The sequence below is a fragment of the Streptomyces sp. L500 genome (assembly GCF_054551825.1).
This window is the reverse complement of record NZ_JBTOLC010000003.1, coordinates 169,121-264,233: the sequence shown is the minus strand read 5'-3', so window position 1 is coordinate 264,233 and position 95,113 is coordinate 169,121. Positions and strand designations below refer to the sequence as shown.

Below are 95,113 nucleotides of genomic sequence, written 5' to 3'. Positions count from 1 at the left end.
TTGCCCTCGAGCGTCACGAGACTGACGTGGGTGCCGTCGTCCAGGGTTCGCGCGTTCTTGAAGTCGGCGGCGGGCCCGGTCGGCATGAGCACCTTGGAGTCCACCGGCGCCGCGGAGGCGCCGCCCCCGCCCTTCCCGTTCCCGCTCCCCTTCCCCTGCTCCGGCTGTTCGATCTTGCCGTAGCTGACGGGGTCGCCCTTGTCCGTGAAGGGGGGTATCTCGTAGTGGACCATCACGGGCCAGGCGATCAGCCCGAGCGCGACCACGCAGGCCACCACGACGGCCCACCGCTTGCCGCGCGAGGAACGGCGCCGCGGCGGTGGCGGTACGGCGCTCGGGGGCGCGTGGAGACCGGAAGGTGAATGCGTCATGGCGTCGCTCCGCTGGGGTCGGCTGCCCGACGAGCAGCACAGGGCACATGGCGAATGGATGTGCCCTGTGGGATGCGGGCGGGGACCCCGGCGTTCCAGGCGCGGGCCGTGAGTTTTTGCACAGCCATTACGCGGGCATTACCCGGCGATCACGCAAACGCTCGTTTCCGCGCGAACGTCAGCGCTGGGCGGCACCACGTCGCCGCGAGGCGACGACCAGCCCCGCACCCGCACCGAGGACGACGACGGTGCCGCCGACGATCCACGGGGTGGCGGAACCGGCGCCGGTGAAGGCGAGTTCGGAGCCGCCGCCGTTGGCGGAGGCCCCGGAGCCCTGGGCCGACGCGGAGGCGGAGGTGGAGGCGGACGGCTTCGCCGTGGCACCGGCAGCATCGCCCTGCTTGGGCTGCTCGGCCCCGCCGGCCGGCTTCGCCTGGCCGGCGGAGGCAGAGGCGGAGGCCGAGGCCGAGGGCTTGGCGCCCTTGTCGTCCTTGCCGCCGTCCTTGCCCTTGCCCGCTTCCCCGGCGGCCTTGTCCTTCTTGGCGGCCTCGTACTGGCCCACCTCGAGGAAGTGGTTGAGAGCCTCGTCCGTGTCGGCGCTCAACGCGTCGTAGGCAGCCTTGTGCACGGCAGGGCCACCGGCGCCACCGACCTGCGTGACCTTGATCCGGAGGTCCGTCTTACGGGCGAAGGGCAGCTCCTCCTCAAGGAAGCGCTTGATGGCCTCGGGGGTGCCCTTCTGCAGGGCGGCCTTGCCGTATTCCTTCACCGTGGGGCCACCGGAGTTGATGATCTGGGAGACCCGCACCTCGTCGTCGATCAGCCGCTGCTCGTGCTGACCGACCTCCAGGAACCGCGCGCGATCCTCGGGCGTACCGTCGAGCGCCTTCTGCGCGCCCTCGCGGACACCGACGCCGGAGCTCTTGTCGCCGAGGATCTTGAAGATGGCGATCCGGTTCTTCTCGTCCCGCTCGTCCGCCTCCCTCGAACCCCCGCCCGGCTTCGCGTCACCGGCCTTCTCCACCACCGGAACAGCGACGGGCTGCCCACCACCGGCGGCCACCGCCGGCGAGGAGAGCAGCACGGCCGGGGCGATCGCCACGGCCGCGACGAGGACCGACGCACGAGCCAACTTCATGTACGCACCTGCTTGTCATAAGAAACGGATAAATCTCCCGTCATGCTACGTCTGTTGATCAAGCCCAAACGAAACGGACCGGCACGGCGGCTCACCGCCCCCAAAACGCGGAAGGGGCGCCCGGATTCCTCCGGGCGCCCCTTCCGTGCTGCGTCAACGCAGCGCTGGCGGAGACTGTGGGATTTGAACCCACGGTGACATCGCTGCCACGACGGTTTTCAAGACCGTTCCCTTAGGCCGCTCGGGCAAGTCTCCACGCGTCGCCCACCGGGGGCGACGCGTGGACAGCCTACCGGGTACGCGGATTGGGAGTGGAGGCCCGGCCGCCACTGGATGGTCATGGGGCCGGCCGGTGGTCTAGGGGAAGAGCATGATCCCGAAGGCCAGCACCACGAGGACGGCGATGACGATGACGACGCCGATCCGCATGGGGTGGTGCGCCAGCGCGGCGCTTCCCGGTCTGCCTCCGCGCGGCCGGTCCTCCGGCAGTCGTGGGTTCTCCGGCCTGTCGTGTGTGTAGAAGTCGCCACCGGCCATGAGCGCACCTCCTGGTGGAGGTCGGCGAGCCCTCCCCGGGCAGGGGAGAGCTCCGGATGGGTGCTACACGGCCATTATGCGACTTTTGCCCGAAAAGCGAGAGGCTGGAGGCGGGCCAGGGGCCGGCGGGCGTCAGCCCACCTTGTCGCCGCGGCGCTCGCCCAGCGTGATCTCCGTCGTCGCCTGCTTGCCGTCGCGGACGTAGGTGACGGTGACCTTGTCACCCGGCTTGTGGGTCCAGATCTCGCTGATGAGAGTGGGGCCGCTGTCGATCGTGGTGTCGTCCAGTTTGGTGATGACGTCGCCCGGCTTGAGGCCGGCCTTGTCGGCCGGGCCGCCCGGGGTGACGGACTGGCTGCCGCCGTCGCCGCCGCCCGAGGCGATCCGGGCGCCGTTGACGTTGTCCTTCATGTTGACCGTCGCCGAGATGACCGGGTAGATCGGCGTGTGGTCCTTCATCAGCTGCTGGGCGACGTTCTTCGCCTGGTTGATCGGGATGGCGAAGCCCAGGCCGATGCTGCCGGACTGGCCCTGGCCGCCGCCGAATCCGCCGCCGCCGTTGCCCGCCGACTGGATGGCGGAGTTGATGCCGATGACCGCGCCCTGGGCGTTGAGCAGCGGGCCGCCGGAGTTGCCCGGGTTGATCGACGCGTCCGTCTGCAGGGCGCTCATGTACGAGGCCTGCCCGCCGCTGCCCCCGTCGCTGGAGGCGACCGGGCGCTTCTTGGCGCTGACGATGCCGGTCGTGACCGTGCCGGACAGCCCGAAGGGCGCGCCGATGGCGACCGTCGCGTCGCCCACCGCCGCCTTGTCGGAGTCGCCGAGCGGAAGCGGGGTGAGCTTGGCGCCGGAAGGGTTCTTCAGCTTGATGACCGCGACGTCGTAGCCCTGCGCGCGCCCCAGCACCTCCGCGTCGTAGTTCTTGCCGTCGGAGAACGTCACCGAGAGCTTGCCGCTGTCGGCGGCCGAGGCGACCACGTGGTTGTTGGTGAGGATGTGGCCCTGGGTGTCGTAGACGAAGCCCGTGCCCGTACCGCCCTCACCGTTGCTGCTCTGCGCCTCGATGGTCACGACGCTGGGCAGCGCCTTGCTCGCGATGTCCGCGACCGAACCCGGCGTACGGCTCTCGATCTTCGGGTCGCCGGAGGAGGAGACCGTCGTGGAGCTGTCGTCGCCCCCCTTGGCCGCCCAGTAGCCGACGCCGCCGCCGACACCGCCCGCGACCAAGGCCGCGGCGAGCACGGCCGCCACCAGGCCGCCCGACCGGCCGCGCCGCGGCGGCGGGGTCGGGGCGCCCCAGGGCGCGGCCGCCCCGCCGTACGGCGGGGGCGCCGCCGCGCCGCCGTACCACTGGCCGGCGTCCGGAGTGCCGGGCATGGGGACGCCGGTGGCGTTCGTGGCGTTGTACGCGGGCTGCGGCGGGCCGGCCGGGAACTGCGCGGTCGCGGCCTCGACCGGAGGTGTGATCGGGGGCGTGATCGGGGGCGTCTGCTGTCCGTACTCGGGCCCGGCGGCGGGATCCACGGCGGACGCGGCGGGCTCGGCGGGAGTAGAGGACGCGGCGGGCGCCGGTGCCTCCTTCTCCAGCGCTACAGGAGGCAGCTGCGTCGTCCGCTCCCCCGCCGGCGCCGGAGCGTCGGCTGGCGGTGATGTCGGAGACTCCGGCCGCGGCTCAGCCGCGGACGGAACGGAGGCGCCCTCGTTCTCGGTGCTCACTGTTGTCTCCTCTGTCCAATCCTCATGCCCGGCCACGATCACCAGGGTCCGCGTCCAGCCTTTCCCATGGCGCGTCAGGCCACCGTAAGCGGAGCCTGTGACCTCGGCCGCCGGTGCTTACTACCGACAAATCGTCCCCCATGCGCGATTGTGCCAGCCGGTGGCACCATAACGCGGTGACCCAAGAGCGCCACCTCCTCGACGTCGTCGCCCACCGCGGAGCCTCCGAGGACGCTCCGGAACACACCCTGGCCGCCTATCGCAAGGCGATCGAGGACGGCGCGGACGCCCTGGAGTGCGATGTGCGGCTGACCGCCGACGGGCATCTCGTCTGCGTCCACGACCGCCGGGTCAACCGCACGTCCAACGGGCGGGGCGCCGTGTCCACCCTGGAGCTGGCCGACCTCGCGGCCCTGGACTTCGGCTCGTGGAAGGCCGCGGCGGGCGAGCCCGAGGCGCCGGACCGCGACACCGACCCCGACCCGGCGCGGGTGAGCGGCCTCGCCGCCGACCGCGAGAGCACCTCCGTGCTCACCCTGGAGCGGCTGCTGGAGCTGGTCGCCGACTCCGGGCGCAGGGTCGAGCTGGCCATCGAGACCAAGCACCCCACCCGCTGGGCCGGCCAGGTCGAGGAGCGGCTGCTGGCCCTGCTGGACCGCTTCGGCCTGGCCCATCCGTCGCCGGACGAGCCCTCGCCCGTACGGGTGATGAGCTTCTCGGCCCGGTCCCTGCACCGGGTGCGGGCCGCGGCGCCCGCGCTGCCCACCGTCTATCTGATGCAGTTCGTCAACCCCCGCTACCGCGACGGCCGGCTGCCCCGGGGCGTGGGGATCGCCGGGCCCAGCATCCGCATCGTCCGCAACAACCCCGACTACGTGACACGGCTGCGCCGCGCGGGCAACGCCGTGCACGTCTGGACGGTGAACGAGCCGGAGGACGTCGAGCTGTGCGTCCGCCTCGGTGTGGACGCCATCATCACCAACCGGCCCAAGGCCGTCCTGACCCAGCTCGGCCGGAAGTAGCCGTCGTCGAACGTCGGCCTTGATCGGCCGTTCGGCTGATCCGGAGGCTCCGGCGCCATTACAAGGAGTGCACCGGCGCGTTCGGTGCGTATGCGGCCGTCGTGAGTGCCCCACCGGCCGGAGGTTGGCCGGTTTCCGGTCCAGTCCATTGGGGCATCCATCCCCTGACGTGGGGCAAAGGAGGTCTCGGGGGTGGCGTTGGTGGTGGCACAGGAGGTGCCCACGTCGTCGATCATGGCCGTACCCCATGGTCCTGCCGGTGTGGGCGAGGCGAGACACCGGATGCGCAAGGAATTGCGCGCCGGCGGGGTACCGGATTCGGTCATCGACGACGCGGTACTGATCCTTTCCGAGCTGCTCAGCAACGCGTACCGCCACGGGCGCCCGCTGAGCCGCGACGGCCGCGACAAGGGCGAGCGGGGCGCGGACGACCCCGGTCTCGTCAGGGCCGCCTGGCGGATGGACGGGCGCGGCAGGCTCACGGTCGAGGTGACCGACGGCGGCGGGCCCACCCGCCCCTTTCCGGCCACTCCCTCGGTCACCGCGCGCGGCGGCCGCGGACTGAACATCATCAACGCGCTCTCCCAGGACTGGGGCGTCCGCGACGCCACGGGCGAGGTGACGGTCTGGGCGGCGCTCTCCGCACGCGCCGGTTTCGCTACGCGCGTCGATCCCGGCCCGGCCGCCACCCTGGGTTTCCCCGGCCTCACCGAGTTCGGCGATCTGACCGGCCTGTCCGATCTATCCGATCTGACGTAGCCGCCCGGCCCGCTCGCTCGCCGCGTTGACGCGCGTAGCGAAACCGGCGCGTACGTACCGTCGTCGGCGCCGGCCCACCCCCATCGCCCCATCGCCCATCCCCCCGTCGGCCCGCGCGGCGCGCCCCCGTACGCGCCCGCCCGCGCGACCTCTCCCGCGTGCCCGGCCGTGCCGTCACAGCCGGGCGCTAGGCTCGCGCCCGCAGGCAATCGGCCTGCCTCGGAAATCGAGAAATCGACCAGCACCGGGCCCGCGCCACGCACCACCGCCGGACGGACAGACGGACGGACAGACGGGCACGGGCGGGCACGGACGCATTCGATCGGGAGACACGCACACCATGGCCAAGAAGCGCCGCCCCCAGACCAAGGCCGCCCAGCCGCACGCCGGTGACGTGGTGGTCCCCGTCGTCGGCGCCCGTGAGCCCTGCCCCTGCGGCTCGGGCCGCCGCTACAAGGCCTGCCACGGCCGTGCCGCCACCCAGGCCGCCGTCGAGCTGGTGCGGCGCCCCTTCGAGGGACTGCCCGGCGAGGCCGACTGGGTCGCCCTGCGCGAGCTGGTGCCCGCCGCGACGGTGGAGCTGAAGCTGAAGGACGGGCTGCCGGAGGGCGTGCCGTCGGTGACCCTGGCGACGGTGCTGCCGATGGCCTGGCCCGCCCTGCGCCGCGACAACGGCGCCGTGCTGCTGGGGCTGCAGAACGACACCGCGACCGGTGACCTCAGCCGCGACCTGGCCGACACCCTGCTGCGCGCCCTGAAGGCCGAGCCCGGCACCCCGGTCGCCGCCGAGCGGGGCGGCGCCGAGGGGCCGCGTCTCCAGGACCTGCTGGACCCGGCCGCCCCCTTCGAGCCCGTCGTCCACACGGGCTTCGAGTTCTGGGTGGAGAACGCGGAGGGCGCCACCGGTGAGGTCGCCGCTTCGCTGGAGCGGGCCAACGCCGCCGCGATCCCGACCGTCCGGCTCTCCGGCGTCGGCTCCGCCTACTGGTGCGAGACGCCGGAGAAGAACCACCTGCGCTGGGTGATGACCGAGCCGGAGGAGCGGCTGCTGGACGCCCTCGCGCGGCTGCACGCGGCCGGCACGAGCTCGCTCGGCGAGGGCACCCGCCTCGTCGGCTCGTTCCGCGCGCACGGGCTGACCGTGCCGGTGTGGGACCTGCCGTCCGCGATGCGCGCGGAGGACGTGCAGAAGCCGGCGGAGGCCCTCGCGGAGCGGCTGGCGACGGCGCTGGCGGACGAGACGCCGCTGACCCCCGAGGAGCGCCGCGCCCGCAGTGGCCTCACGAGCCGTCAGGTCACCCTGAACTGACGCCGCCTGGGACGGTCGGCGGGGCGGCCCGCCGATGACGATCACGCGAACTCCCGTGATCGTCATTCGGTCACGCCCCGCCGTCCGCCCCGCCACCCACCCGGAATCGGCCGCGCCGTCGAACAGGGCCGGATGGGGCACTTCCGGCGCCCCGGAACGGTAAACGACCGGTCAAGCCGCGTGACTCCTGTCACAACTCCCGCTGTCAGACCGGAAATCGGCGTCCGGAAATCCACGATCGAATTTGCGAACCGCAGATCTCTTGTTACCGTTCTAGGAGCCCGGTCGCTGGTGCATCCCCCGTCGCCAGCGACCGGGCGTTTCCATGCCCGGACGCCGAACGGGCGCCGAATGAGCGCCGAACGACCGTCGGCCGGACACCCGCCAGGCTCCCTCGATGCCGACCGGACGCCCATCAGGCTCCGTCCGCCGCCTCCCGGTAACTCTCCGGCGCCCGCCATCTCGGCCCGCGCCCGCTCCCGGCCCCTGAACAGCGGCCCGCCCCGCCTCGGACGCCACCGCGTACGCCCTGGGCGCGGCGATGCGCGTACGGGCTCACAGCCGGCCCAGGGGGCGCCCGCAGCGGACTCCCGCCACCCCGCGGGGTGAACGCCCCGTAGGCCCCCGGCGCGAGCCCGGACTAACCGTCCTCGGGCGCCGCCGAGTTGCTCCCGGAGCGGAGGAGGAGCTTCCCATCCGGTGAAGCGATCTCCGAGACCGCCGCATACGAGCCATGTCCGCGCACGGTCCGCTCGTGGGGGGTCTCGCACATGTCCGGATCATCGGTTGCGGCGAGCTCGCAGTTCACCTGCACCGTCCGGCCGTCGGGGGCCATCAGGGTCAGCACGCCGACCAGGGGCGCGCCCGTCGCGTTGCGGTAGTACGTGCGGGCCCAGGTGTCCCGGTCCCGTTCGAGGACGCAGGTCTGAGCCTCCACGCCCTCCGGCGAACCGAGTTCGGGACCGCACCGGGTGGCGCCCGCGAGGCCCGTGCCCAGGGCCGGAGCGAACGGGTCCGCCGGGTCGCGGCCGTCGGCGGCGCCCTGCCCGAGGGAGCCGCGCGCGGATCCCGGCGTGCCGAATCCGGCCGGGCGCGGGCCGCCCGCCGCACCCCGGGCACCGGCCCGCGCGGCATCCCCGCCGGCACGTTCCCGGCCGGCGCCCCTTCCGGATTCCGCCCCGGCGGCCCCCAAAGCCCCGGACGCTCCCGAAGCGCCGGAATCCGGCTTGGTCCGGGCCTTCTCCCGGCCCGCCACCCCCGCCGGGCCCGCCGCGGCGACGGCCAGCGGCAGCACCACCGCCAGCACCACCGCGCTCGCGAGCGCGATCATCCGGAGATTCGCCGCGCGCTGCCCGGTCGCGCCGGGAACACTGCCGGGAACACTGGACGCACGCACCATGGGACCACCTGCGACTCGCCACGGGCGCTCGAGCGCGCGACCGCGGGACACGGAACGGATTTCGCGGCGCGGTACGCCTCAAGGGCCCCGCACCGATGACCCCGGTACGGACCCGCGCGAACCCTCGCCCCGCCGGGCCGACGGCGCCTTGTCAGGCGCCCGGCACTGCCCGGATCCCGAACATACGGGCACGACGCGGCCCTTCGGGGCCTCGCGCGGCCGTTTCCTGCGCTTCTCTCCCCGGCTTACACCCGGAAGAGTGAGTCCCGGACGAGTGAGTCCGAGGAGAGAGCGAGTCCGAGGAAAGAGCGAGGAGTGCGAGCGCGTGCGTCTCCCGTCCGTACGCGCTCCTGAAGCCGGCCAGGCCCCCGCCGAGCCCCCGGGTACGCCCGGGGACGGGCTCAGCGCCCCGGCCCCAGTACCCCGGTGCCTCAGCGGCCCCAGTGCCTCAGCACCCCGGTGCCTCAATGCCCCAGTGCCTCAGTGGACCAGCGCCTCAGTGGGCGAGCCTGGTGCCGCCGCCCTGGCTGCCCGTGGCGCCGACGGTCTGCTCGACCAGGACGTCGATGACCGTGGCCACATCGGGCAGCCAGGGCCGGGCCAGACCGTCGAGCCGCCGCTTGGAAGCGGAGCGTCCGCCTCGCCCGGCGGTGGCGCCCGCCGGCCTCGGGGCCCGCTCCCAGCGCACCCGGCCCGCGCCCGTGGGCGAGGGCGGCAGCACGGCGTACCCGCCCTCACCATGGAAGCGCAGCGCCCCGGGCACCCAGTCCTGGCTGTGCAGGAGTTCGCCGAGGACTTCGAGCGAGTAGGGCGCCACCAGCAGGGACCAGCGGGTGGGGGTGGCCACCACCGGGCCGAGCCGGACGCCCGCCCTGTCGAACGCGGCCAGCGCGCGGGCACCGGCCACCGCCGGCAGGCTCACCGCGCACGGCGCCCGGCCGCCGGTGGCGAGGACCACGGGCGCCTCCGGGCGATTGGTCCACCACCAGCGGACCATCCTGGCGTCGGTGGTGGCCGCCAGCAGCCCCGGGTCGAAGGGGTGGGCGCCGGGGACCGCGCAGTCCGGGTCGGGGCAGCCGCACTCGCGTACGCGGCCGATGCCGGGCCGCAGGCCGACACCGGGGAGCACGGGCCACTGCCACTCCGTCGCGTAGGTCAGGGCCGCGGTGAGTACGGCCGAGCGGCCGGCCCGCCGGAGGGAGAGCTTGCGTCGCCTTCCGAGGATCTCGCGCATGAGCGCTCGTTCCTTTCCGTGAACGCCGAAGGTGGGCCCTTGCCCGTCGGCAGGGGCCGTATTGCACGTACATGACGCTGAGCGGTGCAGGGGTGCTGCTGGAACTGCGGAACTGCGGGAACTGCAAGAACTGCGGAAGCATTGCGGGAATTGCGTGTAGTCCCCGCGAAACGAGGGGACTACATGGCACTACGGGCACTGCTCGGCGCGGACCGCGCCGCGCCGTGGCTCCCGGACCGGCACACCACGTGGATCAAAGTCACTGCGCGTACGACGCAGCGCATCACGCCACGGGCCGAGCGTGAAACCTGGCGGGGGGTGGCGCGCGCATGGCGCTTCGTGCTGAGCCGGTGCGCCCCTCGCCTGCGGCATGGGTTGCCCCACGCCGCTCGGGGATGGGCGTGGCCGTTGACCGATAAGACGCTCGGGCCCGCCGCCGGGTTGCGGGGCGGCCCCAACTGCCGCTGCCCTTCTCCGAGTACGTACCCACCACGGTGGATGTGACGCGCTGCTGGAGCGAGGCCAGTCGATCGCAATTCCAGGGCCACGGCACTATTTTCCGGCCAAACTTCGGGGAACTTCGACGAGGGCGGAAGCCTCACCAGACACCATGAATCCCACTGGTCCAATGCTGGACATCCCCTTGCCCGGGCGTGTACATGTGGAGCACTGATAGCGCGCAACACGACAGGGGGTTTGCGGTGCTATTGAGCGGAACACCCAGGCCAACCCACTGGTCGTGCGGGCCCGGCGGGCCACCCCGGGCCTGCTCCCGGACGGGTCCCGGGAGCGGCCGCGCACGCCCCCGCCCGGGCGGCTCGCCATGACCAGCCCCCACCCGCCGAAAGTGGCCGGAATCAATCCACCGGTCCCGGCTCCCGCGCACACTTCCGCCCCCGCGGTCCCCACTCCCCCCACCGCTCCCGAGGCGTCCTCCCCCGCCTCGGGCACCCTCTTCCAGGACCGCCTCGCCGGCTGGGTCTCCGACCTGACGACGCTCCACGAGCTGACCGAGCGGCTCAGCCGCACCGCCGACCTCGACGCCGCCCTGCGCGAGCTGCTCCGCGCCGGGGCCTCCCTGGTGGGAGCCGGACGCGGCCTCGTCACCCTCCACCCGGACTCCGGCACCGGGCACCCGGTCACCGTCGGCCTGGGCCTCGGCCACGCCGACATCGGCCACATCGAGACCATCCCCCCGGCCCCCGCCCCCCGGACCCACGGCCCGTACCGCGTCCCGGACGACGCCGGCCCCCACAGCAGCCCGTACGTACGCCTCCTCGACGACCTCCCGCCCGAGGGCGACCGCAGCGGCAGGATCCACCCCGACATCCCGGGCGAGGACGACCTCGACCCCCGGTACCGCGAGGTCGCCGCCCGGCTCGGCTACGCCGCCAGCTACGCCCTCCCCCTGGAGTCGGCGGCGGGGCCGCCGTCCGGCCCGGAAGCGGACGCGCCGCCCGGCGCGGGGCGCGTCGGCGCGGCCGTATGGCTCTACGACGAGCCCGCCGAGCCCAGCGAGCGCCAGCGCCACCTGGCCGGCCTCTACTGCGGCTACGCCGCCGAGCACCTCGCCCGGCTCATCGAGCTGACCGGCGCCCGCGACGCCGTGGCCGTCCTCCGCGAGGAGCTGCTGCCCAGCAGGCTCCCCCGCATCCCCGGCATCCGCCTCGCCGTCCGCCACCGCACCGGGCCCCGCGGCGGCGGGAACTGGTTCGACGCGCTGCCGCTGCCCGAGGGCGCGCTGGGGCTCGCCATCGGCGGCATCACCGATTCCGGCCCCGGAGCGGTCGCCGCGACGGGCCGGCTGCGGGCCTCCCTGCGCGCGTACGCCGTGATGGAGGGCGAGGATCCGGTGGCCGTCCTCTCCGACCTGGAGCTGCTGCTCAGACTGACCGAGCCCGCCCGCACGGCGACGGCCCTCTTCGCCTACTGCGAGCCCCCCGGGACCCTCCCGGGCGAGGGCCGGGGCAGAAAGGTCGTCGTCGCCGGGGCGGGCCACTGCTCACCGCTGATCGTCGGCCCCGGCCGGGTCGAGTACGTGGAGACCTCCCTCTCGGCCCCGCTCGGCATGCTGGCCTGCTGGGAGGCGCCCAGCGTGGAGATCGAACCGGAACCCGGAGAAACGCTCCTCTTCTACAGCGACAGCCTGCTCCACCGCACCGGGGACAGCATGGACCGGGCCTTCGCCCGGCTGCGCTCGGCGGCGGCGACCGTCCCCCGGTCCGCCCGGCGCGACCCGGAGGCCATCGCGGACCACGTGCTGCGCACGGTCCTGCCCGAGCCGGAGGGCGGCGACCCGGCGGACCCGGCGGAGGACGTCGTGCTCCTGGTGGCCCACTTCGAATGACGGTCCGCTCGAATGGCGGTCGGCCGAATGACGGTCCGCTCGAATGACGGTCCGCTCGAGTGACAGTCCGCTCGAGTGACGGTCCGCACAACCTTCTCGAGGGCATTCCACCGCACATACGATGGAAAGCGGCCCCGTTCGAGGAGGAAAGCCAGTGACCGAGCAGCCCGCACCCGAAAACCCTGAAGGTGACGAGCCGATCAAGCAGCGGAAGAACGGCCTCTACCCGGCCGTCTCCGCCGAGCTCGCAGACAACATGAAGTCCGGCTGGGCCGACACCGAGCTCCACGATCTGCGGCCGATACCCCAGGCCGCCGAGACCGCGCGGCGCCGCGCCGAGCTCTCCGCCCGCTTCCCGGGCGAGCGCCTGGTGATCCCGGCGGGCAACCTGAAGACCCGCTCGAACGACACCGAGTACGCCTTCCGCGCCTCGACCGAGTACGTCTACCTCACCGGCGACCAGACGCAGGACGGCGTCCTCGTCCTGGAGCCCACCGGAGAGCAGGGCCACGAGGCCACGATCCACCTCCTGCCCCGCTCGAACCGCGAGAACGGCGAGTTCTGGCTGGACGGCCAGGGCGAGCTCTGGGTCGGCCGCCGCCACAGCCTCACGGAGGCCGAGCGGCTGCTGGGCGTGCCCGCCCACGACGTCCGCGAGCTGGCCGGCACCCTCGCCGGGGCCACCGGCCCGGTCCGCGTCGTCCGCGGCCACGACGCCGGCGTCGAGACGGCCCTGACCGACAAGGTCACCGCCGAGCGCGACGAGGAGCTGCGCGTCTTCATCAGCGAGCAGCGCCTGGTCAAGGACGGCTTCGAGATAGCCGAGCTCCAGAAGGCCGTCGACTCCACCGTCCGCGGTTTCGAGGACGTCGTGAAGGTTCTCGACAAGGCCGAGGCCACGAGCGAGCGGTACATCGAAGGAACGTTCTTCCTGCGCGCCCGCGTCGAGGGCAACGACATCGGCTACGGCTCCATCTGCGCCGCCGGCCCGCACGCCACCACCCTCCACTGGGTGCGCAACGACGGCCCGGTCCGCTCCGGCGACCTGCTGCTGCTCGACGCCGGCGTGGAGACGAACAGCCTCTACACCGCCGACGTCACCCGCACGCTGCCGGTCAACGGCACGTACACCGAGCTCCAGCGCAAGATCTACGACGCGGTGTACGAGGCCCAGGAGGCCGGCATCGCGGCGGTGAAGCCGGGCGCCAAGTACCGCGACTTCCACGACGCCGCCCAGCGCGTCCTCGCCGAGAAGCTCGTCGAGTGGGGCCTCGTCGAGGGCCCGGTCGAGCGCGTCCTGGAGCTCGGCCTCCAGCGCCGCTGGACCCTCCACGGCACCGGCCACATGCTCGGCCTGGACGTCCACGACTGCGCGGTCGCCCGCACGGAGACCTACGTCGACGGCGTCCTGGAGCCCGGCATGGTGCTGACCGTGGAGCCCGGCCTGTACTTCCAGGCCGACGACCTGACCGTGCCCGAGGAGTACCGGGGCATCGGCGTCCGCATCGAGGACGACATCCTCGTCACCGAGGACGGCAACCGGAACCTCTCCGCCGCCCTGCCGCGCACGTCCGCCGACGTCGAGGCGTGGATGGCCGGCCTGAAGGGCTGAGCCGGACGCCGGACGCCGGACCACCGGCACCCGGACGACCGAAGAGCCGCGGCCTCCCCCGAGGGGCCGCGGCTCTTTCGTGTGTATGGCCGTTCAAGCACTACTTGTCGGCGGTCAGCACGCCGGCCTGGCCCCAGCTCTCCGCCGGGGTCTCCTGGATCCACACCTGCACGGCCTCGGCGGGGATCCGGTAGGCGTCGACGAACGCGTCGGTGATGCGCTGGACGAGGTCGCGCTTGAGCTCGATGGAGCGGGGGCCCTGCTGGACGGTCACGATGGGCACGGGACGCCTCCTGAAAATCGCGGTGTCTCCCGGCGGTTCCGGGTCGTTCACCGGTGTGGCCCCAGTCCATCGCGCGGCGGTCCGCCGAACCAGAAGCACTCGGAGCCCGCAGCGATCACGAATCGTGATCGTCGGCGCGGGCCTCCGGGCCGGCGCACGCCTCCAGCAGGGCGTCGAGACAGGCGGCCGCGGACGCATGATGGTCTCAGGGGCTTTCCCACGACGAGGGAGGTGCCGGGCCATGACGAAGTTCATGGACGTCCATCACGGCATGCAGGGCATCACCGAGGATCAGCTCGCCGCCGCGCACCGCGCCGACCAGGCGATCGAGCGCGCGGAGGGCGTGCGCTTCGAGCGCGCGTGGGCGGACCCGAAGTCGGGGACCGTCTACTGCCTCTCCGAGGCGCCCTCGGCGGAGGCGGTCAAGCGCGTCCACGAGCGAGCGGGCCACCCGGCCGACGAGATCCATCAGGTGCCGCTGGAGGTCTCCTGAGCGGAGAGAAGCCTCGCCGGGACTTACGACGCCCGCAGCAGCGCCGCGGCCGCCGGGCCGCCCTCCCGCCACTTGAGGATCTTGTCAAAGCTGACGACCGCCCCCGCCCGGCCCGGGCGGTTGCGGACCCGGACGTGGTCGGTGAGGGACGCGATAAGGAAAAGACCCCGGCCGTGCTCGTCATGGACGGCGGCCGGGGTCCTGGTGTGCGCGCGGGCCGGGTGGCGGCGCGGGGACCGGGGGCGTTCGGCGAATCCGGGGCCGGAATCGGTCACCTCGATGCGACAGGTGTCGCCGTCGATCAGGGCCGTCACGCGATAGCCGGTGGAGGCGTCACCGCCGTGCTCGACGGCGTTCGCACACGCCTCGCTGAGCGCCACGGCCAGGTCGTACGAGGTATCGGGGTCGACGCCGGCCGTCTCCATGGCACCGATCAGCAGCCGTCGGGCGAGCGGAACGCTCGCGGCCTCGCGCCGCAAGTGGAGTGACCACCAAATGCTCATGCTCAGCCTCCTGGCTGCGGCTCGACATACCGATACCTATAGCCACGGGGCGCGCCGCATAAGCCTGTCGGCTGTGTGAGACCGCTCATTCGGCCGACGCGCCACGCGGGTGGGGGCGTGTATGGACGGGGCGGTGGTGACCGGGCGCGTCAGGGGGACGAGCCGGACACCCTGCCGTAGGGACCGCGTACGGGCGGTGGGATGATGGCGCGGTCATGCCTCTCCCCGTCGCGCGCGCCGGCGCCGATCTGCGACTGATCCGGGCCGCGGTGTTCACCGCGGTCTGTGTCGTGCTGTCCGCGGGCGGGCACGTGCTGGCGTCCTGCGCGAAGGTGCCGCTGTGGACCCTGGTCGCGGCGGGCGCGGCGGTCTTCGCCGTGGCCGCGCCGCTGGCCGGACGGGAGCGCTCGCTGCCGGGCATCGCGGCCGCGCTGGCCGTGGGCCAGCTCGCGCTGCACACGCTCTTCGCGCTCGGGCAGCACGGGGCGCGGGGCGCGGACGCCGCGGCCGCCCATCGGGCGGGCGCCGACGGCCACTTGATCGACTTCGCCGGGCAGTTGCTCTGCGACCAGCGGCCGATGTCCGCCGACCGGGCCCGTCAGGTGATCACCGACGCCGGCCTCGACCCGGCCGTCCACGCCCCGGCCGCCGCGTCCACTCCGGGTGGCGGCGCGGGTTCCGGCGCCGGTTCGTTCGTCCACGCGCTCCTGCCCTCCCCCGCCATGGCGTTGGGTCACGTCCTCGCGGCCCTGGCCCTGGGGTGGTTGCTGCGGCGCGGTGAGGCCGCGCTGTGGCGTCTGGTGCGGCTGTCGGCCGAGTCGGCGCGCGGTGTCGCGGAGTCCGCGCTCGTCCGGGCGCTGGCGCTCGCGCTGCTGCCGTTCGTCCGGGCGCTGGGCGCGGAGCCGCTCGCGGTGCCCCGGTCGTGGACGGCCGCGCGGGAGACGCGTCCGGCGCGGGAGGCCGAGTGGCGGCACGTCGTGATCCGGCGGGGGCCGCCGCGCCTCGCCCTCGCGGCCTGACGGCACGACGCATCGCTTTCCACCACCCGGCAGGGCGGGGGAGGGTGTTTCGCGCTGTCCCCGCATGCGCGCCATCCCCTTCCGTTCCCTCCTGCCAGTGGAGAGTTTTCCCATGACCTCGATCCGTCGTATCCGCGCCGCCCGTGCCTCCCTCGTCGCCGGTGCGACCGCCGGTGGCCTGCTGCTGTTCGCCGGTCCCGCCTTCGCGCACGTGAGCGTGCAGCCCGGCACCGCCGAGAAGGGCGGCTACAGCACCATCGCCCTCAAGGTGCCCAACGAGAAGGACAACGCCTCGACGGTGAAGCTGGAGCTCACCCTCGACCCCAAGCACCCGCTGGTCTCCGTGATGCCGCAGGCCGTTCCGGGGTGGGACGTGAAGGTCGAGAAGACCAAGCTCGACAAGCCCGTGCAGATGCACGGCAAGTCGATCGACGAGGCCGTCAGCAAGGTCACCTGGACCGGCGGCAAGATCGAGCCCGGTCAGTTCCAGCAGTTCCCGCTGTCCGTCGGCCAGCTGCCGACGGACGCCGACGAGCTGGTCTTCAAAGCGCTCCAGACGTACTCCGACGACGACGTCGTCCGCTGGATCGACCCGTCCAAGCCGGGCGGCGAGGAGCCCGAGCACCCGGCTCCCGTCCTCAAGCTCGTCGCGAAGGGCACCGCCGCGGGCGGCGGCGACCACCACGACGACGCCGCGAAGGACGACAAGAAGGACGACAAGAAGGTGACCGCCACCGCCGAGGAGAAGAAGAGCGACGGCGGCAGCGACACCACCGCCCGCGTCCTCGGTGTCGTCGGCATCGTCGTCGGCGCCGCCGGCGCCGCCTTCGGCGTGCTCGCCGGGCGCCGCCGCCGCGACTCCGCCGCCTGACACCCGTACCGCGGCCGACAGGGCACGCACGCCCTGCCGGTCGGCGACACCGACCACCTCTGGAGAAGCACTCCATGCGCACCAAGATCCTCGGCGCGGTCCTCGCCGCGACGGCCGCGCTCACGCTGACGGCCTGCGGCGGCTCGGGCGACGGCGGCGGCGACAAGCCCGCCGCCGATGTCTCCGCCGAGCCGAAGAAGGCCGGGGCGATCACCCTGGACAACGCCAAGGCCAAGCCGGACCTGGTCCTGACGGACACGTCCGAGAAGAAGTACGAGCTGGTCAAGGAGACCAAGGGCCGTCCCGTCCTGCTCTACTTCGGCTACACCTACTGCCCCGACGTCTGCTCGACGGTCGTCTCCGACATCGCCGCCGCCGAGAAGAAGCTGCCCAAGGCCGACCAGGAGAAGCTCCAGGTCGTCTTCGTCACCACCGACCCCGAGCGGGACACCCCCAAGCGGATCCGCGAGTGGCTCGACGCCCAGGGCGGTCAGGACATAGTCGGCCTGACCGGCGACTTCGCGACGATCCAGGCGGCCGCCAAGCCGCTGGGCATCCTCGTCGAGCCCGCCAAGAAGGAGAAGGACGGTTCCGTGACCGTCAGCCACGGCGCCGAGGTCGTCGGCTTCTCGCCGAAGGACGACGCCGGCCACTGGATCTACACCGCTTCCACCACGTCCGACCAGTACGCCCAGGATCTCCCGAAGATCGTCAAGGGGGAGAACCCGTGATGCGCCCGAAGAAGATGAACAAGGCCACCGTCGCCACCGCCACCGCCCTGCCGCTCGTCCTCGCGGGCGGGCTGCTGCTGATCACCGGCTGCCAGTCGGAGAAGGACCGCCTGTCCGTCTCCTCCGGCAAGCCCGAACTGGCCGTCAGCGGCGCCTATCTGCCGGAGCCCGCGATGGCCGACATGGCCGCCGCGTACTTCACCGTCGAGAACGACGGCGGCGAGGCCGACCAGCTGGTCGGGGTCACCAGCCCGCTCTCGTCCGACATCACGATGCACACCACCGAAGGCTCGCAGATGAAGCACGCGGCGAAGCTGGAGGTGCCCGCCAAGGGCAAGCTGTCGCTGTCGCGCGGCGGCACCCACCTGATGCTGGGCAAGCTCGACCACAAGCCGCGGGTGGGGGAGAAGATCGAGTTCACCCTGCGCTTCGCCACCTCGGCGCCGATCAAGGTCAAGGTGCCGGTCGAGAGCGCGACGTTCCGCCCCAAGGGCTGACGCGGCGATGAGGACCCGGACCGCCGTACGACGCGCCGTACGACGTGGAGTGCCGCTTCCCGGCGCGCTCCTCGTCGCCTTCCTCGCCGCGCTGTTGGGCACGCTGACGCTCGGCGCGGGCACCGCGTCCGCGCACGCGGCGCTCACCGCCACCGACCCGGCCGACGGGTCGGTGGTGCCCTCGGCGCCCGCGCGGGTCACGCTCACCTTCTCCGAAGGGGTGCTGCTCAGCCCCGACTCGGTGCGGGTCCTCGACCCGCGCGGCGAACGCGTCGACGCGGGCAGGCCGCAGCACGACGGCGGACGGTCCGGGACCGCGACCGTCGCGCTGCGCGCCGGGATCGCCGACGGCACGTACACGGTGGCGTGGCAGGCGGTCTCGGCGGACAGCCATCCGGTGGCCGGGGCCTTCACGTTCTCGGTCGGCGCGCCGTCGAAGACGACCGTGACCGTCGACTCGGCGGCCACGCGCACCGATCCGGCCGTCGCCGCCTTCTACGCGATCGGCCGGTACGCGGCGTACGCGGGCTTCGTCCTGCTCGTCGGCGGCTGCGTCTTCGCCGGGGTGTGCCGCTCGTCGCGGGCGGTGCAGCGCGTGGCGGTGGGCGGCTGGATCGCGCTGTTCGTCTCGACGGTGGCGCTGTTGCTGCTGCGGGGCGCCTTCACGAGCGGCAAGGGGATGGGATCCGTCCTCGATCTGTCGCTGCTGGGCGGCGTGTTGTCCACCAAACCGGGGGCGGCGCTGCTGTCGCGTCTGCTGCTGCTGAGCGCGGCGGCGGTGTTCCTGGCGGTGCTGTTCGGCACGTACGCGCAGGAGGACGACGGACGGGGCCGGTCCGGTGACGGTGGCGGTGGCGGTGCCACTGCCGGTGGTCCTACGCTCGGCCGCCGCAGGGACATCGCCTGGGGGCTCGGCGTCGGGGGCACGCTCGTCGCGGGCGGCCTGGCGGCGACCTGGGCACTGGCCGAGCACGCGTCGGCGGGCCTCCAGCCGTGGCTGGCGATGCCGGTGGACGTGGCGCACCTGCTGGGCGTCGCGGTGTGGCTGGGCGGGCTGGCGGCGCTGCTGGCCACGCTGTGGTCGGGCGAACGGATCCGGCGGACGGCGGTCGAGCGCTTCTCGCGGATGGCGTTCGTCGCGGTCTGCGTGCTGGTGGCGACCGGGCTCTACCAGTCGTGGCGGCAGGTCGGTTCGTGGGACGCGCTGACGGGCACGGAGTACGGGCGCTGGCTGCTGGTGAAGGCCGGGCTGGTGGTCGCCATGGTGGGCGTCGCGTTCCTCTCCCGGCGCTGGACGGGCCGCCTCGTGGACGCGCCCGAGTCCAGGCGGCCGACGGTCCGGAAGAAGCCGGGGGCCGGCGCGAAGCCGGCGCGGGGAGCGGCGAAGCCGCCGTCGGGCGCGGGTGCCGCACCGGCGTCGGGCGCCGACGACGCCGAAACCGTGTCCGGCGCGAAGGGCACGAAGGGCGCGCAGGGCTCCACTGCCGGCTCCGCCGACGCCGCTCACACCGCTGACGCCGTCGACTCCGTCCGCGCCGCGCAGCTCGCGCGGCAGCGGGCGGCGCGGGAGAAGGCCGCCGGGCGGCGCGTGCGGGACGCGGACACCGGCCGCACCGGGCTGCGCCGGTCCGTCCTCGCCGAGGCGGGCGTCGCCGTCGTCGTGCTGGCCGTCACCACCGCGCTCACCGGCACCCAGCCCGGCCGGGCCGAGACGGAGCAGCGCCGGGCGACGGCGGGCCGGACGGCCGCGCCGTCGGCGGCCCGGCCCGCCGACGTGCGGATCGCCTACGACACGGGCGGCACGGGCGGCCGGGGCACGGCGCGCGTCACCGTCGACCCCGCCCGCACGGGGGCCAACACCCTCACCGTCACTCTGACGGACCCGTCCGGGCGCCCCGTGGACGTACCGGAGCTGACACTGTCCATGACCGAGAAGGAAAAACAGATCGGTCCCCTGCGGGCCGCGCTGGAGCGTCAGTCCGCCGGACTGTGGAAAGCCAAGGATTTCCGGCTGCCCATGGCCGGCGACTGGCAGCTGTCCCTGACCGTACGGACCTCGGACATCGACCAGGTCACCGAGATCGAGAACGTGAAGATCATCTGATGGCTGACACGACTGACACCACGGCCGGCGGAGTCGCCGGGGACGACACACGCCCGATCAGCGGCAGGACGGGCGCCAAGGCGAGCGGCGGCAAGCCGGGCGGCGGCAAGCGCGCCGGGAAGCGCGCCGCCGCGACCGCCGCACGCTCCGGCAGCACCGGACCGGGCGGCCCGGCCAAGGGCCGCACCCGGCCCGACAAGAGCACCGGCGGCCCCGCCAAGGACGCCCCCGCCGAGACCGGCGGCGGCGCCGGGAGCTCCCGTACCGCCGGCGAGCCGGAAGCGGCCACCGCCACCCCCGGCGCACCGGTCGACGGCGTCTCCCGCCGGCGACTGCTGGGCACGGCGGGCGCCGCCGGCGCGGCCGCGCTCGTCGTGGGCGGGGTCGCGGGGGCCACCGGGTCCGAGGCGGTGCGCGGCAAGCCCACACCGCTGACCGACGTCGGCTCGGGCGTCGTGCCCTTCCACGGCACGAACCAGTCGGGCATCGTCCAGCCCGCGCAGGCGCACGGCCATCTGATCGCCTTCGACCTCACCGGCGGAACCGACCGCAGGGGCGCCGTCGCGCTGATGCGCCGCTGGTCCGCGGCGGCGGCGGAGCTGATGGCCGGCCGGCCGCCCCAGGGTGACGACTCCGGTGTCGCCCTCGACGCCGGCCCGTCGTCCCTGACGGTCACCTTCGGCTTCGGCCGCACGTTCTTCGACCGCGTCGGGCTGACGGACCGGCGGCCCGACGCGCTGGAGCCGCTGCCCGCCTTCACCGCCGACGCCCTCGACGGCAAGCGGAGCAACGGCGACCTGTGGGTGCAGATCGGCGCCGACGACGCGCTGGTCGCCTTCCACGCCCTGCGGCTGCTCCAGAAGGAGGCGGCGGGCTCGGCACGGGTGCGCTGGCAGATGACCGGCTTCAACCGCACGCCGGGCGCGACCGCGCAGCCGATGACCGGCCGCAATCTGATGGGCCAGATCGACGGGACGAACAACCCGAAGCCATCGAGCGCCGACTTCGCCCGGAAGGTCTTCGTGCCGGACGGCCAGCAGGGCGCCGACTCCTGGATGGCGGGTGGCTCGTACGCGGTCGTCCGGCGCATCCGGATGCTGCTGGACAGCTGGGACAACCTGTCGCTGGAGCGGCAGGAGCGGGTGATCGGCCGCCGCAAGTCCGACGGCGCGCCGCTGTCCGGCGGTACGGAGACCACGCGCGTGGACCTCGACAAGATGGGCGCGGACGGCGCGCTGGCCATCCCGGGCGACGCCCACATCCGGGTGGCGGCCCCGGCCAACAACCGCGGCGCGGCGATGCTGCGGCGCGCGTTCTCCTACCACGACGGTTTCCTCGACGACGGTGCGCCGGACGCCGGCCTGCTGTTCATCGCCTGGCAGGCGGATCCGCTCAAGGGCTTCGTCCCGGTGCAGCGGAAGCTGGACCGCGGCGACGGCCTCTCCCGATTCCTCCGCCACGAGGCCAGCGCCCTCTTCGCCGTCCCGGGCGGCTGCGAGGAGGGCGGCTACGTGGGCCAGCGCCTGCTGGAGGGGTGACGGGCGGGGGTCCCAGGGGCCGCACGGCCTCCGGGACCCCCGATCCGCCGGATCGGTAGGGTGGGCGACCGAGCCATCCGTGCCCCTTCCGGAGGAAACCATGAGGTCGGCAACCCGCTACACCTACCTCGGCCCCGAGGGCACGTTCACCGAGGCCGCCCTGCGCACCCTTCCCGAGGCGGCCACCCGCGAGCTGGTCCCCATGGTCTCCGTGCCCGCCGCGCTCGACGCCGTGCGCTCGGGCGAGGCCGCGGCCGCGCTCGTGCCGATCGAGAACTCGGTCGAGGGCGGCGTCACCGCGACCCTCGACGAACTCGCCACCGGCGAACCGCTGATGATCTACCGCGAGGTGCTGCTGGAGATCGCCTTCGCGCTCCTGGTCCGTCCGGGCACCCGGCTGACGGACGTCAAGACGGTGACCGGCCACCCGGTGGCGCAGCCGCAGGTGCGCAAGTGGCTGGCGGCCAACCTGCCGGACGCGGTGTGGGAGTCGTCCGCGTCCAACGCGGACGGCGCGCGGCTGGTCCGCGAGGGCCGCTACGACGCGGCGTTCGCCGGGGAGTTCGCGGCGGCGACGTACGGGCTGGAGCCGCTCGTCACCGGCATCCACGACGCGGAGAACGCCGAGACCCGCTTCGTCCTGGTCGGCCGCCCGGCGCGGCCGGCGGCGCGGACGGGGGCGGACCGGACGTCGCTGGTGATGTGGCAGCGGGACGACCACCCGGGCGCGCTGCTGGAGTACCTCCAGGAGTTCGCGGTGCGGGGCGTGAACCTCATGCGGATCGAGTCGCGGCCGACCGGCGAGGGCATGGGGCGCTACTGCTTCTCCGTCGACTGCGAGGGGCACATCACGGACCGCCGGGTGGCCGAGGCGCTGATGGGGCTGAAGCGGACGTGCGCCGAGGTACGGTTCCTGGGTTCGTACCCGCGTGCGGGTGCCTCGGGCGCGGGTGCCGGGGGTGCCGCCCGGGGTGAACAGCCGGACGAACGTCCGGGGACGACGGACGGCGACTTCGTGGCGGCGGCGGACTGGCTGGCGCGCTGCCAGGACGGCCGGGCCTGAGCGGCCGCCTTCCCAGGCCGTCCCCAGGTTCCCCGTCCCCAGGCCGTCCCGGGTTTCCCACAGGGTTACCCACAGAGTTATCCACAGGCAGTTCTCGACCTGGGGATAAGTCGATAGAGCGAGAGTCCTGGGAAGCCGTATAAAACGGGCAATGGTCGACAAAGCCCTCTGGCGCCCTGGCGCGGCCGTCCACAGCCACCGATTCCCGCGACTGCTACCCATCCGTCAGTCGAAATGCCTCGAACAACCCTTTAGGGGGAGTGAACGCCACCCCAAAGAGTGGCCGTAAGAGGTTTGCCTCATGAAACTCTGACGAATGACAGACCAAACGGAATCCCCGCTTCCGACATCCACAGATTTCCCGCACACCCTGTGGACAAAGAAACGGAACCACTCACTCCTGTGGACAACAGCAGCCCTCAACTGCCGCCTTCCACAAGGCGTCACGGCCCGGCGATGAGCCCGCCCACCGTTTTCCGGAATTCCCAGAGTTGGACAAATCACAACCAAAGGGAATATCGCGTCGAGCAACCGCAGCGCACAACGGTAGCCTGGAGGGGTGATTGACCTTCGCCTGCTCCGTGAGGACCCCGACCGTGTGCGCGCGTCCCAGCGCGCCCGTGGAGAGGACGTCGACATCGTCGACGCGCTGCTCTCCGCCGACGAGCGGCGCAGGTCGTCCAGCGTCCGCTTCGACGAGCTCCGCTCCGAGCAGAAGGCGCTCGGCAAGCTCATCCCCAAGGCCACCGGCGACGAGAAGGCCGAGCTGCTGAAGAAGGCCGGCGAGCTCTCCGCCGCCGTCAAGGCCGCCGACGCCGAGCAGGACGAGGCCGCCGCCGAGGCACAGCGCCTGCTGCTCCGCATCGGCAACATCGTCCACCCCGACATCCCGCGCGGCGGCGAGGACGACTTCGTCGTCCTGGAGACCGTCGGCACCCCCCGCGACTTCGCCGCCGAGGGCTTCGAGCCCAAGGACCACCTGGAGCTCGGCCAGACGCTGGGCGCCATCGACGTCGAGCGCGGCGCCAAGGTGTCCGGCTCCCGCTTCTACTACCTGACGGGTGTCGGCGCGCTGCTGGAGCTCGCCCTCGTCAACGCCGCCATCGCCCAGGCCACCGCCGCCGGCTTCACGCCGATGCTCACGCCCGCGCTGGTCAAGCCGCGCGCCATGGAGGGCACCGGCTTCCTCGGCCAGGCCGCGCAGGACGTCTACCACCTGGAGAAGGACGACTTCTACCTGGTGGGCACCTCCGAGGTCCCCCTCGCCGCGTACCACATGGACGAGATCCTCGACGGCGACCAGCTGCCGCTGCGCTACGCGGGCTTCTCCCCGTGCTTCCGCCGCGAGGCCGGTACGTACGGCAAGGACACCCGGGGCATCTTCCGCGTCCACCAGTTCGACAAGGTCGAGATGTTCTCGTACGTCCTGCCGGAGGAGGCGGAGGCCGAGCACGCCCGCCTGCTGGAGTGGGAGAAGCAGTGGCTGACCAGCCTGGAGCTGCCCTTCCAGGTGATCGACACGGCCACCGGTGACCTCGGCTCCTCGGCCTCCCGCAAGTTCGACTGCGAGGCCTGGATCCCGACGCAGGGCAAGTACCGCGAGCTGACGTCCACGTCCAACTGCGACGAGTTCCAGGCGCGCCGGCTGTCCGTCCGGGTGCGCGAGGGCAAGAACGTCCGTCCGCTGGCGACGCTCAACGGCACCCTGTGCGCCGTCCCGCGCACGATCGTGGCGCTGCTGGAGAACCACCAGCAGGCCGACGGCTCGGTGCGCGTGCCCGAGGTCCTCCGCCCCTACCTGGGCGGCCGTGAGGTCCTGGAGCCCACCGCCAAGTGACGCCCCCGGTCCCGCCGCCGTTCCGTCTGATCGCGACCGACCTCGACGGCACGCTGCTGCGCTCCGACGACACCGTCTCGGAGCGCACCCGCGCCGCCCTCGCGTCGGCCACGGCGGCGGGCGCCGCGCACATCGTCGTCACCGGGCGCACCGTCGCCTGGACCAGGCACATCCTCGACGCGCTGGACTACCGGGGCCTCGCGGTCTGCGGTCAGGGCGCGCAGGTTTACCACGCGGGCGAGCACAGACTGCTGACGTCCGTGACGCTCGACAGGCGGCTCGCCGCGCTGGCGCTCGCCAAGATCGAGGCGGAGGTCGGTCCGCTGCGGCTGGCCGCCAGCCGTGACGGCATGGACGGCGACGTCCTGGTCGGCCCCGGCTACCGCCTCCAGGAAGGGCCGCTCCCGGTCGTTCCGATCAACGAGGCGAGCGAGCTGTGGGCGGCTCCGCTCAACAAGGTCTACCTCCAGCACCCCACGCTCGACGACGACGCCCTGGCGGAGGTCGCGCGGGCGGTCGCGGGCGGTTTCGTCGGCGTGACGATGGCCGGCTCGGGCATAGTCGAGCTGCTGCCGCTGGGCCTGAGCAAGGCCACGGGCCTGTCGCTCGCCGCGCGCCGGCTGGGCGTCAAGGCCGCCGACACGATCGCGTTCGGCGACATGCCCAACGACGTCCCGATGTTCGGCTGGGCCGCCCACGGCGTCGCCATGGCCAACGCCCACCCGGAGCTCAAGGCCGTGGCGGACGAGGTCACCGCCTCGAACGAGGAGGACGGGATCGCGGTCGTCCTGGAGCGTCTCTTCGGCCCGGAGGATCCGGAGCACCGGGAGCGTCCGGAGCCTTCGGAGTCTCCGGAGTCTCCGGAGTCTCCGGAGTCTCCGGAGCGTCCCCTCTCCGGCTGAGCGCCACCCCCCTGGCGGCCCCGGCCGCCTGCCGGGCCGCATCGGCCGCCTGCTTGGCCGCACCGGCCGCTTGTCGGGCCGCCCCCGCCGCTTCCAGCGCGGCCTGGCGGGCGCCTCCGGCGTCCCACCGCCAGGGCGGCCGGTCCCGGGTCAGCGACCAGCAGGCCAGGCCCAGCCCCAGCGCGATCGCGTGGCCGACGTCGGTGAACGTACCGCCGGTCAGCAGCGGCAGGGCGAAGAAGGCCACCGCCCCCACCAGATAGGGCCAGCGCCACGGCCGCGGTATGCGATAGGTGAGGACGCCTACGGCCCCGGCGAGCCCGTAGGAGACGCCGATGTCGACGACGTGCTTCATCGAGCGCGGCGCCGAGTGGCTCTCGATCGCCCTCAGCAGGACCTCCTGGCTGATCAGCGTCGCCGCGACATGGGCGACCGCCACCACGCACAGCCAGCGCAGCGTGCCGAGCCAGCGTTCGACGTTGGCGTGGACGACCTCGAAGAGCACGGCGTAGAGGACGAACGACGACGGGGTCTCGATCCAGAAGCCGCTGATCAGCAGGGACTCGAACGGATGCTTGTTGAGCTCGTGGATGTTGCTGCTGTTGCGGTGGAGGAGGAAGGCCTCCAGGCCCTCGCTCGCCGACGCGACGACGAGGCTGGTGATGCCGATGATCAGCAGCCAGATGTGCGTACCGGGCGAGGAGCGGACCCAGCGGCGAATCCCGTCGACTACCACCCCTCGAAGGTAGCCCGGGAGCCGTCGGCGCGCAGTTGTAGGATGACTGGGCAACCGGTTGAATCGGCGGTTGGATCAAGCGTCTGCCCGGAGGACGACACACATGGCACTGCGAGCGGCGGGACGCCAGTCCCTCGTGGACACCGTCGTGGAACAACTGCGCGCCCAGGTGGCCGCCGGCGAGTGGCGGGTCGGGGAGCGCATCCCGACCGAGCACGCCCTCGCCGAGCAGCTGAAGGTCGGCCGCAACACGGTCCGCGAGGCCGTCCGCGTCCTCGTGCACGCCGGGATGCTGCGCTCCCGGCAGGGCGAGGGCACCTTCGTGCTGTCCACGGCCGACCCCGCCGAGGTCATGCGCGGGCTGCGGCGCGCCGGAGTGCGCGACGTCCTGGAGCTGCGCATCGCGCTGGAGGCCGAGGCCGCCCGGCTCGCGGCGCTCCGCCATGAGCCCGCCGACCTGGAGCGGATGCGGGCCGCGCTCGACGCCCAGACGGCCTTCGAGGACCCCGACGGCCAGCCCGACTCCGGCAGCCTGGAGCTCTACGCGGACCACGACGTGGAGTTCCACCGGGCCGTCGTGGAGGCCGCCCACAACAGCGCGCTGACGGCGACGTACGCCTGGTTCAGCAGCTCGGTGCGCGAGGCGCTGGTCACCGCGCTCGGCGACCGCGACATGCCGCGCATCGTCCACGGCGACCACCACGCCCTCATGGAGGCCATCGCCTCCGGCGACCCGGAGGCCGCCTACCGCGCCGCCCGGACCCTGCTCGAGCGCCCCAAGCAGGCCGTCGACTCCCTGCTCGCCGAGAGCTGACCGCGCGCCACCGGCCCGTTCCCCCTTCCCCCTTCCTTCGCACCGCCCCTGGAGGCACCCCCTTGTCCGAAACGAGGTCCGAAACGAGGTCCGGCACGACGTCCGAAACGAGGTCCGACACGGCCGACATACCGCCGGTCGGCACCGCGCCGGCCCGTCCCGAGCCGGTCGCCGCGCCCGCCCGGCGGGGCGTCCTCGCCCACCCCGCGTTCGCGATGCTCGGCATCGTGCTCGCGTCGCTGAACATGCGGGCGGCGCTCGCCGGGGTCTCGCCGCTCATGAGCGAGATAAGCGGCCACTTCCACCTCTCGGCGGCCACGAGCAGCCTCGTGACCACGATCCCGCTGGTCTTCATGGGCCTCGGCTCGATCGTCGCGCCCCGGCTCGCCCGGCGCTTCGGCACGGAGGCCGTGCTGTGCGGGGCGCTTCTGCTGCTGTGCGGGGGCATCCTGCTGCGCGTCGCGCCGCCCGTGGTGGCGCTGTTCGCGGGCTGCGCGCTCGTCGGCACCGCGATCGCCCTGCTGAACGTGCTGATGCCGGGCCTGGTCAAGCGGGACTTCCCGGACCGCGCCGCGAGCATGACCGCGCTCTACTCCACCACGCTGATCCTCGGCGCCACGGGCTCGGCCGCGCTGTCCGTGCCGCTGGAGAACGCCCTGGGCGGCTGGCGCGGCTCGCTCGCCTCCTGGGCGCTGCTCGCCGCCGTGGCGGCCCTCGTCTGGCTGCCGCAGGCGGTCCTCACCCGGCGCGGCGCCGCCCGGCCGGACGCGCCCGCCGGATCCTCGGCCGGATCCTCGGCCGGATCCTCGGCCGCCTCCGCCGCCGCGACGGCCGCCGGGTCCGCGAGCGCGGTGAACGCGGTGAACGCGGTGAACGCGGGCGAGGGTCCCCGGCTCACCCGCTCGCCGCTGGCCTGGCAGGTCACGCTGATGATGGGCACCCAGTCGCTGATCGCCTACGTGTGCATCGCCTGGATGCCGACGATCTTCACCGACCATGGGATGAGCAAGGGCGGGGCCGGTCTGGTCTACGCGTTCTACACGCTGGTCCAGATGGCCGGTTCCTTCTTCGTGCCGCTGCTCGCGGGCCGGATGCGCGACCAGCGCGTACCGGTGGTCGCCGTGGTGGCCCTGATGGCGGCGGGCGTCACCGGCCTGCTGATCGCCCCCGTGGCGGGCGCGTGGGTGTGGGCGACGCTCATGGGCGTGGCCCAGGGCGGTCTGCTGGGCCTGGCCCTGACGTTCATGGTGCTGCGCACCCGCGACGCGCACACGGCCTCCCGGCTGTCGGGCATGGCCCAGACGTGGGGCTATCTGCTCGCCTCCGTCGGCCCGTTCGCGATCGGCTGGGTGTACGGGGCGACGGACAGCTGGACGCTGCCGGTCTCGCTGCTGCTCGTCGCCTGCGCGGCGCTGCTCTTCCTGGGGCTGGGCGCCGGGCGCGATCGGAAGATCTGAGGCGTTGGGGGAGTGAGGAGCTCACCGTTCGCTCGGTTCGCCTAGTCCGCAGTCCGCAGTCCGCAGTCCGCAGGAGGAATCCGCCGTCATGCGCGCAGCATCCCGGATCACCGTCCCGGCCCGCCTCGTCGAGTACCACGAGGACGCGTCCGAGGGCGAGGGCGGCCCCGAGTGGATCGCCGCGCTGCCGGACCTGGCGGCGGACTTCCTCGACCGCTGGGGGCTGCGTATCGACGGCCCCGCGGCGCACGGCGTGGTGGCGCTCGTCCTGCCCGTACGGCGCGCGGACGACTCCCCCGCCGCGCTGAAGCTCCAGCCGGTCACCGAGGAGAGCGTCGGTGAGGCGCCCGCGCTGCGGGCCTGGGCGGGCGCGGGCGCGGTCGAACTCCTCGACCACGACCCGGAGTCCGGCACGCTGCTGCTGGAGCGGCTGGACGCGGGCCGCTCGCTCCGGGACGTCCCCGACGCGGAGGCGGCCCTGCTGTCGCTGACGGCGCTGCTGGGACGGCTGCTGGAGGCGCCCGCACCGGCCGGACTGCGGACGCTGGGCGCGGTGGCGGAGGCCATGCTGGAGGACGTGCCGCGGGCGCTGCCCGCCCTGTCCGACGCGGCCGAGCGCGCCCTGCTGCTGGACTGCGCGGCCGCCGTCCGGGAGGTCGTCGTCGAGCCGGGCGACCGGCTGCTGCACTGGGACCTCCACTACGAGAACGTCCTCGCGCCCCTGCCCGGCGCGGACACCGGTGCGGACAGGGGCGCGTGGCTGGCGATCGATCCCAAGCCGCTGGTGGGCGACCCGGGGTTCGACCTGATGCCGGCCCTGGACAACCGCTGGGAGGACATCGTCGCCACCGGCGACGTGACCCGGGCGGTGCGCCGGCGCTTCGACCTCATGACGGACCTGCTGGGCCTGGACCGCGAACGGGCGGCGCGCTGGACGCTCGCCCGGGCCCTCCAGAATTCCCTGTGGGACGTCGAGGACGGCGAGCCCCGCCTTCAGCCGGAGCAGATCGCCATCGCGAGGGCGCTGCGGGTGTGAATCCCGCTGCCGGAGGGGCCCTTCCACGGCTGGAGGGCTCCCTCCGTGTCCACTCCTCCCCGTCTGCTCCTCCGCGTCTACTCCTCCCCGGCCAGCGTCAGCGCCCGCAGCTTGCGCGCCGCGAAGTACGTGCCGGCGACGGTCGCGACGGCCAGCAGCGTCAGCCCCAGGGTCAGCGACACCTGGGCGTTGATCGCCCCCTCCCCGGCGATCCGCTGGGCCAGGGCCAGCGCCCACTGCTGGACGCTGAGCGTCCGCGCCCCCGGGATGAGGCTGCCGAACAGCGACTCCCAGACGAGGGCGTAGACGAGACCGGCGATGACCGCGTGCCGGGTGACCGTCCCCAGGAAGAGGAATATCGCGCTGTAGGCCACGGAGGCGACCGCCGCGGCCACCGCGTAGGCCACGGCGATCTGCTGGCTGTTGCCGTTGAGCACGAACCCGGCGATGAGCGTGGGGACCGCCGAGAAGGCCACGGCGACGCCGATCGCGACGATCAGCTTGGTGACGATGATGACGTGCCGCTTGACGGGCTTGGACAGCAGGTAGACGACGGAGCCGTCGTCGATCTCCGGGCCGATCGCGCCCGTGCCGGCGATCACGCCGATCAGCGGCACCATCGTGGCCAGCGCGAAGCCGCCCAGGACATTGGCGGCGGTCTCGTCGTCCGCGCCGCTGAGCGCCCGGACGGCGATCGAGATGGCCAGCAGCAGGGCGGGCAGGGCGAAGAGGACGGCGGCGCGGCGGCGGCCGAGGAGGCCCCGGTAGGTCAGCCGGGCGACGGTCGGGTGGTAGAGCTGGTGGAGCGCCATCGTGAGCCTCCTTTCAGGCCGTGACGAGGTAGGAGAAGACCGATTCCAGGGACTCGTCGGAGGGCGAGACCGTCAGGAGCCGGATGCCGTGCGCGTGGGCCACGCGCGGCAGGAGTTCGGTGAAGCGGGTGAAGTCGACGGCCTGGACGCGCAGGGCGCCCTCCTGGACGTCCACCTCGATGCCCGCTGTCGACGGGTCGGCGATGAGCGCGGCGGCCAGGGCGCGGTCGTCGCTCGACCGTACGAGGTAGCGGTGGGGGCGGTCGGTCATCAGGCGGCGGATCTTGCGGAAGTCGCCCGACGCGGCGTGCCGGCCGGCGACCACGACCTCGATGTGGGCGGCGAGCTGCTCGACCTCCTCCAGGATGTGGGAGGAGAACAGGACGGTCCGGCCCTCGTCGCCCATGGCCCGCAGCAGGTCCATCAGCTGCATCCGCTGGCGCGGGTCCATGCCGTTGAAGGGCTCGTCGAGGAGGAGCACGGACGGCTCGTGGACGAGCGCGGAGGCCATCTTCACGCGCTGCCGCATGCCCTTGCTGTAGGTGGCGATCTTGCGGTCCTGCGCGTACTCCATCTCGACCGTGGCGAGGGCGCGCCGGGCCTCCTTCCCGCCCAGGCCGTGGAGCTCGGCGTTGGCGAGGACGAACTCCTTGCCGGTCAGGAAGTCGTACATCGCCTCGCGCTCGGGGACGACGCCGATGTGCCGGTAGATCCGCTCGTTGCGCCAGATCGGCTCGCCGTCGAGCGTGACCGTTCCGGTCGAGGGGGCGAGGAAACCACCCATCATGTTGATGAGCGTGGACTTGCCCGCTCCGTTGGGGCCGAGGAGCCCGGTGACACCGGGGGCGACGGACATGGACACGTCGTTGACGGCGACGACGTTCCCGAACCAGCGGGAGACGTTGTCGATGTGGATGGTCGTCACAGCCCGGCCTTTCGGTAGCGGCTCATGAGGAGGCCGTAGGAGCCGGCGATCACACCGAGGAGGACGGCGAGGTAGACGACGCCCGCGCCCGTGCCGGGGCCGTGGGTTTCGGGGAAGGCGCTGGTGGCGCCGAGGAACGCCGTCTGGACACCGTCGACGAGGGTGATCGGGGAGAAGAGGCCGAGCCAGCTGACGAGCGAGGGGTTGTCGCTGGCCAGGGCGATGCCCTGGATGGTGGTGACCGCGCCGTAGGGGATCGTCAGGGCGGCGATGACGCCCGCGACGCCGAAGCCCCGGCGCGGGGTGAGCGCCGCGACGACCAGGCCGATGCCTGCGAAGAGCAGGGAGAGCAGGGTCACGGAGACCAGCCCCTGGCCGAAGCCCTTCGTCTGTTCGGCGAAGTCCAGCTTGGCGAGCAGGGCGCCCACGTAGAGGATCAGCAGCGGCGTGGCCGTCAGCACGAACAGGGCCGAGGCCATCGCCGCGAACTTGGCGACGACGTAGTCGACGCGCTCGATCGGGCGGGAGAAGTACAGCGGCACGGTCTTGAACCGCAGGTCCCGCGAGACCGACTGGGGGGCCTGGGCTGCCAGGTAGAGGCCGATGACCGCCTGGAGGTAGATCGCGTAGCGGGTGTACTCCATGGGCAGCCGGTTCATCTTCGTGGTGACGGCGACGGCGACCACGATCGCGGCCGGGAGGCACATCACGCCGAAGAGCGTCATCGGCAGCACCTTGGACTTCGCCGACCGGCCGAGGCCGTAGGCGCCGCGCAGGCTCTGGGAGAACAGCGAGCGGCGGGCGTAGGCGCGGCCGAGGCGGGGGCCGCCGTAGTCGCGGTAGCCGATGTTGTGGATGACGTCCTGGGAGCGGTGGCCGCGCCCCGGTGCCGTCGTGGTCTCAGGCGGCATCGACGCTTCCTCCGTTCTGCTGCGCGCGCTTGTCGCTCTTCTTCTGCTTCTGCTGCCAGCCGGCGCCCCACGCGGGCGCCTGGGCCGGCGTGCCGGGGGTGCCCGGGGTTCCGGGCGCGGCGGGGTGGGGTGCGGGGGCGTCGTCGTCCCGGAAGAGCTCCGCGATGCGGTGGCGGCGCTGCTCCATGCGGACCAGGCCGATCCCGAGACCGGCGACGGCGTCCCGGACGATGTCGTACGTCCCCTCGTCGAGGACGTCGACGAGCAGCACCCGGCCGGACATGGCCGAACCGTCGGCCGTCCGGCCCGCGGGCCTGGTCGTCAGCCCCGCACCGTCGAGGGCCGCCAGCAGCGCGCCGGTGCCGTCGGGGCAGGCGTCGGTGTCGGTGACCTCCACCGCGAGGGAGCCCGTGGCCTGGGTGAACTCGTCCGTGGACGAGGAGCGCAGCAGCGTGCCGCCGTCGATGACGACGACGTGGTCGCAGGTGCGCTCCAGTTCGCCGAGGAGGTGGGAGGTGACCAGGACCGAGATGCCGAAGTCGGTGTGGACGCGGCGGATCAGGCCCAGCATCTCGTCCCGGCCGACCGGGTCGAGACCGTTGGTCGGCTCGTCCAGCAGCACCAGCTTGGGGTCGTGGACCAGCGCCTGGGCGAGCTTGACCCGCTGCTTCATGCCGGTGGAGTAGCCGCCCATGGGGCGGTACCGCTCCTCGTAGAGCCCGACGTGGCGCAGGGTGTCCGCGGTCCGCTCACGGGCGGCGGTGGGCGGCAGGCCCGACATCCGCGCCATGTGGACGACGAACTCGGTGGCCGACACGTCGGGCGGCAGGCAGTCGTGCTCGGGCATGTAGCCGACCCGCTCGCGGATCTCGGCGCCCCGGGTGGCCACGTCCAGGCCGAGCACGCGGGCGCTCCCCTCGGTGGCGGGCGAGAGACCCAGCAAGATCTTGATCAGCGTGGACTTGCCGGCCCCGTTGGCACCCACCAGACCGGTGACTCCCGGATTGATGTCGACGGAGAGCCGGTCCAGAGCGGTCACCCGGGGGTACCGCTTGCTGAGGCTTTCGGTAGCGATCACAGTCACGCCTTCGACCGTAGTGGCGGAATTCGCGGCAGTCGTCAGACCAGACGGCTGGTTGTCCGTACTCCTCGGGTCTGACGTGACCGTACGGGTGGAGGGGCCACCGGGACCTTCGGGACCGACCGGGATCAGCCGGGTCCCTTGACGCAGCCGCCGGTCATTGTCACATTCAGCACTGGCAACTTTCTTGTGGGGCTTCGCACTTCGGATACCGGAAGCGGAACCGGTCACGGAACCGGTCGGAGGGTGGCGGTCGGCATGACGAGCTCGATGAGCACCGCGGAGCTGCGCGGATTCCGGGAGGCGCAGCGACTCGCGTACGACTGCGCGGAGGCGGTCGCCGCGCGGCTCGTCCCCGGGGTGACCGAGCGCGAGGCGGCCCGGGCTCAGCGGGAATGGCTGCGCGAACGCGGCGTCCGCGACTGGTTCCACCTGCCCTTCGCCTGGTTCGGCGACCGCACGGCCTTCACGGGCTTCCGGGTGCCGCTGGACTTCTTTCCCACCGCGCGGCGGCTGGAGCCGGGGATGCCGTTCATCCTCGACCTGGCGCCGGTCCACGGCGGTTTCACGGCGGACGTCGGCTACGCCGGGTGTCTGGGCGCGAACCCCCTCCACGACCGGATGCTCTCCGATCTCGCCGCCCACCGCGAGCTGATCCTCCGCGAGGTGCGCGAGCGCCGCCCGCTCCGGGAGATCTACGAGGACGTCGAGCGCCTCATGGTGCGCCAGGGCTACGTCAACCGGCATCGTGCCTATCCCTTCGGTGTGATCGCGCACAAGGTGGACCGGCTGCGGGAGCGCCGCTGGTCCCCACGGCTGTTCGGCTTCGGCACCCAGGCCCTCAAGGGCCTCGCCTCCGACGCCCTGCGCGGCCACCGGGAGGGCTGGTCACCGCTGTGGAGCCCCCACCGTCGCTCCGACCACCCGCCGCACCCCGGCCTGTGGGCGGTCGAACCCCACCTGGGCTTCCGGGGCACGGGGGTGAAGTTCGAGGAACTCCTGGTGGTCACCGACTCGCGGGACCCCGAGGAGAGCGCGTTCTGGCTGGACGACGATCTGCCGCACGTGCGGCGCCGGCAGGAGGAGAGGACGGCCGTATGAGCCTGGAGAGCGAGGGCGCGCGCGAGCGCCGGATCACCACGGGCGGGATCGAACTGTGCGTCCTGGAACTGGGCGAACCCACCGACCCCACGGTCGTGCTGCTGCACGGCTATCCCGACAGCAAGGAGGTCTGGTCCGAGGTCGCCCGGCGGCTGCGCGACCGCTTCCACGTGGTGCTCTACGACGTGCGGGGCCACGGCCGCTCCACCGCGCCACAACCGCTGCGCGGCGGCTTCACCCTGGAGAAGCTCACCGACGACTTCCTGGCCGTCGTGGACACCGTGAGCCCCGACGCCCCCGTGCATCTGGTCGGGCACGACTGGGGATCGGTGCAGGGTTGGGAATTCGTCACCGTCGAGCGCACCGAGGGCCGCGTCGCCTCCTTCACCTCCATCTCGGGACCGTCCCTGGACCACTTCGGGCACTGGCTCAAGGAACGGGCCGCGCGACCCACCCCGCGCCGTACGCTCCAGCTCCTCGGCCAGGGGGCCCGCTCCTGGTACGTCTACGCCCTCCACACCCCCGCCCTCCCGGAGGCCGCCTGGCGCGGCCCCCTCGGCAAGCGCTGGCCCAAGATGCTGGAGCGGCTGGAGACCCTGCCGCCGCAGGCCCCGGCCGGCTACCCGACGGCCTCCCTCCCGGACGACGCCGCCCACGGCGCCTGGCTCTACCGCGACAACGTACGGGCCAGGCTGCGCCGCCCCCGCACGGACGCCCACGCGCATGTGCCCGTGCAGCTGATCACCCCGACCGGCGACCCCTACCTCTCCGAGCGCCTCTATGACGACCTGGAGCGCTGGGCCCCCCGGCTGGTGCGGCGCACCCTCACCGCCGGGCACTGGGTGCCCCGCACCCGCCCCGACCAACTCGCCGCCTGGGTAAGCGAATTCGTCACCGCTCAGGAGACCGCCCGCCACGATGGCCTGCCCGCCCGGGTGCCCACGGGCAAGGGACCGTACGCCCACCGGTTCGGCGGACGGCTGGTGTTGATCACGGGGGCGGCGAGCGGCATCGGGCGGGCCACCGCGTTCGCCTTCGCGGAAGCCGGAGCGCGCGTCGTCGCGGTCGACCGGGACGCGGAGGGCGCGGTCCGCACCGCCGAACTGGCCCGGCTGACCGGGGCCCGGGACGCGTGGGCCGAGTGCTGCGACGTCTCGGACGAGCAGGCCATGGAGAAACTGGCCGCCAAGGTCGCCGCCGAGTACGGCGTGGTGGACGTGCTGGTCAACAATGCCGGCATCGGCTTCTCCGGCTCCTTCATGGCCACCTCCACCGAGGACTGGCGCAAGGTCCTCGACGTCAATCTGTGGGGCGTCATCCACGGCTGCCGGACCTTCGGCAGGCAGATGGCCGAGCGCGGCCAGGGCGGCCACATCGTCAACACCGCCTCCGCGGCCGCCTTCCAGCCGACCAAGGCCCTCGCCGCCTACGCCACGTCCAAGGCCGGCGTGCTGATGCTCAGCGAATGCCTGCGGGCCGAGCTCGCCGGGCAGGGCATCGGGGTCAGCGCGATCTGCCCCGGCATCGTCAACACCGCCATCACGACGAGCGCGGGCTTCGCGGGCGTCCCGGAAGAGGAACAGCGACGCCTCCAGGAGAAGACCGCCCGCCTCTACGGCAAGCGCGACTACCCGCCGGAGAAGGTCGCCGAGGCGATCCTCCGGGCCGTGGCCGAGGACCGGCCCGTCGTGCCCGTGGCCCCCGAGGCACACGGCCTGCGCCTCATCTCCCGCTTCGCACCGGCGCTGGGCCGCCGCATCGCCCGTATCGACCCGCGCCTGTGAACGGTCCCCCGCTCCGGGCGGATCCCCGCGGCGTGGGATCCCCGCCCCCACCGAGAGTGATCTCCCGTTCCGGAGGAGCGCCTTCATGAGAGACAGATACCGAATAGCCCCGCGGCGCGTGTCGTTCGACTGGCAGCACACGCCCCTGCACTGGATCCCGGACGAGCCCACGGCCACCCATGTCATCAACGTCCTCCACCTCCTGCTGCCCGCCGGTGAGCGGTGGTTCGTCAAGGTCTTCAAGGAAGCCCTCCCCCTGGTGCGCGACGAGGCGCTGCTCAAGGACGTGAAGGGCTTCATGGGACAGGAGTCCACCCACAGCGTCCAGCACTCCTATGTGCTCCAGCACCTCGCCGAACAGGGCCTGGACACCGGCCCGTACACCCGGCGCGTCGACTTCCTGTTCGACGTCCTGCTCGGCGACCGCCCCCCGTTCGGCCTGCGGCTCTCCGAACGGGAGTGGCTGCGCTTCCGGCTCTCCGTGATCGCCGCCGTCGAGCAGTTCACCGCGGTCCTCGGCGACTGGGTGCTCCGGGCCGACTCCCTCGACGAGGCCGAACCGGACCCCGTGATGCTGGACCTGCTGCGCTGGCACGGCGCCGAAGAGGTCGAACACCGGTCGGTGGCCTTCGACATGTACCAGCACTGCGGCGGCCCGGACCCCGCCCGCTACGCCCGCCGGCTGCTCGGCATGGCGATCACGGCGCCGATGCTCTTCTACCTCTGGGGCTGGGGCGCGGGCTATCTGATCCGCCACGACCCCTGGCTGGCGGGCCGGCTGCGCTACTCCCTCCGTGAGCACAACAGGGCCGTCACCAAGGGCCTGCTGCCCACCTGGCGGGAGCTGGGCTCGGCCGTCCCCCGCTACGCGCGGCGCTCGTACCATCCCTCCCAGGAGGGGTCGCTGCGCAAGGCCCTCGACTACCTGGCGACCTCGCCCGCGGCCCGTGCCGCGGCGGGCGCGGTGGGCCGGGCGGCCCTGTCCTGAGCCGTCCCCCGACGGCGGCCTTCCGTAAGGAGCACCCCTGTGCCGGAACCGGAATACCGGATCGAGGACCTGGCCCACCACAGCGGAACGACCGTCCGCACCATCCGCGCCTACCAGGACCGCGGACTGCTGCCCAAACCGGAGCGGCGCGGCCGGGCCAACGTCTACCGGGACACCCATCTGGCCCGGCTCCGCCAGATCAGCGGACTCCTCGACCGCGGCTACACCCTCGCCAGCATCAAGGAACTGCTGGACGCCTGGGACACCGGCCGCGGCCTGGGCGGGGTGCTCGGGCTGGTCGCCGAGATCGACGGACCGTGGTCGGACGAGGAACCCGTCCGGATCACCCGCGCCGAGCTGGACGGGCGATTCGGTGGGCACCAGGACGACGAGGCCGTCGCGGACGCCGTCGACCTCGGCATCCTGCTCCCGCTGCCCTCCTCGCCCGGCGAGTTCCTGGTGCCCAGCCCCCGGGAACTCGCCGTCGCCGTCGAGCTCCACGCGGCCGGCGTTCCCCTGCCCGCCATCTCGGGACATCTGCGCGAACTGCGTACTCACGTCGAACACATCGCCTCCCGTTTCCTCGACTTCACCACCGAACACGTCTTCCAGCAGTTCCTCGACCATCCCCCCACCGACGAGGAGGCCACCGAGGCCGCCTCCCTCGTCCGCCGGCTGCGCCCCCTCGCCCAGCAGACCGTCGACGCCGAACTCGCCCGCGCCATGCGGACCTTGGCCACCCGACACCTCCAGCAGCACCTGGACGCATGGGCCCCGGACACCGGCCACGAGCCCGCCACACGGCGAACGGCACCGCCCGCCGTGAAGCGACAGCCCACCGGGGAGCAGCCGCCCGCCCTGGAGCAGGTGCCGCTGCCCGCCGCGACCGTGCGGGCCGTCCAGGCGCTCGTCGGGGCCGAGAACGTCGCGGCCTTCATCGCCGCTGCCGCCGAGCGGGAGGTACAGGCCCGCGTGATGGACGGGCTCCTCCCCCGCCCCTGAGCCCCGAGGAAGCCCGCCCGCCGGGGCCCGTGGACGGTCGCGGCGGTCAGCGATCGGCGGTCAGCGGTCAGCGGTCAGCGGTCAGCGGTCAGCGAGCCAGTTGCCGTGGAAGCCATAGGGCACCCGCTGGGGCAGATGTATCGCGGCGACGGGTGGCGCGGCGAGATCGTCGGGCCCGGCCGGCCGGTCGTCGATCCTGGGGAATTCGCAGGGTTGATCGTCGAGTTGCTCCTCGCGCACCGTGCCGCAGGTCAGGTCGACGGTCCAGCGCCACAGCGCGGGCCGAGCCGACTCGCCGCGCTCGTCGGTGAAGAGACGCGGGTACCGGATGACATGGAGCACGATCCACTCGCCGTCGGCGGTCTCCTCGGGTTCGCGGGGTTCTCGTCAGGCGGCGCCGCGCGGGGTTATCCGGGCGCGGGCCCGCTCGGGGTAGCGGGCGGTGAATATCGCGGGCAGCACGAACCCGGCGATCTGGAGCGGGATGGACACCCCGGAGCCGAGGCCCTCGGCGTACACGGCGGTCAGCGCGGCGGCGGTCAGCGTGAACGCCACCGCCCAGACGGCCGTGATCACCACGTTGATCCGGCGGAAGACCGTGGTGTGCCACACCTCCGGCGGGGCCTGGCGCCTGGCGATGCCCGTGGTGAAGGGGCGCCCGACGGCCAAGGTCGCCCACGCGGTCACGGCGAGCCAGCCCAGCGCGAGGGCGCCGCCGTAGTGCCGCAGGCCGCTGTGAGGAAGGGAGAAGGCCACGGCGGCGAGGGCGACGAAGAAAACGGCCGTACTGCTTTCGAGGATCAGCGAGTCGGCCGCGGCGCCCGACCGGCGCTCCACCAGCAGCAGCGCCACCGCCACCACCAGAGCGGTGACCGCCGCCCACTGCCAGCCGAAGGGGGAGACGGCCGCGAAGGCGATCCAGGGGGTGAAGCCGCGCAGATAGTTCATGGAGATCTCCCTCAGATGATCCGGCCAGGCCCTCGGCCGGCCCACCCGTGCGTCGGCCCCGTCGACCGACATTCCAACTTCGACATGTCAAAGCTAGAAGGTCCTCCCTTGACGTGTCAAGAGTGGAATGTAGGGTGGGGTCATGAGCCTGAGACACGCGCTGCTGGGACTGCTCTCCGACCACCCCGCCAGTGGGTACGACCTGATGAGGCGCTTCGAGACCTCGCTCTCCAACGTGTGGCCGGCCACCCAGAGCCAGGTCTACGGCGAGTTGGGCAAGCTCGCGAAGGGCGGGCTGCTCGAGGTGGCGGCGGAGGGCCCGCGCGGCCGCAAGGAGTACGCCATCACCGACGACGGTCTCGCCGAGCTGCACCGCTGGCTCACCGAGACCCAGCCGGAGCGGATGCGCCGCAGCGAGGCGATGCTGCGGGTCTTCTTCCTCGACCAGCTCACCCCGGTGGAAGCCTTCACCTACCTCTCCACCGAGGCCGAGCGGGCCGCCGGCCGGCACGAGGCCCTGGAGCGGCTGGAGAAGTCCGTCGAGTGGGACGAGGGCCCGCTGTCGGTCAACGGCCGCCTCGCCCTGGAGTACGGCCTGCGCTTCACCGCCATGTACGAGGAGTGGGCACGCTGGGCCGCGGCGCAGGTCGAGGCCCGCTCCGGGCAGGATCTGACGCGCTCAGAGCCCGGGGGCGCCCCACACCGGGAACCAGCGGCCCAGGTCCTCCTCGATCCGGAGATCGTCGGCGAGCAGAGCCCTGACCTGTAGTTCCAGCTCGTTGTCCCGCTTGTCCGCCACGTCGGCCCCGCCCCCGCCGGCCACCGGCGCGAAGGGGTAGAAGGTGCCCCGCTTGTAGAGGTAGACCAGGGCGAGCGGGCGACGCTCCTCGTCGCGGAAGCCCATCAGCGAGCAGAGCAGCTGGGGGCCGAACCCGCCTTCCTGGAGCAGGGTGTTCACCGCGTGCAAGTCGTTGACCAGGGCGGCCGTGTCGTCCGCGGGCCGTCGGGCCAGCAGCCAGGTGTACCCGTAGGAGTCCCGGCTGAACTCCACGGGTACGCCGCCCCGTTCGGTGTCGGCGTCCAGGAGTTCCCCGACGTCCCGCCGGATCCGGTCGAACGCTCCTCCTTCGACGCTGGCGAAGCACACCGAGCCCAGCCCGGTCGGGGTGAACCCGGCTCCGGCCCGCAGTGTCACGGCGGCGGAAGGCAGGGCGAACAGCTGGTCGAGGTCGGGGCGGACCGGTTTGCTGCGGCCGAGAATCACATCCAGGAAGCCCACGGGCGGCGTCTCCCTCCGCGTCGTCGGTCACGGGTCACGGGCGGCTACAAGTCGGGAGGCAGGTCACGGACGGCCGAGCTGGGCCGAGATCCGCCCCAGTTGATCGAGCCGCTGTTCCAGCGTCGGGTGCGAGGACAGCAGCAGGCTCAGGCTGTCCCTGCTGAGAGCGGGCGCGAAGTAGAAGGCGTTGAACGGCTCGGCCTGCCGCAGATCGCGCGTCGGAATGCGGGCGATCTGACCGGTGACCTTGGTCAGCGCGGACGCCAGCGCCGAGGGCCGGCCCGTGAGCAGGGCACCCGCCCGGTCGGCGGAGAGCTCGCGGTAGCGCGACAGCATCCTGGTCAGGAGGAAGCTGATCGCGTAGACGACGGCGCTGACCAGCGGTACCAGCACCATGATCAGAGCGGTGTTGGCATCCCGGCCGCCCACCCGGCGCAGGCCGCCCCACAGCCCGATCCGCGTGATGATCCCGGCGAGGACGCCCAGGAAGGACGCGATGGTCATCACGGCGACATCGCGGTGCGCGACATGGGAGAGCTCATGCGCCAGGACACCCTCCAGCTCCTCCGGCTCCAGCCGCCGCAGCAGCCCCGTCGTCGCACAGACCACGGCGTTGCGCTGATCGCGCCCGGTGGCGAAGGCGTTCGGCACGTCGCTGTCCGCTATCGCCACGCGCGGCTTGGGCATGTCGGCGAGCGCGCAGAGCCGGTCGACGGCGCCGTGGAGCTCGGGCGCCTCCTGTGGGGAGACCTCCCGGGCGCCCATGCCGAAGGCGGCGATCCGGTCGCTGAACCAGAACTGGGCGACGAACAGGCCGCCCGCGACGACCAGGACGAACGGCCAGGCCCCGCGCAGCAGCGCCACCAGCACACCCACGAAGACCACGTAGAGCAGCCCGATGAGGAACATCGTGCCGACCATGCGGGTGGTCAGCCCCCGGTCGGGGGCGAATCGGGTCCCTTGCACGGCAGACCTCCAAGGCTCCGCGAGCACGCCCCCGTAGTGGAGCATGCCCCCCAGTAGGTGCCTCTGACCCGATTCTCCCTCTCTACCGCGTCAATGGAGGGGCTCCCCGGCCAGGAGATCAGGAGAGCTGCGCGAGCCCCTCCGCCGCGATCTTCTCGAAGACGGCGACGTCCGCCGCAAAGATCGAATCGGCGATGGGCCAGTGCACCACGATCTCGTCGATGCCCAGCTCCGCGTGCGAGCCCGCGAAGTCGACGAAGGCGTCGAAGGAGTCCAGCGGCCGGTCGGGGGTGAAGCCGGTGAGCATCACCTTGGGCAGCTCGGCGACGTCCCGCCCGGCTTCGGCGCAGATCATGCCGAGCCGCTCGATCTGCCCGGCGATGGCCGCCCGGGACTGCTCCGGAGTGCCCGTCTCGTAGATCTTCGGGTCGCCCGTGGTCACCCAGGCCTGGCCGTGGCGCGCGGCGAGCCGCATCCCGCGCGGGCCGGTCGCGGCGACCGCGAAGGGCAGCCGGGGGCGCTGCACACAGCCCGGGATGTTGCGGACCTCGTGCGCCGCGTAGTGCTCGCCCTCGGCGGTGACCACGTCCTCGGTGAGCAGCCGGTCCAGCAGCGGTACGAATTCGGCGAAGCGGTCGGCGCGCTCGCGCGGCGTCCACGGCGCCTGCCCCTCCCGCAGCAGCGCCGTGGCGTCGAAGCCGGAGCCGCCCGCGCCGACGCCGAGGGTGATCCGCCCGCCCGAGATGTCGTCCAGGGAGATGAGCTCCTTGGCGAGCGTGACCGGGTGCCGGAAGTTCGGGGAGGTGACGAGGGTGCCCAGGCGCATCCTGGACGTGACGCCCGCCGCCGCCGTCAGCGTCGGTATCGCGCCGAACCACGGTCCGTCGCGGAAGGTCCGCCACGACAGGTGGTCATAGGTGTACGCCGTGTGGAAGCCCAGTTCCTCGGCTCGCTGCCAGGACTCACGGCCGCCCTCGGACCAGCGGCGGTCGGGAAGGATCACGGTGCTCAGTCGCATGGCACCGAGCGTAGGCGCTGGGTACGACAACCGGGCCACGGGGGAGACCGGCCGGCGGCGCCCGGCTCAAGAGGGCACCTCGCGCGCATGCTTGTACGCATGTCGGCGGCACGTGCCCGAGAATGAGAATGTGACTTCCGCTACCGAGCAGCCCGAGACCCCGGCCACGCGCCGGACCACCGCCACGCCCCGGCTGATCGCCACCGATCTGGACGGCACCCTGCTGCGGGACGACAAGACGGTCTCCGACCGCACGGTGGCGGCCCTGGCGGCCGCCGAGGAGGCGGGCGTCGAGGTCTTCTTCGTCACGGGGCGCCCGGTGCGCTGGATGGACGTCGTCCGGGACCACGTGCACGGTCACGGGCTGGCGATCTGCGCCAACGGCGCGGTGGTCGTCGATCTCCACGACGGCGGCCGGCTCGTCAAGATCCGTCCGCTGGAGCCCGCCGCCGCCCTCGCGGTCGTCCACGCGGTGCGCGCCGCCGCCCCCGGTGCCTCGTTCGCGGTCGAGCGCGCCTCGGGCATCCACTACGAGCCGCACTACCCGCCCTTCCAGACCGACCCGTACGCGTCGATCGCCCCGGCGGAAGAGCTGCTGAACAGCGACGACGACCACGGCCCCGTCGTCAAGCTGCTCGCCTTCCACCCCGAGCTGGCCCCGGACGAGTTCCTGGAGCTGGCCCGGGCCGTGGCCGGCGAGCACGGGGTGTTCACCCGCTCCAGCCCGACGGCGCTGCTGGAGATCAGCGGCCCCGGCGTGAGCAAGGCCAGCACGCTGGCCCAGTGCTGCGCGGAACGCGGCATATCCCCCGACGAGGTCGTGGCGTTCGGTGACATGCCGAACGACCTGGAGATGCTCGGCTGGGCGGGCACCGCCTACGCCATGGCCAACGCCCACCCCGAGGTGCTGGCCACCACCACGCTCCGCACGGCCGCCAACACCGAGGACGGCGTGGCGGCGGTCATCGAGCAGATCCTGCACGGTCTGCCGTAACCCCCGTCGGCACCCGGTTCCGGCCCCGGGCGGCGGATCACCCGGACGGCGGGTTTGAACCCCGGGCCGCGGCCTACGGACCACGGTCACAGTTCGACGCCGCGCGCCCGCAGCCACCGCACCGGGTCGACGGCCGAACCGAAGTTCGCCGTCGTACGGACCTCGAAGTGCAGATGCGGCCCGGTGGAGTTCCCGGTGGTCCCGGTCAGCCCGATCCACTCGCCCGCGCGGACCTGCCGTCCCGGGGTCATGAGCGGCGCCGACAGATGCGCGTACTGCGAGTACCAGCCGCCGTCGTGCCGGATGACCACGCTAATCCCGAACGACCCCCCGCACCCCGTGGCGACCACCGTCCCGCCGCCCACCGCCCGGACGGGGGTGCCGGTGGGGACGGCGAAGTCCTGCCCGGTGTGCCCGTTGGCCCAGTGGGCGCCGGTGCCGCCGAAACCCGCCGTGAGCTCGTAGGAGACCAGGGGACGCGTCCAGCCGCTCCGTGAGACCTCCGGAGGGCGGTTGGCGGCGTCCTGGGCGTCCTCCTGCTCGCTCTGCAGCCCGTCGAGGTCGACGGGCGTGCAGCGGCCGCTGCGGATGGCCATGTCCGCCATGGTGTTCAGCTCGGTCCGGGCCTTCGCCAGCCGCTCCTCCATGGCGGCCTTCTCCACCCGCAGCCGGGCGGCCTCCTCGTTGAGGGCCTGCAGGGAGGCCGTCGTCGACAGCCGGTCCGCCGTCAGCGCGCGGCTCCTGCCGTCGGCCTCGATGAGCATCCGCGCGAGCCTCTCGCGCCGGTCGGTCTCCTGGTACTGGAGCTCCAGCAGCTCCAGGGGCTCCTCGGCGAGCGCGGCGCTGCCCGGGGCGGTGAAGCCCCCGGTCCGGTACTGCGCCCGGGCCACGGCCCCCGCGTCCCGGCGCAGGGCGACGGTGAAGAACCGCTGGCCCGCCCATTGCCGGGTGAGCCACTCGTCCCGGGCCCGCTGGTCCTGCGCGGCGCGCACCCGGAGCTCGTAGCGCTGCCGGAGCCGCCCGGCCTCCCGTGCCAGCCGGACGACCTCCGTGCCGACGCGCATCAGCCGCTCGGGGGCGTGGACGGCGGAGGACGGCTCGGCGGCGACAAGCGGGAGGGTCAGCACGCAGAGCGCGCACAGCGCCGCACCCTTGTGCGCCCACCCGTACGAACCGCTCGAACGTCTCGAACGGCGAGTGCGACATGTGCGATATGAACGCAGCAGCATGCTCGCGATCTTCACTGGCGTACCGCCCGGGCGCGCCCGCGGAAGACCGTTCGGAGGAACTCAGCCACCCACAGGGCCGCAGGCGGCGTCCTATAGGGGCGCTTCCCACACCACCCGCGTACCGCCCCCGTCCTCGCCCAGACCGGGCCCGTACGAGCTGGAGCCGCCCAGCGACTCGGCGCGCTTGGCGAGGTTGCGCAGCCCGCTGCGGCGGCCGCCCTCCGGGATGCCCACCCCGTCGTCGGAGACGGTCAGCCGGACTCCTTCCCGGCCGTCCGGCAAGGTGATCGTGGCGTCGACCAGCACCTCGATGCGGGACGCCCGGGCGTGCCGGAAGGCGTTGGAGAGCGCCTCCCGCAGCGCGGCGATGAGGTTCTTGCCGGTGAGCTCGCCGACCTTCGCGTCGACCGGGCCGACGAAGTTCGCGGAGGGCTGGAAGCCGAGCGGCACGGCCGCCGTGCCCAGCTCGCGCAGTACGCGCGTCCGCAGCCCGGCGGGCGCCTCCGTGGGCTCCTGCTGCAACGCGAAGATGGCCGTGCGGATCTCCTGGATGGTCACGTCCAGCTCGTCGACGGCCTGTCCGACCTTCTTGCGCACCTCGGTCTCGGCGGCGAGCCGCTGGGCGCCCTCCAGCAGCAGCCCGGTGGCGAACAGCCGCTGGATGACCAGGTCGTGCAGATCGCGGGCGATCCGGTCGCGGTCCTCGTAGACGGCCAGCCGCTCCCGGTCGCGCTGGGCCTCGGCCAGGACGAGCGCGAGGGCGGCCTGCGCGGCGAACTGGGTGGCCAGGACGCGCTCGGTGGCCGTGTACTTGCGGGCACCGCGCCGCCGGGGGATGGCGAGCGTGCCGAGCACCCGGTCGCCGCTCTTGAGCGGCAGCAGCATGCTCGGGCCGAACCGCGGGGCGACCTCCGTGATCATGCGCGGGTCGGTGGCCGAGTCGTCGACGAACACCGGCTCCCCGGCGAGGAGCTGGGAGACGACCGGGCTGTGCGGCGGTATCACCGTCCCCAGGAGGCCGGCGGGGTCCTCGGCGGAGACGGCGACCATCTCCAGCCCGCCCTCGCCGTCCGGCAGCAGCACGATGCCGGCGGACGAGTCCGCGAGTCTGCGCGCCTGTTCGGCGACGACCGCGAGCGCGTCCTCGGCGTCACTGCCCGACAGCAGGGCCGTCGTCACCGCGACCGAACCGTCGATCCAGCGCATGCGCTGGCCGCGCTCCTCGTGCACGCGCGCGTTGCCGATCGCGATGCCCGCCTCGGTCGCCAGGATCTTCACCATGTGCAGGTCCGCGACGCCGAACTCACCGCCGTCGCGCTTCTCGGTGAGGTAGAGGTTGCCGAAGATCTCGCCCCCGACCCGGATCGGCACCCCCAGGGCGTGCCGGCCGTCGGGAAAGGCCGCGACGCGCTCGTACTCGTCCTCGGCGACCCCGTAGGTGACGAAGTCCGACATCCCCTCGCCGCCGGCGTCGAGCACGCCGATGGCGGCGCACCGGGCGTCGGCGAGTTCGGCGGCGGTCCGGCAGATGCGGTCGAGCGTGGTGTGGAGCTCCATGCCGGTGCCGACCGAGCGCATGGCCTCCAGCAGTTGCGGGACGCGCCCGGTGAGCGCCGTGGACAGGCCCTGGAGGCTGCGGGTGGCCTCCGTGGCGACGTCCAGCGAGTCCATCGGCCCCCGGTCGGGCACACCGTCCCGCCGGTCCCGGTCCTGCGGGTCGGAGGGGTGCGCCGTCGCTGCCATGGGGCCGAGCCTAATAAGCACCAATTGCCGGGGAAAGCGCCGTGAGGCTGGTGTCCGCCGCCGCTTCCCGTGCCAGCGCCCGGCGGAACGGCCCGGGCGCCGCCGCGAGCTCTTCGTACGCCCCCCGCTGCACCACGCGCCCCCGCTCCAGCACGACTATCTCGTCGACGGCAGCCAACCCCGCGAGCCTGTGCGTGATCAGCACCGTCGTCCGGCCTTCCGTGGCCGTCAGCAGGTCGGCCGTCAGGGCGTCGGCGGTCGCCAGGTCGAGGTGCTCGGCGGGCTCGTCCAGCACCAGGACCGGGAAGTCCGCCAGCAGGGCCCGGGCCAGGGCCAGCCGCTGTCGCTGGCCTCCGGACATCCGCGCGCCGTGCTCGCCCACCGGTGTGTCCAGCCCCTGGGGAAGACCGTCCACCCACTCCAGGAGCCGCGCCGCCCGCAGCGCCTCGCGGAGCTCCCCGTCGTCCGCGCCGGGCCGCGCGAGCCGCAGGTTCTCACGGACCGAGCTGTCGAAGATGTGGGCGTCCTGCTCGCACATGCCCACGAGCCGCCGCACCGCGTCCCCGTCCGTCCCCGCCGCCTCCCGGCCGCCGAGGGTGTACGAGCCGGTCTCAGCGTCCAGGAAGCGCAGCAGCACCCGCGCGAGCGTGGTCTTGCCCGAACCGGACTCCCCCACCACGGCGACCCGGCGGCCCGCCGTGAGCTCCAGCTCGAAGCCGTCCAGGGCCGGCACGGACTGCCCCGGATGGCGTGCCGTCAGCCCCGTCACGCGCAGCGGGAACGGCGACTCCGGCGCCGCCCCCGAACCGTCCCGTACGGGCGCGGGCGCGTCCAGCACCTCGTACACCCGCTCCGCCGAGCGCCGGACGCGCTGGCGGTACTGCACCGCGAGCGGCAGCCCCGCGACCGCCTCGAACGCGGCCAGCGGCGTGAGCACCACCACGGCCAGCCACACCCCGCCGAGCCGGCCCTCGTGCACGGCGTTCACTCCCGCCCACGCCGAGGCGGCCACGGTCAGCCCACAGGCCAGGGCCGACAGGCCGGAGCCGAGGGCCGTCGCGGCGGAGGCCCGGCGGGCGATCCGGGTGAGCGCGGCGTCGGCGCCCCGCAGCCGCTCCAGCCGGCCGGGCAGGGCACCGGCGACCGTCAGCTCGGCGGTGCCGTTCAGCACCTCGACCACATGGGTGGACAACTCCCCGCGCACGGGCGCCAATCGGCGCTCCGCGTGCCGGGCGACCGCCCCGGACAGCGCGGCCGCGACCGGCCCGGCCACCAGCAGCCCCACCGCCAGCGCCACCCCGGCCTCCGGCAGCAGCCACGCGGTGAACCCGACCGACACGGCACTGACGAGCACGGCCGCGCCGAGCGGCAGCAGCCAGCGCAGGAAGTAGTCCTGCAACGCGTCCACGTCGGCGACCAGCCGCGAGAGCAGGTCACCGCGCCGGGTGTCCCGCAGCCCCGCCGGAGCCAGCCGCTCCAGCCGCCGGTAGACCGACACGCGCAGCTCCGCGAGGACGCGCAGGGCGGCGTCGTGGGAGACCAGCCGCTCGGCATAGCGGAAGACGGAACGGCCGATGCCGAAGGCGCGTGTGGCCGTGACGGCCACCATCAGGTACAGGACGGGGGGTTGCTCCGAGGCGCGGGAGATCAGCCATCCGGAGACGGCCAACAGGCCGACGGCACTGCCCAGGGCCAGGGCGCCCAGCAGCAGGGCGAGGGCGAACCGGCCCCGGTACGGGGTGCTTGCGGCCCGGACTCGGGCCAGAACCCCCGCGCTGCGCGCGGGGTCGTGCCCACCCGCCCGCCCGGCGACCGGAACCGCGTCGACGTCTGCGGGGGCCACCGGCTCGTAGTCCCGTTCCCCCTGAACGGTCGATCGGGCCGCCACGGACCGCGGCGCCTCCAACCGCACCACCCGGTCCGCCACCGACAGCAGGGCCGGGCGGTGGACGACCAGGACGACCGTGCGTCCGGCGGACAGCCGTCGTACCGCCTCGACCACCGCCGCCTCGGTCCCGCCGTCCAGCGCGGCCGTGGGCTCGTCGAGCAGCAGTACCGGCCGGTCGGCCAGGAACGCCCGGGCGAGCGCGAGGCGTTGCCGCTGTCCGGCGGACAGCCCGCTCCCGTCCTCGCCGAGGCGAGTGTCAGTGCCCTGCGGCAACATGGAGACGAACTCGAGCGCCCCGGCCGCGCGCAGTGCCTCCCGCACCTGCGCGTCCGTGGCGCCGGGCCGGGCCAGCCGGACGTTCTCGGCGATCGTCCCGGCGAAGAGATGGGGTCGTTGCGGGACCCAGGCCACCTGGTCCCGCCAGCTTTCGGGGGAGAGCGATGCCAGATCGGCACCACCGACGAACACCCGCCCACTCGTGGGGCGTTCGAGGCCGAGCAGCACGTTCAGCAGGGTCGTCTTGCCGACTCCGCTGGGCCCGGTCACCGCGACCGTCTCCCCGGGCCGCACCTCGAACGAGGTCTCGGCCAGCGAGGGCGTGTCGCGCCCCGCGTGCCGCACCACGAGCCGGTCCACGGTGAGCGCCGCGCCACGGGCGTCGGGGGCCGGAAAGGTGCCGGCGGGTGCCGGTTCGGTCTCCAGCACGGCGAAGACCTCGTCCGCGGCCGCCAGGCCCTCCGCCGCCGCGTGGTACTGCGCGCCCACCTGCCGCAGCGGCAGGTAGGCCTCCGGGGCCAGGACGAGCACCATCAGCCCGGTGTAGAGGTCGAGTTCGCCGTGGACGAGCCGCATGCCGATGCCGACCGCGACGAGCGCGACGGACAGGGTGGACAGCAGTTCCAGCGCGAAGGAGGAGAGGAAGGCGAGCCGCAGGGTGCGCAGGGTGGCCCGCCGGTAGTCGGCGGTGATCGCGCGGATGGATTCGGCCTGCGCCTTGGCCCGGCCGAACACCTTGAGCGTGGGCAGCCCCGCGACGACGTCCAGGAAATGGCCGGACAGCCGGGACAGCAGCCGCCACTGCTTGTCCATCCGGCCCTGGGTGGCCCAGCCGATCAGGGCCATGAAGAGGGGGATGAGAGGAAGCGTGAGGACGATGACGAGCGCCGACACCCAGTCGGCGGAGACGATCCGGGCGAGGACGGCCACGGGCACGACGGCCGCGAGACCCAACTGGGGGAGGTAGCGGGCGAAGTAGCCGTCCAGCGCGTCGATACCGCGCGTGGCGAGGGTGGTCAGCTCGCCGGTGTTCCGGGTGCCGGGGCCGAGCCTGGTCGCGTGTTCGAGCAGCCGGGTCCGCAGGGCGGACTTGACCGCCGCGCTCGCGCGGTGCGCGGCCAGTTCGGTGAGCCAGGCCACCGCAGCCCGTCCGAGGGCGACGGCGGCCAGCAGCGCCAGCGGCAGCCCCAGGTCACGGGCCGTGAGCCCGCGCTGGAAGGCCCCGGTCACCACCTCGGCGACGAGCATCGCCTGGGCGATGACCAGGCCCGCCCCGGCCAGCCCGAGCACGACGGACGCGGCCAGGAACAAACGGGTCGCGGCGGCGTACCGCAGCAGCCGGGGGTCGACGGGCTTCATGGCGCGCCCGCCTCAGTGCGCGGCCGGGATGTGCTGGGTGCCGATCCGCTTGCGGAACACCCAGTACGTCCACGCCTGGTAGCCCACGATCACGGGGGTCATGAAGCCCGCGACCCACGTCATGATCCGCAGCGTGTACGGGCTGGAGGAGGCGTCGCTCACGGTCAGGCTCCACGCCGGGTCGGACGAGGAGGGCATGACGTCCGGGAAGAGCGCGAGGAAGACCATCGCGAAGACGGCCACGACCGTCACCCCGGACAGGGCGAACGCCCAGCCCTCCCGGCCCGCCCGGTTGAGGGCCAGGGCCGCGATCAGCGCCACCACCGCGACGACCGCCGCGGGCAGGCTGCGCCCGTTGCCGGACTCGGCCTGCGTCCAGGCCAGGAAGGCCACGGCGAGCGCCGCGGCGCCCAGGCCGTAGCGGGCCGCGTGGGCCCGGGCGCGGTCGCGGATGTCACCGACGGTCTTGAGCGCGGCGAAGACCGCACCGTGGAAGGTGAACAGCACCAGCGTGAACAGGCCGCCGAGCAGGGCGTACGGGCTCAGCAGGTCGAGCACGCCGCCGGTGAAGTTCTTGTCCGGGCCGATCGGCACCCCGCGCACCATGTTGGCGAAGGCGACGCCCCAGAGGAAGGCGGGCAGCAGCGAGCACCAGAAGATCGCGTTCTCCCAGTTGCGCTGCCAGCGCTCCTCGTTGCGCTTGTGGCGGTACTCGAAGGCGACGCCGCGCACGATCAGGCAGAGAAGCACGGCCAGCAGGGGCAGGTAGAAGCCGCTGAAGAGGGTGGCGTACCAGTCGGGGAAGGCGGCGAAGGTCGCGCCGGCCGCGGTGATCAGCCAGACCTCGTTGCCGTCCCAGACGGGGCCGATCGTGTTGATCAGCACCCGTCGTTCGGTGCGGTCCTTGGCCAGCGTCTTGGTGAGGACGCCGATGCCGAAGTCGAAGCCTTCGAGGAAGAAGTAGCCGATCCACAGGACGGCGATCAGCAGGAACCAGAAGTCGTGGAGGTGCATGGTCGGGTTCTCCGTTCCACCGCGCGCGTCGGTACGCGAAGGTCACGCGTCAGTAGGCGAAAGGCACGCGTCAGTACGCGAAGGTCATCGGCTTGTCGGCGTCCTCGGGCAGCTCCGCGCCCCGGTCACCGCCCGGCATCCGCAGCCGGGGGTCCTTCGTCGGCGGCTTCTCGTCCGTGTCGGGCCCGGCCGAGCCGTACTTGACCAGCAGCTTCACCTCGACCACCGCGAGGATCGCGTAGAGCGCGGTGAAGACGGTCATCGAGGTGATCACCTCGCCCTGGCTCACCCCCGGCGAGACGGCGTCGCCGGTCTTCATCAGCCCGTAGACGCCCCAGGGCTGGCGGCCCATCTCGGTGAAGATCCAGCCGAAGGAGTTGGCGATCAGCGGGAAGCCCATGGTGAGAATGCCGATGCGCCAGGACCACTTGGTGAAGAAGGGGCTCATCTCGCGCGTCCGCGTGAGCATCAGGCGCGGGATCTCGTCCTCCCCGACCCGGTACTCGGGCGCGAGCCAGAGCTTTCTGCGGGTCGTCCACAGCCCGATGAGCGCGGCCACGAAGGAGGTCATCCCGAAGCCGATCATGAGGCGGAAGCCCCAGAAGGTCATGAAGATGCTGGGGATGTAGTCCTTCGGCTGCCCGCCGTAGCGCGCGGCCTCCTGCGCGGCGATGTCGTTGATGCCGGGGACGGGGTCGGAGAAGTTGCTGTGGGAGAGGAAGGACAGCAGGCCGGGGATCTCTATCTCGACGCTGTTGTGCCCCTTGCTGACGTCGCCGACCGCGAAGACCGAGAAGGGCGCCGGCGACCGGGTGTCCCACAGGGCCTCGGCGGCGGCCATCTTCATCGGCTGCTGCTCGAACATCACCTTGCCCAGCGAGTCACCGCTGAGCGCCGTGCCCAGCCCCGCGATCACCGCGATCACCAGACCGACGCGCAGCGAGGTGAGCATCGCCGGCAGCTGCTTGCGCTGCTTCTCGCCGAGCTCCTCGCCCTTGAGCTGCTTGCGCTTGGCGCGCCACAGGTGGAAGGAGGCCACACCGACGACGAACGCGGCGCCGGTGAGGAAGGCGGCGGTGAGGGTATGGAAGACGACGACCAGCGTGGTGTTCTGCGTGAGCACGGCCCAGATGTCCGTGAGCTGCGCCTTGCCGCTCGCCTTGTCGACGCGGTAGCCGACCGGGTGCTGCATCCAGGAGTTGGCGGCCAGGATGAAGTAGGAGGAGAGGATCGTACCGACGGCGACGATCCAGATGCACGCGCAGTGGATCTTCTTGGGCAGCTTGTCCCAGCCGAAGATCCACAGGCCGATGAAGGTCGACTCGAAGAAGAAGGCCAGCAGCGCCTCCATCGCGAGCGGCGCCCCGAAGACGTCCCCGACGAAGCGCGAGTAGTCGGACCAGTTCATCCCGAACTGGAACTCCTGGACGAGGCCGGTGACCACGCCCATCGCGATGTTGATCAGGAAGAGCTTTCCCCAGAACTTCGTGGCGTGGAAGTACTTCTCCTTGTCCGTACGGACCCAGGCCGTCTGGAGGCCGGCCGTGATCGCGGCAAGGCTGATCGTGAGCGGTACGAAGAGGAAGTGGTAGACGGTCGTGATGCCGAATTGCCACCGCGCGAGCGTCTCCGGAGCCAGAGCCAGATTCACCGGGGTCTCTCCTTGCCTCTTGCGTCGTCGGCAACGCGTGCCGCCGACGTTATGCCCGTGTATGCCCTAGTTAAAGCAGGACATAAAGACAGAGCTTGTGAACGCGTTCACATTCACAAGCATTATGGCGCACCCGCTTTTCGGACAAACAAGGGGGGTACCCCCTTCGGCCCTAGCGCCGAACGGAGTACCCCGGTTCCGGGTGGCGGGCGTGCGCCCGCCACCGGCTACAGCTCCTTGCGGAACTCCTCGGCCACCCGCAGGAAGATGTCGTTCGCCTCGGTCTCGCCGATCGTCACCCGCACCCCGTCCCCCTGGAACGGCCGGACGACCACACCCGCCCGGTCGCACGCGGCGGCGAAGTCCAGGGCCCGGTCCCCCAGCGGCAGCCAGACGAAGTTGGCCTGCGAGACCGGCAGCGTCCAGCCCTGCCCGGCCAGCGCCTCGACCACCCGCGCCCGTTCGGCCACCAGCGCGTCCACGCGCTCGCGCAGCGCCTCCTCGCTCCGCAGCGAGGCGACGGCCGCGTCCTGGGCCACCTGGCTCACGCCGAACGGCACCGCCGTCTTGCGGAGCGCCGCCGCCACCGGCTCGTGCGCGATCGCGAAGCCGATGCGGAGCCCGGCGAGCCCGTACGCCTTGGAGAAGGTCCGCAGCACACATACGTTCGGCCGGCCGCGGTAGAGGTCGATGCCGTTGGGGACGTTCTCGTCCCGGATGAACTCGATGTACGCCTCGTCCAGGACGATCAGCACATCACCGGGGACCCGGTCCAGGAAGGACTCCAGCTCGGCGCGGCCCACGACCGTGCCGGTGGGGTTGTTGGGGTTGCAGACGAAGATCAGCCGGGTGCGCTCGGTGATCGCGGCGAGCATCGCCTCCAGGTCGTGCGCCGCGTCCTCGGTCAGCGGCACCTCGACCGGGGTGGCCCCGGCGATCCGGGTGATGATCGGGTACGCCTCGAAGGAGCGCCAGGCGTAGATCACCTCATCACCGGGGCCCGCCGTCGACTGGACCAATTGCTGAGCAACCCCGACCGAGCCGGTGCCGGTCGCCAGGTGGGAGAGCGGCACGCCGAAGCGCTCGGCGAGCTCGGCCATCAGCCCGGCACAGGCCATGTCCGGGTAGCGGTTGAGGGTGGAGGCGGCCGCGACAGCGCTTTCCAGCACCCCCGGAAGCGGCGGATAGGGGTTCTCGTTGGAGGAGAGCTTGTAGGCGACGGGGCCGCCGGGGGCCGCCGGCTTGCCCGGCTTGTAGGTCGGCACGGCCTCGAGCGCGGCGCGCAGCTTCGGGGTCTTCTCGGTCACCGCGGGTCCTCCTCCACCTCGGACGGGACACCCCGCCGGGACACCCCCGCGGGGCACCCCTGACGGGAGTCCTGTGGGAATCCTGATCGGAATACTGCACACCTTATGAGGATTGCCCCGGGCGGCGTCCATAGTTGTCGGAGCGCTCCTCTACCTGTCACGCGCCGTGGCGGGCGCCCTGGCGCGCATCCCTCGTGAAGGTGAGTTGAGACCTCACCGAGACCTGGACCATTCATGAGGCGTGGATATGCCACAGCCCGATGGCCCACCACAAAAGCGCTCAACGGCCTCTGTTTCCATGATCATTGGAGGAAATCGCCAGAGCAGAAACGTGCCTGTCAACAGTCAAATGCGGTGCCCTGCCAAAGGACCAACCGAGCCCTACTATCGGCCTGCCATGACAGCAGCAGGGAAGCATCAGGTGAGCCGGGCCGAGACATCCCGCCGGGCCAGCCGGCAAGGACGGGCGGGCATCCGGGACGTGGCCGCCGCCGCCGGCGTCTCGATCACGACCGTCTCCGACGCGCTCAACGGCAAGGGCCGGCTCCCGGACGCGACCCGCCGCCATGTCCGCGAAGTCGCCGACCGGCTGGGCTACCGCCCGTCGGCGGCGGCCCGCACCCTCCGTACCGGCAAGTCGGGGCTGATCGGCCTGACCGTGACCACCTACGGGGATGAACCTTTCACCTTCACCGAGTTCGCCTACTTCGCCGAGATGGCCAGGGCCGCCACCTCCGCCGCCCTCGCCCGCGGCTACGCCCTGGTCATCCTCCCCGCCACCTCCCGGCACGACGTGTGGTCCAACGTCGCCCTGGACGGCACGGTCGTGGTGGACCCCTCCGACCACGACCCCGTCGTCTCCGACCTGGTCCGCCAGGGCATCCCTGTCGTCTCCGACGGCCGCCCCGCGGGCTCCCTGCCGGTGACCGCCTGGGTCGACAACGACCACGAGGCGGCCGTGCTCGGCATCCTCGACCACCTGGCCGACGCCGGGGCCCGCCGGATCGGCCTGCTCACCGGCACCACCACGGACACCTACACCCGGCTCTCCACCACCGCCTACCTGCGCTGGTGCGAGCGGGTCGGCCAGGACCCGGTCTACGAGGAGTACCCCGCCCACGACCCGTGCGCGGGCGCCGTGGCCGCCGACCGGCTGCTGGCCCGGCCCGACCGGCCGGACGCCGTCTACGGGCTGTTCGACCCCAACGGCACCGACCTCCTCGCCGCCGCCCGCCGCTACGGCCTGCGCGTCCCGGACGACCTGCTGATCGTCTGCTGCAGCGAGTCCACCGTCTACGCGACCACCGAACCGCCGATCACCACGCTCTCGCTCAAGCCCCGGCGCATCGGCACCGCCGTCGTCCAACTGCTCATCGACGCGATCGAGGGGCTCGACACGGGCCGGCCGGTGGAACAGGTGATACCCACCGAACTGATCGTCCGGACCTCCTCCGAACGGCGCCCGCCGCGCACCACCGTCAGCGCGCCCCGCGGCCCCGCCACCCCCTGACCCTCCGCACCCCGCCCGACGCGCGTCAACCGGAAGTGGACCCCGTGTCCGGCGCACGGGCAGCGGGTCATCCGCCCCGGGGAGCCGTCCGGGGGCCGCCTGACCGGCGCTTACGGCACATTTAACGGCTCATTTGGGGAGAAATGACCGGCGATCCCGGCCTCCCGCCCCGATTCACGGCCCCTGGTGCGTCACAAGGCGCGACGGTCATTCCTATGATGGGCGCACGACACCACGGACCGCCGTCGACCAGGCAAGGTCCACAAGGTGCACGGCGGCGCGATGGTGGAGGGGTCGATGACTCAGGGGGCCGGTCAGGGAGCGGCACGGACCACGGCGGCTATGCCGCCCTTCTCCGGGTACGCCACACCCGCGCCCGGCTACACCCATGCCGCGCCCCCGCCCGTACAGCCCGCCCACGAGTACCCGGAGTACCCCGAGGGCTACACCCCGACCGCCCGTGACCTACCGGTCATCGGCGGGCCCGCCGCGCCCCAGGACGTGCCCACCGTGGAGCTGACCCCGCTCTCCGCCCCGCAGCCGCAGCAGCAGCCCCTGCCCTCGGGGCCCGGCCCGCTGTACGTCGTCGGCGACGTGCACGGCTATCTCGACGAGCTCCACCACGCGCTCTTCGAGCAGGGCCTCATCGACGAGCACGGCCACTGGGCCGCGGGCAACGCCCGGCTGTGGTTCCTCGGCGACTTCACCGACCGGGGCCCGGACGGCGTCGGCGTGATCGACCTGGTCATGCGGCTGTCCGCCGAGGCGGCCGCCGCCGGCGGCTACTGCAAGGCCCTCATGGGCAACCACGAGCTGCTGCTGATCGGCGCCAAGCGGTTCGCCGACACCCCGGTGAACTCGGGCGCCGGCACCGCCTCCTTCCAGGCCGCCTGGCTGCTCAACGGCGGCCAGCGCTCCGACATGGAGCGCCTGGAGGACCACCACCTGCAGTGGATGTCGCGCCTGGACGCGATCGCCGAGGAGGACGGGCACCTGCTCGTCCACTCCGACACGACCGCCTATCTGGAGTACGGCGACTCCATCGAGGCCGTCAACGACGCGATCACCGAAGCCCTCCAGCGGAACGACCCCGACGAATGCTGGGATCTCTTCCGCAAATTCACCAAGCGCTTCGCCTTCCGCGACGAGGAAGCGGGCCCCCTGGCCGTACGCGAGCTGCTCCACACCTACGGCGGCAGCCGTATCGTGCACGGCCACAGCCCCATCCCCTACCTCCTCGGCGAAGTCGGCACCGAGGACGCGGACGGTGACGAGGGCGCGCCCCGCGTGGACGGCCCGCACCTCTACGCCGACGGGCTCGCGCTCGCCATGGACGGCGGCGTCACCATGGCCGGAAAGCTGCTGGTCGTACAACTTCCCCTGGCGGGCTGAGGGTTCAGCGGGGCGGCGCACGGGCAGGTGAGGAGTTCCACCGACGCGGGGTAATTCGGGAAACCGACTGTCACCACGCGCCGGTGCGGCTCTACCATCGGCTTATCCGTAGCAGGCTCTCCTCCGTTTCCGCCCACCGTCGGCACCGGCCGGCAAGAGGGCCCTACGGAGCATCGGGGGATGCACATGAACAGCGCTCCGCACCTGCTGACCGAGGACCGCCCGGAATTCGAGCGAGTTCTCGACCAGGCGTTGCGTACCGCGAACCATGACCCACAGATCAGCGCCCTGGCCGCCGCGATAGGACAGCGCCTCAATACCGAACAGTTGCGCAGTATGGCCCTCAGCGCCATGACGGCCATCTCCGCCTGCGCCATGACGGAATATCAGGACTTCGTCAGGGCCCGGGAGGAGCAGCGCGCCTGGTCGGCCACCGCCAGGCCACCGGCGGACGAGGACGACGACCCCACGGGCGCGCCGTCCCCCTCCCCCGCGGACGTCCCCGAGGACCCGGGAGCGGGCGCCGGCGCGGTCGTCGTCGTGCTCGCCCCCGTCCTGGCGGGGATCGCCGCCTTCCTCTTCCTGCTCATCGGCTACGTCCTGCGGACGGTCGGGTCGAACGGCGCCGTCGCCGACCCGATCATCAAGATCGGCTGGTGGTTCGGCGGTTTCACCGTCGCCGCGGTGCTCATCGCCAGCTCCGGCATGCTGGTCACGGCCGTGCGCAACGGCAGGCAGACGGAGGAGACGCCGCGGCACGACGGCCTCCCCGACGGCTATGACCAGCTCTCGCAGGAGACCGAGCGGGCCCGTGAGGCCTGGCGGCAGGCGCTGCTGGACCGGGGCATCCTGCCGTTCCTCCGGGAGTCGCTGGCCAACACCCCGGCGGCCCAACGCCGCCCGCCCTCCCCCAGAAACCGCCCCGGCCCCGGCCGAACCCCCCAGCTCGGCTACTCCCGGCCCGGCTTCTCGAGCCCCGACGACGGCCGGTCCTCCCCCACCCGGACGGGCTTCACCAGCCCGGACTACACGGGCCCCGAGTTCGGCGGCCCGGCCCCCCGCCAGGCCCCCCGGAAGGACTGACGACGGTGGTGCGCGACAGGCGTCGCGCACCACCGTGAAAGCGGCCCGGAGGGCCCTGTGCGGGCGGCTCCGCCGGCTACTCGGCGATCGGGAGATACACCCGGTTGCCGGCGGCGGCGAATTCGCGGGACTTCTGTGCCATTCCGGCCTCGGGGTCCGTGGCGGCATCCCCGCCGAGATCCCCGCCGTGCTCACGACGAATGTCTTGAGAGATCTTCATCGAACAGAACTTCGGACCGCACATCGAGCAGAAGTGCGCGGTCTTCGCCGGCTCCGCCGGAAGCGTCTCGTCGTGGAAGGCGCGGGCGGTGTCCGGGTCGAGGGCCAGATTGAACTGGTCCTCCCAGCGGAATTCGAAACGCGCGTCGGAGAGCGCGTCGTCCCACTCCTGGGCGCCCGGGTGGCCCTTGGCCAGATCCGCCGCATGCGCCGCGATCTTGTAGGTGATCACACCGGTCTTGACGTCGTCGCGGTCCGGCAGGCCCAGGTGCTCCTTGGGCGTGACGTAGCAGAGCATCGCCGTGCCCCACCAGGCGATCATCGCCGCGCCGATGCCCGAGGTGATGTGGTCGTACGCGGGCGCGACGTCCGTGGTCAGGGGGCCGAGCGTGTAGAACGGGGCCTCCTCGCAGATGTCCTGCTGGAGGTCGATGTTCTCCTTGATCTTGTGCATCGGGACATGTCCCGGGCCCTCGATCATGGTCTGGACGTTGTGCCGCTTGGCGATCCGGTTGAGCTCGCCGAGGGTCTTGAGCTCGGCGAACTGGGCCTCGTCGTTCGCGTCCGCGATCGAACCGGGGCGCAGGCCGTCACCGAGGGAATAGGTGACGTCGTACGCGGCGAGGATCTCGCAGAGCTCCTCGAAGTTCTCGTAGAGGAACGACTCCTTGTGGTGCGCCAGGCACCACGCGGCCATGATCGAGCCGCCGCGCGAGACGATGCCGGTCTTGCGGCGGGCGGTCAGCGGGACGTAGCGGAGCAGGACGCCGGCGTGGACGGTCATGTAGTCGACGCCCTGTTCGGCCTGTTCGATGACCGTGTCCTTGTAGATCTCCCAGGTCAGCTCCTCGGCCTTGCCGTCGACCTTCTCCAGGGCCTGGTAGAGCGGCACGGTGCCGATGGGCACGGGGGAGTTGCGCAGCACCCACTCACGGGTGGTGTGGATGTTGCGGCCGGTGGAGAGGTCCATGACCGTGTCGGCACCCCAGCGGGTCGCCCAGGTCATCTTCTCCACCTCCTCCTCGATGGAGGAGGTGACGGCGGAGTTGCCGATGTTGGCGTTCACCTTGACCAGGAACTTCTTGCCGATGATCATCGGCTCGATCTCCGGGTGGTTCACGTTCGCCGGGAGGACGGCCCGGCCGGCCGCGATCTCCTCGCGGACCGTCTCGGGGGAGACGTTCTCGCGGAGGGCGACGTACTCCATCTCGGAGGTGATCTCGCCCCGGCGCGCGTACGCCAGCTGGGTCACCGCCGCGCCGTCGCGGCCCCGGCGGGGCTGGCGGGGGCGGCCCGGGAAGACCGCGTCGAGGTTCTTCAGGCCCCCTCGGGGGGACGTGTGCTTGATGCCGTCGTCCTCCGGGCGCATGGGGCGCCCCGCGTACTCCTCGGTGTCGCCGCGGGCGATGATCCAGTTCTCCCGCAGCGGGAGGAGACCGCGCCGGACGTCCGTCTCGACGGCCGGGTCGGTGTACGGGCCGGAGGTGTCGTACAGCCGCACGTCCTGCCCGTTGGTGAGGTGAACCCGCCGCACCGGAACCCTGAGGTCCGGCCGCGAGCCGGTCACGTAGTCCTTGTGCCAGCCGATCTCCCGGCCGGTCGCGGACGTGCGTGCATCCTGCGTGGTCATATGACCGTAACTCCCTACGCCGGCATTACCCGGTAACAGGTTCGGCGGTCGACGCAGCGGCTTCCGTACGTGCTCCCGTACGAAGGTCAGCGCCCTCTCAGCCCGGTGCTCCGAGCTCCCGCGATTGCAAAGGTGGCACCACGCTAGCGCCTCCGTCGACCGGAGGGCCAGTGGGGCTTGCGATGATGCGACGGTGACCCCCACCGAGCCCACACCCCACGCCCCCCACGCGCACGCGCATGCCCAACCGCACGGACATTCCCACGGGCACTCCCCTGGACATTCCCACGGGCACTCCCACAGCCACGGGCCCGCGACGCCCGTTTCGGCACACCTCCGCAAGGTGATCGCGGCGGTACTCGTCCCCTTCACGGTGGCGGTGCTGGCCGGGCTGATAGTCCTCTGGCCGGGCGGCGCGCCGCCGCATCAGCACACCGGTGTCGGCCTCGACCAGCAGTTGCGGTCGGGGCAGGTGACGAAGATCGAGAAATTCGACTGCCCCAAGTCCGGCGGGCTGCCGGGCGGGCCCCAGCCGGGACCGTCGCCCGCGCCGGCCGCCCCGGCACAGGGGACCTGCGAGAAGGCCACCATCGAGGTGACCGAGGGCCCGGACAAGGGCAGGACCTTCACCGAGATCGTCCAGCCGAGCGCGTCGCGACGCTACGACGTGAGCCAGAAGGTGGTTCTCGCCTACGCGCCGAAGGCCCCGGAGAATCTGCGCTATTCGGTCACGGACGTGGACCGCGACTTCCCGATGGCCCTGCTCGCGGGGGTGTTCGCGCTCGCGGTCGTGGTCGTCGGCCGGCTGCGCGGCGTCTTCGCGCTGGTGGCCCTGGTGATCAGCTTCGGGGTCCTGACGATGTTCATCCTCCCGGCGATCCTCCAGGGCTCGAATCCCCTGCTGGTCGCCGTGATCGGCGGCAGCGCGATCATGCTGATCGCGCTCTACATGTGCCACGGGCTCAACGCCCGCACCTCCGTGGCAGTGCTGGGCACGCTGACGTCCCTGCTGGTCATCGGGCTGCTCGGGTCGGTGTTCATCGACTGGGCCCATCTGACGGGCAACACCGACGACCAGACGGGACTGGTGCACGGCCTCTACCCGCAGATCGAGATCCGGGGCCTGCTGCTCGCCGGCATCATCATCGGCTCGCTGGGTGTGCTCGACGACGTCACCGTCACCCAGACCTCGGCGGTGTGGGAGCTGAAGGAAGCCAACCCGTCGGCCAATTGGCGGAAACTCTACGGTTCCGCGATGCGCATCGGGCGGGACCACATCGCCTCCGTCGTGAACACGCTGGTCATGGCGTACGCGGGCGCGTCCCTGCCGCTGCTGCTGCTGTTCTCGATCGCGGACAGCGGCGTGGGCACGGTGGCCACCAGCGAGATCGTCGCGGAGGAGATCGTCCGGACGCTGGTGGGCAGCATCGGCCTGGTGGCCTCGGTGCCGGTGACGACCCTCCTCGCCGCGCTCGTTGTCAGTGCCGACCGGCATGATGGAGGAGGCAAGGGGCGGGCCAGGGCCCGGGGCGGCAGGCGCCGCCGCGCGAAGTAACGGGAAGGCGGGGGGGCTTCCAGTGGTCGGTGAGCTGGGCAGAGTGACGGGGACGGTCGGCCCCGGGCTGGTCGGCGAGGTGATCGTGCGGGTCCGGGGCGGCGCCGAGGCCTTCCTGGCCTACGCCGCCGAGCCGGGCGAGCGCATCGAGCGGGGGACGGTCGTGATGGTCACGGAATATCAACCGCCGCGCACCGTCTATGTGACGTCCGTCTATACCTGATTTCGGAGTCGCGGGCGGGGTATCAGCGTCTTCACCCGGCTCTGCCGGGTCGCACACTTCGTGAACGTACGGCCCGCAGTGGGCCGTAAAGGGGGAGGGACGCATGGTCGTTGGCGTCGTGGCGGGGGCTGTCCTCGTCGCGGTCATCATCCTGGTCGGGCTGTTCAAGCTCATGTGGCGGGTCGCGGAGCCCAACGAGGCCCTGATCATCTCCGGCTCCAGGCACCGCACGGAGGGCCTGGGGGACGGGCTGGGATTCCGGATAGTCACGGGGCGGGGGACGTTCGTGCTGCCGGGGGTACAGGCGGTACGCAAGTTGTCCCTCGACCTCAACGAGGCGGATCTCAACGTGGATTGCGTCACCAAACAGGGCATTCCACTGAAGGTGCACGGCGTGGTGATCTTCAAGGTGGGCGATGACTTCGTCTCGATCGCCAACGCCGCCCGCCGCTTCCTCGACCAGCAGAAACATATGCCCGAGCGGGTGCACAACGTCTTCGCCGGTCATCTGCGCTCGATCGTCGGCGGGTTGACCGTGGAGGACATGATCCGCGACCGGGAACGGCTGACGGGTGAGACCCGGGCCGCCTCGGGCACGGAGATGGAGAAGCTGGGTCTGATCATCGACTCCCTCCAGATCCATGAGATCCAGGACCCCACGGGCTACATCCAGAACCTCTCGGCGCCGCACGCCGCCGCCGTACGCCGGGACGCCCGGATCGCCCAGGCGGAGGCGGACCGGCTGGCCACCGAGGCCGAGCAGCAGGCCGCCGCACGGATGTCGGAGGCCCAGCGCGACAGCGAGATCCTCCAGGCCGGCTATCAGGCCGAGCGGGACAGCGCTGCCGCGAAGGCGCGACAGGCGGGCCCGCTGGCGGAGGCCGCCGCGCGCCAGGAGGTCGTCGTCCAGGAGACGCGGGTCGCGGAGCTGGACGCCATGCGCCGGGAGCAGCAGCTCCAGGCCGATGTGCGCAAGCCCGCGGACGCGACGGCGTACGAGAAGCGGACGCTCGCGGAGGCCGAGCGCGACGCCCGGATCTCGGCGGCCGAGGCCCAGGCCAAGGAGACGGAGCTCGCCGCGGCGGCCGAGGCGACGCGCGTGAAGGCGGCGGCGGGGGCCGAGGCGGAGGCCACCAGGACGCGCGGTGACGCCGCCGCCGCGGCGACCCGTGCCACCGGTGAGGCCGAGGCCGCCGCCGCGCAGGCCAAGGGTCTGGCGGCGGCCGAGGCGGCCAGGGCCCAGGGGCTCGCCGACGCCGAGGCGCTCAAGGCCCGGGCGGCGGCCCTCGCGGAGAACCAGGACGCGGTGGTCGCGCAGCAACTCGCCGAGAAGTGGCCCGAGATCGTCCAGGCGGGCGCTCAGGCGTTCGGAAACGTGGATCACATGGTGCTGCTGAACGGGGCGGACGGCATGTCCGACCTGTTCGCGAAGGCGCTGACGATGGGAGGTACGGGTCTGGGGCTCGCCCGGCAGCTGCTCGCGGCCATGGGCACGACCGACGGAGCCGGCTCGGGCAGGAGCGCGGGCACCGGCACGGGCATGGGCACGGTGGGGAACGGTGGCCTGGTCGGCGGCGCCGGAACATCCGGTGGTGCGGGTGGCGCCGGTGGTGCTGTCGGTGGAGCTGTCGGGGTGACGGTCGCTGGTTCGGACGCGCACGGCGGTACGGCCGGCGTGACCGCGGACGCGGCGGCGGACGGTGGCACGGGGCCGCGGGCGCGGGTCCCGGCGTTCGCCCCGCAGGGTCGGGGGGCGGCACCGCGCGCCGAGCGGGTGCCGATCGAGGAGGACGGCGGTACGCCCGGGACGGGCGGCGGCGCACCGGCTCCCGAGGCCGGCTAACCCGCGTTCTGCCCCTCGGGGTTGCCGGCGAGGATGCTGTCGAGCGCCGCGGCGAGTTCGTAGTCGAAGTCGGCGACCGTGTGCTCCTCGCCGAGCGGGGCGACGCGGTCGGTGCGGTCGAGGAAGGCCACCAGCGGCGCCGCCCCGGCCCGGAACAGGGCGCCTTCGCCGCCCACTTGCAGCCGGATGAACACGTCCGACAGATGCTGGGAGGAGGCGGGGGCGATGTGCACATCGCCCTCGCCGGAGGGCTGGCTCAGCCCGTCGAGGAGCAGCTCCCTGGCGAAGGCCCATGTCACGGGCGCGTCGCCGGGGAGGTGGAAGGTGAACTTCACCGCGTACGGGTCACTGCTGTCGTAGCCCAGCTCCACCGGGATCCGGAAGGACAGCTCCTCGGAGACGAGGAAGGTCATGACCACTTCTGCCTGAACTGTGTCGCGCATCGCCCAATGCCCCGTCTTCGTCGGTTTGGCAGGGATTGAAGCCTGATGGCCCCAATGACGCCATAGTCTGACAAGAACGCCCGGTGGATCACAAGGAGTGATTTTCCAGTTACTCATGGAGACCGAGGGTGAGCATACGAGCTCTCCGACTCTGGAGCGTAGCGACTCGACTACGGGGCGGAGTCGTAACAGGGGATTTGCCACCACGGACCGGCCGAGAACTGGCCAAAGTGGCCCGAGGGCGCACGGATTACCGTAGGGGCGGTGCCCCCGGCGTTCACGTTGACGGAGGAATGTTGACGGGAGAGATAACTCCTCGCCTTCCGCTTCGTTGAGTTGACCAGCGGGCACCGGACGGTGGCGTGGGCGACGTCGCCTGCCCGGTGGGCGCTGCCCGGGCGTCCCCCTCGCCCGGGACGGCCGACTCCTACCAGTCGCCCTTCGACGAGGAGGACGACGTGAACTTCTTGACGACGAAGATCAGGCCGGCGACCAGCGCGACCAGCAGCAGCGCCTTGAAGAGCAGGCTGATGACAAAGCCGAGCAGGCTCATGATCAGGCTGCCGAACACCACCAGCACGAGAACCGGCACCGCGACCCAGGTCACCCACCAGGGCAGTCCCGCGAATATCCCCTTCTCAGCCATCTCGACTCCTGATCTCCGCATCACGCGTGGATTCACACGCTCTTGTCACGTCATGGCCGTCGCGCGGACGGGAATGAATGCCCCGCCGTGATTCACCGGCCGTCCGGAGCGGAATACCCCGGCCTGTTCTCGATGCTAGGCCCGGGGAGCGGCCCGACGGGGGCCCGACAGCCCCCGTAGACCCCTGAACGGCCCCCTACGGGATTCCGGGGCGGGGGTCAGCTCTCCGGTGGAGAGAAGACGACGAGGACCCGGAGATCCTCGCTGATGTGGTGGAACTTGTGGGGCGTCCCGGCCGGTACGTACACCACGCTGCCGCGCCCCACGGTGGTGGTCTCCGTGCCCACCGTGACCGCCGCCCGGCCGCTCACCACCACATAGACCTCGTCCTGGGCGTGCGGCCCCTGGGGGTCGGAGGCGCCGGCGTCCAGCCCGTACAGCCCCACGGACATGTTCCGCTCCCGCAGGAACTGCAAATACGCGCCGTCGTTCGCGACGCGCTCCTGCTCCAGCTCGTCCAGCCGGAACGCTTTCATTCGCCGTCCACTCCTCGCCGCTCGGCCCGGCCGGGCCGGTCGTGGTCCTCGCGCGCATCCCCGTCGGCCGCGCCCGTCTGCAACGATCTCACCATGAAGAATTTCGTAGTCAAGACGATCGCCAACGCGGCGGCCCTGGCGGTGGCCATCTGGCTGCTCAAGGGCATCACGCTGTCCGGCGAGAACACCGCTCGCAAGGTGCTCACGCTCTTCCTCGTCGCGCTCGTCTTCGGCGCGGTCAACTTCATCGTCAAGCCGGTCGTGAAGCTGCTGTCGTTCCCGCTCTTCATCCTGACCCTCGGCCTGATCACCCTGGTGATCAACGCCCTGATGCTGCTGCTGACCTCCTGGCTGGCGGACAGACTGGATCTGGCCTTCCATGTGGCCGACTTCTGGTCCGCGCTGGTCGGCGGCGTGATCATCTCGATCGTGGCCTGGGCGATGCACGTCATCCTGCCGGACGAGAACGACTGAACCGCGGGATCCGACGGCGCCGGGCCTCGCACCGGCGCCTCGGCCGACCCGCCGGGGCCACGAAAAGGAGGACGGCTCGAGCCTCCCCCCTCTTGGCTCGAGCCGCCACGGCTCCACGCGCGAAGAACCGCGCGACCCAGGCTAGTTGACTCTGCGTCAGTGTCCAATCACCCTAGCGGCACAGCCCTATCGACTTATTTATAGTTCCTTCACGATCGGTGGCGGCATCACAGGGAGACGACATGGATCTGGCCCTTTTGCGCACATTCGTCACGGTGCACAGGGCCGGCTCCTTCACCCGGGCGGCAGCGCTCCTCGGCCTCTCCCAGCCGGCCGTCACCAGCCAGATCCGGACGCTGGAACGCCAGCTGGGCCGGCCGCTCTTCCTCCGCCAGGCACGCGGGGTCCGCCCCACCACCATCGGCGACGAGCTCGCCCACAAGATCGCCCCGCATGTCGACGCGCTGCTGGAGATCGCCGAGGCCGACCTCGACGACCAGTGGGCCAGCCGCACCCTCCACCTGGCCGGCCCTCCCGAGTTCACCGCCCTGCGCGCCCTGCCCGCGCTCGTCCCCCTGATCGCCCGGGGCCTGGCCGTACGCGCCGCCCACGGCATGGCCGAGGAGCTCTTCGAGGGCCTGTCCGACGGCCGCCACGACCTCGCCATCGCCACCTCCCGGCCGCGCGGCCGGCTGCTGGCCGCCACACCGCTCTGCGACGAGGAGCACGTGCTCGTCGCCGCCCCGCGCTGGGCGGCCCGCCTCGGCGGCCCGGCCGTCGTCCGCGACAAGGGCCTCGCGGCCCTGGAACACCTGCCCGTGGTCGAGGTCCACGAGAGCCTGCCCTTCGTCTCCCGCTACTGGTCGGCCGTCTTCGACTCCAAGCCCCTGGCCGCCGGCACCGTCATCGTCCCCGACCTGCGCGCGGTGCTCTCCTGCGTCGCCGCCGGAGCGGGCATCGGCGTGCTGCCGCGCTATCTGTGCGGCGAGGCTCTGGACACCGGCGAGATCGTGGCGCTCCTGGATCCGCCGGTGCCACCGCTGCGCACCTATTTCCTGGTCGTCAGGGCCGGCACGCTGGCGCATCCCCACCTCGCGCGGGCGCACGAGTGGCTGCTGCGCGCTGCAGTTTCCTGGTGAGGAGGGGTTTCACCCCGGGGCGTGCGCGGCAGATGTCCCCTATGACCGAACGGCCCGTGGTCAAACGCACCGCCCGCGCCATCCTGCTCGACGGCGAACCCGGCTCCGAGACGCTCCGGCTCGTCCTGATCAAACGCACCAAGCCCGGCGAGGCACCGTACTGGATCACCCCGGGCGGCGGGGTCGAGCCCGAGGACAGCACCGTCGTCGCCGCCCTCCACCGCGAGGTGGACGAGGAGCTCGGCGCGAAGGTCGTCGATGTGGTCCCCGCCTTCGTCGACACCGTCTCCCACTCCCTCCACCACGCCGCCCACGGCGTGAAGGTGCAGCACTTCTTCGTCTGCCGACTGGCCTCGATGGACCTCTCGCGACGGCACGGCCCCGAGATCGACGAGCCGTGCGGGACGTACGAGGTGGTGCGCGTGCCCTTCACCCGGGCGGGCATCGACTCGGTGGAGGTCGTGCCGCCGTCCCTCCGGGTCTTCCTGCGCGCGAACATCGAGGGGGTACGGGCCCTCCTCGCGCCGGACCTGGCCTGACGCTCCTCAGCCCGCCGCCGAGGCCATCAGCTCGTCGATCGAGTCGTGGCGGATCCGGTGCGCCGGGATCCCTATGCCGACCAGCGTGTCCACCCCGCTGCGGACCATCCCGGGCGGCCCGGAGAGATAGGCGTCATAGGCGTTCCACGGGCCGTACTTGCGGACGACCTGCGGCAGTTGCCCGCTCAGGCCGAGCGTGGGTCCGTCGGAGATCACTGGACGCACGGAGAGCCAGCGGTGCGACTTCTGTAGTCGCAGCATGGTGTCTATGTCGTAGAGGTCGTCATCATGACGTGCGCCGTAGAAGACCTCGACGGGGCGACTGCGCCCATGCCGGACGACGTCCTCGACCAGTGCCTTGATCGGAGCGATGCCGGTGCCGCCGCCCAGGCACAGCAGTCCGCTGTCGCTGCCGTGGTCGACGGTCATCGAGCCGGCCGGCGGGCCGAGCCGGATGACGTCGCCCGGGCGGGCGCGGTGGACCAGGGCACCCGAGACCCAGCCGGCCGGCACGGCCTTGATGTGGAAGGAGAGCAGGCCGTCCTCGCGCGGGGCGCAGGAGAAGGAGTAGTGCCGCCACACGCGCGGCCACCAGGGCGTCTCCACGCTCGCGTACTGCCCGGCGAGAAAGGGATAGGGCTGGTCGGGCCGTACGGTCACGATGGCGACGTCCGGCGTGCGCGGCTCATGGCCGACGATCTCGGCCTGCCACCAGGGCGGCGAGCTCCGCTCGTCCTCGGCGGCCGCGTCGATCATGATCTGGGAGATGGCGGTGTAGACCCGCACCCACGCGGCCTGCGTGGCGTCGTTCCAGGTCCGGGAGGCGTGGCGGGCGAGCGCGTCGATCAGGCACTCCCCGACGGCGGGGTAGTGGGTGGGGGCGGTGCCGTACTTCCGGTGCCCCCGGCCGAGTTGGGAGAGATAGGTGGTGAGGATCGCGGTGTCGTCGGCGTGGCGGGCGGCGGTGAGCAGCGCCTTGAACAGCCGGTCGCGCTGGATGTCCATGGCGGCGGGGAAGAGGGCGCGCAGCTCCGGCCGGCGTACGAAGAGCAGGGCGTAGAAGTACGAGGTGGCCTTGTCGGCGATGGGCTCGATCTCGGCCAGTGTGCGGCGGATCAGCAGGGCGTCGGAGGACGGTGAGCCGCCGGGTGACGGGGCCTTCCCGCTACCGGGACACGTGGGGGGAGCGGCGGGCGCCGGGGGCGACGCGGGGGCTCGGGGCGGGGCCGGGGCGAGGGGTGGGACGAGGGGTGGGGCCGGGCGGCTCGCGGGAGGCTCTTCCGCGGGGCGTTCGTGTTCACGCGCGTGCGTGCGGTACGCCAGCGGCTGCCAGCGGTCGCCCATGGGTGAATGGCCGTCCTGGACCGGGGTCCGGGGGCGAACCGCGCCGGGTGCCCCCAGCCTCTCCCCCGCGGCCGGTAACCCACCCGGCCCGTCCGGCGGCGCCGGTAACTCCTCCGCCTCCGCCGTCCATGGCGCCCCGGCCGGGGTGAACCGGTTCCTCTCGCCTCCCGGTCCGGACGCGCCGCCATGGGTCGGCGGGGTGGTCGGAGCGTTCATGGTTGCCTCGCCTTGAGCGTTTCCCGGCCGGGCCGCGCGCTTCCGCCGAAGAGGGCGGGAAGGTTTCCGCGATTCCCCGCGCTGCTGATGAGTCGCTGTTCCCGTCCACGCAGCATGGCACCCCGGGTCCCCGATTCCGGGTGTCTTCCCGGAACTCCGGGTGATGGGGAGTCGGTTGAGGCTAGGCTGACCCGATCCGGTGCGGTGCGGGCCGACCACGCCCGCTCTTCCGGCTCACGGCCCGTGGCGGCTAGAGGCCGCCGCCGGCCAGCGCGTACGCCTCCCGGAGGTCGAGGCCGTCGTAGGCGTGCGAGGCGATGTCCCGCACGTGGTGATCGGCGTTGACCGCGACCGATACCGGCACCGCGGCGAAGAGCCGGGCGTCCGACATCGAGTCCCCGTAGGCCACGCAGTCGGCCCGGCCCAGCCCGTACCGCTCGCAGAGCTCGTCGGCGATCCGCACCTTCGCCGAGGCGTCGAGGATCCCCGCCGGGTCCAGCGGGTCGCGGAAGGGCACGGAGGGCCAGCGCGAGCCGTGGGCCGCGTCGGCGCCCCAGTCCAGCAGGCGTTCGACGAAGAAGCCCGGCGACAGGGAGATCACCGCGCAGCGCTCGCCGCCGGCCCGGATGGCGGCCCACACCTCCCGGATGCCGGCCAGCCAGGGCGCTCCCTCGAAGGCTGCCGTGACCTGCGCTTCCGTCAGCTCGGCCCAGAGCTCCACGGCCAGTTGGGCGAACCGGGACGGCAGCAGCTCCCCCATGGCGAAGGCCCTCTCCAGCTCGCCGATCTCCTTCTCCAGGCCCAGCTGCCGGGATATCTCCACAGCCGCGGCCGAGCCGTGGATGAGCGTTCCGTCCAGGTCGAACAGGTGCAGTCTGGTCATGGCCACCGAGCCTAGGCGTTCGAGATCGGGCCCGGGCGTCAGCGGCCGGCCGCCACGCGCCCCGCTCCCTCCGCGTCCACCGCGTCCACCGCGTTCGCCGTGTCCGCCACGTCCGCCGCGTCGGAGAGCACCGGCTTCGGCCCCGAGGCCACGATCCGCCCGCCCCGGCCCTCGCGCCGCTCCAACGACGCGGAGAGCAGGGCGAGGAGCAGCGCGGCGGCGGCCATCCCGGCGCCGACCCAGTTGGGCGCGGTGTAGCCGAATCCGGCGGATATCACGAGGCCACCGAGCCAGGCGGCCATGGCGTTGCCCAGGTTGAAGGCGCCGATGTTGACGGCGGAGGCGAGCGTGGGGGCGTCGGCGGTCTGGTCCAGGACCCGCTTCTGGAGGGGCGGCACGGTGGCGAAGCCGAAGGCGCCGATGAGCGGGATGACGACCGCGGTCGCGATCTTGTCGTGGGCGGCGAGGGGCAGCAGGGCGAGCAGGATCGCGAGCCCGCCGAGGGTGGTGAAGAGCATGGGCATCAGCGCGCGGTCGGCGTACTTGCCGCCGATCAGGTTGCCCACCAGCATGCCGAGGCCGAAGAGGACGAGCAGCCAGGTGACGGACGAGGGCGCGTAACCGGCGACGTCGGTGACCAGCGGGGCCAGGTAGGTACTCATGGTGAAGACGCCGCCGAAGCCGAGAACGGTCATCGCCATGGCGAGCAGCACCTGGGGGTTGCGGAAGGCGGCTGTCTCGCCGCTGAGCCGGGTCCGCTCGGGGCGCGGCTGGTGGGGCACGAGGGCGGCGATGCCCAGGACGGCGAGCACGCCCAGGCCGGCGATGATCAGGAAGGTGACCCGCCAGCCCGCGTTCTGGCCGACGAGGGTGCCCAGGGGCACGCCCACCACGGTCGAGGTGGTGAGCCCGGTGAACATCATCGCTATCGCGCCCGCCTTCTTCCGCGGCGCGACAAGCCCGGCGGCCACGATCGCACCGATGCCGAAGAACGCGCCGTGCGCGAGCGAGGCGACGATGCGCCCGGCGAGCATGACCCCGAAGACGGGCGCGGCGGCCGAGATCACGTTCCCCGCGACGAACAGGCCCATCAGGGCCATCAGCATCGTCTTGCGCGCGACGCGGCCGCCGACGACGGCGAGGACCGGGGCGCCGACGACGACACCGAGGGCGTAGCCGGTGGTCAGGAGGCCGGCGGTCGGGATCGAGACCCCGAAGTCCGCGGCGATGTCGGGGAGCAGTCCCGAGGTGACGAATTCGGTGGTGCCGATTCCGAAGGCGCCGATGGCGAGCGCCAGCAGGGCGAGGGGCATGGGGGGTCCTTCGTACGGGATCGAGGCAGGGGAGACCGAGACCTTCCGGCCAGGTGGTTGTGGCCGACTTCTACCGGCCTCCACAATAATTGCAGACGCATTTACTTGCAAGCGCGGGCTATTGCAGAGGGGAGATACGCTGGTAGGGACCGCACGGCCACGTGCGGACGGCGCGCTCGGACGGCACACCCGGACGTCCCCGAAGGAGGGCTCACCCATGTCCCGCACCCTGGATCCCGCCCTGGCCGGCCTGGCGCAGGGCTGGTGCGCGCTCTCGGCGCTGCACAGCCGGATCGAGGCGCACATAGAGCGCGCCCTCCAGAACCATCACGAGCTGAGCGTGCGCGAGTTCTCCGTGCTCGACGTCCTCAACCGCCAGCACGACGGCGAGGGCGGCCATCTGCGGATGAACGAGGTGGCGGACGCCGTCGTCCTCAGCCAGTCCGCGACGACGCGCCTGGTCACCCGCCTTGAGGACCGCGGCCTGCTGACGCGCTACCTCTGCCTCACCGACCGGCGCGGGATCTACACCGACGTCACGGACGCCGGTCGCGCCCTCCTCGAAGAGGCTCGCCCCACCAATGACGCGGCCCTGCGCGAGGCGCTGGACGAGGCCGCGAACCGGACCGAGCTCGCCCCGCTGGTCGCCGCGGTGGAGTCCCTCGCCCCCGCCGCCCCGTAACCACCGGCCCGAGGTAACCGCCGACCGGAGCCCACGCCGCCCCCTGTCAGCCGCCGGGCCGGTCGCACTCGGCGGCCAGGCGGGTCGCACTCGGCGGCCGGGGCGGTCACATCTCGCGTGCGCGGGCCCGTTCCCGGTGCGCCTTCTGGCGGCAGGCCGCGGCGCAGTACCGGGCGGGCCGGCCCGTACGAGCGGCGGCCACCGGCCCACCGCATACGGCACACCGGGTTTCGTAACGATCCGGGGCAGGATTCGCGGGGAGTTTCGTCACATGCCGCCCCGGCCGGAGGCTGTCGCACGCCAGCGCGGTCATCCTGCCCGGCGCCGTCCCCGGCCCCCGCCGCTGCTCCATCGACAGACACCCCATGAGCAGGGCCGTCACATCACCGACGGACGCGTCCTTCCGTACCGCGCCCGCCTGTTGGGCCCGCTCCAGCAGGACGGCGAGAGCGTCCCGGAAGTCCGCCTCGACCCCGGGGGAGGGCTCGAAACTGCCCTCCAGCGCGTCGCACAGGCCCTTGTTCCGCACGGAGAGCCGCACCACAGCCGCCAGATAGCGATAGAACACCCTCCCGGGGTCTTCCGCGTGCGCCAACTCCCGTGCCGTATCGGTGAAGAGCCGCACCCGGTCCACGACCGTGGCCCTGAACAGGGCTTCCTTGGACGGGAAATGACGGTAGACGGTCCCGGCCCCCACCCCGGCCCGGCGCGCGATCTCACCCAGCGGCACCGCCAACCCCTGCTCCTCGAAGGCCGATCGGGCGGCCTGGAGGACCAGCGCGCGGTTGCGGCGGGCGTCCGAGCGCAGCGGCTGGGAGACCGGTGAAGCGGTCGTCGAGGTCCTGCGCCGAGCCATGCGCCTGGGTCTCCGGAGGGCTGGAAGGGAAACGGGATCGAGATTCCGATTCTATCCGCGCGAATGAGCGAGGGCCCGCAGCGCCATACCGGGACAAAAGCCATACGAAGCAGAAGCCGGGAAAACAAAGAGCCGCCGCCGGCGCGTGAAGCGCCGACGGCGGCTCGATGCGGTGACGCGGCCCGACACGGCCGCGCCGCACGGTCAGCCGGGGATCACCGCGTCCCACGCCTTGCCCGCGGCCGCCAGGGCACCGTCCTCGTCCGCGACCGGGACGCCCAGGGCGCGCAGCCCCGCGGCGAGCGCCGTCAGCGAGTCGAGCACGACCTCACGGTCCGCGTCGAGGCCGTAGTGGTTGACCCGGATCATCTCCGTCGCCAGCGTGCCCCCGGCCGCCTGGACGGGCACGGACGCGTCGGCCGCCAGGGCGGCCGCCACGATGTCGCGGGCGTCGACGCCGTCAGGCGCGCGCAGCGTGGTGGCGGCGGGCGCGGCGTCCTCGTCGCGGACGACGTAGGGCGCGAGGGCGCCCAGCGCCCGTACGCCCGCGCGCGTGGCGGCGGAGGCGGCGCGGTGGCGGGCGATCACGCCGTCCAGGCCGTCCGTGGCGATACGGTCGGCGGCCTGCTCCAGCGCGAGCATCTCCAGCTGGGCCGGCGCGTGCGGGAGGGCGGCGCGGCCGCCGTCGATCCAGCGCTCCTTCCAGTCCAGCAGGGAGAGGTAGGAGCGGCGCGGCGCCTGCTCGTTGGCGGCGATGCGCTCCCAGGCGCGGGCGCTCACGGAGACGACGGAGACGCCCGCCGGACCCGCCATGGCCTTCTGGCCACCGATGACGCACAGGTCGACGCCCCACTCATCGGTGAGCAGCGGCTCGGCGGCGATGGAGGCGACGGCGTCCAGCATCAGCAGGGCGCCGTGCTCACGGACGACCGCGGCGATCTCGGCGACCGGGTTGGTGTTGCCGGTCGCCGCCTCCGCGTGCACCAGGCTGACGAAGTCGATCGTGGGGTTCGCGCGCAGCGCCTCGGCCACCTGCTCGGCGGTGACCGCCCCGCTGAACGGCGCGCTCACGGTCACCACTTCGGCGCCGCAGGAGCGCAGCCAGCCGCCGAAGGTCTCGCCGTACGGGCCGGTGATGATGTTCAGCGCGGTGCTGCCGGGCCGCACGGCCGAGCGGATGCACGCCTCCAGCGGGAGCAGTGCCTCGCCCTGCATGGCGACGACGGTCTCGCGCGTGCGCATCAGCGCCGCGACCTTGTCCTCGATCCGAGCGAAGTGGCCCGCGCCGAGGGGCGCGAAGTCGAGCAGGTCCGGTGCGGTGTTCGCGGTCACGGTGCCTTCCAGGGGATGTCGCGCCGCGTCGCGGCGCCCGCCAATCTCCCGCCGACTCTACGTCCGCACCCCCGGCCATGCCGACAATCCGACTATCGCCAGCCACCCGTGTCGACGCCGCCCGGCACCGCGCCCCCGGGCTCATAGGGCTCACGGGTGAAGACGAAGGTGCCGAGGTCGAGATGGCTCACCGTGCCGTCCTCGCGGCGCACGGCCCGCAGGGTCTCCCCCGCGTAGTAGCCGTCGAGCCCCGTCCAGGTGCCGTCCGCCTCGGCGCGGAAGCGCGCGGCGCGCCCGCCGTTGCCCACCGGGCCCAGGCGCAGCGCCCGGTCGGCTTCCAGGCGCAGGACGAACGGAGTGGCGCCCCAGTACCAGGGCCCGGTCAGCTCCAGCAGGGCCGGGTCGACGCCGTCGAGCGGACGCCAGGGCTCCGGGATCCGGGGTTCGTGCTCCACGACCGTGCGCACGAGGTCCGTCACGACGGGGACCAGGCCGAAGAACGAGGTGAGGTTGCTCAGCGCCACGGCCGCGACGCCCTCGGCGGGGTCGGCCCACAGCGACGCCACGAAGCCCGGCATGCTGCCCGTGTGCCCGCACAGGACCCGGCCGTCGTGGCGCGTCAGCTGGAGGCCCAGGCCGTAGGCGCCCGTCCAGTCCGGCCCCTGGGGCTCGGTCCGCGGCGTCCGCATCTCCGCCACCGTGCTCGCCCTGAGCACCCGGTCGTCGCCGTTCAGCAGGAACTCCGCGAAGCGGCACAGGTCGGCGGCCGTGGACCAGAGCTGACCGGCGGGCGCCATGCGCCCGGTGTCCACCGCGGGTTCCGGGAGCAGTACGTCCGCCCAGGGGTGGACGGCCCGGCCCTCGGCGTACGGGGCCTCGGGGCCGAGGGTCGTACGCGCCATGCCCAGCGGCAGCAGCACCTCCCGGCGCAGCACCTCGTACCAGTGCTCACCGCGCAGCCGCTCCACCAGCGCGCCGAGCAGCGCGTATCCGGGGTTGGAGTAGTGGTGGAGGCGCCCTGCGGGATGGCGCTGGGGGCGCTCGCCGAAGATGTCCTCGAGCTCGGGGCGCAGAGCGCCGTCCGTGCGCTCCCACCAGGGGCCGCGCGCCTCCGCCGCCAGTCCCGAGCTGTGCGACAGCAGTTGGGCGACGGTCGCCCGGCCGCCCTCGGGTGTGTCGAGGTACGTCCCGAGCGGCTCGTCGAGGTCGATCAGCCCCTCGTCGCGCAGCCGCATGACGAGGACGGCGACGAGGGACTTGGTGATCGAGCCGATCCGGTACTGCGTGTCGGCACCGGGGGTCTCCCCGGCCACGTCGCCCCGCCCGGCGGACCACACCATGCGCCCGTTCCGCGTCACCGCGCCCACCAGCGAGGGCGCGCGGCCCTCGGCCTGGCAGGTGGCGACCCGGTGCAGCAGCGCGCGCCGGGTGGCCGGGAGGAGCTCGTCGAGGGGAGCGGCGTCCGGGAGCTCTTGCTGGGGCACTTCGCACGAGACAGTCATGTCCCGCACCCTAGCCAGGCGTTCTCCCCGGACGCCGAAGGGCTTCCGCCTTGTAGGATCTCGCGGTCCGTGCCATAGCGTATGGCTCTGACCAGCGGGTTTCTGGGCTGCCTCAGCCCATGTCCGAGCGCCCGTGTCTCAGTTCCGTGGCACTTCCTCAGCAGGCGCCATCAGCAGCCGTGCGTTCTGCCCACTCGCGCTGGGTAACGGCTCGCTCCATGCGGCTGAGGTCTCCGGAAGCTTGTCGAAAGCGCCGGGAAGGACATCGAACACCCCAAGACTGTTCGCCAGTCCTTGCGGTCAGAAGCAGCTGGCACCCTCCACTTCACATCACCTTGCCCGCAGCACACTTCCTCACTCCTTCAAACTTCAGTCATTCTGAGGCCCCTGCGGCCACGCTTGTGAAGTTGACGGGGAAAGGCACACGTCACACGAGACGATCTACGAGCGAGTGGCCACAACAGGGCGATGGACACATAATAGGAACCGACAGGAAAAAATTTCTATTCGGCGGTGCGCTATGGCTAGCACCATTGAACGCACAGCCAGAACCGCCAAGGAAAGAGTCGACTGGGACCTGGTGCTGAATGCCTACCTTCAATGCACAGATTTCGTGCGTGACGAAGGAGCATATCTTCCAGACATAGCAGCTAGTTTCCTGGCCGAGGCGATGACCCGCCTGTCTTCAAACTATGACAGCCAAGAAGAGCAGCTCATTTCCGACACACTGGCGGTCTGGGGTTCAGCTGAGGGGCGGATGGGCCGCCCCACGGATGTGTTTTCGGAACTGTACTGGGATGACAGGTTTCAAGCGATCCCACCGTATGCGGCATCAAAACAAACCGGCTGGCGCCGGAGACCCACCCCATTTGAATCTGTCGTAGAGACAGCTCGACGACTCCGCGACCTGGAAGAGATTGGGAAATGCCTTAGCAGTCAACAGACCGCAGGCATCCTTGGAGGTTCAGTCAGCTATGGCGGCTTCTTCAATGTGACTGGCGCCGCTCACGGCAGCAGGCCATCAGATAGCGACGTTCTGATAGTGATTCCCGGATTCGACAAGCTACCACTACTATCGAGCGGGATTGGGCACCTCAAAGGGGCACAAGAAGCGTCAGTATCCCAGTTTTCCGACCGCACCAAATCGTTCCTGAGAGCAAGAAACTATCCTGACGAGCATGTAATATTTAGCGGAAAAATCGACATGTGGGAGGACATGGAAGATCCGGTCTTGGAAGGCACAGGAATTCCTGGAACCTACCAGTCAAGCTTGCACGTCATTACGCCTCCAGGACTTAGCTACCTACTCATTTCAGACGCACGCTCGCTCAGCTGGGAGTCGTCAGGCCCTAGCCGTCTGATTCGCGACTATCGCGAACAGCAGCCAACCCGCGAGGACCACCAGCGCAATTTCAGCGGCAAGAACATCAGGCTTCCGATTTCAGTCGAGAGCGCACCTGGTGGGTACATGCGGCAGAGTCATGCATACTTCATCGACAACCAAGACCGCTACTATCCGGGAATGTTCCAAAATTTGCTTCTCCCGCATTTTCATTTGCACTGGAACACTATCGGCGACCCTATACACCGGAAGCTGGAATCCTTCCACTGGAAGATCATTGAGCGCCTACGCTACGAACGCAGGGTACGCCCTTATGAACTACTACTCATAAGCCTGTCCCACACGCGGAGCCAAGTATTTGCACCGCATATCACATGGACAGCAGACAGCGAATCCGCATTCCCAATTTAAAATGCCAGATAGTTGATGCCAGCAGACCGCTCCCCAGCGAGGTAACGACCTCAAGGTCAATTCCCCATTGGGGAAACCGTCAGCTATTCTTCTCTGTCTGCTTGACGGGCAGGGCCCCTCGCCTCACCGCAGTGGTGTGTCCTCCGTGCAGAATCTTCCTAGCCGCAGTGACCACGCGCTTCCCGAACGAGGTCAGTTTCATGGCACGGCCACGTTCAGCACGTTCAAGCAGGGGCTGTCCGAGATCCCGCTCAAGTCGGGTGATCTGGGTCGACAGCGTGGGTTGGCTGATCCCCAGTGCTCGGGCAGCCTCCCGCGTCGTGGAATAGGGCAGGGCGGCCACGAAGCGATCGAGTCGCTGCCAGGCATAGGGGCTGGTGAGCGCTTTTCGCAGCAGGGCAGGGGTGTCGGCTGCCTGGTCGGCGGCCCGGAGGGCGGTATCGTGACTTCCTCCCCCGCGTGGTCGGAGAGGGATGTTGTGGGTGTGGGCCCAGCGGGCCATGTTCGCCGTGCTCATTCCGGCCTCGCGGGCGAGGTCTGGCAGGGTCCGGCGGCGGTGGACGTACTGCTCGATGAGCCAGTCCCGTTCGATGGTTCCGCGCCGCTTGTAGTCCTGGGGACCAGCACGCAGCGGGATGTCGTACTCACGGGCGAGGTCGGTCAGCACCCTGCGGGAGAAGCCGGTGCGGTTGGCGATCTGCTGAAGTGAGCAATGATCGTCGAGGTAGAGACGGACGAAAGTCGCCTTCGGCACCTGCTGGCGAGCATTGAATCGGATGCGTCCTATGGCTCTAGCCGCGTTCTTCGGCTGCGGAAGCGAGGGTGCCGGCTGTTCGTCCAGGGCCAGTCGGATGGCTTCGATGCTGGTACCGAGGGCCTGGGCCGCGTGCCGGACGGGGCTTTTGCGCTGTCGGACGAGCCGGTGCAGATGCGGGATGTCGATGAGTGCTGGATCAGGCCCAGGCAGGTCAAGACCGTCCATCAGGAAAGTGGGCGGCCGCCAGGTCACGGGCTCGTCGTGGATGTCCTGTCCGGCGAGAAATGCCTCAGCCTCCCTGTTCAGCTCATGGGCCAGTTCGGGAGTCTGCAAGGCCGCGAAACGGACGGCCTCGGCCCGGAAGACAGCCTCGTCGAGGCAGTGGTGCCCGGGGACGGTTTCCGCGGGCAGTCCGCTGATGCGCTGGAAGAGCAGACTGCGGACGAGGAGCTCACGGCGTCCGCTGCCGGGGAGCGTGCCGGTGCAGCGGCAGATGGTCTGCCAGCGATCGTGCGGCAGCAGACGGGAGTAGTCCAGGCGGCGGCGCCGCTGGTAGTCGATGGGGACACCGGCAGCATCAAGGTGGTCGGCGAGTCGGACGAGGGCGGTGATCGTGTCGGTCCATTGGCGCTGGTCGTCGAGTCGTTGCAGGATGCGGGAGATCTCAATGCCGTCGGTGACTCCACCCAGGCGCCGGGCGGCGTCTTCGAGACTGGCCCTGCCGTCGATAATCAGCAGGCAGGCGGCCATCACGGGAGCGAGGATGCGGGGATAGGTGCCAGCGTCGGAGGTGAGCCGGACGGTCCACGACGGCCAGAACACGCTGGGGATCTTCCGCGCTCGTCGTGCGATATCCCGGTCCGTCTTCACCGGGCGTCTGGGCATGGTGGAAGAGGTCCGGCAACGCAGTTGTTCGCTGGGCCGCAGCGAGGGCGCGAGTGCTGCCAGGTGCACCGCGTTCAGCACCGGGCTCAGGCCGCGTCCCCAGCTGTCGATGCTGGTGACACTGACCTGCCAGAGTTCGTCGCGCATCGCTTCGATCAGATCGCGCATCCGCTTACCCGCCTGGTGGGTGTCGGGCTGCTCCAGGACGTGCAGGGCGATGGTCACTGCGACGGCCGCGCTCACTGCCCGGGGCGGGGCCATGAACCCCGGTCGTTCCGCAGCACGTGTGACGAGGTGGGAGTCAGGGTCGGTAGTGGCGTACTCCTGCGTGATGTCGGGCGGCAGCAAGCTCTCGATGTTCCGCTCGGGAAGGTCGGCCAGCACGCGGCCGGCGATCGCCCGGATGTCCGCCAGCGCCTTCGCGGTCGGCTGCGGGCTCAGTGCGTAGGCGCCGAAGGCGGCAGTGCCGGCATCGATGACGTCCAACAGCCGTTCCTGGGCCGACAGCACGGGATGCCGGGCGGGCAGTCGGAGCGTACGGGTCTGTGTCAGATCGAATCCGCAGCCCCCGGAAGGCGGACGTCCTGGTCTCTCGGAGAGGGCGCCGCAAAGAGCCGGATGAGGGACAATCCGTCCAGATCGGGGCCGCTGCCTGGGGATGCGCTCGCAACCAGGACAGCAGTCCGCCAGCAGCCGCAGGTGCAGTGGGCAGGCGAAGGCCCAGCCCAGACGCCAGGCGAGTTGCCAGCGCCCGCTGCTGTCCCGGAGGCAGTCCGGACAGAACCTCGAACCGGCGCCTCGGCCCCAAAGCACCCAACGGTTGACGTACCGGCGCTCAAAGTTGATGCGAAGGGCCCGCCCGTCGTAGTGCGCCAGCGTCATGCCCGTGACCATCTGCTCGTCCAGCCCACTCGCATGGGCGATGGCCGCGGTCTGTTCCGTGTCCAGCAGGATCGTCCAGTCCGGCGGGATGCCCCGCAGGTGATCCCCGTGCCTGGTCCGAGCCGGCAGACCGAGGTGATGCAGTACTTCCCCGAGCGTGCTGTCTAGCCTGCGGGCGAGGGCCTCCAGCCAGGAATCGAGTGCCTCCCCGGGGAGGGGCGGCAGCCGGATCGGCAGGGTTCGGACGCCCGTGTTCATGCGACTTTGCGGCGGCGGGAATGTGGGTGGCTGGTCAACCTCCGGTTTTCCAACGCCGCTTCGAGTTCCTTGCGGGCCGCCTCCGATGCCTCGTCATTCTTCACGCCGTCGAGCAGGTCACGGTCCAGGCGCTCGGCGCCACTGCGGACAGCCCGCTGACAGCCGCGATTGATCAGAGTCATCAAGGAGCCGATGTGCCCGGTGCTGCGGGCGAAGAGGTAGTCGGACAACTCCTCCGCGAGCATCCCCGGATGCTTGTCGGCCAGAACCACGCGTTGTTCAAGGGCCAGCAGCATCTGCCGCCATTCCCGGCGACCGGCCTCGGACTTGATCGTGAAAGGCCGCATTCCCAACCGGGTGGTGCGGCGCCCGGTCTGTGCCAGCGCCGCGTCCCGTCTGGCATCGCCTTCGCTGAACAGGCCCTTGTCCGCGAGGCCGACGCCGATCATCAGCAAGGTCACGGGGAACTCGTTCGCGATCCATTTCAGATGGTTGCTGACCTCGATGCCGTTGCGCTGGTTCCACTTCAGAAAATGCAGGTCATCGAGGGCGAGGAGGCGGACTTCGCAGGACAGCACGCAGTCCAGAGCCCGCTGGCCGAACTGAGCGGTCGTTCCGCGGTTGCGACCGGGATGACCGAAGAACTCCAGTATGGCCCGGTTGAGGTCCTTCATGCCGGTGTTCCCCGTCAGGCCGACCCGGCAGACCGGAAGACGCTCGTGGCCCTGGTCGGTGAACTCGCCCCGCTCGGTGATTTCTCTGCGGTGGAACTCGCGGGCGAACGCGAGGACCGAGGTGGTCTTGCCCAGCCCGGGAAAGGCGTCGATGGCCACGGCTCCCTTGGCCTTGTCACCGTCCTGGAGGTTGCTGTCGACGATGTCCCACAAATCCTCGTGCAGCTCAGCCAGTTGCGGAGTCTTGAGCGGGCCGATGTTCGCGTGCCATTCCCGCCGCCGCAGGTCGAACTCGGCCCTCGCGTCCCCGCCCAGGTCCTTCAGCTCGGCCCTTGTCAGCGCCTCGGGTTGGCTGCGGCGCGGAGCCTGAGCGAACGCCTTGAAGTCCTCCTTTCGCGAGAGCGCCAGATTGCCCAGCCCTTGTGACAGACCGGCCGTATTCACACGTCCTCCAGGGCATCCGCGTAGAAGGCGTTCTCGTCAGCGAAGTCCTCCAGATCGGCCTCGTCATCATCGCCCACTTCAACTACTGGCTCTGGCCCCAGCACTTCGTGCTCTGCCGGTTCGGCGCCCTGTCCGAGGGCTTTGCGGACGGACGGAAGGGAGGCGACCGTCTCCGGCTCGGTTTCCGGAAGCTCGATCGCGGCCTGTTCACGGGAGAGCCGCAGGGCCATGCGCCGCTCAGCGAGCGTGGTGCCCAGCCCCAAGTTCCAGCGCTCAAGCAGATCGGCGACGGCAAGCCTGTCGTCGGGATAGCGGTATTTCGCGGCGGCCAGCTTGCGGGCGAACGCCAGCGCTTCCTCGCTCAACGGCATCCGCGCCGACGGCGCGTGCTCCCAGGTCAGGGTATGCCAGTGACGGTCAGTATCGCGAAAGTAGATGCGGGTGATGTCATCTGGGTCCACCTGGAACGGCCAGCCGTTCTTCACCGGGCTGCCGTAAGGGCTGCGGATGCCGGGTTCAGGCAGGCCCGGGCCGCTGTAGCGACGGCAGTCGATCTCCACCCCGTAGTGCTGGATCGTGCGCCACTTCGTGGGCAGGAACTCAAAGGCGAGATCCCGGTCCCGTGGAACCTCGATGTAGCCGGCTCTCGCCATCCCGTGCTCGAACATCTTCGCCGGGGATAACCGCATCCCCGGCAGACCCGGATCGACCAGGCTGGAATGCGGTCGCGAGTGATAGCAGGCCGCGGTCCATTCCCGGATGATCGCCTCCAACTCGTCGAGGAAGAAGAACGCATCATCTTCCGGGCTCTCACCACGGGAGTGGATGTCGGGGCCTTTGTAGCCGGGCAAGACCTGTAGCAGCCCCTCGCGCAAGGTGCGGAAAAAGCGCTCAACTGGCCCCTTATCGCGGCCCGTTCGTAGCCTCGCTGGCTGGATCGAGATGCCCATCCTGCGGCAGACGCTGGTCAGATGCTCCGAAACATAGACCTTGCCGTGATCAACTACCAGTGTCTCGGGGACCAGTGGCGGAGAGGCCAGCCCAGGCCCGGTGGCTCCCTCGACATCGACGAGGACCGTGCGCGGGATGCCGTGCTCTGGCCAGACCGCGTGCCGCGGCCAGTCCCGCCCTGCCGGCCGCGGGCGGAAGCACTGGTAGAGCACCGCGCTCACATCCGCCGCCTTCGTGGACACCGGGGTGAGCCGAATTCCGGTGATGCAGCGCGTGTACCAGTCCATCGCAACCGTCAGCTCGGCCTGCACCCACTTCAGCGTCAGCGGATCGAACGCGAACACGTCCAACCGCGTGGTGTCCATCAGCAGGTACTCGCCCGGCCTCGTCGGCCGCAGCTTCCCGTAAGGCCCCTCCGGCCGGTCAGCGATATCCCGGTTCCGCTTCGTGCTCAGCCGGAACAACGGATGCCGCCGCTCCAACTCCTCCAGCAGACGGAAAGCCGTCGCCCGGCTCGGCTGCGGCACCACATCGGGGCCGAACCGGGCGATCACCCGGGCACGGGTCCGCTCGATCACCATCGTCCGCGACGGCTTCGACTCACCGGTGTGCTCGACTATGACCTCCAGCGCGGTCTCCGCCCACCGGTCATCGACCGAGATCTCTGACTTCCGAGCTGGCCCTTTCCTGGGAGCGAGACCGGCCTCTCCGTGCTCCCGGAATTCAGCGATCCACCGCTTCAAGGTACGTAGGCCCATCCCGAGCTCGGCGATTTTCGCCGCGTATCGGGCCTCCAAAGGCCTCTCTGGCGAGTACTCAGGACGAGGCTCGTCGTCACGTGCGAGTTCTGGGCAGCCGGACCGATAGCCCGTCAAGACCTCTCGGACATGCTCAGCCCGGTCAAGGAGCTTTCTCTTTGCCGCTTCATCAAGCTGCCCCAGGATCACAGAGGCGATCTCGCGCTCGTCGTCTGCCGACGGCCCCGGACCGTCGGGGCTGATGGCAGCGCGGTCGGAGAACAACAGTTCCTTGAGCGATAGCCGCAGAAGCCGCCCCCGGCCGTCTTTCAGGACTACTTCGTTGCCCGCCGTAGTCGCGGCCATCTCCACCACCTCGACGGTCTCCCCGTCGTAGCGGAAGCGTGTACCGACTCCAACCCGAGCCCCCGCCCTGCTCATGCCGTCCGCCTCAGGGTGTGCGAAGGGCTGAGCGGTCGGCTGAGATCAGTAACGAGACTCTGCGTCCAGAGCAAATGGTGGATGACAGAACGGACTTGGGGCTCTGGACGATTCGGCAGACAGCACACGGCCTGCCCCAAAGGCACTCCATCGAGATCAGCTCCACGAAGTTCTTCCAGGACTTCGGTGCTGAACAACCAGTCCCTGCGGTAACCCGCCAGGAAGCGGATGTTCTCCAACTCCACGGCCGGAGGTTCGCTCCAGACCTCGTACTTCCATCCCCGCGATTCCACCGCCCGCCGAGTCCAGTCGAAGGTGAACGCCAGCTCAGGCTTGGACAACCTGTGCAGCGGCTTGACGTCGACGACCACCGGCACCTGTCCGGTGAGCAGGAGATAGTCCGGGATGTGCTTACGGACCTTCCCCTCCAGCTCGGTCTTCAACAAGAAGGGCTGGGCCACGATGCCGCGTACGGACAGATCGAAGTCGGCGAACAGTAACCGAGTCAGTTCCAGGCGCGACTCGTAGATCACGTGGTCGCGCATCGTCGACGACCAGTAGGTGCCCGAGTAGTGCTTCTGGCCCTTGTACCAGCGGAACGTCCGCCAGGGGCGAGCCGACTGCAGGAGGCCGATGGGTACCGTGCCCCAGTCTTGGTCCTCCACGACTGCACCACGTTGCTGACGAACGCTCACCGTTGCGGTGGCACTGCCCATCGCACACCCCCAGCCCACAGGCGATGGCCCGTATACCCAAAGGTGTCAGCCCATGCCGTTGGACGGAATGGGCTGGAGCATCCGCCACTCGAAAGGGTGAGCGCCCCGACCAGCAAGTCTCACGAAGACGGCATAAGTGCCACCGATGTGCCATCAAGACTGAGACTGTGCCGCGAAATCTGAGACCCTACACTTCCGATCAGGTCTGCGCCATGTCGACGAAACGGGAGTAGTGGCCCTGGAAGGCCACGGTGATCGTGGCGGTGGGGCCGTTACGGTGCTTGCCGACGATGATGTCCGCCTCGCCCGCGCGGGGCGACTCCTTCTCGTAGGCGTCCTCGCGGTGGAGCAGGATGACCATGTCGGCGTCCTGCTCGATGGAGCCGGACTCTCGCAGGTCGGAGACCATCGGCTTCTTGTCCGTACGCTGCTCGGGGCCACGGTTCAGCTGGGAGAGCGCGATGACCGGGAGCTCCAGCTCCTTGGCCAGCAGCTTGAGGTTACGGGACATGTCCGAGACCTCCTGCTGGCGGCTCTCGGCGCGCTTGGAGCCACCGGACTGCATCAGCTGCAGATAGTCGATGATCACGAGCTTGAGGTCGGCGCGCTGCTTCAGCCGGCGGCACTTGGCGCGGATCTCCATCATCGACAGGTTCGGCGAGTCGTCGATGAAGAGCGGGGCGGCGGAGACGTCGGGCATCCGGCGCGCGAGCCGGGTCCAGTCGTCGTCCGTCATCGAGCCGGAGCGCATGTGGTGGAGGGCGACGCGGGCCTCGGCGGACAGCAGACGCATCGCGATCTCGTTGCGGCCCATTTCGAGCGAGAAGATCACGCTCGGCATGTTGTGCTTGATCGAACAGGCGCGGGCGAAGTCCAGCGCGAGGGTCGACTTACCCATGGCGGGACGGGCCGCGATGACGATCATCTGGCCGGGGTGGAGGCCGTTGGTCAGGGCGTCGAGATCGGTGAAGCCCGTGGGGACACCGGTCATCTCGCCGCTGCGGGAGCCGATCGCCTCGATCTCGTCGAGCGCGCCCTCCATGATGTCGCCGAGCGGGAGGTAGTCCTCGCTGGTGCGCTGCTCGGTGACGGCGTAGACCTCGGCCTGAGCCTTGTTGACGATGTCGTCGACATCGCCGTCGGCCGCGTATCCCATCTGCGTGATGCGCGTGCCGGCCTCGACCAGGCGGCGCAGGACCGCGCGCTCGTGGACGATCTCGGCGTAGTACTCGGCGTTGGCCGCGGTCGGCACCGACTGCACCAGGGTGTGCAGATACGCCGCGCCGCCGACCTTGGTGATCTCACCGCGCTTGGTGAGCTCGGCGGCGACGGTGATGGGGTCGGCCGGCTCGCCCTTGGCGTACAGGTCGAGGATGGCCTGGTAGATCGTCTCGTGGGCCGGACGGTAGAAGTCGTGGCCCTTGAGGACCTCGACCACATCGGCGATGGCGTCCTTCGACAGCAGCATGCCGCCGAGGACGGACTGCTCCGCGTCGAGATCCTGCGGAGGGACGCGCTCGAAGCCGCTGCCGCGCTCCCAGGAGCCCTCGTCCCCCCGGTCGTGCTGCTCGCCGCGGCCCTTGCCGTCGCCGCGCCGGGAGCGGGGGAAGGGAAGCCGGTCACCGGGGCCGCCGTCGCCCCACGGGCCGTCGTCCATGGGCTCGGGAATGCTCACCCGGGCCACCTCCTCCCGTCCGCCGAGCGGACCTCGCCGTGCCACTCCTTCTTACGGCACGGCTCTGACAAATAGGACGCCCGACTCCGGTTCTTGCGCGTCGAGTTCGCGGTGGGTTCGCGAGGGAATCGCGACGGACCCGTGAGGTCCGCGAAGCGATGACGGGAGCGGTGGACAGATGGCGGGCGCCGGTCCACGGTAGGGCCCCGGGCACCGTCAGCCAATCTGGTTATCCACAGGGCATGTGGATGAGCGGCCCAAGCCTGTGGAGAAGTCCCCGTAACCTGTGCACGGGCCGGGGGAAAGCACTGTGGACAAACACACAATCACCTCCACCGCAAGGCCCTGACCTGCAGCTTTGCCATCCACCGGCTGTTGAGGAGAAAAACTTTCCCCGTTGGCCCGAGATCACGACAAACGGCGCAGAGAAGATCGCGCGCCACCCGCCGCAGTAAGGGTCCTAAGCTAGGTGCACTGATTACCTGTGGAAGATGGGAGGGACTCCGTGCCCCAGGCCCCCGCGCCCGTCCGGCCAGACGTCCGCCGGCACGACCGTGAGATCGTCGCCTTGTCCGTCCCGGCCTTCGGCGCCCTCGTCGCGGAGCCCCTCTTCGTGATGGCCGACAGCGCCATCGTGGGACACCTCGGCACCTCCCAGCTCGCGGGCCTCGGCATCGCCGCCGCGCTGCTCACCACGGCCGTCAGCGTCTTCGTCTTCCTCGCCTACGCCACCACCGCCGCCGTGGCCCGCCGGGTCGGCGCCGGTGACCTCCCGGCCGCTATCCGGCAGGGCATGGACGGCATATGGCTGGCGCTGATACTCGGGGCGGTGGTCACCGCCGCCGTGCTGGCCACCGCCCCGCTCCTCGCCCGCGCCTTCGGCGCCTCCGCCACCGCCGCCCCGTACGCCATCACCTATCTGCGGATCAGCGCGCTGGGCATCCCCGCGATGCTCGTCGTCCTCGCCGCCACGGGCGTGCTGCGCGGCCTCCAGAACACCAGGACGCCGCTGTACGTCGCCGTCGGCGGGTTCGTCGCCAACGCCGCGCTCAACGTCGCGCTCGTCTACGGCGCGGGCCTGGGGATCGCCGGTTCCGCCTGGGGGACGGTCCTCGCCCAGTGCGCCATGGCCGCCGTCTACCTCATCGTCGTCGTCCGGGGAGCCCGGCGGCACGACGTTCCGCTCCGGCCCGACGCCGCGGGGATACGGGCCTGTGCCCGGGCCGGCGCGCCCCTGCTGGTGCGCACCCTCTCGCTGCGCGCCATCCTCATGATCGCCACGGCGGTGGCGGCACGGCTCGGCGACACCGCCATCGCCGCGCACCAGGTCGTGCTCTCCCTGTGGAACCTCCTGGCCTTCGCGCTGGACGCCATCGCCATCGCCGGGCAGGCGATCATCGGCCGCTACCTGGGCGCCGGGGACACCGCCGGGGCACGGGCCGTCTGCCGCCGCATGGTGCGGTGGGGCATCGCCTCGGGTGTGGTGCTGGGGGCCCTGGTGGTGGCGGGCCGGCACGCGTTCGTCCCGCTGTTCACCTCGGACCCGGCCGTACGGGACGCCCTGCTGCCCGCCCTGCTCGTGGTCGCCGTGGGGCAGCCGGTCGCCGGAGTGGTCTTCGTCCTGGACGGAGTGCTGATGGGCGCCGGGGACGGGCCCTATCTGGCCCGGGCGATGCTCGTGGTCCTCGCCGTCTTCACCCCGGCCGCCCTGCTGGTACCCGGCCTCGGGGGCGGCCTGACGGCGCTGTGGTGGGCCATGACGCTGATGCTGACGGCCCGGCTGGTGACCCTGTGGCTCCGGGCGCGCTCGGGCCGCTGGATCGTCACCGGGGCCGTACGGGGCTGAGGGCGCCGACACCCCGCGCGGAGCGGGCCTGTGTGCCGGCCACCGCCGACGCATTCGTCGGCCCGCTCGGGCGAACTTTCGGCCGGCCCGCTCGGGCGAAACGGTTCCGTGGAACGGCGGAAGGGCCGCACCCCTCGCGGGATGCGGCCCTTCGACAGCTGCCTGATGCGAACGTCAGGCGGCGACGACCTCGATGCCGAGCTTGGCAACGACGTCGGCGTGCAGACGCACGGACACCTGGTGGGCGCCCAGGGTCTTGATGGGCGAGCCCAGCTCGACGCGGCGCTTGTCGACCTGCGGACCACCGGAAGCCTTGATCGCCGAAGCGACGTCGGCCTGGGTCACGGAGCCGAACAGGCGGCCGGCCTCGCCGGCGCGGACGGCAAGGCGAACCTTGGCGCCCTCGAGCTGGCCCTTGATCTCGTTGGCCTGCTCGATCGTGGCGATCTCGCGGATCTTGCGAGCGCGACGGATCTGCTCGACGTCCTTCTCGCCACCCTTGGTCCAGCGGATCGCGAAACCACGCGGGACCAGGTAGTTACGGGCGTAGCCGTCCTTGACGTCGACGACGTCACCGGCGATGCCGAGGCCGGAGACCTCGTGGGTGAGGATGATCTTCATTAGTTGGTCACCCTTCCCTTATCGCGCGGACGACGTGTAGGGCAGCAGCGCCATCTCACGGCTGTTCTTCACGGCCGTGGCGACGTCACGCTGGTGCTGAGTGCAGTTGCCGGTCACGCGACGGGCACGGATCTTGCCGCGGTCGGAAATGAACTTCCGCAGCATGTTCGTGTCCTTGTAGTCCACGTAAGCGGTCTTGTCCTTGCAGAACGCGCAGACCTTCTTCTTGGGCTTGCGCGGGGGCGGCTTCGCCATTGTCTCTCTCCTGTGAATCAAGAAGTTTTGTGCTGTCGCCCTCGGGCCCCTTGGGACCCGGGTCCCCGGGGGGACCTAGAAGGGCGGCTCGTCGGAGTAGCCACCGCCGGAGTTGCCGGAGCCGCCGCCCCAGCCACCTCCGCCGCCGCCCTGCTGGCCGCCGGACGGAGCGCTGGACGCCCAGGGGTCGTCGGCGGGAGCCCCGCCGCCCTGCTGGCCGCCGGGACCGGAGCCCCAGCCGCCACCACCCTGCTGGCCGCCACCGCCGCCACCGCCGAAGCCACCCTGGCCACCGCGACCCGTGGTCTTGGTGACCTTCGCCGTGGCGTTCTTCAGGCTGGGGCCGACCTCTTCGACGTCGAGCTCGAAGACCGTGCGCTTGACGCCCTCGCGGTCCTCGTAGGACCGCTGCTTCAGACGGCCCTGCACGATGACGCGCATGCCTCGCTGAAGCGACTCGGCGACGTTCTCCGCCGCCTGCCGCCACACCGAGCACGTGAGGAAGAGGCTTTCGCCGTCCTTCCACTCGTTGGTCTGGCGGTCGAAGGTGCGGGGAGTGGACGCGACACGGAACTTCGCGACCGCCGCACCGGACGGGGTGAAGCGCAGCTCGGGGTCGTCGACGAGATTGCCGACGACCGTGATGACGGTCTCGCCTGCCATGGATGAACCTCTCGGCGGGTGTGCTGCTGGCTGCTTGCTACTCGTGGAGTTGCAGCCCGATTACCTCTGAACCTTCAGGTTCAGTGGGTCTCGGGACGGAGGACCTTGGTCCGGAGGACCGACTCGTTCAGGTTCATCTGGCGGTCGAGCTCCTTGACGACCTCAGGCGTGGCCTGCAGGTCGATGACCGAGTAGATGCCCTCGGGCTTCTTCTTGATCTCGTAAGCGAGACGACGACGGCCCCAGGTGTCGACCTTCTCAACCTTTCCGTTGCCCTCACGGACGACGGAGAGGAAGTTCTCGATCAGCGGGGAGACAGCGCGCTCCTCGAGATCGGGGTCGAGGATGACCATCACCTCGTAGTGACGCATGTGGAACCCACCTCCTTTGGACTCAGCGGCCACGGTCGATCCGTGGCAGGAGGGTCGTGATGCGTGAACAACGGTATCGGCGGACACTGACAATCAGCGGAAAGTCCCTGGGTTGCCCCTGGGACCGAAGCTGGGTCCGGGCAGACACCGGTGCAGACCGTACAGAGTACCCGCACTTCGGCGCGTGGTTGAAATCGGGCGACCCGGCCCCTCAGTCTGGACCGGACGGGTGTGACCGGCGCCATAGCGCGCCGCCTGCCTTCAGGAGGTGCCCCCATGACACAGGCAGCACGACAGCCCCGCGGGCTCCGCTCGCTGCTCAGCGGTGTGCTCAACAGCGACGGAAAGCCCCATCCCGTCGAGAACACCTTCGTCGCCGTGACGGTCGTGCTCGGTGCGCTCGCCTTCATCTCCTCGGCCTTCAGCAACCTCCACCTGGTCTCGTCCTGGAGCGGGCTCGTGGGCATCCTCACGGGGGCCTGGGGACAGTTCATCTCGGCCACCACCGGCGAGCGCTTCCTGCTGATCATCGGGCTCGGCGCCTCGGCCATCGGCTTCTTCCTGGGCATGGCGCACGGCGGACTCTTCGGGGGTGTGATCGGATAGCGGACCGTACGCCCAATCGGGGCGCTCCCCTGTCGCAGTAGGCTTCGGCGCGAGAGCCGGAGCCCCGACCATGGGGACACACCTGCCGAGGAGCGCCCCGCATGAGCCTGACCCTGAGGACAATCAGCCGAGAGCAGCATCTGGCATACATCCAGAGCCTGCCCGCGGCCAGTCACATGCAGGTGCCGGGGTGGGCCGATGTGAAGGGCGAGTGGCGCTCCGAGAACCTGGGCTGGTTCGACAAGACCGGCCAGATGGTCGGCGCCGGCCTGGTCCTCTACCGCCAGCTGCCCAAGATCAAGCGCTACCTGGCCTACCTGCCCGAGGGCCCGGTCATCAACTGGTACGCCCCGAACCTGCGCGACTGGCTGGAGCCCATGCTGGCCCACCTCAAGCAGCAGGGCGCCTTCTCCGTGAAGATGGGCCCGCCGGTGGTGATCCGCCGCTGGGACGCCGACGCGATCAAGAAGGGCATCGCCGACCCGGACGCCAAGCGCCTGCGCGACGTCGAGGCCACCTTCATCGAGCCGCGCGCCTTCGAGGTCGCCGATCAGCTGCGCCGGATGGGCTGGCAGCAGGGCGAGGAGGAGGGCGCCGGCTTCGGCGACGTCCAGCCGCGCTACGTCTTCCAGGTGCCGCTGGAGGGCCGCTCGCTGGAGGACGTCCACAAGGGCTTCAACCAGCTGTGGCGGCGCAACATCAAGAAGGCCGAGAAGGCCGGCGTCGAGGTCGTCCAGGGCGGCTACGAGGACCTGCCCACCTGGCAGCACCTCTACGAGATCACCGCCGAGCGCGACAAGTTCCGCCCGCGCCCCCTGAGCTACTTCCAGCGCATGTGGACGGCCCTCAACAGCGAGGACCCCAACCGCATGCGGCTGTACTTCGCGGTGCACGAGGGCGAGGCCGTCGCCGCCGCGACGATGCTGATCGTCGGCGGGCACGTCTGGTACTCCTACGGCGCCTCGGCCAACCACAAGCGCGAGGTCCGTCCGTCGAACGCGATGCAGTGGCGGATGCTGCGCGACGCCTACGCGCTGGGCGCCAGCGTCTACGACCTGCGGGGCATCGGTGACTCGCTGGAGGAGACCGACCACCTCTTCGGCCTGATCCAGTTCAAGGTCGGCACGGGCGGTCAGGCGGCGGAGTACCTCGGCGAGTGGGACTTCCCGCTCAACAAGCTGCTCCACAAGGCGCTCGACATGTACATGTCGCGGCGTTGATCCAGCAGCTCCAACCACACTCAGGGAAAGGTTCCGGGACCGGCCATGGCGCTCACGCTCTACGTCGACACCGCGCGCTGGCGGGCACACCAGCAGTCCGTCATCCAGCAGTTTCCGGGGATCATCCCCGTCTGCAAGGGCAACGGCTACGGCTTCAGCAATGAGCGCCTGGCCGACGAGGTCACGCGCATGGGCGCGGACACCCTCGCCGTCGGCACCACCTACGAAGCGGCCCGGATCAAGGACTACTTCAGCGGCGACCTTCTGGTCCTGACGCCCTTCCGGCTCGGCGAGGAGCCGGTGCCGCTGCCGGACCGGGCCATCCGGTCCGTCTCCTCGGTCGAGGGCGTGCGCGGGCTGGTGGGCGCCCGCGTGGTCATCGAGGTCATGAGCAGCATGAAGCGGCACGGCATCAGCGAGGAGGACCTCCCCAAGCTGCACGCCGCCATCGAGGACGTGCGCCTGGAGGGCTTCGCGATACACCTCCCGCTCGACCACACGGACGGCGGCAACGGCGTCGACGAGGTCACCGCGTGGATGGAGCGGCTGCGCAACGCCCACCTGCCGCTGCACACGATGTTCGTCAGCCACCTCAAGTCGGAGGAGCTCCGCGAGCTCCAGCAGCGGTTCCCCCAGACCCGCTTCCGGGCCCGGATCGGCACCCGGCTGTGGCTGGGCGACCACGACGCCACCCAGTACCGGGGCGCCGTCCTGGACGTCACCCCCGTCGCCAAGGGCGACCGCTTCGGCTACCGGCAGCAGAAGGCCGCCGGTGACGGCTACCTGGTCGTGGTGGCCGGCGGCACCTCGCACGGTGTCGGTCTGGAGGCGCCGAAGGCGCTCCACGGCATGATGCCGCGCGCCAAGGGCGTGGCCCGGGCGGGCCTGGCCACCATGAACCGCAATCTGTCGCCCTTCGTCTGGGCCGGCAAGCAGCGCTGGTTCGCGGAGCCCCCGCACATGCAGGTCTCCATCCTGTTCGTGCCGAACGACGCCCCCGCCCCGCAGGTCGGCGATGAGCTGGTGGCCCATCTGCGGCACACCACCACGCAGTTCGACCGCGTTGTCGACCACTGATTCCACCCCCCGTGTGATGTGGCCGGGAGCCTGACTCAGGCGTCGTGGCTCCCGGTCCCCCATGCGACGCGCGTGCCCGCGGTGGGCTCGGCGTGCCGCTCGCGGCGCGCGGAGCCGAGGACGAATGTGTCCGGCGCCCCGTCCAGGACGCCTCCGGAGGGATCGTCCGAACCGTCGCGGCGCACCACGTCCCGCTCGGGCTTGAGGATGTCCCGCACGACCAGCGCGCAGAGGTAGAGCGTGCCCAGCAGGTGAACGACGATCGCCAGTTGGTAGGCCTCCATCGGCAGCCCCTGGTGCTTGTCGCCGCTGCCGTTGTAGGCCAGGTAGAACCAGATGGCCAGGAAGTACAGGACCTCGCAGGCCTGCCAGACCAGGAAGTCGCGCCACTTGGGCCGGGCCAGCGCGGCGAGCGGCACCAGCCACAGCACGTACTGCGGCGAATAGACCTTGTTTATGAGGACGAACAGCGCCACCATCAGGAAGGCCAGCTGGGCGAAGCGTGGGCGCCTGGGGGCGCTCAGCGCGAGGGCTCCCAGACCGAGGCAGCCGAGGATCATCAGCAGTATCGCGTAGACGTTGACGTCGTTCAGCGGATCGCCGGTGCGCTCGGAGACGAAGAGCCAGAGGGAGCCGAAGTCGACCGGCCGTTCCTTGCTGAAGGTGTAGAACTTCGCCCATCCCTCGCGGATGTGGAAACCCGTGGCGTCATGGGTGAACATGAGCGGCAGATTCACCGCCAGCCAGGCGGCGACCGCGCCGCCCGCGGCGGTGAGAAAGGCCCGCAGCCGCCCAGCCCGCCAGCACAGGACCAGCAGCGGCCCCAGCAGTAGCACGGGGTAGAGCTTCGCGGCGGCCGCCAGGCCGATCAGCACGCCCGTCAGCACCGTGCGCCCACGGGACCACATCAGCATCGCGGCGGCCGTCAGAGCGACCGCGAAGAGGTCCCAGTTGATGGTGGCCGTGAGCGCGAGGGCCGGGGCGAGGGCCACCAGCAGCGCGTCCCAGGGGCGGCGGCGGTGCGTACGGGCCACGCACACCACGATGACGGCCGTGCAGGCCAGCAGCATGCCGGCGTTCACGAACCAGTACAGCTGCTCGCGGTGCTGGAGGCTTCCGCCGCTCGGCGTGAACAGCGCCGCGACCTCCATGAACAGCCCCGTCAGGACCGGGTACTCCAGATAGTCCATGCCGCCGCCGACGGACCGGGGAATCCGGTCGAGGTACGGGATGAGGCCCTGGTCGAAGCCCCGGCCGTTGTAGAGGTGCGGGATGTCGGAATAACAGGCGTGGGTGTACTGGGTGGTGGCGCCGAAGAACCAGCCGTGGTCGTAGCACGGCAGCTTCTGCACCATGCCGAGCGCGAACATCCCGATCGCCACGAGCGCGATCACCCGCACGGGCGTCCACCAGTGCGCGCCGATCAGCGCACGCCGCCCCACCGGCCCGCCGATGAGCTCACTGCCGGCCGCGGCCACCTCGTCCTCGACGGTGGGCCGTACAAGCTGATCGTCCCGCGCGCTCCTCATGCCCTCATCCTGCCGTACCCGCCGTCACCCCCGCGGAGCCTGTGGAAAACCGCGAGGGCCGCCCCGCGCGAACGCGGGACGGCCCTCGAAAAGACGTGCTCAGACAGCCCGTGACGGATTCATAGGATGATCAGCCACCTGGTCCGCCGAACAGTCCGCCGCCACCACCGCCCGGCGGGCGCCGGTTCCCGCCCGTCGACGGCGACTCGGTCGGATCCCCGGCGCCGCCGGGACCTCCGGGACCGCCCGAAGCGCCCCCGTCCTTGCCACCGTTGCCGTTGCCATTGCCGCTGGTCCCGCCGTTGCCGCCGATCCGGCACTTGAAGTCGAACGGCCCACAGGACGCGCTCGGGGACGGGGAGGCGGACGGGGACTTCGAGGGCGAGGGGGACGCCGTCGGCGGGGCCGAGGGGGGCGTGGAGGGCACGACGCTGGGGGAGGGAGCGGCCCCGTCCCCGAACACCTTCTGCCCGATCGGCTGCGGCGCGTCGAACTGGAGCACCGGCTTGCCCTTGAGCGCGTCGGTCATGTAGTCCGCCCAGATTTCCGCCGGGAACGAGGCGCCGTGGATGGTGGGCTGGCCGCCCACACCGCGCATCGACAGGAACTCCTGGTTCTTGGCGTTGGGGTCGACGCGGTACATGCCGATCGCCGTCGACAGCTGCGGGGTGTAGCCCGCGAACCAGGCGGAGCGGTTGCCGTCGGTCGTACCGGTCTTGCCCGCCACCGGCCGGTCGCCGAGCTTGGCCTTGGTGCCGGTGCCCGACTCCACGACGGTCCTGAGCACGTCGGTGACGTTGTTGGCGACGTTGGAGTCGAAGGCCTGGGCGCTCTTCTCCTCGTGCTCGTAGGCCGGCTTGCCGTCCTTCTCGACCTTCGTCACGGAGTAGGGGTCGACCTGCTTGCCACTGGCCGCGAACGTCGCGTAGGCGCCGGCCAGCCGGATGGCGCTGGGCGCCGACGTGCCCAGCGAGAAGGTCGGGGTCAGCGAGGCGAGCTGGTCCTTGTCCAGGCCGGCCTTGAGCGCGGCCTCCTGCACCAGGTCGGTGCCCACGTCCATGCCGAGCTGGATGTAGGGGGTGTTCACCGAGAACTGCATGGCCGTGCGGAGGGTGACGAGACCCTTGTCCTCGTCGCCGTCGTTCGGCTGGTGCCACTCCTTGCCGTCCTGGTCGTGCCAGACCGTGCCGTTGTAGGTCCGCAGGGTCACCTTGTTGTTGCCGTTGTAGACGCTCTCCGGCGAGACGATCGTGCGCTGGCTGTCGCTCTGCTTCGGGCCGAGCGCCGGGTTGCGCTTGCCGTGCGTCATCGCCGCGGCCAGCACGAACGGCTTGAACGTCGAGCCGACCTGGACACCGGTGTAGTCGGCGTTGTTGGTGAAGTGCTCCAGCGCGTTCTCACCGCCGTAGATGGCGACGATCTTGCCGGTCTTGGGCTCCACCGAGGCGCCGCCGAACTGGACGAACTGGTCGACGTCGCGCACCTTCGGCTTGATGTTCGCCTTGCGCACCTCCTCGACCGACTTCGACAGCGCGTCGACCTTGTCCCGGTCGAACGTCGTGTAGATCTGGTAGCCGCCCTTGTCCAGCTCCGCCTTGCTGATCTTGGAGTGGGCGACGATGTAGTTGTCGGCGAGGTCGGTGAGGTAGCCGATCTGGCCGGCGCGGTTGGTCGCGGGCTTCGGCTTCTGCACCTTGGGGAAGCCCGCCGCGACCCACTTGTCGCGGTCGGGGGCCTGCATGCGGCCGACCTGGACCTCGCGGTCGAGCGTCCACTTCCAGCGGTCGG

80 protein-coding genes, 1 tRNA gene and 5 pseudogenes (1 of these 86 only partly in view) are annotated in these 95,113 nt (G+C 71.3%); 39 read left to right on the top strand and 47 right to left on the bottom strand.

Annotated features, from left to right (window positions below):
* The 5 genes and pseudogenes from ACX9I7_RS06420 to ACX9I7_RS06400 all read right to left on the bottom strand — a co-directional run.
* Positions 1-371: pseudogene (locus tag ACX9I7_RS06420) on the bottom strand (hypothetical protein); the annotation flags it as partial.
* Between the two features lie 178 nt (positions 372-549).
* The gene (locus ACX9I7_RS06415) at positions 550-1,509 is read right to left on the bottom strand and encodes an LAETG motif-containing sortase-dependent surface protein (protein WP_459386738.1); all 960 of its coding nucleotides are present in this window, start codon (positions 1,507-1,509) and stop codon (positions 550-552) included.
* Positions 1,510-1,674: 165 nt separating this feature from the next.
* A tRNA-Ser gene (locus ACX9I7_RS06410) sits at positions 1,675-1,764 on the bottom strand.
* A 102-nt stretch (positions 1,765-1,866) separates the two neighbouring features.
* On the bottom strand, positions 1,867-2,046 hold the full coding sequence (locus tag ACX9I7_RS06405; RefSeq protein ID WP_358633943.1) for a hypothetical protein: 180 nt from the start codon (positions 2,044-2,046) through the stop codon (positions 1,867-1,869).
* A gap of 132 nt (positions 2,047-2,178) precedes the next feature.
* Positions 2,179-3,762 (bottom strand): S1C family serine protease, encoded by a 1,584-nt coding sequence (locus tag ACX9I7_RS06400; protein WP_459386737.1) that lies wholly within the window; start codon positions 3,760-3,762, stop codon positions 2,179-2,181.
* A gap of 176 nt (positions 3,763-3,938) precedes the next feature.
* On the opposite strand from ACX9I7_RS06400, the gene ACX9I7_RS06395 reads away from it, so the two are divergent.
* From ACX9I7_RS06395 to ACX9I7_RS06385, 3 genes and pseudogenes are all read left to right on the top strand, one after another.
* Entirely contained in the window at positions 3,939-4,784 is an 846-nt protein-coding gene (locus ACX9I7_RS06395; RefSeq protein WP_459386736.1) for a glycerophosphodiester phosphodiesterase, read from the top strand.
* A 105-nt stretch (positions 4,785-4,889) separates the two neighbouring features.
* Positions 4,890-5,543 (top strand): annotated as a pseudogene (locus tag ACX9I7_RS06390) (ATP-binding protein).
* A gap of 340 nt (positions 5,544-5,883) precedes the next feature.
* A complete protein-coding gene (locus ACX9I7_RS06385) occupies positions 5,884-6,852 on the top strand; it encodes a DUF5926 family protein (RefSeq protein ID WP_387573168.1) in 969 nt (322 codons plus the stop codon).
* Between the two features lie 640 nt (positions 6,853-7,492).
* Here the strand turns inward: ACX9I7_RS06385 and ACX9I7_RS06380 are convergent.
* Both ACX9I7_RS06380 and ACX9I7_RS06375 read right to left on the bottom strand, forming a co-directional pair.
* Positions 7,493-8,251, bottom strand: coding sequence for a hypothetical protein (locus ACX9I7_RS06380; protein ID WP_459386735.1), 759 nt, complete (start codon positions 8,249-8,251; stop codon positions 7,493-7,495).
* A 496-nt stretch (positions 8,252-8,747) separates the two neighbouring features.
* Positions 8,748-9,485, bottom strand: a complete 738-nt coding sequence (locus ACX9I7_RS06375; protein WP_386725610.1) for a bifunctional DNA primase/polymerase — start codon at positions 9,483-9,485, stop codon at positions 8,748-8,750.
* A gap of 823 nt (positions 9,486-10,308) precedes the next feature.
* Here ACX9I7_RS06375 and ACX9I7_RS06370 point away from each other — a divergent pair.
* Positions 10,309-11,832: a PP2C family protein-serine/threonine phosphatase gene (locus ACX9I7_RS06370; RefSeq protein WP_459386734.1), complete on the top strand. Its 1,524-nt coding sequence runs from the start codon at positions 10,309-10,311 to the stop codon at positions 11,830-11,832.
* A 154-nt stretch (positions 11,833-11,986) separates the two neighbouring features.
* Positions 11,987-13,444 (top strand): aminopeptidase P family protein, encoded by a 1,458-nt coding sequence (locus ACX9I7_RS06365; protein WP_387573158.1) that lies wholly within the window; start codon positions 11,987-11,989, stop codon positions 13,442-13,444.
* A gap of 100 nt (positions 13,445-13,544) precedes the next feature.
* Here the strand turns inward: ACX9I7_RS06365 and dmpI are convergent, their stop codons facing one another.
* The gene (gene dmpI, locus ACX9I7_RS06360; RefSeq protein WP_387573155.1) at positions 13,545-13,727 is read right to left on the bottom strand and encodes a 4-oxalocrotonate tautomerase DmpI; all 183 of its coding nucleotides are present in this window, start codon (positions 13,725-13,727) and stop codon (positions 13,545-13,547) included.
* A gap of 241 nt (positions 13,728-13,968) precedes the next feature.
* On the opposite strand from dmpI, the gene ACX9I7_RS06355 reads away from it, so the two are divergent.
* Complete coding sequence (locus tag ACX9I7_RS06355; RefSeq protein ID WP_387573153.1) at positions 13,969-14,220, top strand: SCO4226 family nickel-binding protein; 252 nt, start codon at positions 13,969-13,971, stop codon at positions 14,218-14,220.
* Positions 14,221-14,243: 23 nt separating this feature from the next.
* On the opposite strand, the gene ACX9I7_RS06350 is transcribed toward ACX9I7_RS06355, so the two are convergent.
* Complete coding sequence (locus ACX9I7_RS06350) at positions 14,244-14,723, bottom strand: ATP-binding protein (RefSeq protein ID WP_126915109.1); 480 nt, start codon at positions 14,721-14,723, stop codon at positions 14,244-14,246.
* Positions 14,724-14,938: 215 nt separating this feature from the next.
* Between ACX9I7_RS06350 and ACX9I7_RS06345 the strand changes: the two genes are divergently transcribed.
* From ACX9I7_RS06345 to ACX9I7_RS06305, 9 genes are all read left to right on the top strand, one after another.
* On the top strand, positions 14,939-15,742 hold the full coding sequence (locus tag ACX9I7_RS06345; RefSeq protein ID WP_459386733.1) for a hypothetical protein: 804 nt from the start codon (positions 14,939-14,941) through the stop codon (positions 15,740-15,742).
* Positions 15,743-15,854: 112 nt separating this feature from the next.
* Positions 15,855-16,613, top strand: coding sequence for a YcnI family copper-binding membrane protein (locus ACX9I7_RS06340; RefSeq protein WP_387573147.1), 759 nt, complete (start codon positions 15,855-15,857; stop codon positions 16,611-16,613).
* A 74-nt stretch (positions 16,614-16,687) separates the two neighbouring features.
* Positions 16,688-17,344, top strand: a complete 657-nt coding sequence (locus ACX9I7_RS06335; RefSeq protein ID WP_189455406.1) for an SCO family protein — start codon at positions 16,688-16,690, stop codon at positions 17,342-17,344.
* The gene (locus ACX9I7_RS06330) at positions 17,344-17,841 is read left to right on the top strand and encodes a copper chaperone PCu(A)C (RefSeq protein WP_387573144.1); all 498 of its coding nucleotides are present in this window, start codon (positions 17,344-17,346) and stop codon (positions 17,839-17,841) included. The genes ACX9I7_RS06335 and ACX9I7_RS06330 overlap by 1 nt, the downstream gene beginning before the upstream one ends.
* 7 nt (positions 17,842-17,848) lie before the next feature.
* Positions 17,849-19,945, top strand: coding sequence for a FixH family protein (locus tag ACX9I7_RS06325; RefSeq protein WP_459386732.1), 2,097 nt, complete (start codon positions 17,849-17,851; stop codon positions 19,943-19,945).
* Positions 19,945-21,483 (top strand): iron uptake transporter deferrochelatase/peroxidase subunit, encoded by a 1,539-nt coding sequence (efeB, locus tag ACX9I7_RS06320; protein ID WP_459386731.1) that lies wholly within the window; start codon positions 19,945-19,947, stop codon positions 21,481-21,483. Before ACX9I7_RS06325 ends, efeB begins: the two co-directional genes overlap by 1 nt.
* Before the next feature lie 100 nt (positions 21,484-21,583).
* Entirely contained in the window at positions 21,584-22,546 is a 963-nt protein-coding gene (gene pheA / locus ACX9I7_RS06315; protein ID WP_459386730.1) for a prephenate dehydratase, read from the top strand.
* A 559-nt stretch (positions 22,547-23,105) separates the two neighbouring features.
* Positions 23,106-24,383 (top strand): serine--tRNA ligase, encoded by a 1,278-nt coding sequence (serS, locus tag ACX9I7_RS06310; protein ID WP_358633990.1) that lies wholly within the window; start codon positions 23,106-23,108, stop codon positions 24,381-24,383.
* Positions 24,380-25,285 carry an HAD family hydrolase gene (locus ACX9I7_RS06305; RefSeq protein WP_459386729.1) on the top strand — a complete coding sequence of 302 codons (906 nt, stop codon included), beginning with the start codon at positions 24,380-24,382 and terminating at the stop codon, positions 25,283-25,285. The genes serS and ACX9I7_RS06305 overlap by 4 nt, the downstream gene beginning before the upstream one ends.
* A gap of 199 nt (positions 25,286-25,484) precedes the next feature.
* Here the strand turns inward: ACX9I7_RS06305 and ACX9I7_RS06300 are convergent.
* A pseudogene (locus ACX9I7_RS06300) lies at positions 25,485-26,021 on the bottom strand (rhomboid-like protein); the annotation flags it as partial.
* Between the two features lie 103 nt (positions 26,022-26,124).
* Between ACX9I7_RS06300 and ACX9I7_RS06295 the strand changes: the two are divergent.
* The 3 genes from ACX9I7_RS06295 (at position 26,125) to ACX9I7_RS06285 (ending at position 29,328) form a co-directional block, all read left to right on the top strand.
* Positions 26,125-26,835 (top strand): FadR/GntR family transcriptional regulator, encoded by a 711-nt coding sequence (locus tag ACX9I7_RS06295; protein ID WP_387573133.1) that lies wholly within the window; start codon positions 26,125-26,127, stop codon positions 26,833-26,835.
* Between the two features lie 215 nt (positions 26,836-27,050).
* Positions 27,051-28,292: an MFS transporter gene (locus ACX9I7_RS06290; RefSeq protein ID WP_459386747.1), complete on the top strand. Its 1,242-nt coding sequence runs from the start codon at positions 27,051-27,053 to the stop codon at positions 28,290-28,292.
* A gap of 88 nt (positions 28,293-28,380) precedes the next feature.
* Complete coding sequence (locus ACX9I7_RS06285; protein ID WP_459386728.1) at positions 28,381-29,328, top strand: aminoglycoside phosphotransferase family protein; 948 nt, start codon at positions 28,381-28,383, stop codon at positions 29,326-29,328.
* Between the two features lie 77 nt (positions 29,329-29,405).
* On the opposite strand, the gene ACX9I7_RS06280 is transcribed toward ACX9I7_RS06285, so the two are convergent.
* Genes ACX9I7_RS06280 through ACX9I7_RS06265 form a run of 4 tightly spaced genes read right to left on the bottom strand, consistent with a single transcriptional unit; the run spans position 29,406 to position 33,054 of the window.
* Positions 29,406-30,140, bottom strand: a complete 735-nt coding sequence (locus tag ACX9I7_RS06280; protein ID WP_387573127.1) for an ABC transporter permease subunit — start codon at positions 30,138-30,140, stop codon at positions 29,406-29,408.
* 13 nt (positions 30,141-30,153) lie between these two features.
* Positions 30,154-31,065 carry an ABC transporter ATP-binding protein gene (locus ACX9I7_RS06275; protein WP_358215965.1) on the bottom strand — a complete coding sequence of 304 codons (912 nt, stop codon included), beginning with the start codon at positions 31,063-31,065 and terminating at the stop codon, positions 30,154-30,156.
* Positions 31,062-31,976 (bottom strand): ABC transporter permease subunit, encoded by a 915-nt coding sequence (locus ACX9I7_RS06270; protein WP_459386727.1) that lies wholly within the window; start codon positions 31,974-31,976, stop codon positions 31,062-31,064. Before ACX9I7_RS06270 ends, ACX9I7_RS06275 begins: the two co-directional genes overlap by 4 nt.
* Positions 31,966-33,054 (bottom strand): ABC transporter ATP-binding protein, encoded by a 1,089-nt coding sequence (locus tag ACX9I7_RS06265; RefSeq protein ID WP_459386746.1) that lies wholly within the window; start codon positions 33,052-33,054, stop codon positions 31,966-31,968. Before ACX9I7_RS06265 ends, ACX9I7_RS06270 begins: the two co-directional genes overlap by 11 nt.
* Before the next feature lie 261 nt (positions 33,055-33,315).
* Between ACX9I7_RS06265 and ACX9I7_RS06260 the strand changes: the two genes are divergently transcribed.
* The 4 genes from ACX9I7_RS06260 to ACX9I7_RS06245 all read left to right on the top strand — a co-directional run bounded on the left by ACX9I7_RS06260 (position 33,316) and on the right by ACX9I7_RS06245 (position 37,932).
* Positions 33,316-34,158: a M24 family metallopeptidase gene (locus tag ACX9I7_RS06260; RefSeq protein WP_358634006.1), complete on the top strand. Its 843-nt coding sequence runs from the start codon at positions 33,316-33,318 to the stop codon at positions 34,156-34,158.
* On the top strand, positions 34,155-35,942 hold the full coding sequence (locus tag ACX9I7_RS06255) for an SDR family oxidoreductase (protein ID WP_387573119.1): 1,788 nt from the start codon (positions 34,155-34,157) through the stop codon (positions 35,940-35,942). Before ACX9I7_RS06260 ends, ACX9I7_RS06255 begins: the two co-directional genes overlap by 4 nt.
* A gap of 85 nt (positions 35,943-36,027) precedes the next feature.
* The gene (locus tag ACX9I7_RS06250; RefSeq protein WP_459386726.1) at positions 36,028-36,930 is read left to right on the top strand and encodes a metal-dependent hydrolase; all 903 of its coding nucleotides are present in this window, start codon (positions 36,028-36,030) and stop codon (positions 36,928-36,930) included.
* A 39-nt stretch (positions 36,931-36,969) separates the two neighbouring features.
* The gene (locus ACX9I7_RS06245) at positions 36,970-37,932 is read left to right on the top strand and encodes a MerR family transcriptional regulator (RefSeq protein ID WP_459386725.1); all 963 of its coding nucleotides are present in this window, start codon (positions 36,970-36,972) and stop codon (positions 37,930-37,932) included.
* A gap of 81 nt (positions 37,933-38,013) precedes the next feature.
* Here the strand turns inward: ACX9I7_RS06245 and ACX9I7_RS06240 are convergent, their stop codons facing one another.
* On the bottom strand, positions 38,014-38,277 hold the full coding sequence (locus tag ACX9I7_RS06240; protein WP_459386745.1) for a carotenoid oxygenase family protein: 264 nt from the start codon (positions 38,275-38,277) through the stop codon (positions 38,014-38,016).
* 42 nt (positions 38,278-38,319) lie between these two features.
* On the bottom strand, positions 38,320-38,880 hold the full coding sequence (locus tag ACX9I7_RS06235) for a hypothetical protein (RefSeq protein ID WP_459386724.1): 561 nt from the start codon (positions 38,878-38,880) through the stop codon (positions 38,320-38,322).
* Between the two features lie 142 nt (positions 38,881-39,022).
* Here ACX9I7_RS06235 and ACX9I7_RS06230 point away from each other — a divergent pair, with 142 nt between their 5' ends.
* Positions 39,023-39,649, top strand: coding sequence for a PadR family transcriptional regulator (locus ACX9I7_RS06230; protein ID WP_387573108.1), 627 nt, complete (start codon positions 39,023-39,025; stop codon positions 39,647-39,649).
* Here the strand turns inward: ACX9I7_RS06230 and pspAB are convergent.
* From pspAB to ACX9I7_RS06215, 3 genes are all read right to left on the bottom strand, one after another.
* Entirely contained in the window at positions 39,560-40,159 is a 600-nt protein-coding gene (gene pspAB, locus ACX9I7_RS06225) for a PspA-associated protein PspAB (protein WP_459386723.1), read from the bottom strand. The genes ACX9I7_RS06230 and pspAB overlap by 90 nt on opposite strands.
* Positions 40,160-40,222: 63 nt before the next feature.
* The gene (gene htpX / locus ACX9I7_RS06220) at positions 40,223-41,125 is read right to left on the bottom strand and encodes a zinc metalloprotease HtpX (protein WP_459386722.1); all 903 of its coding nucleotides are present in this window, start codon (positions 41,123-41,125) and stop codon (positions 40,223-40,225) included.
* Between the two features lie 118 nt (positions 41,126-41,243).
* On the bottom strand, positions 41,244-42,143 hold the full coding sequence (locus ACX9I7_RS06215; protein ID WP_387573099.1) for an LLM class flavin-dependent oxidoreductase: 900 nt from the start codon (positions 42,141-42,143) through the stop codon (positions 41,244-41,246).
* 130 nt (positions 42,144-42,273) lie between these two features.
* Between ACX9I7_RS06215 and ACX9I7_RS06210 the strand changes: the two genes are divergently transcribed.
* Positions 42,274-43,137: a Cof-type HAD-IIB family hydrolase gene (locus tag ACX9I7_RS06210; protein WP_459386721.1), complete on the top strand. Its 864-nt coding sequence runs from the start codon at positions 42,274-42,276 to the stop codon at positions 43,135-43,137.
* Between the two features lie 86 nt (positions 43,138-43,223).
* Here ACX9I7_RS06210 and ACX9I7_RS06205 read toward each other — a convergent pair whose 3' ends face one another.
* The 6 genes from ACX9I7_RS06205 to hisC form a co-directional block, all read right to left on the bottom strand.
* Positions 43,224-44,264 carry a M23 family metallopeptidase gene (locus tag ACX9I7_RS06205; protein ID WP_387573093.1) on the bottom strand — a complete coding sequence of 347 codons (1,041 nt, stop codon included), beginning with the start codon at positions 44,262-44,264 and terminating at the stop codon, positions 43,224-43,226.
* A 192-nt stretch (positions 44,265-44,456) separates the two neighbouring features.
* Positions 44,457-46,037 (bottom strand): GAF domain-containing protein, encoded by a 1,581-nt coding sequence (locus ACX9I7_RS06200; RefSeq protein WP_358634055.1) that lies wholly within the window; start codon positions 46,035-46,037, stop codon positions 44,457-44,459.
* 82 nt (positions 46,038-46,119) lie between these two features.
* Entirely contained in the window at positions 46,120-49,632 is a 3,513-nt protein-coding gene (gene cydD / locus ACX9I7_RS06195; protein ID WP_459386720.1) for a thiol reductant ABC exporter subunit CydD, read from the bottom strand.
* 12 nt (positions 49,633-49,644) lie between these two features.
* Positions 49,645-50,646, bottom strand: coding sequence for a cytochrome d ubiquinol oxidase subunit II (gene cydB / locus ACX9I7_RS06190; RefSeq protein WP_387573087.1), 1,002 nt, complete (start codon positions 50,644-50,646; stop codon positions 49,645-49,647).
* A gap of 70 nt (positions 50,647-50,716) precedes the next feature.
* Complete coding sequence (locus ACX9I7_RS06185; RefSeq protein WP_459386719.1) at positions 50,717-52,297, bottom strand: cytochrome ubiquinol oxidase subunit I; 1,581 nt, start codon at positions 52,295-52,297, stop codon at positions 50,717-50,719.
* Positions 52,298-52,524: 227 nt separating this feature from the next.
* A complete protein-coding gene (gene hisC / locus ACX9I7_RS06180) occupies positions 52,525-53,604 on the bottom strand; it encodes a histidinol-phosphate transaminase (protein ID WP_459386718.1) in 1,080 nt (359 codons plus the stop codon).
* Positions 53,605-54,001: 397 nt separating this feature from the next.
* Here hisC and ACX9I7_RS06175 point away from each other — a divergent pair, with 397 nt between their 5' ends.
* The 3 genes from ACX9I7_RS06175 (at position 54,002) to ACX9I7_RS06165 (ending at position 57,589) form a co-directional block, all read left to right on the top strand.
* A complete protein-coding gene (locus ACX9I7_RS06175) occupies positions 54,002-55,114 on the top strand; it encodes a LacI family DNA-binding transcriptional regulator (protein ID WP_387573080.1) in 1,113 nt (370 codons plus the stop codon).
* Positions 55,115-55,396: 282 nt separating this feature from the next.
* Positions 55,397-56,506: a metallophosphoesterase gene (locus ACX9I7_RS06170; protein WP_126915079.1), complete on the top strand. Its 1,110-nt coding sequence runs from the start codon at positions 55,397-55,399 to the stop codon at positions 56,504-56,506.
* Between the two features lie 180 nt (positions 56,507-56,686).
* On the top strand, positions 56,687-57,589 hold the full coding sequence (locus tag ACX9I7_RS06165) for a hypothetical protein (RefSeq protein WP_459386717.1): 903 nt from the start codon (positions 56,687-56,689) through the stop codon (positions 57,587-57,589).
* Positions 57,590-57,665: 76 nt separating this feature from the next.
* Here ACX9I7_RS06165 and thiC read toward each other — a convergent pair whose 3' ends face one another.
* Positions 57,666-59,438, bottom strand: coding sequence for a phosphomethylpyrimidine synthase ThiC (gene thiC / locus ACX9I7_RS06160; protein WP_387577245.1), 1,773 nt, complete (start codon positions 59,436-59,438; stop codon positions 57,666-57,668).
* Positions 59,439-59,631: 193 nt separating this feature from the next.
* Between thiC and ACX9I7_RS06155 the strand changes: the two genes are divergently transcribed.
* The 3 genes and pseudogenes from ACX9I7_RS06155 to ACX9I7_RS06145 form a co-directional block, all read left to right on the top strand.
* The gene (locus ACX9I7_RS06155; protein ID WP_387577247.1) at positions 59,632-60,993 is read left to right on the top strand and encodes a YibE/F family protein; all 1,362 of its coding nucleotides are present in this window, start codon (positions 59,632-59,634) and stop codon (positions 60,991-60,993) included.
* 22 nt (positions 60,994-61,015) lie between these two features.
* Positions 61,016-61,216: a hypothetical protein gene (locus tag ACX9I7_RS06150; RefSeq protein ID WP_189455472.1), complete on the top strand. Its 201-nt coding sequence runs from the start codon at positions 61,016-61,018 to the stop codon at positions 61,214-61,216.
* A 103-nt stretch (positions 61,217-61,319) separates the two neighbouring features.
* Positions 61,320-62,750, top strand: a pseudogene (locus ACX9I7_RS06145) (SPFH domain-containing protein); the annotation flags it as partial.
* Between the two features lie 305 nt (positions 62,751-63,055).
* Here ACX9I7_RS06145 and ACX9I7_RS06140 read toward each other — a convergent pair.
* The 3 genes from ACX9I7_RS06140 to ACX9I7_RS06130 form a co-directional block, all read right to left on the bottom strand.
* The gene (locus tag ACX9I7_RS06140) at positions 63,056-63,502 is read right to left on the bottom strand and encodes an SsgA family sporulation/cell division regulator (protein WP_126915073.1); all 447 of its coding nucleotides are present in this window, start codon (positions 63,500-63,502) and stop codon (positions 63,056-63,058) included.
* A gap of 427 nt (positions 63,503-63,929) precedes the next feature.
* Complete coding sequence (locus ACX9I7_RS06135; RefSeq protein WP_189455475.1) at positions 63,930-64,148, bottom strand: DUF5326 family protein; 219 nt, start codon at positions 64,146-64,148, stop codon at positions 63,930-63,932.
* A 218-nt stretch (positions 64,149-64,366) separates the two neighbouring features.
* Positions 64,367-64,684 carry a cupin domain-containing protein gene (locus ACX9I7_RS06130; protein ID WP_387577250.1) on the bottom strand — a complete coding sequence of 106 codons (318 nt, stop codon included), beginning with the start codon at positions 64,682-64,684 and terminating at the stop codon, positions 64,367-64,369.
* 93 nt (positions 64,685-64,777) lie between these two features.
* Here ACX9I7_RS06130 and ACX9I7_RS06125 point away from each other — a divergent pair, with 93 nt between their 5' ends.
* From ACX9I7_RS06125 to ACX9I7_RS06115, 3 genes are all read left to right on the top strand, one after another.
* Positions 64,778-65,158: a phage holin family protein gene (locus tag ACX9I7_RS06125; RefSeq protein ID WP_459386716.1), complete on the top strand. Its 381-nt coding sequence runs from the start codon at positions 64,778-64,780 to the stop codon at positions 65,156-65,158.
* Between the two features lie 242 nt (positions 65,159-65,400).
* The gene (locus ACX9I7_RS06120; protein ID WP_459386715.1) at positions 65,401-66,297 is read left to right on the top strand and encodes a LysR family transcriptional regulator; all 897 of its coding nucleotides are present in this window, start codon (positions 65,401-65,403) and stop codon (positions 66,295-66,297) included.
* Positions 66,298-66,338: 41 nt separating this feature from the next.
* A complete protein-coding gene (locus ACX9I7_RS06115; protein WP_126915068.1) occupies positions 66,339-66,836 on the top strand; it encodes an NUDIX hydrolase in 498 nt (165 codons plus the stop codon).
* Positions 66,837-66,842: 6 nt separating this feature from the next.
* Here ACX9I7_RS06115 and ACX9I7_RS06110 read toward each other — a convergent pair whose 3' ends face one another.
* The 3 genes from ACX9I7_RS06110 to ACX9I7_RS06100 all read right to left on the bottom strand — a co-directional run bounded on the left by ACX9I7_RS06110 (position 66,843) and on the right by ACX9I7_RS06100 (position 70,592).
* Positions 66,843-68,396: a globin domain-containing protein gene (locus ACX9I7_RS06110; protein WP_459386714.1), complete on the bottom strand. Its 1,554-nt coding sequence runs from the start codon at positions 68,394-68,396 to the stop codon at positions 66,843-66,845.
* Positions 68,397-68,646: 250 nt separating this feature from the next.
* A complete protein-coding gene (locus ACX9I7_RS06105) occupies positions 68,647-69,279 on the bottom strand; it encodes an HAD family hydrolase (RefSeq protein ID WP_459386713.1) in 633 nt (210 codons plus the stop codon).
* Between the two features lie 38 nt (positions 69,280-69,317).
* Positions 69,318-70,592, bottom strand: coding sequence for an MFS transporter (locus ACX9I7_RS06100; RefSeq protein ID WP_459386712.1), 1,275 nt, complete (start codon positions 70,590-70,592; stop codon positions 69,318-69,320).
* 217 nt (positions 70,593-70,809) lie between these two features.
* On the opposite strand from ACX9I7_RS06100, the gene ACX9I7_RS06095 reads away from it, so the two are divergent.
* A complete protein-coding gene (locus ACX9I7_RS06095) occupies positions 70,810-71,274 on the top strand; it encodes a MarR family winged helix-turn-helix transcriptional regulator (RefSeq protein ID WP_387577264.1) in 465 nt (154 codons plus the stop codon).
* Between the two features lie 106 nt (positions 71,275-71,380).
* Here ACX9I7_RS06095 and ACX9I7_RS06090 read toward each other — a convergent pair whose 3' ends face one another.
* The 3 genes from ACX9I7_RS06090 to ACX9I7_RS06080 form a co-directional block, all read right to left on the bottom strand.
* Complete coding sequence (locus ACX9I7_RS06090) at positions 71,381-72,130, bottom strand: TetR/AcrR family transcriptional regulator (protein ID WP_387577266.1); 750 nt, start codon at positions 72,128-72,130, stop codon at positions 71,381-71,383.
* 204 nt (positions 72,131-72,334) lie between these two features.
* Positions 72,335-73,462, bottom strand: a complete 1,128-nt coding sequence (locus ACX9I7_RS06085) for a pyridoxal-phosphate-dependent aminotransferase family protein (protein WP_387577268.1) — start codon at positions 73,460-73,462, stop codon at positions 72,335-72,337.
* A gap of 92 nt (positions 73,463-73,554) precedes the next feature.
* Entirely contained in the window at positions 73,555-74,964 is a 1,410-nt protein-coding gene (locus tag ACX9I7_RS06080) for a serine hydrolase domain-containing protein (protein WP_459386711.1), read from the bottom strand.
* A 520-nt stretch (positions 74,965-75,484) separates the two neighbouring features.
* Between ACX9I7_RS06080 and ACX9I7_RS06075 the strand changes: the two genes are divergently transcribed.
* Positions 75,485-76,717, top strand: a complete 1,233-nt coding sequence (locus ACX9I7_RS06075; RefSeq protein ID WP_459386710.1) for a hypothetical protein — start codon at positions 75,485-75,487, stop codon at positions 76,715-76,717.
* 79 nt (positions 76,718-76,796) lie between these two features.
* Here the strand turns inward: ACX9I7_RS06075 and ACX9I7_RS06070 are convergent, their stop codons facing one another.
* The 6 genes and pseudogenes from ACX9I7_RS06070 to dnaB all read right to left on the bottom strand — a co-directional run bounded on the left by ACX9I7_RS06070 (position 76,797) and on the right by dnaB (position 85,119).
* Complete coding sequence (locus ACX9I7_RS06070; RefSeq protein ID WP_459386744.1) at positions 76,797-78,845, bottom strand: LysR family transcriptional regulator; 2,049 nt, start codon at positions 78,843-78,845, stop codon at positions 76,797-76,799.
* Between the two features lie 216 nt (positions 78,846-79,061).
* Positions 79,062-79,499 (bottom strand): annotated as a pseudogene (locus tag ACX9I7_RS06065) (TniQ family protein); the annotation flags it as partial.
* A complete protein-coding gene (locus ACX9I7_RS06060; protein ID WP_459386709.1) occupies positions 79,496-80,617 on the bottom strand; it encodes an AAA family ATPase in 1,122 nt (373 codons plus the stop codon). The pseudogene ACX9I7_RS06065 and the gene ACX9I7_RS06060, both read right to left, overlap by 4 nt.
* Positions 80,614-82,746, bottom strand: coding sequence for a helix-turn-helix domain-containing protein (locus ACX9I7_RS06055; RefSeq protein WP_459386708.1), 2,133 nt, complete (start codon positions 82,744-82,746; stop codon positions 80,614-80,616). Before ACX9I7_RS06055 ends, ACX9I7_RS06060 begins: the two co-directional genes overlap by 4 nt.
* Positions 82,743-83,411: a TnsA-like heteromeric transposase endonuclease subunit gene (locus ACX9I7_RS06050; protein WP_459386707.1), complete on the bottom strand. Its 669-nt coding sequence runs from the start codon at positions 83,409-83,411 to the stop codon at positions 82,743-82,745. Before ACX9I7_RS06050 ends, ACX9I7_RS06055 begins: the two co-directional genes overlap by 4 nt.
* A gap of 250 nt (positions 83,412-83,661) precedes the next feature.
* On the bottom strand, positions 83,662-85,119 hold the full coding sequence (gene dnaB, locus ACX9I7_RS06045) for a replicative DNA helicase (RefSeq protein ID WP_387577466.1): 1,458 nt from the start codon (positions 85,117-85,119) through the stop codon (positions 83,662-83,664).
* Between the two features lie 523 nt (positions 85,120-85,642).
* Here dnaB and ACX9I7_RS06040 point away from each other — a divergent pair.
* Positions 85,643-86,983: an MATE family efflux transporter gene (locus tag ACX9I7_RS06040; RefSeq protein WP_459386706.1), complete on the top strand. Its 1,341-nt coding sequence runs from the start codon at positions 85,643-85,645 to the stop codon at positions 86,981-86,983.
* 174 nt (positions 86,984-87,157) lie between these two features.
* Here the strand turns inward: ACX9I7_RS06040 and rplI are convergent, their stop codons facing one another.
* The 4 genes from rplI to rpsF all read right to left on the bottom strand — a co-directional run bounded on the left by rplI (position 87,158) and on the right by rpsF (position 88,893).
* Positions 87,158-87,604: a 50S ribosomal protein L9 gene (gene rplI, locus ACX9I7_RS06035; RefSeq protein ID WP_126915059.1), complete on the bottom strand. Its 447-nt coding sequence runs from the start codon at positions 87,602-87,604 to the stop codon at positions 87,158-87,160.
* Positions 87,605-87,622: 18 nt separating this feature from the next.
* Positions 87,623-87,859, bottom strand: a complete 237-nt coding sequence (rpsR, locus tag ACX9I7_RS06030; protein ID WP_004950692.1) for a 30S ribosomal protein S18 — start codon at positions 87,857-87,859, stop codon at positions 87,623-87,625.
* 75 nt (positions 87,860-87,934) lie between these two features.
* Positions 87,935-88,522, bottom strand: a complete 588-nt coding sequence (locus tag ACX9I7_RS06025; RefSeq protein WP_189455499.1) for a single-stranded DNA-binding protein — start codon at positions 88,520-88,522, stop codon at positions 87,935-87,937.
* Between the two features lie 80 nt (positions 88,523-88,602).
* Positions 88,603-88,893: a 30S ribosomal protein S6 gene (gene rpsF / locus ACX9I7_RS06020; protein ID WP_049719052.1), complete on the bottom strand. Its 291-nt coding sequence runs from the start codon at positions 88,891-88,893 to the stop codon at positions 88,603-88,605.
* A 276-nt stretch (positions 88,894-89,169) separates the two neighbouring features.
* On the opposite strand from rpsF, the gene ACX9I7_RS06015 reads away from it, so the two are divergent.
* From ACX9I7_RS06015 to ACX9I7_RS06005, 3 genes are all read left to right on the top strand, one after another.
* Positions 89,170-89,499, top strand: a complete 330-nt coding sequence (locus tag ACX9I7_RS06015; protein WP_387577276.1) for a hypothetical protein — start codon at positions 89,170-89,172, stop codon at positions 89,497-89,499.
* 101 nt (positions 89,500-89,600) lie between these two features.
* On the top strand, positions 89,601-90,719 hold the full coding sequence (locus ACX9I7_RS06010) for a lipid II:glycine glycyltransferase FemX (protein WP_229349279.1): 1,119 nt from the start codon (positions 89,601-89,603) through the stop codon (positions 90,717-90,719).
* A 45-nt stretch (positions 90,720-90,764) separates the two neighbouring features.
* The gene (locus tag ACX9I7_RS06005) at positions 90,765-91,796 is read left to right on the top strand and encodes an alanine racemase (RefSeq protein ID WP_126915054.1); all 1,032 of its coding nucleotides are present in this window, start codon (positions 90,765-90,767) and stop codon (positions 91,794-91,796) included.
* A 35-nt stretch (positions 91,797-91,831) separates the two neighbouring features.
* Here the strand turns inward: ACX9I7_RS06005 and ACX9I7_RS06000 are convergent, their stop codons facing one another.
* Together ACX9I7_RS06000 and ACX9I7_RS05995 are read right to left on the bottom strand one after the other, a co-directional pair.
* Positions 91,832-93,325: a glycosyltransferase family 87 protein gene (locus ACX9I7_RS06000; protein WP_459386705.1), complete on the bottom strand. Its 1,494-nt coding sequence runs from the start codon at positions 93,323-93,325 to the stop codon at positions 91,832-91,834.
* 130 nt (positions 93,326-93,455) lie between these two features.
* Positions 93,456-95,113 carry the 3' portion of a transglycosylase domain-containing protein gene (locus ACX9I7_RS05995; RefSeq protein WP_387577280.1) on the bottom strand. Its footprint extends 1,000 nt past the window's final position, so the window shows 1,658 of its 2,658 coding nt (coding positions 1,001-2,658); the start codon falls outside the window, past its right edge; it ends in the stop codon at positions 93,456-93,458.

What these genes read in the sequence shown, in the direction of transcription:
- ACX9I7_RS06415 (WP_459386738.1), bottom strand. Translation starts at nt 1,509, where the DNA reads ATGAAGTTGGCTCGTGCGTCGGTCCTCGTCGCGGCCGTGGCGATCGCC.
- ACX9I7_RS06405 (WP_358633943.1), bottom strand. Translation starts at nt 2,046, where the DNA reads ATGGCCGGTGGCGACTTCTACACACACGACAGGCCGGAGAACCCACGA.
- ACX9I7_RS06385 (WP_387573168.1), top strand. Translation starts at nt 5,884, where the DNA reads ATGGCCAAGAAGCGCCGCCCCCAGACCAAGGCCGCCCAGCCGCACGCC.
- ACX9I7_RS06380 (WP_459386735.1), bottom strand. Translation starts at nt 8,251, where the DNA reads ATGGTGCGTGCGTCCAGTGTTCCCGGCAGTGTTCCCGGCGCGACCGGG.
- ACX9I7_RS06375 (WP_386725610.1), bottom strand. Translation starts at nt 9,485, where the DNA reads ATGCGCGAGATCCTCGGAAGGCGACGCAAGCTCTCCCTCCGGCGGGCC.
- ACX9I7_RS06370 (WP_459386734.1), top strand. Translation starts at nt 10,309, where the DNA reads ATGACCAGCCCCCACCCGCCGAAAGTGGCCGGAATCAATCCACCGGTC.
- ACX9I7_RS06355 (WP_387573153.1), top strand. Translation starts at nt 13,969, where the DNA reads ATGACGAAGTTCATGGACGTCCATCACGGCATGCAGGGCATCACCGAG.
- ACX9I7_RS06350 (WP_126915109.1), bottom strand. Translation starts at nt 14,723, where the DNA reads ATGAGCATTTGGTGGTCACTCCACTTGCGGCGCGAGGCCGCGAGCGTT.
- ACX9I7_RS06345 (WP_459386733.1), top strand. Translation starts at nt 14,939, where the DNA reads ATGCCTCTCCCCGTCGCGCGCGCCGGCGCCGATCTGCGACTGATCCGG.
- ACX9I7_RS06340 (WP_387573147.1), top strand. Translation starts at nt 15,855, where the DNA reads ATGACCTCGATCCGTCGTATCCGCGCCGCCCGTGCCTCCCTCGTCGCC.
- ACX9I7_RS06335 (WP_189455406.1), top strand. Translation starts at nt 16,688, where the DNA reads ATGCGCACCAAGATCCTCGGCGCGGTCCTCGCCGCGACGGCCGCGCTC.
- ACX9I7_RS06330 (WP_387573144.1), top strand. Translation starts at nt 17,344, where the DNA reads ATGCGCCCGAAGAAGATGAACAAGGCCACCGTCGCCACCGCCACCGCC.
- ACX9I7_RS06325 (WP_459386732.1), top strand. Translation starts at nt 17,849, where the DNA reads ATGAGGACCCGGACCGCCGTACGACGCGCCGTACGACGTGGAGTGCCG.
- efeB (WP_459386731.1), top strand. Translation starts at nt 19,945, where the DNA reads ATGGCTGACACGACTGACACCACGGCCGGCGGAGTCGCCGGGGACGAC.
- pheA (WP_459386730.1), top strand. Translation starts at nt 21,584, where the DNA reads ATGAGGTCGGCAACCCGCTACACCTACCTCGGCCCCGAGGGCACGTTC.
- ACX9I7_RS06295 (WP_387573133.1), top strand. Translation starts at nt 26,125, where the DNA reads ATGGCACTGCGAGCGGCGGGACGCCAGTCCCTCGTGGACACCGTCGTG.
- ACX9I7_RS06290 (WP_459386747.1), top strand. Translation starts at nt 27,051, where the DNA reads ATGCTCGGCATCGTGCTCGCGTCGCTGAACATGCGGGCGGCGCTCGCC.
- ACX9I7_RS06285 (WP_459386728.1), top strand. Translation starts at nt 28,381, where the DNA reads ATGCGCGCAGCATCCCGGATCACCGTCCCGGCCCGCCTCGTCGAGTAC.
- ACX9I7_RS06280 (WP_387573127.1), bottom strand. Translation starts at nt 30,140, where the DNA reads ATGGCGCTCCACCAGCTCTACCACCCGACCGTCGCCCGGCTGACCTAC.
- ACX9I7_RS06270 (WP_459386727.1), bottom strand. Translation starts at nt 31,976, where the DNA reads ATGCCGCCTGAGACCACGACGGCACCGGGGCGCGGCCACCGCTCCCAG.
- ACX9I7_RS06260 (WP_358634006.1), top strand. Translation starts at nt 33,316, where the DNA reads ATGACGAGCTCGATGAGCACCGCGGAGCTGCGCGGATTCCGGGAGGCG.
- ACX9I7_RS06255 (WP_387573119.1), top strand. Translation starts at nt 34,155, where the DNA reads ATGAGCCTGGAGAGCGAGGGCGCGCGCGAGCGCCGGATCACCACGGGC.
- ACX9I7_RS06250 (WP_459386726.1), top strand. Translation starts at nt 36,028, where the DNA reads ATGAGAGACAGATACCGAATAGCCCCGCGGCGCGTGTCGTTCGACTGG.
- ACX9I7_RS06235 (WP_459386724.1), bottom strand. Translation starts at nt 38,880, where the DNA reads ATGAACTATCTGCGCGGCTTCACCCCCTGGATCGCCTTCGCGGCCGTC.
- ACX9I7_RS06230 (WP_387573108.1), top strand. Translation starts at nt 39,023, where the DNA reads ATGAGCCTGAGACACGCGCTGCTGGGACTGCTCTCCGACCACCCCGCC.
- ACX9I7_RS06215 (WP_387573099.1), bottom strand. Translation starts at nt 42,143, where the DNA reads ATGCGACTGAGCACCGTGATCCTTCCCGACCGCCGCTGGTCCGAGGGC.
- ACX9I7_RS06200 (WP_358634055.1), bottom strand. Translation starts at nt 46,037, where the DNA reads ATGGACTCGCTGGACGTCGCCACGGAGGCCACCCGCAGCCTCCAGGGC.
- cydD (WP_459386720.1), bottom strand. Translation starts at nt 49,632, where the DNA reads ATGAAGCCCGTCGACCCCCGGCTGCTGCGGTACGCCGCCGCGACCCGT.
- cydB (WP_387573087.1), bottom strand. Translation starts at nt 50,646, where the DNA reads ATGCACCTCCACGACTTCTGGTTCCTGCTGATCGCCGTCCTGTGGATC.
- ACX9I7_RS06175 (WP_387573080.1), top strand. Translation starts at nt 54,002, where the DNA reads ATGACAGCAGCAGGGAAGCATCAGGTGAGCCGGGCCGAGACATCCCGC.
- ACX9I7_RS06170 (WP_126915079.1), top strand. Translation starts at nt 55,397, where the DNA reads ATGGTGGAGGGGTCGATGACTCAGGGGGCCGGTCAGGGAGCGGCACGG.
- ACX9I7_RS06165 (WP_459386717.1), top strand. Translation starts at nt 56,687, where the DNA reads ATGCACATGAACAGCGCTCCGCACCTGCTGACCGAGGACCGCCCGGAA.
- thiC (WP_387577245.1), bottom strand. Translation starts at nt 59,438, where the DNA reads ATGACCACGCAGGATGCACGCACGTCCGCGACCGGCCGGGAGATCGGC.
- ACX9I7_RS06140 (WP_126915073.1), bottom strand. Translation starts at nt 63,502, where the DNA reads ATGCGCGACACAGTTCAGGCAGAAGTGGTCATGACCTTCCTCGTCTCC.
- ACX9I7_RS06135 (WP_189455475.1), bottom strand. Translation starts at nt 64,148, where the DNA reads ATGGCTGAGAAGGGGATATTCGCGGGACTGCCCTGGTGGGTGACCTGG.
- ACX9I7_RS06130 (WP_387577250.1), bottom strand. Translation starts at nt 64,684, where the DNA reads ATGAAAGCGTTCCGGCTGGACGAGCTGGAGCAGGAGCGCGTCGCGAAC.
- ACX9I7_RS06125 (WP_459386716.1), top strand. Translation starts at nt 64,778, where the DNA reads ATGAAGAATTTCGTAGTCAAGACGATCGCCAACGCGGCGGCCCTGGCG.
- ACX9I7_RS06120 (WP_459386715.1), top strand. Translation starts at nt 65,401, where the DNA reads ATGGATCTGGCCCTTTTGCGCACATTCGTCACGGTGCACAGGGCCGGC.
- ACX9I7_RS06115 (WP_126915068.1), top strand. Translation starts at nt 66,339, where the DNA reads ATGACCGAACGGCCCGTGGTCAAACGCACCGCCCGCGCCATCCTGCTC.
- ACX9I7_RS06110 (WP_459386714.1), bottom strand. Translation starts at nt 68,396, where the DNA reads ATGAACGCTCCGACCACCCCGCCGACCCATGGCGGCGCGTCCGGACCG.
- ACX9I7_RS06105 (WP_459386713.1), bottom strand. Translation starts at nt 69,279, where the DNA reads ATGACCAGACTGCACCTGTTCGACCTGGACGGAACGCTCATCCACGGC.
- ACX9I7_RS06100 (WP_459386712.1), bottom strand. Translation starts at nt 70,592, where the DNA reads ATGCCCCTCGCCCTGCTGGCGCTCGCCATCGGCGCCTTCGGAATCGGC.
- ACX9I7_RS06095 (WP_387577264.1), top strand. Translation starts at nt 70,810, where the DNA reads ATGTCCCGCACCCTGGATCCCGCCCTGGCCGGCCTGGCGCAGGGCTGG.
- ACX9I7_RS06090 (WP_387577266.1), bottom strand. Translation starts at nt 72,130, where the DNA reads ATGGCTCGGCGCAGGACCTCGACGACCGCTTCACCGGTCTCCCAGCCG.
- ACX9I7_RS06080 (WP_459386711.1), bottom strand. Translation starts at nt 74,964, where the DNA reads ATGACTGTCTCGTGCGAAGTGCCCCAGCAAGAGCTCCCGGACGCCGCT.
- ACX9I7_RS06075 (WP_459386710.1), top strand. Translation starts at nt 75,485, where the DNA reads ATGGCTAGCACCATTGAACGCACAGCCAGAACCGCCAAGGAAAGAGTC.
- ACX9I7_RS06055 (WP_459386708.1), bottom strand. Translation starts at nt 82,746, where the DNA reads ATGAGCAGGGCGGGGGCTCGGGTTGGAGTCGGTACACGCTTCCGCTAC.
- dnaB (WP_387577466.1), bottom strand. Translation starts at nt 85,119, where the DNA reads ATGGACGACGGCCCGTGGGGCGACGGCGGCCCCGGTGACCGGCTTCCC.
- rplI (WP_126915059.1), bottom strand. Translation starts at nt 87,604, where the DNA reads ATGAAGATCATCCTCACCCACGAGGTCTCCGGCCTCGGCATCGCCGGT.
- rpsR (WP_004950692.1), bottom strand. Translation starts at nt 87,859, where the DNA reads ATGGCGAAGCCGCCCCCGCGCAAGCCCAAGAAGAAGGTCTGCGCGTTC.
- ACX9I7_RS06025 (WP_189455499.1), bottom strand. Translation starts at nt 88,522, where the DNA reads ATGGCAGGCGAGACCGTCATCACGGTCGTCGGCAATCTCGTCGACGAC.
- rpsF (WP_049719052.1), bottom strand. Translation starts at nt 88,893, where the DNA reads ATGCGTCACTACGAGGTGATGGTCATCCTCGACCCCGATCTCGAGGAG.
- ACX9I7_RS06015 (WP_387577276.1), top strand. Translation starts at nt 89,170, where the DNA reads ATGACACAGGCAGCACGACAGCCCCGCGGGCTCCGCTCGCTGCTCAGC.
- ACX9I7_RS06010 (WP_229349279.1), top strand. Translation starts at nt 89,601, where the DNA reads ATGAGCCTGACCCTGAGGACAATCAGCCGAGAGCAGCATCTGGCATAC.
- ACX9I7_RS06005 (WP_126915054.1), top strand. Translation starts at nt 90,765, where the DNA reads ATGGCGCTCACGCTCTACGTCGACACCGCGCGCTGGCGGGCACACCAG.
- ACX9I7_RS06000 (WP_459386705.1), bottom strand. Translation starts at nt 93,325, where the DNA reads ATGAGGAGCGCGCGGGACGATCAGCTTGTACGGCCCACCGTCGAGGAC.